The sequence below is a fragment of the Tardiphaga sp. GW822-FHT04G09 genome, assembly GCF_058800725.1.
On the sequence record NZ_JBXAMO010000017.1, the window covers coordinates 1 to 114,216 of the forward strand.

Genomic DNA, 114,216 nt, shown 5'->3' on the forward strand with positions numbered 1-114,216 from the left:
GCCTCCGCCGATTCGAGATGATAAAGTGAATCATCAAGCCCCCTCCGTGGCGAGGGGGTTCTTCAGCAGACTGCTAGAGCAGCTTATTGGTCAGTTGAAGCGCCGGGAGGAGGACTGGTTCTCGCATCTAGAAGTGGGATTAGGCGCGCTGAACTCAGCCACGCAAGACCTTCGGCATTTGGTGCAAGAGGACATGCGGGAAATCGACTTGCTGTCTTATGCAGTCGATCGATTAAAGGGGCTGAGACCTAAGAAGTCTCAACCTTAACGTCAAATTTCACAGCCTCAATCATCTTCACCCGCTCGCTCAAAATGCCTTCGGGTAACTTGCCGTAACGGCCCGTCGTCGTTGCCTTGGTGTGGCCAAGTAGCACGTTGAATTGTTCGTCCATGTAGCCTGCCGCGCGGAATGCGTCTGCAATGCCGTGGCGGAAGCTGTGGAAATTAACCTTGCTATCAATCTTCACGCCAATATCTCTAAAGTAGTCATTAAAGAAACTGGATCCCTCACCGAAATAGCCCCGCGTATCGCGCGCCATTTCCGGGAACAGTCGTTCCTCTCCGGCATCCTTCATGCGGGAATGATAGTCGAGGAAACCCAACGAGACGAGGGCGCTATGAATGGGGATCACGCGCATCGATCCGCCTGTCTTGGTCGATTTGGTTTCGTCGCGTTCCTCGGCGACATGGATCACCCACGTTCCATGTTGCTCATAGACGTCAGACGTTAAGAGCTGGGCAATTTCCCCCAGCCGTGCGCCGCTGTATAGTGCCACCCATGGAAGCCAATAGCGCCAGTCACGGATGGCGACCTTGCCGGGCAGGTGCTCTTGTTCGTCACCCATGCACGTCTCGAATAGAGGGGATGAAAATATCGACTTGAGCTGTTCTTGAGAGAACGGGAAACGCGTTTTGGCGCGCTTATCGAGCGACAGATACATGCCGCGCATGACTTCCGCATCGATATACTCATTCTGCAAAAGCCACTCCGCGAATGATCCCAACGCCGCGAGATATTTATTCTTAGTCTTGTCGCTGATGATAGGGAGCTTCTTCGAAGCGTTTGCTTCAATGATCTTGCGGAATGACATGCCTTTGAAGGCTTTCATGTCTCCAGCTTTGAGCGGCCACTCCGAAAGCTTGTGCTTCCAGTCGCGGACAGCTTTCTTGTTCAACGATGAGATATGCGAACCTTCGCCAACGAACTCGGCGAATAGCTGCACAATCTTGCGATTGCCGTTCCACGTGTCGGCGGTAGCCGATCCGCTTTTCTCGACAGCAAACCTGTCATACAACTCCATGATTGTCTCGCCAGCGACCGCGCGCTTCTTACCCAAGGTCGGGTCATGAGGTGCAACAATCGGATCGGTCGGGACACCTGACCAGTCGCCCTTGTCTCGCTCGGCAGCCCGCTCCAGATATTGCAGCTCGGCTCGCTGCAGCCGCTGGCACAAATCACGGTAGGGGACGCTTCCTTTCTCGATTAGCAATTGCTCACGCCGGATCAAGTCGTCTGCAGCCCACTGGATCAAGGCGGTCTCGCCGGTGGCGAGGTGGCTTCGTAGAACTTTGATGCGATGCGCTCGGCTGTCTTTCAGAAAGTCAGCAGCCCCGGCCATACCTCTCAATTCAAGTGTCGCGTTGAGCTGCACCATCGGGTCATCGGACCACTCGACAACGCCAGCGGCCATATCGGCCTGGAGCTTTGCGCCCGCAGCGGTGCGGTCGCTCTCGGTCGGCAACACTGAACGCTCAAGCCGGTCGCGTTCAAGTTGGGCCTCATAGTGCGCCCAAACCCCAGCCTGTAGGTCGTCAGGTGTCAGATGTCGACGCCTGCGCATTTCATCGAATTCGGCATGCCATGCGGTCAGCACGGGGAGGGCGCGCAAGCGGGCCTCTCGCAGGTCATGGGTGCGCAGCGACTTCCAAAGCTGTGCTCGCTTGAGCTGGGGCTGAATGTCTACCGGGACCTCGATACGGGCATACCAGACGGCGCTTCCGGCTCGCTGCACCACATTTTTTGCGCCCGACATTAGAGCCTCTCATGTATCAATCCGTAACATTTACACGTAACAGTTTGTCAATGCAAAACATTGAAATGATTGACATTATTTACTTAATTAAAGAATTCGCTGGGGAGATAAATATCCTGGTTCCCCAGCCGCATTCAAATTTCCCTTCGCAGATCAAAGGCTTCTAACCCGCAGCCTTTTCGAAAAAAAAAACGGTGATCCGCGACAGCGGCCCACGAGGCTCGAATGGCGTCCGGTCGGCGCCTGCGGCGGCGTGGTCATACTGGCTTTTCTTTTCCGATAGCCTGAGGCGCTTGCCGCTTGCCTAGTCTCTGGCCCAGAGAATCAATGTTCATCGGCCCCCGGCAGCAAGTCGTCGATCCGTCCCGTGGCTCGATAGGCAATCAGTCCAAACCATTCGCGCACCGCAATGTCGGTCCGAGACAGCCCATCAAGGGCGAGGGTGGTGAAGGAAAGTGTGTCGCGGCGACCGCCGACCCACCAGTCGACCGGATAAGCTTCGACCGGAAATCCGGCTTTGCGAAACAAACCAATCGATCGCGGCATATGGAACGCTGATGTCACCAGAACCCAGCGCTCGCCCGGCTTCGGCACCACGAGCGCTTTGGTGAATTCGGCGTTCTCATGCGTGTTGCGCGATTGCCGCTCCATGATCAATCGCGATCTGTCGACCCCAAGGCTTTCGAAGATCGCCGCGGCATAATCCGCCTCCCTGGCATCCGACACCAGCCTCGGACTGCCGCCGGTGAACACCACGCGTGCATTCGGATATTGTCGCGCCAGCGCTGCGGCCGCGATCATGCGGTCGGGCGAGCGACGGACGACCGGTGTGTCGCGCGCAAGTGAAACACCGGCTTCGATCGAGCCGCCGAGCACGATGATGCCGTCAGGCGCACGCTGTCCGGGATCCCAGGGCGGGAAGCGCGATTCAAGCGGATAGATCAGCAATCTTCCAGCCGGCGAAAACGCGGCCACCACAAGCAGCACGGCGGCTGTGATCATAAGCCCGCGGCCAAGCGAAAAAAAACGTGTTGCCGAAAGGATTGCGCCGAGCACACCGAGGCCGATCAGGAAATTGACCGGCGCGAGCGCGTTGCCAAGAGTCTTGGACAATACAAAAAACAACGTAAGGCCTCGGCCTCGTTGATACCAAGAGCGCCATAGCAGCAAACGGCCAATGAAGCCACTGCTACGAATCGTTAGCTCGCCGGATAGGGTGTCGGATCGCCGCGGCCCCATTTATAAGAACTCGAAAGCGGAACAGGTAAATACCACTCAGCCTCGAAGTGGCGGAAGTAAGTGCGAGGTCCGCATCGTCGGATGACGATGCAGCCGGTGGGCTGCCGCATCGGCAAATGCGTATGGATCGCTGCCGAAAACAACTGTATTGCCGCTGCCGGCCCATCTACCTCGTTGTGACTACCGCCATTGCCACATCGACAGGGCATGATTCTGTCCGGCGCAGGATCACGCCGTATGCAACAGTTGTCGCGCAACGTCCGGGCAGGGTGACCGCAATGAGCGAAGCGATCAACGTGGCCAAAGCTTACGATAAGGGACGCACTCTATTCATGGGAATAGAGCTGCTGGTCGCACCCGGTGCGCTCATCCCCCGGCCTGAAACCGAATTGCTTTGCGCCAGCGCGGTCGATGCCCTGCGTCGGCTAAACGTGCCGGAGCCGCGGGTGATCGACATGTGCTGCGGCGCAGGCAATCTGGCATGCGCCATCGCTCTCAAGATCCCCGACGCGCGCGTCTGGGCGAGCGATCTAACCGATGGATGTGTCACCGTCGCACGTCGCAATGTCGCCTATCACGGACTCACGCAACGCATGTCGGTGCTTCAGGGAGACCTGTTCGACGCTTTTTCTGGTCTGCCGCTGGATGGGACCATCGACCTGATCGTCTGCAACCCACCCTATATTTCGGAAACGCGGCTCAGAGGCGACCGTGCCTCCTTGCTCGAACTCGAACCACGTGAGGCATTCGCAGCGGGTCCTTACGGACTTAGCATCCATATGCGGGTGACGAAACACGCGGTCCGATACCTGCGGCCGGGCGGCATCCTCCTGTTCGAGGTCGGCATCGGTCAGGCGCGGCAGGTGACAACCCTTCTTGAGCGCAACAAGAGCTACGAGAGCATCAGCGTGGTAACGAACGAAGCGGGCGAAGGCCGCGTCGTTATGGGACACCTTAAAGGCGCAACAACCTGAACCGCTACGGTGGCGTTCGTGACGCGGTCTGGACGCTGCAGACAAGCATCAGCTCTTCTTGCTCATGACGAAGCGTGAAATTCCCTCGATGGAGTCGAGGTTCTCAGGCAAGAGCTCGCTGTCTTCGACCGTGATTCCGAAGGTTTCCTCGATGAATCCGATGACCTCGAGCACTCCCGTCGAGTCGATGATGCCCTGGTCGAGCAGCGATGTGCCGACCTCAAGCGAGTTCGCTTCAGCAACGTAGAAGTTCGACAGCAAGAAATCGCGAACTTGCCTTCGATAGGTCTCGAGTGGTTCTCCGACTAGCAACATGTTTCAGCTCCAATGCGTAAAGAAAATTCACGATCAGATCATTCGGAAATCGAATCCTGCAGTGCTCTCTTGTTGAGTTTTGCTGTATTCGTTCGCGGCAGGCTGGGCACGATCACAATACACTTCGGCACCATGAAGCTCTCGAGGCGTCGCTGGCACTCTTTCTGAAGCTGCTTCTCGCTCAGTGTTATTCCCTGCTCGATAACGACAAACGCTTTGACTGCCTCACCGAGGAGCTCGTCGGGAACGCCAATGACCGCGGCTTCCCTCACGCCCGGAATATCCATCAGCACGTTCTCCACTTCCTTGGGGGCGATCTTCTCTCCTCGCGACTTTATGATCTCGTCGCTGCGGCCAACGAAGTAGAGGTAGCCTTCCGCGTCCATCCGGCAGTGGTCACCGGTGTACAGAACCTGCTCGCCTGGCAGCGGGCCGGGCTTGAGTTTCCTGGCGGTGGCCTCCGGCTTGCCCCAATAGCCCCGCATCACCGTCGCGCCGCGAATGACAAGCTGGCCGACCACGTCGGGGCCCACGCGTCTGTCGCGCTCGTCGACAATCCACATCTCGGTATTCGGGATGGCGATCCCTACGCTCAAAGGCTTTCGATCGATATCCTCCGGGGGGAGAAAGGTGCAGCGCTTGCATTCGGTGAGGCCGTACATGGAATAAATGCGCGCTTCCGGGAATAGATCCTGCAGCAGACGAATATGCTTCATCGGCAGCGCAGCTCCGGTGTTCGTGACATAGCGGATACTCGAGAGGTCGTGCTCCTTGATCGACTTGAGCCCCGACAGCGTCGAGAAGATCGTCGGCACGCCGGGCAGGCCGGTCACCCGCTCGTCGGCGATAAGGCCGAGAATCTGTGCCGGAAAAGCGAACGACCGTTCGAGGACCAGCCGCGCCCCCGTGCGAAACGCCATGATCATTTGATACAGGCCATAATCGAAGGCGAGCGGCAGGACGTTCAAAATGACTTCGTCTTCGCAGAGCGCAAGATATGAGGCGATCGACGTGCACGCGGTCAGCATGTTCCGGTGCGTCAGCATCACGCCTTTGGGATCGCCCGACGATCCGGAGGTGTACACGATGGCCGCAAGATCGATATCGATGGAGCTGCGCGCGGGAGCCATGTCGTGGCCGGCGGCGCCTGCCTCGCTCCAGCGTACCGCATGGGGCAGCTCCGTCAGTTCGACATCTTCGACGGGCCCGGAAACGATCACCCGGCGCAACGACGTGTATGCCTGCGCGGGCTCCTTGAATATCGGCAAGAGATGTTTGTCGGTGATAAGCGCCGTCGGCTGGCAATCATTGAGCAGGTAGCCAAGCTTGTCGCGCTTGGTGAGCGGATTGACGATGCACACCACGGCATTCGCCTTCAGCACGGCCCAGAAACTGACGACGGTCTCGACAGTGTTGTCGGCGAAGATAATCACCCGATCGCCACGTCCGACTCCGCTTGCGACCAGATAATTCGCGATTGCGTTGGAGCGTGCCTCGATCTCACCATAGCTGACGCGATGCTTGCCGCACACCAGCGCCACCTTTCCACCGAGATAACGGGCGGAGTGGATGAGGTAATCGTGCAGGAGCGGTACAGGACCATGCATCAGGATAGGGCCCCCTCAACCCGGTGCTCGCGATCGATATCGACGGTCAGCTCCAGAGCGTGGCGCCCACCAGGACGGCTCGCGATGAATTGTTGGTGCAGGAGCTGGGTCGATAGCACGCCGACCATCGCCATGTTGTCGGAGTTCGAGAGATCGCCGTTGCCGGTTGTGGCCTGTGTCCGGCACTTATTCCGCAGGCGCGCGACCGCGTCGGGATCGAAGACGTTTGCTTCGCGAATAGCCGCCTCCGAAAGCGCGTCGTCGATATAGGCGGGCGTATCGCGGCCAACGAAACATAGAGCGTCGGGCGCGCGGAATGGCTGCTTCTTGCGGGCGATGATGTCCGACGGCACGATCGGCTCTGCGACGCGCTTCAGAACGTGCTTCTCGTCAAGGACGCGAAGCTTGTAGGCGGGCGGCAGCGAATTCGCCAGCGCGACCACATCCTCGTCAAGGAAAGGAAAGCGTCCTTCAACCGAATGAGCCATGAGCATTCGGTCGCCCTGAGAGGACAGGAGATATCCCGACAGCAGTGTCTGGATTTCGAGATATTCATCCTGCGCAAGGGAGCTCCATTGCGTGAATTCCGGAGGTAGACTGGCGATCAAATTGGAGACCGCATCGTGCTTTGCCGACTCCGCGCACATGTCGCTGGAGAACAGTCGTTTGATGCCGCTGGTCGTTCGCCAGCGGGTGTCATGCGCGAAGCCCGGCGCGGCGTGCTCCGACAGATTGCGCCCAAAAAACTGCCGGGCCATCGCCTGCTGCCGTACCGGTGAGCGTGTGAGATAAGGGTAGAGACGCTCAAGCAGCCGCGCGCGGCGTGTCGACGTGGGTTGCCGGCCCCAGAAACGGCGGACCTTGCCTTCGCGAAAGAGATCGTAGCCGGCAAACATTTCGTCGGCGCCTTCGCCCGACAGCACAACCTTGACGCCGCAGGCGCGCACCAGGCGTGACAGCAGGAACAACGGCGCCGGCGCCGTTCTCAAGATCGGACGCTCGGTGTGGTAGATAACCTGCGGAAAAATCTCGGCGATGTCACTGCGCGAAACCACCACTTCATGGTGTTCACTACCGGTGACACGGGCGACCAATCGCTGGAACTCGGTCTCATCATATTCAGCGTCGGCGAAACGCAGTGAGAAAGTCTGGAAGCGTTCGCCGGCAAAGTGGCATCCCATTGCCGCAACAAGCGAACTGTCGAGCCCGCCGGACAAATAGCTGCCGACGCTTACGTCGGAGCGCACCATTCGAAGCGACGTCGCGGATTCCAACGCGCTGCGCACCTGCTCCACGGCATCGTCGAGTGAACCGGCAAACTGGCCGTCGGGCGAACTGGACAATTGGGGATATCGCGGCTTCCAGAACGCTTTCTCGCGAACGTCGCCGTTTTCATAAATGCGGAAATGTCCCGGGACCAGCTCCTTGATCCCTTCAAACACGCTCTGCGGCGGCACAACGGTCCAGAGAGTGAATGTCTGATCGATGCCGACTGGATCGAAGGTGCGGGGAATCGCTGCATCCGCCGCGAAGATGGCCTTCACTTCGCTGGCGAAATACAGTCGACCTTCGCGCTCGCAGAAATGCAAAGGGCAAATGCCGGTGCGATCGCGCGCCAACACCAGACGGCGGGCTACCGAGTCCCAGATCGCGAGCGCCCACTGTCCGGTCATCCGCTCAAAGGCATCCACGCCCCAGGCCCGATAGGCGTTGACGATGACCTCCGTGTCGCTGCGGGTCCGGAACCTGTAACCAAGCCCGATCAGCTTTTCACGCAACTCAACGTAGTTGAATATCTCGCCGTTGAATACGATCCACGTCGTGCCGCTGGCGTCCGCGAGAGGCTGCTGACCGCTCGAAATGTCGATGATGGACAAGCGGGCATGTGCCAGTCCCGCGCGCTCGTCCCGGTATAGGCCGCGCTCGTCCGGGCCGCGATGGGCGAGCGCGCCGAGCATGCGCATCAAGGCTTCGCGGGAGGGGGGCCCTGCGGCGGCGCTTAATGACACTATGCCCGCGACACCGCACATGCAGGTCAGTCCTCGAACACTTGAGTGACGAGTAGGGGGCGTGCGTGGAGGTAGCGCGTGACACGACGCTTGGCGTCAATATCCCTGAATACCAAATCGACCTGGGCTGCTGTCAGTCCGATAGCCTCTGCGACTTCGTCTGACGGAATCCCGTGATTCACCGCGTAAAGGCACAGATCCATCTGGTGATAAGGCAGCGCAAAATAGAACTCCTCCTGGCTCTGCGGCATCGAGAACGTATCCGTGGTCGGTGGCCTGCGCTGGATCTCCTCCTCGACCTCGAGATATTCCGCGAGCTGATAGACCTGTGTCTTGTAGAGATGAGCGATCGGCATCACGTCCGCAATTCCGTCGCCCTGCTTGACGAAAAAGCCCAGGTCGTGCTCGAGACGGTTCGGTGTGCCGGCGACCGCGTATCGGAGGCGGTCGGCGTGGTAGTACTCCGTCATCTTGCGGACACGCTGCTTGAAATTGGTCGCGGCGACGATCTGGAGATAGGCGTTTGACGAAAGACGAACGGTGCGGGTGCTGCCGTCGCGGCTCTGAACCGTGAGACGGGTGATATTCAATCCGTTGCTCGCGAAAACCGACGGTAGCACCAGCTTGCATTTCCAGCCGTCGTCATATTCGGGAACGACAGTCCGGATTGCCTCGATCTGCCGGCGATAGGCGCCGAGCCCCTCGAGGGCGGGCGATATGTCTTCCAACACAGTATCGATGCCAAGCTGCGCCGCCCAACTGCGGCCGAGCCTCAGCGAATCGTCCGAAGAATGGTGCTCGGGCATGAAGATGCCCAAGACCTTGTCGTTGCCGAATGCACGCACGCACAACGCCGCGACGACGGAGCTGTCGATGCCGCCGGAAAGACCAACGACAGCGCCGCGGCGCCCCAACACGCTCAAGACCTGTTGGCGTAGCGTCTGGACAATCCTCCCGACTTCGGCAGCGGGATCGAGCGCCAATACGTTATTGCCAAACTCCCGCGCAGTCGGAATGTGCGCAGCAAGGGTCATGACAGCGCTTTCCGCTTGCAAAATTCGGCCGGCGTGTAGGTTTGCACGACCGCACTCTCGACCAAGGGAAGGTTGGGGGCGAGGTAGGGCTCGACGACGAGCTCGATATGCGTGCCTGCGACGGGGATCACGTCCAGGCTTGCGAGTGAGCAATCCCAGCCGAGCGATTGCGGCGCTCCATCTCGGTTGCAGCGAAACAGTGTAGCTCCGATCGGCAAAGACGGCCTGGGCGACGCCAGCCATTGGTAGAAAGCTCGCGACCGCAATACCTCTTGCAGTTCAAGCCTAATTCGGAAGCTGGTGGCGTTGAACTTCCCTCGCGTATAGCGGTGAAGCATCCAGGCAAGGGATGCCTCGCCACCGATTGCAGCCGTAGCCTTTGCGAGTGCTCGGCAGGCTATCCGCGAAATATTCACACGATTGGCGCGGAGCCGCCGCAACGTTCGGGCGAGCGTCTCCCGGTAATCGCGGCCCTCGTTGATGATCGTTGTATCGAGAATCCCCAGGAACTTGATAGACCGCCGTGCTTCCAGCAGCCGCGCCGCAACTTCGAACGCCACCACACCACCAAGGGAATGACCGAGAAGGCGAACATGTCCGACAGGTTGGCTCCGGCGAATTTGCTCCATCGCGGCATCTGCCATGGAGGCGACCGTGTTGTTTCCGTTGAGGATGCTCGCCAGGTCGGGGTATTTGATCGGGACGACCCGGGCAATCTTGCCGAGCCCCGCTGCAAAAGCGGCCATGCTCGGGCCGTAACCGAGGGACCCCGGCAACAGGAACAGGACTGGACGCACATCGGCTTGCACGTCCACGGCTTTGGCGGTTGCCTTTCCGCACACAATCGCCTTGACCATATCGGCGGCTGTCATATCGCGCGCGAAGTCTCCGACTGACAGCTCAAGCCCGGTGGCGCTCTCGATTTCTTGAATGCACCGCAGCAGCCTCGATAGATCGTCCCCTTCCTCCCAGGCTCCAGGCATGTCGCGGCTGCCGAAACTCTTGGCCCAGGCATCCTGGACGATTTGATAGATCGTCGGCTCGCGCCCTTGCATCCTTGAGGGATGCAGCTTTTGGTTGACGAACGGATCGGCCGGTCGCTCCGCCATTTCCGGTTGGAGATAAGTCTGAGCCATGGATCACCTGCCGAGCCCAAGACTTGTTATCGCCAGCCATGGAAATTTCGACATCCTGCGTTTGAAGGAGGTTGCCGTCCGCTGGAAGGTCGGCGAACGCCATCGCGATCAGAAAACGGCGGCACTACCCGAGCTTTTCACACTTGGATTTCCACCATCGTCTTGGGTGGAGCTTGGCCAGGCAGCTTTAACGTGCGGCTGGGCATTATCTTACCGACTAGGCCCCGGCGCTTAGACAGGGTTAGGCAGCCATGGTGTGCCACTATGCCGCAGGCGATGGTTCCACAGTGAGAATCCACAGCGTGCCCTAGGCCAGCCGTGGCTGGACACGAAAGCACTGTAGGCCGTTGGTTCCTCGTCCGCGACGCGAGCCTGGCTGAACTCCTGGTTCCCCAGCCAGCACGTTAATTCGTGCTCGCACGCCGCTTGGTTCTCTCGTTGACGATGGATAAACTTCAGGTCGGCAATGCCGGCGACTGGGACCAAAGGTTGCATTCCCGATTCGCTGCTTTACTCAGAGGTGCGATGTCATCGTTGACCAAGCCGGGCACGCCTCCACAAGTAGTGAAGTATTAGTCGTCAACTTCAGATGATCGTTACTAACTTGCTGATATTGCAAGTCATCGAAAAAAGCGACGTTCGGTTCATTTTTAATCTGCCAGAATGTCGCACCTTTACCAATGGTTTACGTAATACCTACAAATTGAAACGCCGGGGCTCGATAACGAGAATGTCATCGAACCCGTATCCGCTGCTTTGCCAATTGCACTTCTGCGGACAGCTCCATTTTCACAACATCCCGCACATTGCGGACCAACGGTTGAAAACCGAGGGACCCTTCGTCATGCTCGCCAGCCTGTCCATTCGTGCCAAGATCACTATCGTCCTTTCATTTTTGCTGCTCGCGATGACGAGCATGGGCCTGGTTGCCGTCCAAAAAATGCGGGCGATCAATGCCAATGCAGTGGACATCCAGGCAAACTGGCTGCCAAGCGTTCGCGTGCTTGGCGAATTGCGTGCGGGCGTGATCACCTATCGTAACGTGATCCGCCAGCACATGCTGTCTGAAACGCTTGAAGAGAAGCTGGCGAACGAAAAGACCCTGGATACCGTGGTCACAAGCAACCTCGCCATTCGCGCGAAGTATGAAAAGCTGATCACATTGCCGGAAGAACGTGCTCTTTACGAGGAATGGGGCAAGGTGTGGGACGCGTATAAGAAAGGCACGCTTGAGGTGCTGGAGTTGTCCCGCAAGAGCGTCGGCAAAGTGCCGCAGGAAGCCATTACGCTGAACACCAAGACCGTGAACCCGATTGGCCTGAAGGCTGACGAGCTTCTCAACAAGGACATCGAACTCAACAACAAGGGCTCCGACGTCGCCGGTGCGGAGGCAAGCGCCAATTACGACGCCGCCTTCACGATGCTCGTGGCCATCCTGGCCGTCTCGGCCGTGCTCGGTATCGGCATCGGCCTCTATCTTGTGAAGGACGTCTCCAGCGGCATCGCATCGATCGTCAAGCCGATGCAGGCATTGGGCCAGGGCGATCTGACCGCCATTGTGCCGCATCAGGGCATGAAGACCGAGATCGGCACCATGGGTGATGCATTGCAGGTGTTCAAGCAGGCGCTTATCGACAAGCGTGCGGCGGACGGAGCAGCAGCAGCCGATGCGGACGCCAAGATCGAGCGTGGTCGCCGCGTCGATAGCATCACCCGCGAATTCGAAGCGATGATCGGCGAGATCGTCGAGACGGTGTCGTCGGCTTCGACCGAACTGGAGGCCTCCGCCGGCACGCTGACCGCGACCGCCGAACGTGCGCAGGATCTGACAACGACCGTGGCAGCCGCATCAGAAGAAGCCTCGACCAATGTGCAGTCGGTTGCTTCGGCGACGGAAGAGATGGCCTCGTCGGTGAACGAGATCAGCCGTCAGGTGCAGGAATCGGCCAGCATCGCCAACCAGGCTGTGGATCAGGCACGTCTCACCAACGATCGCGTCAGTGCCCTTGCCAGCGCGGCAGCACGCATCGGTGACGTCGTCGAGCTGATCAACAACATCGCCGGTCAGACCAATCTTCTGGCACTCAATGCAACGATTGAAGCAGCACGCGCCGGTGAAGCCGGTCGTGGTTTCGCGGTCGTCGCATCGGAAGTGAAGGCGTTGGCCGAGCAGACGGCGAAAGCCACTGGCGAGATCAGCACGCAGATCTCCGGCATCCAGGCGGCGACGCAGGAGTCAGTCGGCGCGATCAAGGAAATCGGCGATACCATCGGCCGCATGTCCGAGATCGCCTCGACCATCGCATCGGCGGTGGAAGAGCAGGGCGCTGCGACCCAGGAAATCTCCCGCAACGTGCAGCAGGCGGCACAGGGTACCATGCAGGTCTCGGCGAACATCACCGACGTGCAGCGCGGCGCGTCCGAGACCGGCTCGGCATCCTCGCAGGTGCTCTCTGCAGCGCAGTCGCTGTCATCCGATAGCACGCGTCTGAAGGTCGAAGTCAGCAAGTTCCTGAACGCTGTACGCGCAGCCTGATAGTACGAAATATCAAGACATCAAAGCCGGCGCGCAAGCGCCGGCTTTTTTGTTATCGATGGGGCGATTTCTGTTCCCGGAGCATCCGGGGCGCAGCACGCGATACCATGCAATTCTCTTCAAAGAGCACGCGCGGCAACGGCCGGTTCCGGCGGCATCGGCCACTTCCTGCGACATCTTGGCGATCTCTTAGTCATTTACTGCAATCGTGTGATTGCGCGCTCCCTTTTTGCGCGGAGCAATATACCGTCGTCGCTGCAAAGTTATTCTGACCGGCGTTGCGTCTTAGAAAGAGACCATGACCCCTATCGATTACGAATACTTGCAGAAGATCCTGAAAGATCGTTCGGGGCTCGTGCTATCGGCCGACAAGAAGTATCTGCTGCGAAAGCAGGTTGATGCCGCGATCGTGCCCGGCATGGGTGCCGGACTGAAAACGTCTCCCGCCAGTATGCGCGTGTAGGAGGGAACATGGCAGACGAGGTTGCTACCAACGGGCGCGTTATCTTCGGGCGCGGTTACAATGTCTGGATCATGGCCATTGACGGGACGTGGCGGCGCAGTTGCGTGCTGAAGGCCGTGTCGAGCTATGACGCCGAGTTGATCCTCGAGACCTCCATCGAGGGCCTCAACCTCAAGGAATTCTTCCTGCTGCTGTCATCGACCGGACTAGCCTATCGCCGTTGCGAACTGGTCAAGGTGAACGGCGCCCAGATCGACATTCGCTTCCTGAACGCCAAGGGCACCAAGAAGAAATCGCCGGCGAAAAACGATCAAGGGGACATGGCGGACGCTTGATCATCAGTCATCACGCGTGGCGCACGCTGATGAAACACGCGCACGGATTTGAAGCCGCGCATCCGCGGCATGACGATATCGACGATCATCGCATCGAAGCTGGCATCTTCCAGCGCCAATAGACCGGCCTTGTCACCATCGGCCGAAACGGTTTCGACTCCTTCGCGTTCCAGTGTCAGCCTGATGGACATGGGAACGAGCGGGTCGTCGTCGACGACCAGACTGCGCTGCATGGCGGCGCCCCCGGCGGGCTCGAGTGAACCTGCAGTCACTCTCCACGCAACACGCAACCATGACGCAACGAATCGTCGACGACCTCGAATTTCTATCCGTTCTGCTGGAGGTGTCTGTCCAGATTTGCACACTTGGGGCATTTCGTTGTTGCCGCATTGCACGCGTCATGTACATGGTCGGATATGAGCATGATGTTCGAAGAACTGGATTATCGCCCGACGCCGATGGGCGTCCTAACCCTGCGGCGCCGGCGGAAGCCGGGGACCGATACCGATATCTTTGAAATCAAGCTCGGCGACGAATTTCTGATGTCTAGCGCCTTCACGGCTGCCGAGATTGCGCTCGCGGATATCGGGTTGGCGTCGCTAACCGGCAGCGGGTTGGATGTTGTCGTTGGCGGCCTCGGTCTGGGCTACACCGCGCAGGCGGTTCTCGCGCATGAGAAGGTGGGGTCGCTCGTTGTCATTGACGCGTTGCCTGAAGTGATCGAGTGGCATCAGGCCGGCCTGATCCCGATCGGCCGCGAATTGTCGGCGGACGGGCGCTGCCGTCTCGTCCATGGTGATTTCTTCAAGATGGCGACGTCAGCGCAGGGCGATCTCGATCCCGATACGGCCGGCCGTCGCTTTGATGCGGTGCTGGTCGATATCGATCATGCGCCGGACAAGCTGCTGCATCCGAGCCATGCTGTGCTCTACACGCCTGCCGGGCTGCAGCGTCTGTCGGAGCATCTCAAACCCGGCGGCGTGTTTGCGCTGTGGTCGAACGATCCACCGGAGGCTGCTTTCACGGCGGTGATGGAGAGCGTGTTCGGCGCGGTGACCGCGCATGTTGTCGCATTCGACAACCTGAACGCCGACGAAGAAGTGTCTAACACGGTCTATGTCGGAACGAAGATCGAAGCGGTCGTATAGCGCGCCGGCCTGCTATTCGGCGGCCTGTTTCGCCAGCACCTGCTTATCGGGAGGGGCACCGTCGGCGTGCTTCGATCGCCCCCAGCCCGACATGATGTTCGAAAGCTTGTCGAGATAGATATAGACCACCGGCGTCGTGAACAGCGTCAGAGCCTGGCTGACGATCAGGCCGCCGACCATCGCGTAGCCGAGTGGCTGGCGGATTTCCGAGCCGGTGCCGGTGCCGAGCATCAAGGGCACGCCGCCGAGCAGCGCCGCCATGGTCGTCATCATGATCGGGCGAAAACGCAGGATAGCTGCCTTGCGGATCGCTTCTTCCGGCTCGAGATGTTCGTCGCGCTCGGCGGAGATCGCAAAGTCCACCAGCATGATGCCGTTCTTCTTCACGATGCCGATCAGCAGGATGATGCCGATCAGTGCGATCAGGCTGAAGTCGAAGCCGAACGCCATCAGAATCGCCAGCGCGCCGACGCCGGCCGAGGGCAGGGTGGAGAGGATCGTCAGCGGGTGGATGTAGCTCTCATAGAGAATGCCGAGGATCAGATAGACCACGACCAGCGCCGCGAGGATCAGCAGTGGCACCGTCGAGAGTGACTGCTGGAACGCCTGCGCCGTACCCTGGAAAGTGCCGCGCAAGGTCGAAGGTGCCCCCATCTCCTGCATGGCATTCTGCACGGCGTCGGTCGCCTGTCCGAGCGCCACGCCCTGTGCCAGGTTGAAACTGATGGTGATCGCCGGGAATTGCCCCTGATGGCTGATGGACAGCGGTCGCACCGGCACCGTGGTCCATTTCGCAAAGGCCGACAGCGGCACCATGTCGCCCGTCGTCGGCGACTTGATGTAGATCTTGTCGAGTGAATCCAGCTTGCCCTGCATCTCCGGCAGGATTTCGAGAATGACGTGGTAGCTGTTCAACTGGGTGAAATACTGGGCGACCTGACGCTGGCCGAATGCGTCATACAGCGTGTCGTCGATCAGTTGCGGTTGAATGCCGAAACGTGAGGCGTTGTCGCGGTCGATGGTCAGAGTCAGCGTCGTGCCTTTGGTTTGCTGGTCGGTGGCGACGTCGCGTAGCTGGGGGAGCGTCTGCATCTTGGCCAGAATCTTCGGCGCCCATTCGTTCAGTTCGGCCAGATTGGCGTCCTGCAGCGTATACTCGAACTGGGTGCGGGTGGCGCGGCCACCGAGCCGCACGTCCTGCGCGGCCTGCATGAACAAGCGTGCGCCCTGAACCTTCTCCAGTTGCGGCCGTAACCGTGCAATGATCTGCTGCGCGCTGGCGGTGCGTTCATCGCGCGGCTTCAGCGTGATGAACATGCGTCCTGTATTCAGCGCACCGCCACTGCCGCCGATCGCCATCGCGACGGTGGCGACATCAGGATCGGCCTGCACGATCTTGCCGAGTTCTTCCTGATGCACCTTCATGTCCGCAAAGGAAATGTCCTGTCCCGCTTCGGAGGCTGCGGTGATCAGGCCGGTGTCCTGCTGTGGGAAGAAACCCTTGGGGATGATGACGAACAGATAGACCGACAGACCGAGCGTCGCGAAGAACACCATGAGCGTCGTCAGTCGCCAGTGCAGCACCAGGTCGAGGCCGCGCTCATAGGCGCGCAGCATGGCGTCAAAGACATTTTCGCTGAGCTGATAGAGCCGGCCGTGTTTAGCGTGCTTCTGCTCGCGCAGGAAGCGCGACGCCATCATCGGGGTCAGGGTTAGCGACACCACCAGCGAGACGAAGATGGCCATGGCCAGCGTTACCGCGAATTCGCGGAACAGGCGGCCGATGATGCCGCCCATCAGCAGCAGCGGGATCAGCACCGCGACGAGCGAGACTGATATCGAGACGATGGTGAAACCGATTTCGCCGGCGCCTTTCAGCGCGGCGGCCATCGGTGCTTCGCCTTCCTCGATATAGCGCGTGATGTTTTCCAGCATCACGATGGCGTCGTCGACCACGAAGCCAACCGAGATGGTCAGCGCCATCAGCGACAGGTTGTCGAGCGTATAGCCGAACACCCACATCAGCGCACACGCGCCGAGCAGCGCCAGCGGTACGGTGACGCTGGGAATGATCGTCGCCCAGACGCTGCGCAGGAAGATGAAGATTACCATCACGACAAGGGCAATGGTCAGCAGTAACGTGAACTGTACGTCGGCTACTGCTGCGCGAATGGTTTGCGTGCGATCGCTCAGCAGCTCGATCTTCACGGTCGGCGGAATTGCCGCCACCAGTCGGGGGAGTTCGGCCTTGATCTTGTCCACGGTGTCGATGACATTGGCGCCGGGTTGCTTGAAGATCACCAGAAACACGCCGCGCTTGCCGTTGGCCCAGGCCGCCTGCTTGGCGTCTTCCGGGCCTGTCACCGCCGTGCCGATATCCTTGATCCGAAGTGGGCCGCCATTGCGATAGGCGATGATGACGTCGTTCCAGTCCTTCGATTCCGGCAACTGGTCGTTGGCGTAGATCGTGTAGCTGCGGGTCGCGCCGTCGATATTGCCTTTCGGGCTGTCGACAGTGGTGATCGCGATCTGGCTGCGGACATCTTCGAGCTGCAGCCCCTTGGCCACGAGTTTGGCGGGATCGATCTGGATCCGGATCGCCGGCTTTTGCTGGCCGCCGATGGAAACCTGGGCGACACCGGAGATCTGGCTGATCTGCTGTGCCAGTTGCGCATCGACACTGTCGCTGACTGTTGTAATGGGGAGTGTATCCGACGTCGCCGACAGCAGCATGATCGGCGAGTCTGCCGGGTTGACCTTGCGATAGGTGGGCGGGCTCGGAAGCGCTTTTGGCAGTTGTCCGCTGGCGGCATTGATCGCGGCTTGCACGTCATTGGCGGCGCCATCGATCGAGCGGTTGAGATCGAACTGGATCGTAACCGCTGACGTCCCGAGCGAACTCGTCGACGTCATCTGCGCGACGCCGGGGATCTGCGCGAGCTGTCGCTCCAGCGGCTGCGCCACCGACGACGCCATGGTCTCGGGACTGCCGCCGGGCAGGGTGGCGGACACCTGGATGGTCGGGAAGTCGACTTGCGGCAGCGGCGCGACCGGAAGCAGCGGATAGGAGACCACGCCGACGAACAGGATGCCGGCCATTAACAACGATGTTGCGATCGGATAGCGAATGAACGGCGCTGAGATTCCTCCGTTCATGGCTACTGGCCCTTCGTCGGAGTGGTCGCAGATGTTGCGACGGATGTCGCCACCAGCGCGCCCGGCTGAACCTTGTACTGCCCGGCGACGATCACACGCTCTCCCGCGTTCAGCCCATCCTCGACCACGGTGCGGCCATCGGTGGAATTGCCGACCTTGATCTTCTTCAGTTCGGCCTTGTTGTCGGGGCCGACCGCAAAGGCATAGAGCCCGTCGGTGCCATGCTGAACGGCGTCATCGGGAATGACGGTCGCGTCCTTCAGCGTGGTCACCAGTAGTCGGGTCGAGACCGAGAGGCCGGGCCAGAGTACATGGTCCTTGTTGTCGAATACCGCCTTCAGCCGGATCGTGCCGCTGGTGGTGTCGACCTGATTGTTGATCACCGACAGCGTGCCTTCCGACAGCACGCGCTTTCCGTCGGTGGTCAGCGCGATCACCTTGAGTGGATTCGCCGCGAGCGACCGGTTGATGTCGACGAGGTTCTGTTCAGGCGCGGTGAAGATCACCGCAATCGGTTCGATCTGCGCGATGGTGACGATGCCCGTCTGGGTCGCGGCATTGACGATGTTGCCCTTGTCGACCTGGCGAAAGCCGACGCGGCCGGAGATCGGCGCCTTGATCGTGGTGTAGTCGAGCTGGGTTTGGGCGTTCGAGATCGCCGCATCATCGGCGGCGATCTGCGCGCTCAACTGCTGCACGGTGGAGCGTTGTGTGTCTGTTTGTTGCCGCGTCGCGAATTCGCCTAGTTTGGTGTAGCGCTGCAGGTCGAGATTGGCGTTGGCGAGATTGGCTTCGTCCTGCGCCTTCTTGGCCTTGGCCTGATCGAGCGCTGCCTGGAATGGGCGGGGATCAATCTGTGCGAGCAGGTCACCTTCCCGAACGATCTGTCCTTCGGTGAAAGCGATAGTGTCGATCTGGCCATCGACGCGAGTCCGTACCACCACGGTGTTGAAGCCTTGCACAGTGCCCAAACCGCCGAGATAAACAGGGAAATCGGTTGTCTCGACGGATGCGATTTTTACCGGGATGGGGGCAGGGCCACGCGGTTTGTCTGCATTCGCCCGCTGCGCTCCGGTAGTCTCGTAGTGGCGCCAGGCGATGGTTCCACCGGCGGCCAGGAGCGCCAGAAGGATCAAGCCAGTCCATCGAAAACGGGTACGCGTTATCATGGTGATCCCATCAATCTCTTGGCTACCAGTGAAGCAGACATGCGCATCCAATGCGCGCCCGCTGGGTGGCCCCTGATCAGCTAGGTGGCCACTCAAATGCTGTAAACACACGACCGCTTGAACACGTGCTTCATTGCGAAATCTTCATGTTCGCTATGATTTACGCGTGGTTTCTCGCATCGTTCCAATAGGACACTGCGCCTCATTTTATGCGGCGTCTTGGACAATCCATCGACGCAGTGAGGCGCGCCTGGTGTTGTAACTGCGCGCTGTATCCGCCATAGGCTCGACCAAGCCGGCATTGCGGCTGCAAACATATCTCGGGAGTGCAATATGGACGAGTTGAACGGGCGGATGATCGCCTGTCAGATTTTGATCACCGGATTGATCGCGCGGGTCGCCAACGACTCGCCAGATCCGCTGCGCTTCCTGACCGACTATCGGGACGAGATCAAAGCCGTCGTGCGTGGCATCAACATCGCAGGAATGGAGAATACGGATCGGGTGAGGCAGTCGGCGCTTCAGACCGTCGATGAAATGTTCTCGCTGATGAAGCCGCCGAGCTCGGATTGAACGAGTTCACTACAGGCCGCTTTTCCCGCGGGTTTTATTGCGCCGGCTTCGTCGTGCTGGCCAAATATTAGAACGATTTCAACATCAGTTTAGAATCGTTTTTATCTGGATGTATTCAAGCGTGTGACTGTCTTGATTCCGCCCGAATGTGTTGACGCTCCCGCTAGTGCCAAGCTACCGCTGCCTCGAATTGGCGCAGAATGAGCTGCGCATGGGACGGCAGGGGCAGAGTTTATGGGGTTAGCGAAGATTCCGGTATCGTTGCGTTCGAGTGTCACGACGGCCACCAACGAACGATCCGATAGCAACCATTCCGCCCGCAAGACCTCTGCCGTTGCCGGGATGATCGCCGTCGCCTCGTTCGGCGGCGCGGAAGCCCAGCAATCGGTACTGCCGCCGGTAACGGTCGATGCACCGGTCGCGCGACCGCGTCCGGCGGTGCGACCGACACCCGATCAGATACGTGCGCGAACCGCACTACGACGCGCGGCGCGTCGGACCCAGCCAGTGCAAGTGGCGCCGGTGCCTTACCCGAATGCAGGTGGCCTCGCGGCAGACGCCAATCCTTATGCCGACGCCGCAGCGCCTTATAAAGGCGACCGGCTTGCGGGAACCAAATTCTCCGAAAAGCTGATCGACACGCCGCGGACGGTCACCGTGCTGACCAAAGAAATCCTCGAAGACAAGAATGCGACAAGCCTGAAGGAAGTGGCGCGCACGACCGCCGGTGTCACGCTCGGTACGGGCGAGGGCGGTAACGCTTTCGGTGATCGCTTTTTTATCCGCGGATTCGATGCACGAAACGACATCTTCATCGACGGTGTGCGCGATCCGGCCATCAGCATTCGCGAAAATTTTTTCACCGAGCAGGTCGAGATTCTGCGTGGTCCGGCGTCGTCCTTTGCCGGTCGCGGCACAGCAGGTGGCGCCATCAATATCGTGACCAAACAGGCCGGTGACCGCAATTTCCAGAAGGTCGAAACGACCTATGGCACCGACCAGACCAAGCGCATTACCTTCGACGTCAACCAGGTCGTCAATCCCACCCTCAGTTTGCGCACCGGCGGACTCTATCAGGATGCCGAAGTGGCTGGCCGGAACTACGTGACGGACGATCGCTGGGGAGCATTCGGTGCTTTGAAATGGACGCCGACGGACGCCTTCAAGGTTACCGCCAACTACGTCCACACCGATCTCAGCGGCCTGCCGGATTTTGGCGTACCCTATAACCGCACGGCGCGTGCGCCCGTTACCGACATCAACGTGCCGCGGGAAACCTATTACGGCTTCGTCAACCGCGACTTTCAGAAGGCCCGGCAGGATTTTGGTACAGTTATCGGTGAATTGAAGATCACGCCCGATATCACACTCACCAATAAGACCCGACTGGAGCGCTCGATCCTCGATTACGTTGGGACGCTGCCCAGCAATGCCACGGCAACCACCGCAACGCTCTCCGCGCAGAGCCGCTACCAGGTTACGGATGTGGTGGCCAACGTCACCGATGCGACGTTCAAGTTTGACGCCTACGGAATCAAGAACACGTTGGTGACCGGCGTGGAGATTTCGCAGGAAAGCGTGATGCGCGATAATTATACGGGTTTGACGTCCGAGCTGAACGGCATTTTGAGCGGTACGCAACTTATCGTGCCGATCGCCAATCCGCCCAACCTGTTCCCATTCAACAATGCGCCCCAGCGCGCGAACAACCCGACCAATATCAATGTGGATACCAAGGCGGCTTACGCCATTCATACGGCGAATTTTCAGGACGTCGTGATCCTGAATGGCGGAATTCGCTACGATGACTATGAGATCAACGGCTCTAACCTGACTTCAAGTACTGGCGTGAAGACCGGCATGGTTAACTACAACCTTGGCGCTGTTCTGAAGCCGGTGCCGTATGGCAGCCTCTATGGCGCATTCGCTACATCGTCCAACCCGGTCGGAGCTGAACTCGATGCGACTGGCACGGCGTATGGCGGACTTGTGGTCAACAATACGACCTTCCAGGCCTTGGCCCCCGAAGAGAACCGGTCGTCGGAATTGGGCACCAAGTGGGAGCTGTTCGATCGCCATCTGCTGGTCACGGCGGCGCTGTTCGAGACCGTCAAGAGCAATGCTCGCGAAACAAGCGGAAGTGACATCATCGCCGGTGCGCAATATCGCGTGCGCGGTGTCGATCTCGGTATGGGCGGTAAGATCACCCCGCGCTGGAGCATGTTTGCCGGTGCAGTGTTCATGGAATCCAAAGTTCTGAAGTCAATCGATCCGACGCAGGTCGGCGCGCAACTCGCCAACATCGCCCACGAATCCTTCAACTTGCTGACCAAGTACCAGATCACCGAGCCATGGGAGATTGGCGGACAAGCAACTTACGCTTCGCAGATCTACGGAGGTACGTTCGGTGCCGTTAACGGCAATGTGTTGCCGTCACACTGGCGGTTCGATGCTTTCACGGAGTACAGGTTCGACAAGCACCTGAAGGCGAAAGTATCGGTCAACAACATCTTTGATACGGTCTATTATGACGCGTTTTATCGCAGCAATACGCCATTCACGTTCATCGCGCCCGGACGGTCGGTCTGGTTTACTCTCATGGGGTCACTATGATCGCCGGTCGTCATGCTGATCTGCATCCCTGACGTTCTGAGCAAGAGTGATGTGGCGGAGTTCCGCCGCATCATGGATGCGGCCGGTTGGGAGGACGGTCGCTCCACTGCTGGTGCCCAATCCGCACTGGTCAAACGAAATGAGCAACTGCCGCCGGACAGCGAGGTTGCCCGCGCGCTCGGCAATCGCATCATCTCGGCACTGACGTCGAATCCGCGGTTTTTATCGGCGGCAATTCCGCTGCATATCTTTCCGCCGCTATTCAATCGTTACGTCTCGTCGGATGGACATCACTTCGGCGTGCATGTCGATAATGCGGTGCGCGGCGATCATCTCACCGGAATGCGTATCCGCACCGACCTGTCAGTCACATTGTTCCTCTCTGAACCCGAGGAATATGATGGCGGTGAGCTCGTCATCGAAGACAATTACGGCTCGCACGAGGTGAAGCTGCCGGCCGGTCATCTCGTACTTTATCCTGCTTCCAGTCTGCACCTTGTAACGCCTCTAAGGGCAGGTATGCGCGTAGCGTCTTTTTTCTGGCTTCAGAGCATGATACGAGATGCTCACGCGCGCAGCATGATCTTCGATCTCGACAGCGCGATTCAGAGCCTGGTTGAACGTCTCGGAAGGGACGACCCAGAAACGGTCAAATTGACGGGCATCTATCATAATCTCATTCGCTACTGGGCCGAGGTATAAGCTTGTTTAGAACCGTTCTTAAGTTGCTGGCTGTGCTGGCAGTGGTCGCGTTTGCTTCGCCAATCATTGCGCAGCAAGCTGCAAAGCCCGCGGCGCCGGTGGTTGTTCAGCCAGCTCCCGCTGCGACGCCGGCCCCGGTAGCTGCCCAGCCGAGCAACCCGGCGGCGAGCCCGGCTGCCTCGACTGCTCCTGCGAGCCCGATGGCCGAGGCCGCGGCGCGACCGATCGTGGCGACCGGCGAGCACGATTTGTCGCCCTGGAAAATGTTCATGGGCGCCGACATCATCGTCAAGGCGGTGATGGTGGGTCTGGCTTTCGCATCGATCGTGACCTGGACGGTCGGCATCTTCAAGATGATGGAACTGACCTGGGCCATGCGTCGCCTGAAGGCCGCGCTTCGCAAGATCGGTGAAGCACGCTCGCTGTCCGAAGCGCAGATGGCGCTCGGCGAGCGCGGTACGATCCTGTCGCGCCTGTTGGCGGCGGCGATGCGGGAAGGACGGATGTCCGTCGGCATTTCGAGCGATGAAGGCATCAAGGAGCGCGCCGCGTCGAGTTTCGGCGAAATCGTCCGCGCTGAAGGCCGCAAGGTGCGCACCGGCATGGGCGTGCTCGCCACCATCGGTGCAACGTCGCCGTTCGTCGGACTGTTCGGCACCGTGTGGGGCATCATGAACAGCTTCATCGGCATCTCGAAGTCGCAGACCACAAATCTTGCAGTGGTGGCGCCCGGTATCGCCGAAGCACTGCTGGCCACCGCCATTGGCCTCGTCGCGGCGATCCCGGCTGTCATCATCTACAATCACTTCGCGCGCGTGACGAAAGCCTACATGGAAATCGTCGGCCGTGCGCAGGGCGCCGCCGGTCGTCTACTGTCGCGCGACCTCGACCGCACGCATTCGAGTTCACACGCGCGCGCGGCGGCTGAATAACCATGGGCATGTCGCTTTCCGAAGGCTCCGACGACGATGATGATTTCGCTGAAAATCACGAAATCAATGTCACCCCCTTCATCGACGTCATTCTGGTTCTGTTGATCATCTTCATGGTGGCCGCGCCGCTGTCGACGGTGGACCTGCCGATCAATCTGCCATCCTCCACGGCGACGCCGCAGAAGAAGCCGGACAAGCCGACTTATGTGAGCATCAAGCCGGATCTCGCTGTGGCGATCGGCGAAAACATGGTCAAGCGCGTCGACCTCGTGCGCCAGCTCGATGCGATGGGCGACGGCAACAAGGATCGTCCGATCTTCCTGCGCGTCGATCGCGGTGTGCCCTATGGCGAATTCTTCGATGTGATGGAACGGCTGCGTGCCGGTGGCTATCAGAAGACCAAGCTCGTTGCGCTGGAAGGTGTTCCGGATGCCGCGGCGGCATCGCCGGCATCGATCTCTGTGCCTGACGCGCCGAAGCCCTGACGTTACGGAAGCGCTATGTCCGAGCTCGATAGAAAGTCGTCCTGGCGACTGTGGCTGATTGCGGCGCTTGTCGCGGTGCTGCTGCATGTCGGCGGCATCGCTGCGGCCGTGTTCGAGATGCAGCAGGAAGACGACGACGACGGCCTTGGCGCCAATGCCATCGAAGTCGGAATGGAAATGGTGTCGCCCGACGTCGAGCCGACCGATCTTCCGCAGGGCCCGGATTCGGAGGCCTCGACCGCGTCTCCTGCCGTTCAGGAGCAGAAGGCTGTCGAGAAGCAGAGCGATCTCCCCAAGGAGACGTCGCATGAGAGTGAGGAACCCGATCAGGTCGTGACCGAGAGCAAGGCGACCAAGCCGGAAGAAGAGACACCCGAAAAGGCGCAAAAACAGCAGCAGGCGTCGCAGGAATCCGTCGCGTCGGAAGCCGCCGCACAGCAGAAACTCGATGATTCCAAGACTGGCGAGAAAGCGCAGGCGCAGCAGGCCGGTATCGGCGTCGACAAGAAGCGCTTGTCAGCAAAATGGGAGCGGCAACTCAGCGCCTATCTGGAGAGAAACAAACGCTATCCTGATGTCAAGAAGTTCAAGAACTTGACGGTGAAAATCGGCTTCAGACTAGATCGGATGGGCAAGGTGATGTCCGCCAATGTGGTCGAAGGATCTGGCGATTCAGCCTACGATGAGGCCGCAGTTTCAATCCTGCATCGCGCTAAGAACATGCCGCCACCTCCGCCGGAGCTGGCCGATGAAACATTGAGTTACGTTGTTGACATCCGTTTCACGGAAAAGAAGACCTAATTCATCTACCGGCCGCCCGCCGGCATTTGCTCCAAAACACTTGCCGGCGCTGCCCAAAATCTCTCGGTTAATACGTCGCCCGTCCGCCCGAAATGTCGAACACCGCGCCGGTCGAGAAGGCGCAGTCTTCCGAGGCCAGCCAGGCGGCCATCGCGGCCAGTTCCTGCACCAGCACGAAACGTCCTTTCGGAATCTTCGACAGCATGAAGTTGATGTGCTGCTCCGTCATCTGGTCGAAGATCGCGGTCTTCGCGGCAGCAGGCGTGATGGCGTTGACGTTGATCTCGTGGCCGGCCAGCTCCTTGCCGAGCGATTTGGTCAGCGCGATCAGACCGGCCTTCGATGCCGAATAGTGCGAGGCGTTCGGATTGCCTTCCTTGCCGGCGATGGAGGCGATGTTGACGATGCGGCCGTAATTCTGCTTCAGCATCACCGGGACGACGGCCTTGCAGCACAGGAACGGGCCGTCGAGATTGATGCGCATCACCTTGCGCCAGTCGTCGTAATCGATCTCCCACACCGGCTTGTTGAATCCGGTGATGCCGGCATTGTTGACCAGGATATCGATCTTGCCGAACTCCTGAAGCGACGCATCGCACGCTTCATCAATTGAAGTCACGTCGGTGACGTCGACTTTGAGGGCAATCACTTCGTCGCCGATCTCGCTCGCCGTTTTTACGGCCAGGTCAATGTCCTGATCCCAGATCGCCACCTTGGCACCGGAAGCCACGAAGCGTTCGGTGATCGCGCGGCCAAAGCCCTGGGCGCCGCCGGTGACCACGGCACAGCGGCCGTTCAGATCGATCTTGTTCATGATGCGGTGTCCTTCGTTATATAAATGACTAGGCGCTGTCGGTGCACTCCCTCGCCCCGCGCTTGCGGGGAGAGGGTGGGGTAAGGGGCTCTTCGATCCGCGCGCTCCGCATGTGCATTGAGTTGCATGCATTGCCCCTCATCCACCGCGAAGACGCGGCGACCTCTCCCCGCAAAAGGGCGGGGAGAGGTTAAGAGCTAAAGCGTCCAGCCGCCGTCGATGATGTGCGCCACGCCGGTGGTGAAGGCGCTTTCGTCGCTGGCGAGATAGACGGCGAGGGAGGCGATTTCCTCGGCGGTGCCGAGACGGCCCATCGGTTGCCGGCTCACGAATAGCTCGCGGCCATTCGGGCCTGCGGCCGCGGCGCGGTCGAGCATCGATGGTGTCTCGATCGTGCCGGGGCAGATGGCGTTGCAGCGAATGCCCTTGGTGATGAAGTCGGCCGCGACCGCGCGGGTGAGGGCGGCAACGGCTGCTTTCGTGGCGCCATAGACATAGCGGTTGGGGGCGGCCTTGAAGACGCCTGCAGCGGAGGAGATGTTGACGATCGCGCCATGACCATTCTCGAGCATGCCCGGCAGAAATGCCTTGATGGTCCGGTGCATGGATTTGACGTTGAGGTCGAACGAGAAGTCCCAGTCGCTGTCGGAACATTCCAGCACGGTGCCGTGATGCACGAAGCCGGCGGCATTGAGCAGGATGTCGACAGTGCCGACCTTCTTCGCCATCGCTTCGACGGCGGCGGTGTCGCGCACGTCGAGCCGCGCGGTTTCCGCCACGCCATCCTTGGTGAGCAGGGCGACGCTCTTGTCGTCGATATCGGTGGCGAACACCGTCGCACCTTCGCGTGCAAAGGCCAGCGCGCAGGCGCGGCCGATGCCGACGGCACCGGCGGTGACGAAGGCGCGTTTGCCTTTCAGGCGATCAGTCATGAGAGTTCTCCCTGAGACTTCTTTGTTTTGGGTATTGTCGAGATCGTCATTCCGGGATGCAGACCCGGAATCCCGATCTATTCAGTCAGGCCAGCTCGGGATTCCCCGCCACTTCGATTGGAGTGGCTGAGATTCGCGCGCGGCGCTCGCCGCACGCGCCCCGGAATGACAACCTCTAGTGATTATGGCGCGCCGTTCCGACCTTGCCGGCGATATCGTGATAGCGCGTGGCAAGTTCGAGGCAGGCGCCGGTGGCCTGTTGGCCGACGGTGTTGCGGTAAAGCTCCTGCCATGGCGTCTGGTTGGCCGGATATTTGAAACCGCCATTGGCCGTCAGTTCGGCGCGACGTCGCTTCAGTTCCTCATCGGAGATCAGGATGTCCGCCGAGCCCTTGTTGAGGTCGATGCGGACCTTGTCGCCCGTTTTCAGGATTGCCAGGCCGCCATTGGCTGCCGCTTCAGGCGTCGCGTTGAGGATCGACGGCGAGCCTGACGTGCCGGATTGCCGGCCATCGCCGATGCAAGGAAGTGAGTGGATGCCGCGCTTGATGAGTGCCGCCGGTGGCTGCATGTTCACCACTTCCGCGCCGCCGGGATAGCCGATCGGACCGGTGCCGCGCACGAACAGGATGCAGTGTTCGTCGATATCGAGCGACGCGTCGTCGATGCGATGGTGATAGTCCTCCGGCCCCTCAAACACGATGGCACGGCCTTCGAACGCATTTGGATCCTTCGGATTGATCAGATAGCGATCGCGGAATTCCTTGGAGATCACCGAGGTCTTCATGATCGCTGAGTCAAACAGGTTGCCGCGGAGCACCAGGAAGCCGGCATCCTTCATCAGCGGCTTGTCGTAGGACCAGATCACATCATTATCCGGCACTGGCGACCTGGCGCAGTTCTCGCCCATGGTCTTGCCGTTCACGGTGATTACATCCTCGTGGATGCGCTTGTGCTTCATCAGCTCGCGCACCACCGACGGTACGCCGCCGGCGCGGTGATATTCCTCGCCGAGATAGAAGCCGGCCGGCTGCATGTTCACCAGCAGCGGGACGTCGTGGCCGAATTTCTGCCAGTCGTCGATGTCGAGCTCGACGCCGATGTGGCGCGCCAGCGCGTTAATATGAATCGGCGCGTTGGTCGAGCCGCCAATGGCGGAATTGACCACGATGCAGTTCTCGAAGGCCTTGCGTGTCAGGATGTCCGACGGCTTGAGGTCCTCCCACACCATGTCGACGATGCGGCTGCCTGTCTCATAGGCAATCTGGCCGCGCTCGCGATAGGGCGCCGGAATCGCCGCGCAGCCGGGCAGGGACATGCCCAATGCTTCGGCCAGCGAATTCATCGTCGACGCGGTGCCCATGGTGTTGCAATGCCCGACCGATGGAGCGGATGACGCGACCAGCGTCATGAATTCTTCGTAGTCGATCTCGCCGGCGGCCAGCCGCTCGCGTGATTTCCAGACCACGGTGCCGGAGCCCGTGCGCTGGCCTTCGTGCCAGCCGTTCAGCATCGGTCCGCCGGACAACACGATCGCGGGGAGATTGACTGTCGCCGCCGCCATCAAACACGCCGGCGTGGTTTTGTCACAGCCGGTTGTCAGCACGACCCCGTCGAGCGGATAGCCGAACAGGATTTCCACAAGGCCGAGATAAGCGAGGTTGCGATCAAGCGCCGCAGTCGGCCGCTTGCCGGTCTCCTGTATTGGATGGACCGGAAACTCCATCACCAGACCGCCCGCGGCGGTAATGCCTTCGCGCACGCGTTTGGCGAGTTCGAGATGATGGCGATTGCAGGGCGACAGGTCGTTGCCGGTCTGCGCAATGCCGATGATCGGCTTGCCGGACTGCAATTCGTGACGCGTCAGGCCGTAGTTCAGATAGCGCTCAAGATAGAGTGCGGTCATTCCGGGATTGTGGGGATCGTTGAACCATTCGCTCGAACGAAGTTTGCGCTTGGTGGTCCCCGAATTCGGCTTGGTCATCATTTCTCCCGCAGCGCACACTTTTTGAATGGTGCGTCGTCTCTTTTGATTGGTCACGAATGTTTGCACGCCGCCGGATGCTTCGCAACGTTTGCATCGGCAACATTTTTCTACGACTATGATCCAACGACAAGCCGCCAGAAAATCTGGTAGGATGTCAGACAAGTAAGAACATGCGGCCCCGGCAATCGGAGGACGCAGTCTCTAAAGATGAGACATTTGGGAGGGAAATGTATGGCGTCCGTGCAGATTCACGACGTTCGTAAGTCTTTTGGCGGTTTTGAGGTTCTTCACGGCGTATCTGTCCCCATCGAGGATGGGCAATTCGTCGTGCTGGTGGGGCCATCCGGCTGCGGAAAGTCCACATTGCTGAGAATGCTTGCGGGACTGGAGAAAATCACCTCCGGCACGATCTCGATCGGCGACCGCGTGGTCAATGATGTCCAGCCGAAAGAGCGCGACATCGCCATGGTGTTCCAGAACTATGCGCTTTATCCGCATATGACGGTTGCCCAGAATATGGGCTTTTCGCTCAAGCTGCGCGGTGCCGACAAAAGCGAGATCGATCAGAAGGTCAATCGCGCCGCCGATATTCTTGATTTGAGGCGCTTGCTCGATCGCTTTCCCCGGCAGTTGTCGGGTGGTCAGCGCCAGCGCGTCGCCATGGGCCGCGCCATCGTGCGCGATCCGCAGGTCTTCCTGTTCGATGAGCCGCTGTCGAATCTCGATGCCAAGCTGCGCGTCGCCATGCGGGCCGAGATCAAGGAACTGCATCAGCGCCTGAAGACGACGACGGTCTATGTGACGCATGACCAGATCGAGGCCATGACCATGGCAGACAAGATCGTGGTGATGCAGGATGGCATCGTCGAGCAGATGGGCGCGCCATTGGAACTCTACGATCACCCCGAAAACAAGTTCGTTGCAGGCTTCATCGGATCGCCCGCGATGAATTTTCTCGAAGGCACGCTGAAGGTGAACGGTGGCCAGCCATGGGTCGAGACCGCCAACGGCGCGAAGCTGCCGATCACGGCGGCGCCCGCAACGGCGAACGACAAGTCGGTGACCTACGGTATTCGGCCCGAACATCTCGAATTTGCTGATGACGGCATCGAGGCCGAGGTCGTGGTGGTCGAGCCGATGGGGTCGGAGACTCAGGTCGTCGCACGCATCGGCACCCAGGATATCATCGCGATCTTCCGTGATCGTCGTCCGGTGGCGCCGGGTGACAGGATTCATCTCAGGCCGCGCGCGAATTCGGCGCATCTGTTCGACAAGGAGACCGGCAAGCGCGTCAACTGACGCGCCTTGCACCCATCAATTTCAAAACATTGGTCGATCAACGAACCAATATCACAGGGAGAAGACGAAAGATGACTGGATTTACACCGGATCGCCGATCTCTGCTCAAGGGCGGGGCGATCACGCTGGCTGCCGCGGCGACCATGTCCGCGGATCAGTTGCTGGGCTACGCCAAAGCCTGGGCGCAGACCTCACAGTGGAAGCCGGAAGCTGGCGCCAAGATCAATCTGCTGCGCTGGAAACGCTTCGTCGAAGCCGAAGACGTGGCCTTCATGAAGATCGTCGACGCCTTCCAGAAGGCGACCGGCGTCACCATCACCGTCTCCAACGAATCCTATGACGACATTCAGCCCAAGGCTTCGGTTGCCGCGAATACCGGGCAGGGCCTCGACATGGTCTGGGGTCTGTACTCGCTGCCGTTCCTGTTCCCGACGAAGTGCATGGACGTCACCGACGTTGCCGACTATCTCGGCAAGAAGAATGGCGGCTGGGCCGAGTCCGGCAAGCAATACGGCATGTATAATGGCAAGTGGATCGGCGTTCCGGTTGCTGCCACCGGTGGCCTCGTGAACTACCGCGTCGCCGCGGCCGAAAAAGCCGGGCACAAGACGTTCCCGAACGATCTCGCCGGCTTCTCCGATCTCGTGAAGGGCATGAACAAGAACGGCACGCCGGCCGGTATGGCGCTCGGCCACGCTTCGGGCGATGCCAATGGCTGGGTGCATTGGGCGCTCTGGGCCCATGGTGGCAAGCTGATCGACAAGAGCAACAAGGTCACGATCAATTCTCCGGAGACCGCGAAGTCGCTGGAATATGTGAAGGGCCTCTATGACAACTTCATTCCCGGCACAGCGTCGTGGAATGACTCGTCGAACAACAAGGCGTTCCTCGCCGGCCAGCTGCATCTGACCACCAACGGTATCTCGGTCTATGTGACCGCGAAGAAGGAAGCCCCGGCGATTGCCGAAGACATGAACCATGCGCATTTGCCCGTCGGTCTGGACGGCAAGCGGCGCGAGCTTCATCTGGGCTTCCCGATCCTGATCTTCTCCTTCACCAAGTTCCCGCAGGCCTGTAAGGCGTTCACCGCCTTCATGATGGAGCCGGAGCAGTTCAATCCATGGGTCGAGTCGGCCCAGGGTTACCTGTCGCCGTTCCAGCTCGCTTTCGAGAAGAACCCGATCTGGACTGCCGATCCGAAGAACACGCCATATCGCGACGTGGCTTCGACGGCATCGACACCGGCCGGCGAAGCGCAGATGAGCGAGAATGCCGCGGCGGCGATCGCCGACTTTGTGGTCGTCGACATGTACGCCAATTACTGCACGGGCCGCGAGGACGTGAAGACCGCGATGTCGTCAGCCGAGCGCGCGGCGAAGCGCATCTTCCGCGCCTGATGACGACCTGCCGGCGCGGAGCGACCCGCGCCGGCATCTCTCCGGAGCAGCCGTGACTTTCGAGTCGCAAAAGGCTGCCTGAACAATGGGAATGGGAATGCCAGAGACCGACTACAAGACAATTCTCCCGGAAGGCTGGACGCGGCCGCGCGGTTTCGCGCATGCGGTGGTGGCCGGCGGTACGCGGAGCATCCGCATCTCCGGTCAGCTCGGCAAGCAGAACGGGCAGGGCGAGGTCGCCGAGGGATCCGACTTCGGGACGCAGTGGCGCTACGCAATGGAGAATCTCGTCACCGTGCTGAAGGCGGCGGGCGGCGAACCCCAGCAGATCGTGATGCTGCGCGCCTATGTCACCGACATCAACGCTTTCAAGGCATCCGGCGCCGCCGTCGGCGAGGCCTGGGGCGCCACGCTCGGCAAGCATTTTCCAGCGATGACGCTGGTTCAGGTCTCCGCCCTGATCGATCCGCACGCATGTGTCGAGATCGAGGGCGAAGCGATCCTGCCGTAACCGGATAGTGACGCATGACTGACTGCACGACATCAGACCGAAGCCGACATCCGACTGGAGCTATCTTGCAATGACCACGATCCAGACATCGATGCCGGGGGCAGGGAAAGTGATCCCCAGATCCTCGGCCTGGGACCGACTACGGGTCAACCGCAACTGGCTCGCAATGTGGTTCATGTTGCCGGCAGCGGCGTTCCTGATCCTGTTTCTCGCCTATCCGTTGTTTCTCGGCGTCTGGATGAGCTTCACAGACGACCGCATCGGTCGCGGGGGCGTCTTCGTCGGTCTCGAGAACTATGAGTGGTTGCGCGACGATTCCATCTTCTGGCTCTCGGTATTCAATACGCTGCTCTATACGATCGTCGCCTCGGCCATCAAATTCGCCGTCGGCCTCTATCTGGCGCTGTTGCTGAACCGGCATATGCCGTTCAAGGCGCTGATCCGCGCCGCCGTGCTCATCCCGTTCATCGTGCCCACGGTACTGTCGGCCATCGCTTTCTGGTGGATCTACGACTCGCAGTTCTCGATCATTTCATGGTCGTTGATCAAAATGGGGTTGATCGACCACAACATTAATTTCCTGGGTGACAGCAACTGGGCACGCGCCAGTGTGATCTTCGCCAATATCTGGCGCGGCGTGCCATTCGTGGCGATCACGCTGCTGGCCGGCCTGCAGACCGTGTCACCATCGCTCTATGAGGCGGCGACGCTGGACGGCGCCACGTCGTGGCAGCGCTTCCGTTTCATTACCTATCCGCTGCTGACGCCGATTATCGCGGTCGTCATGACCTTCTCGGTGCTGTTCACCTTTACCGACTTCCAGCTGATCTGGGCGCTGACCCGCGGCGGTCCCGTCAATGCAACGCATCTGATGGCGACGCTGAGCTATCAGCGCGGCATTCTGTCGGGTCGGCTCGGCGAGGGCGCCGCCATCGCGACCGCCATGATCCCGTTCCTCCTGGCAGCCATCGCCATTTCCTGGTTCGGCATGCAACGCCGCAAGTGGCAGCAAGGCACTGACAATGACTGACCACGCTGTAGATCACCGTACTGCCGTCGCCCCGACCGTCGAGAAGGACGATCACAGCGAGGGTATGGCCTATCTGGAGTCGCTGCCGAGGCGCGTCGTCACGCTCTATATTCCGCTGTTCATCATCGTGGTGATCCTGCTGTTTCCGTTCTACTGGATGGCGCTCACCTCGATAAAACCTGATGAACAGCTGATCGACATGGAGCGGTTCAATCCGTTCTGGGTGATCAAGCCGACCTTCAAGCACATCTACAAGCTGCTGTTCGAAACCAACTATCCGCAGTGGCTCTGGAACACGATGTATGTGGCGGCGGCATCGACGCTGCTGTCGATCATCGCCAGCGTGCTCGCTGCCTATGCCATCGTGCGGCTGCGGTTTCGCGGGGCGCAGACGGTCGGCGCGCTGATCTTCATGGCCTATCTCGTGCCGCCGTCGATCCTGTTCATTCCGCTGGCGACCGTCATCCAGGCTTACGGCCTGTTCGACTCCCCGCTGTCGCTGATCCTGGTCTATCCAACGCTGCTGATCCCGTTCTCGACCTGGCTGTTGATGGGCTATTTCAAGACCATTCCGTTCGAACTCGAGGAATGCGCCCTGATCGACGGCGCCTCGCGCTGGCAGATCCTGGTCAAGATCATCATTCCGCTGGCGGTGCCCGGCCTGATCTCGGCCTTCATCTTCTCGTTCACGCTGTGCTGGAACGAGTTCATCTACGCGCTCACCTTCCTGCAATCGACCCAGAACAAGACCGTGCCGGTGGCCATCGTCAACGAATTCGTTGACGGCGACATCTACAAATGGGGCTCGCTGATGGCCGGCGCGCTGGTCGGCTCGCTGCCGCTGGTGATCCTGTATGCGTTCTTCGTCGAGCACTATGTGTCGGCGATGACGGGAGCGGTGAAGGAGTGACCTCTTGGTCATTCCGGGGCGAACGCGGCGCCAGCCGCGGGCGAACCCGGAATCCCGACATGTTCATCACCACTCCGGGATTCCGGGTTCGCGCATCGCAAGTGCGACGCACGCCCCGGAATGACGAGTGAAAACTAATCAAGAAAAGGAACGTCCCTTGCACATTCTCATCCTCGGCGCTGCGGGCATGGTCGGCCGCAAGCTCACAGAGAAACTTGTTCGCGACGGCCGTCTCGGCAATCGCGACATCACCCGCATGACCCTGCAGGATGTGGTGGCGCCGGCAAAGCCCGCGGGCGCGTCGATCCCGATCGAACTGGTGACGTCGGATTTCGCCGACCCAAAGACGGCTGCGCCACTGGTCGCCCACAAGCCGGAGGTGATCTTCCACCTCGCCGCCATCGTGTCAGGGGAGGCGGAGGCCGATTTCGACAAGGGCTATCGCATCAATCTCGATGGCACCCGCTACCTGATCGACGCGATCCGTGCTATCGGCGGCGGCTACAAACCGCGGCTGGTCTTCACCTCGTCCATCGCGGTGTTCGGCGCACCATTCCCCGACAAGATCGGCGACGAATTCATTCACACGCCGCTGACCTCCTATGGCACCCAGAAGTCGATCTGCGAAATGCTGATCGCCGACTACACCCGCAAGGGTTTGCTGGACGGCATTGGTATCCGCCTGCCGACCATCTGCGTCCGGCCGGGTGCACCGAACAAGGCCGCTTCCGGTTTCTTCTCCAACATCATCCGCGAGCCGCTGGCCGGCAAGGAAGCCATCCTGCCGGTGTCCGAGGATGTCCGGCACTGGCACGCATCGCCGCGCTCGGCGGTCGGCTTCCTCATCCATGCTGGCACGATGGATCTTCAGGCGATGGGCCCGCGGCGCAACCTCAGCATGCCCGGCATGTCGGTCACCGTCGGTGAGCAGATCGCGGCGCTCGAGCGCGTCGCGGGCAAGGGCGTCGTCGCCCGCATCAAGCGCGAGACCGACCCTGTGATCACCGGCATCGTGTCCGGCTGGCCGCGCGATTTCGACACCGCGCGCGCGCTGAAGCTCGGCTTCACCACCGCCGAGAAGACCTTCGACGACATCATCCGCATCCATATCGAGGATGAACTCGGCGGCAAGTTCGTCGCCTGAGGCGCATGATGCGGATCGCCAGCATCGGCGAATGCATGATCGAGCTGCGTCAGATGCCGGATGGGCACCTGACGCGGTCCTTTGGCGGTGACACGCTGAACACTGCGGTCTATCTGGCACGGCTCGGTGCCAGCGTCGACTACGTTACCGCGCTGGGCGACGATCCGCTTAGCGACGAGATGATCGCCGGCTGGCAGTCCGAAGGCGTTGGTACAAAGCAGGTGGTTCGGCTCAAGGGCAAGTTGCCCGGCCTCTACATGATCGAGACCAATAGGGCAGGCGAGCGCCGCTTCTATCACTGGCGCGATGCCTCGGCGGTGCGTGGCCTGATGAGCCTGCCGGAAACCGACGCGCTGCTGGTATCGCTTGCGGATTATGATTTGATCTATCTCTCGGCCATCACGCTGTCGCTGTTCGACATCGCCGGCCGCGACCGCCTGATTGCGGCACTTCAACATGCGCGCGGTGCAGGCGTCCGTATCGCCTTCGATACCAATTTCCGCGCCCGTGGCTGGCCCGATCTCGATCTGGCGCGTAACGCGTTCCAGAAGGCCTTTGCGGCGTCAGACATCGTGCTGGCCTCGGTCGAGGACTTGTTGCCGCTCTATCCTGGCGAGGCCGAGGACGAACTGCTGTCGCGTATTGAAGCGGAGGAAGTGGTGCTCAAGCGCGATAGCCCCGCGAGCATCATACGGCATAACGGCCAGCCGCAGCGCGTCGAGGCAGAGCCGGTCAGTGGCGCGGTGGTCGATACCACGGCGGCCGGCGACAGTTTTGCCGCTGCTTATCTCTACGCACGTCTGACCGGCGCTCAGCCTGTCGCTGCCGCAAGGGCTGGTCACTATCTCGCCGGGACGGTCGTTTGCCATCCCGGCGCGATCATCCCGCGCGACGCCATGCCCGATATGATCGTGTTGGATACACCCTCATGAGAGGACCATTCGCATGAACAAGCCTCTTGATATCGGTCAGCGTCAGGATCTCCTGCGAAAGCTGCTGAAGGCAGCGTTCGTCGTTCCCGTGCTCACGATCGAACGTGTCTCCGACGCCGTACCGCTGGCGCGGGCGTTAGTCGCCGGCGGTATCCGCACGCTGGAGATCACCTTGCGCACCGAGGCCGCAGTGGAGGCGGCGAAGGCCGTCATCGCCGAAGTGCCTGAGGCCATTGTCGGGATCGGCACGGTGTTATCACCGGGGGATTTCCAGACGGCCTATGCCATTGGCGCGCGCTTCACGGTCAGTCCCGGCGCGACGCGTGAATTGCTGGATGTCGCAGCGTCAAGCGATCTGCCGTTACTGCCGGGCGTCGCCACCGCGTCGGAACTGATGCAGGCGCGCGAACGTGGCCTCGACACGCTCAAGTTCTTTCCGGCGGAACAGGCCGGCGGCATGGCGATGTTGCGTGCCTGGGCAGGGCCGTTTCCCGACGTGAAATTCTGCCCCACGGGTGGGATCGGCGAGGCCAATGCGGCGAGTTGGCTCAGCGAGCCGATGGTTCTGGCGGTCGGCGGATCCTGGATCTGTCCGTCGTCAATGATACGTTCCGGCGACTGGGCGGGCATAACGGCCATGTGCGCGCGCACCATGAAAACCCTGCAAGCGCGCTGAAGCCGGGCTATAACGGGCGCAATATTTGAAATCGATCAGGGAGACGACCATGACTGCCAGCATCGTTGGATGGGCTCACATGCCCTTCGGAAAATTCGACGCCGAGACCGTCGAGAGCATGGTGGTCCGGGTCGCGACCGAGGCCATGGCGGATGCCGGCATTTCCGCCAGTGATGTCGATGAAATCGTGCTCGGCCATTTCAACGCGGGCTTCTCGCCGCAGGACTTCACGGCCTCGCTGGTGCTGCAGGCCGATCCGGCTTTGCGCTTCAAGCCAGCCACCCGCGTCGAGAATGCCTGCGCCACCGGTTCTGCCGCCGTGCATCAGGGCATCAAGTCGATTGCCGCTGGCGCCGCCAAGATCGTGCTCGTGGTGGGCGTCGAGCAGATGACCCGCACGCCGGGGCCGGAGATCGGCAAGAACCTGCTGCGTGCGTCTTACTTGCCGGAAGACGGCGAGACGCCCGCAGGCTTCGCCGGCGTGTTCGGCGGCATCGCGCAAAAATACTTCCAGAAATACGGCGACCAGTCCGATGCGCTGGCCATGATTGCTGCCAAGAACCACGCCAATGGCGTCCACAATCCCTATGCGCAGATGCGCAAGGATGTCGGCTTCGAATTCTGTCGCTCCGAAAGCGACAAGAACCCGTTCGTCGCCGGCCCCTTGAAGCGCACTGACTGCTCGCTGGTGTCGGACGGCGCTGCGGCGCTGGTGCTGACGGATTCCGAGACCGCCAAGACCATGGGCAAGGCGGTCAACATCAAGGCTACCGGCCATGCGCAGGATTTCCTGCCGATGTCGAAGCGCGACATCCTTCAATTCGAGGGCTGCACCGTGGCGTGGCAAAAGGCGCTGAAGACTGCGGGCGTCGAGATCGGCGACCTTTCTTTCGTCGAAACCCATGACTGCTTCACCGTCGCCGAACTGATCGAATACGAAGCCATGGGCCTGACACCACGCGGGCAGGGCGCACGGGCCATCAAGGAAGGCTGGACCCAGAAGGACGGCAAGCTGCCGGTCAATCCGTCCGGCGGCCTCAAGGCGAAGGGCCATCCGATCGGCGCCACCGGCGTCTCCATGCATGTGCTGAGCGCGATGCAATTGCTGGATCAGGCGCCCGAGGGCATGCAGATCAAAAATGCAAAACTCGCCGGTATCTTCAACATGGGCGGCGCCGCGGTGGCGAATTACGTCTCGATCCTCGAGCCGGCGAAGTAACGCGCGGGCGGACGCCATGAATGTCGCACAATGGCTGGCATCGTCGGCGCGTCTGCATCCGCAGGCGCCGGCGCTGCTGACGGGTACCACGGTCCAGGCCGACTACGCCACATTCGCGCGCCGTGCCGCGGCTATCGGCGCGGGCCTCGTGCGGGACTACGGCATTCAGCCCGGCGACCGCGTCGCGCTGTTCGCGTCGAACTGCACGCAATATCTCGAATGCCTCTATGCGGTGTGGTGGATCGGCGCCGTCGTGATCCCCATCAATGCCAAGCTGCATGGCCGCGAAGCGGCATGGATCTGCGACAATGCCGGCGCGAGGCTGGCCTTTGTCGACGACGACAGCCGTGGTGCGCTTGTTCAGGTCGAGGAAGACCTGCCGACCGGCATGCAGATGCTGTCGATCGACAGCGAGACGTTTCACGAATTGCAGCATGGCGAACCGACGTCACAGGTGCCGCTGTCGCGCGAAGACAACGATCTCGCCTGGCTGTTCTATACATCCGGCACCACCGGGCGGCCAAAGGGCGTGATGCTCAGCCATGGCAATCTGGTCGCCATGTCGATGTGCTATCTCGCCGATGTCGATCAGGTGCATCAACGCGATGCCGTCCTCTATGCCGCGCCGATCTCGCACGGCGCCGGCCTCTACAATTTCATCCATATCCGCATGGCCGCGCGCCATGTGGTGCCGGAGAGCCAGAGCTTTGAGCCGGACGAAGTGCTCGATCTCGGCAAGCAGCTCGGCGATGTCGCCATGTTCGCCGCACCGACCATGGTGCGCCGTCTGGTCGATGCGGCGAAAAAGCGCGGCGAGACCGGCGAGGGGCTGCGCACCATCGTCTATGGCGGCGGGCCGATGTATCTGGCCGATATCCGCGACGCCATCGCCACCATGGGCCAGCGCTTCGTGCAGATCTATGGCCAGGGTGAATCGCCCATGACGATCACCTCACTGCCGCGCGGGTTTCACGCGGATGTGGATCATCCCCGCTACCTGGATCGGCTGGCCTCGGTCGGATCGGCACAGAGCGTGATGGAAGTGCGCATCACGGATGCCGACGGCAAGCCGTTGCCGACGGGCGAGACCGGGGAGGTCGAGGCCAAGGGGCCGGCTGTGATGCTTGGCTACTGGAACAACGACAAGGCCAACAGCGAGACGCTGAAGGACGGCTGGCTGCGGACCGGTGACGTCGGGCGGCTCGACGAAGACGGCTTCCTCACTTTGTCTGACCGTTCCAAGGACGTCATCATTTCCGGCGGTACCAATATCTATCCGCGCGAAGTCGAGGAGGCGCTGCTGACACATCCCGCCGTGCGGGAAGTCTCAGCCATCGGCGTGCCCGATCCGGACTGGGGCGAGGTGGTGGTGGCCTGTGTGGTGCTGGAGCCCGGCGCGTCCGCAGATGATGCTGCGCTGGACGCCCATTGCCTCGCCAATATCGCCCGCTTCAAGCGCCCGAAGCGCTACGTCTATCTCGATGCGCTGCCGAAGAACAATTACGGCAAGGTGCTGAAGACCGAGTTGCGGGAGATGATGAAGCACCGGTCGTAGGACGGGTAGAGCGCGGGCGCACCGCGCCGCAGCGAAACCCATCAATCCGCGGCATGGAGGCGATGGGTTTCGCGAAGACGCTCTACCTATCCTACCGGCCGCACACGCTGCCACTTTGACGCGTGCCGGCTTCCCGCGCATACGGCCCCGCGTCTGGCGCCCTTGCGTCCGCAAAGCCGCTCCCGCTAAGACGAAGCCAACAGGGGCGCTACTGGCACCTGATCACACGCTTTTGGGAGCAAACGATTTTGGCGGGACCGCTGCACGGGATCAGGATCATCGATATGACCTCGGTGATGATGGGGCCATACTGCACCCAGACGCTGGGTGACTACGGCGCCGATGTCATCAAGGTGGAGTCCCCCGATGGCGACGTAGTCCGCGCGATCGGGCCGATGCGCAATCCCGGCATGGGGCCGATTTTCCTCAACACCAACCGCAACAAGCGCTGCGTCTGCATCGACCTCAAGCAGGAAGAGGGCCGCGAGGCGCTGCTGAAGCTGGTCGCGAGTGCCGATGTGCTGGTCTACAATGTTCGCCCGGCCGCGATGGTCCGGCTCAATCTCGGCTACGACGTGGTGTCGAAGATCAATCCGCGCCTGATCTATGCCGGCGTGTTCGGCTTCAGCCAGGCCGGCCCCTATGCCGCCAAGCCCGCTTATGACGATCTGATCCAGGGCGCCACCGCGCTGGCGGCCTTGAATGCACGGATCAGCCCCGACGGCGTGCCGCGCTATGTGCCGAACGCGCTGGTCGATCGCATCGTCGGTCTCAATGCGCTCGGTGCGATCCTCGCCAGCGTCATCCATCGTGACAAGACCGGCGAGGGCCAGCGCGTCGATATCCCGATGTTCGAGACCATGGCGGGCTTCATGATGGGCGATCACATGGGCGGCCTCACTTTCGATCCGCCGCTCGACAAGGGCGGCTATGGACGGCATCTGTCGCCGGACCGCCGGCCGTATCAGACCTCCGACGGCTATATCTGCGCCATGGTCTATAACGACAAGCAGTGGAAGAGCTTTCTCAAGCATGTCGGCCGCGAGGAACTGTTCGACGATCCGCGCTTCGCGACGTTCCCGCAGCGCATTCAGCATATCGACACGGTGAATGCCGAGCTCTCGCGCATCTTCCTTACGCGCACGACCGCGGAATGGGCCAAACTACTCGACGAGGCCGACGTGCCGTCGGCGCCGATGCACACGCTGGACAGCATGATGGAGGACCCGCACATGGTGGCGACGGACTTCTTCCAGCAGGTTGAGCATCCGACCGAAGGCGCGGTTCGCAACATGAAGGTCGCCGCGACCTGGTCGAAGACGCCGGTGGATCTCTCGCGTCTCGCCTCGCATCTCGGCGAACAGAATGCCGAGGTGCTGGCCGAGGTCGGCTATACGGCCGAGCAGATCGAGAAAATGCACAAGGACGGCGTGCTCCGACAGGCCGCTATCCCAGATACGTCGGAGCTATAACGCATGGATTTCGCCCTCGACGCCAACCAGGAATCCATCCGCGACGCCATCGAGAAAATCTGCGCGCGTTTCGACGATGCCTACTGGCTGAAGAAGGACAAGGAGGGCGGCTTCCCCATCGACTTCCACAAGGCGATGGCCGATGCCGGCTGGCTCGGCATCTGCATCCCCGAGGAATATGGTGGCTCGGGATTGGGGATCACCGAGGCGGCGATCATGATGCGGGCGATTTCGGAATCCGGCGCCGGCATGTCGGGCGCTTCCGCCGTCCATATGAATGTGTTCGGCCTCAATCCGGTGGTGGTGTTCGGCACACCCGAACAGTGCGCGCGCATGCTGCCGCCCATCGTCAACGGCACGGAGAAATCCTGCTTCGCAGTGACCGAACCCAATACCGGCCTGAACACCACGCAGCTCAAGACCCGCGCCGTGCGTAAGGGCGATCGTTATGTGGTCAACGGCCAGAAGGTCTGGATCTCCACCGCGCAGGTCGCCGAAAAGATCCTGCTGCTGGCGCGCACCACGCCGCTGGAAGACGTCAAGAGCCCGACACATGGGCTCAGCCTGTTCTATACGGACTTCGATCGCTCCAAGATCGCCGTGCACGAGATCGAGAAGCTCGGCCGCAAGGCGGTGGACTCCAACGAGCTGTTCATTGCCGATTTCGAGATCCCGGTCGAAGATCGCATCGGCGAGGAGGGGCGTGGCTTCGAATATATCCTGCACGGCATGAATCCCGAGCGCATCCTGATCGCCGCCGAAGCGGTCGGTCTCGGCAAGGCGGCGCTGAGGAAGGCGGCTGACTACGCCAAGGTCCGCAACGTGTTCAATCGCCCGATCGGCCAGAACCAGGCGATCCAGCATCCCCTCGCGAAGAACTGGATGGAACTGGAGGCCGCCTGGCTGATGGTGCTGTCCGCCGGCTGGCAATATGATCAGGGATTGCCGTGCGGTCCCGCGGCGAACTCCGCAAAATATCTTGCGGGCGAGGCCGGTTATCACGCCTGTGAGCAGGCGGTGATGACCCATGGCGGCTTCGGCTATGCCAAGGAATATCATGTGGAGCGCTATCTGCGGGAGTCCCTGATCCCGCGCATTGCGCCGATCAGCCGCGAACTGATCCTGAGCTTCATCGCCGAGAAGGCGCTTGGTCTGCCAAAGTCGTATTAGAGCAAAGAGAAACCGACATGAGCTTCATCACCGGCGTCGGTCTTCTCCCTTACGGCAAACACGAGGGCTCATCGACCATCGATCTGATGAGCCGCGCAGCCGAGCTCGCGCTGGCCGATGCGGGGCTCAAGCGCGGCGACATCGACGGTTTTCTGTGCGGCTATTCCACCACCATGCCGCATATCATGCTGGCCACCGTGTTCGCGGAGCATTTCGGCATCACGCCGTCTTACGCCCATGCGATCCAGGTCGGCGGCGCCACTGGCATGGCGATGGCCATGCTGGCGCATCAGCTGGTCGAGGGCGGTGTCGCCAAGCACGTGCTCGTGGTCGGCGGCGAGAACCGTCTCACCGGCCAGAGCCGTGATGCCTCGATCCAGGCGCTGGCCCAGGTTGGTCATCCCACTTATGAAGTGCCGATCGGCCCGACCATTCCCGCGTATTATGGTCTGGTCGCCAATCGCTACATGCACGAATACGGCGTCACCCAGGAAGACCTCGCCGAATTCGCCGTGCTGATGCGCAAGCATGCGCTGACCCATCCCGGTGCGCAGTTTCACGAGCCGATCACCGTCGCCGACGTGATGGCCTCGAAGACCATCGCGACACCGCTGAAGTTGCTCGATTGCTGTCCGGTCTCCGATGGCGGCGCGGCCTTCGTGATCAGCTATGAGCCGACCAGCGAGGCGAAGATCAAAGTGCGCGGTGCCGCGCAGGCGCATACGCATCAGCACATCACCGCGGCGCCGGCATTGTCCGAACTCGGTGCCGAGATTGCCATTGCGCGCGCGAAGAAGGCGACGGGCATCGAGATCTCCGACGTCCGTTACGCCGCCGTCTATGACAGCTTCACCATCACTCTGGCGATGCTGCTGGAAGATCTCGGTCTTGCCGGCCGCGGCGAGGCGGCGGCGCAAGTGCGTGCCGGCCATTTCGGCCAGCACGGCACGATGCCGCTCAACACCCATGGCGGTCTGCTGAGCTACGGCCATTGCGGCGTCGGCGGCGCCATGGCGCATCTCGTCGAAACACATCTGCAGATGACGGGCAGGGCGGATAACCGCCAGGTCAAGGATGCCTCCGTCGCGCTGCTTCATGGCGATGGCGGCGTGCTGTCGTCCCATGTCAGCATGTTTCTGGAGCGCGTGTCATGAGCGAGCTGAAGCCTGCCGCCGACTGGACTACCGGGACTGAAGCGATCGGCTATCAGTCGTGCCGTGCCTGCAAATCAATCCAGTATTTCCGCCGCAGTTTTTGCGCGGCCTGCGGGTCGCCCGATCTCGACGACAGGTGCGCGAGCGGCGATGGCACCGTCTATGCGACCTCCCTCGTGCTGCGCGCCGGAACGCCCGAAGCGCGCGAGCATGTGCCTTATAATATTCTGCTCATCGACACCGCCGAAGGTTTTCGGATGATGGCCCACGGCGCCAATGATCTCGTCATCGGCGACAAGGTAAAAGCCGGCTACCGGCAATTCACCGGCCGCCTCGTTCCGTTCTTCGAACGGTTCACGTCATGAGCCGGGAGTAGGAGCGTCCTACCCCCGAATTGTCGTCGCCCGGCTTGACCGGGCGACCCAGCACACGACGTAGGCGTGGGACCCGCGAGCCGCGGTGCCTACGGGATCGCCCGCTTTCGCGGGCGATGAAAGTGAGAGCGAATGGCGCTCAGAACGTCACCACCCCGCGGATACTCTCTCCGCGCTTCATCAGATCGAACCCCTTGTTGATGTCGCTCAGCGGCATTACGTGGGTGATCATCGGGTCGATCTGGATCTTGCCCTGCATGTACCAGTCGACGATCTTCGGCACATCGGTGCGGCCGCGGGCGCCGCCGAAGGCCGAGCCCTTCCAGACACGACCCGTCACCAGCTGGAACGGACGCGTGGAGATTTCCGCGCCGGCCGGCGCCACGCCGATCACGATCGACTGGCCCCAGCCGCGATGGCAGGCTTCGAGCGCCTGGCGCATCACGGTGACATTGCCGGTGCAGTCGAAGGTGTAGTCGGCGCCGCCGATCTGGTCCGCGCCCTGCTTGGTCATGTCGACGAGGTGCGGCACCAGATCCTTGCCGAGCTCCTTCGGATTGACGAAGTGGGTCATGCCGAAGCGTTCGCCCCAGGCCTTGCGGTCATTGTTGATGTCGACGCCGATGATCATGTCGGCGCCCGCAAGCCGCAGGCCCTGCAGCACGTTGAGGCCGATGCCTCCTAAGCCGAACACGATGGCCTTGGCGCCTTGCTCCACCTTGGCCGTGTTGAACACCGCGCCGATGCCGGTGGTGACGCCGCAGCCGATGTAACAGACCTTGTCGAACGGCGCGTCCTCGCGGATCTTCGCCACCGCGATCTCAGGCAGCACGGTGTAATTGGCGAAGGTCGAGGTGCCCATATAGTGGTGGATCGGCTTGCCCTCGAGCGAGAAGCGCGATGTGCCGTCGGGCATCAGGCCCTGGCCCTGGGTGGCGCGAATGGACGTGCAGAGATTGGTCTTGCGCGACAGGCACGACGGGCACTGGCGACATTCCGGTGTGTAGAGCGGGATGACATGGTCGCCCTTCTTCACCGAGGTGACGCCGCGGCCGACATCGACGACAACGCCGGCGCCTTCATGGCCGAGGATCGCCGGAAACAGACCTTCGGGATCGGCGCCGGACAGTGTGAACTCGTCGGTGTGGCAGATGCCGGTGGCCTTGATCTCGATCAGCACTTCGCCGTCGCGCGGGCCTTCGAGCTGAACGGTGGTGATCTCCAGCGGCTTTCCGGCACTGATGGCAACGGCGGCGCGAACGTCCATGGCAAATTCCTTCGATAATGGTCTCGGTGTTGTGATGTCAGGCGGGCAGGTCCGCGCAAACAGCCATTGCCGCTTAGCACATGATGGGGCACTGAGCAGCCCATGAAACAGGCTCAGAAAAGCGATCTTGAAACCCTGATCGGGCGCGCCGCACCCATCGTCTTCGTGCTGCTGTGGAGCACCGGCTTCATCGGCACGAAATATGTGCTGAACGGCGCCGAGCCGCTGACCTATCTCACCGTGCGCATGATGCTGGCCGTCGCGATCATGGCGGTGGTCGTCGCATGGGTGCGACCGGCATGGCCGGATCGCGCCGGCATCGGCCACAGCATCGTTGCCGGTCTGCTGGTGCAGGGTCTCTATCTCGCCGGCACCGTGTTCGCGGTGGCGCACAAGGTTCCGGTCGGTCTGTCGGCGCTGATCCCCGGCCTGCAGCCGATCCTCACCTCTATTCTGGCGAGCCGTTTCCTCGGGGAGCGGGTCACGCCGCTGCAATGGGGCGGGCTGGCGCTCGGTCTCGCTGGCGTATTGCTGATCCTGCATGGCCGGCCGATGACGGGCGAGGCGGGCTGGGGCTGGTTCGCGTCTGGTATTTCGCTGATCACGATCACTGTCGGCACGCTCTATCAGAAGCGCTATTGCGGCGGCATCGACTGGCGCGCCGGCAGCTTCATTCAGCAACTCGCAGCAATGGTCATGCTCGGCATCGGCGCGCTGGCCTTTGAGACCAATGTGATCCATTGGACCACCGAGTTCGTGCTGTCGGTGGTGTGGCTCGCGGTGGTGCTGTCGATCGGCACCGTCGGGCTGCTCTACTGGCTGCTGCGGCGCCAGGCCTCGAGCCAGGTGGCGAGCCTGTTCTATCTGGTGCCGGCCGTGACCGCGCTGATGGCCTTCATCCTGTTCGGCGAGAAGCTGGATGCTGTTGCGATCGTCGGCATGATCGCCTGCGGCGCTGCAGTGTTGCTGGTCAACCGCGCCAAGGCCTGATGCAAGGCTTGATGCATCCCGCGTCAATCCAGACCCCAGACATGAAAAAGCCTCCGGGCTTGGACCCGGAGGCTTTCACATCTGCGAAGAAGGTTACTTCTTCTTGGCAGCCTTCTTGGCCTTCTTGGCCTTCTTCGGAGCGGCCTTCTTGGCGGCCTTCTTCACGGTCTTCTTGGCGGCTGCCTTCTTCACGGTCTTCTTGGCAGCTTTCTTGACGGTCTTCTTCGTTGCTTTCTTAGCCATTGGTCTCGCTTTCTGGGTTTTCTTCTTTGAAGATTTCTTCGCAGAAGATTTCTTGGTGGACTTCTTCGTCTTCTTAGCCGGGGTCACTTTCTTTGCGACTTTCTTTGCGGCCTTCTTGACCTTCTTCACCACCGAGGTGGCGACTTCCTTAGTCGCGTCGGCTGCGCTGCTAAGCGCGTCCGTCACTTGCTCCAGGACTGGAGTGTCGTCGTTCATAGCATCCCCCAACATTGTCGACTTTTTCACGTTAGTCCGATTCGGGCGCGTGTTGAAGAGTGTGTCATGGACAGTCAACTATTTCGTATCGTTGTGTACGCCTTTAATGCGCGCTCGCGACCGACTTTGTGATCGACGATCGGCGACGGATAGTCTTTGCCTAAAGTGATTCCCGCACTTTTCAGTTCGAGCGGTGAAGCGGTCCAAGGCTGGTGAATCTGTTTTGTGGATAGTTCTGCCAGTTCGGGCACCCAGCGCCTGACATAGACACCATCGGGATCGAACTTCTCACCCTGTAGGATCGGATTGAAGACGCGGAAGTAGGGTGCAGCATCCGCGCCGGAGCCCGCGACCCACTGCCAGTTGGCGGGATTGCTGCCCGCATCCGCATCGACAAGCGTATCCCAGAACCACCTCTCGCCCTCGCGCCAGTCGATGAGCAGATGTTTGACGAGGAAGGATGCGACCACCATGCGTACGCGATTGTGCATCACACCGGTGTGCCAGAGCTCGCGCATACCCGCATCGACGATCGGATAGCCGGTCAATCCGCGTTGCCACGCGCGGAGCGCCTTGCGATCGGTCTTCCATGGGAACTGATCGAAGGATGATTGCAGATTGCGCGTGGCCAAATCGGGAACATCGAACAGTAGATGGCGACAGAACTCGCGCCAGCCGACTTCACTCATGAACTTTGCGATGTCGCTGCCGAGCTTCGGATGTTCTGCAGCTGCGAAATGCGCGGCGGTCCAGATCTGCCGCGGACTGATCTCGCCGAAGCGAAGATGCGGCGACAGGTGCGATGTGATCTCGCGGTCAGGTCGGTCACGATCGCTGCTATAGCCCGCGATGTCCTTGAGGAAGCGCTTCAGATGTTTCTGCGCGCCTGCTTCGCCGGGCGTCCATGTCTCGCGCAGACCGCCGGCCCAGTCAGGCTTCGACGGCTCGAGCTTCCAGTCGGCGAGCTTGTCGCTCCTCACCTTCGGTGCGGGAAGCAGTTTCTTCGGCGCCGGTGCCGGCTTGGTCGGTCCGCCCGCCGCCTGAACGCGTCGCCAGAACGGCGTGAAGACGCGCAAGCCGCGGCTCTCCCTGGCGGCGGTCTCCTTGGCGCGAATTGCGGCGGGATGCGCCAGCAGGTCGCCCGGAAAGCTCTGCGTGCCGACATCGAGATCGGCGAGCGCTTCGGTGACGCCATCGGCGACGGCGAGGTGCGGCGCCTGTGCGAGCTCGTTCCAGAACACGTGGCTGGCATCGATCTCGCGCGCGATGTCCACAATGACGTCGGCCGCGGCGCCCTTGCGCAGCACCAGTGTTCCGCCGATGGCATTGAGGTTTGCCTCAAGCGCGCGCAGCGACTGCGCCAGCCACCATCGCGTCGCGCTGCCCATCGGCCGCGCCTGCGGTGGCTTCAGTGCGTTGCTCTGTTCGTCGAGGATGTAGAGACAGATCACCGGCGCATTGCGCTTGGCTGCGGCATGTAGCGCGGGGTGATCGGACAGACGAAGGTCGTCGCGAAACCAGACGATCGTCGGTGTTTGGGATTGATCGGTCATCACTTCATCTAACACGGATGTCGAGTGATTGATCCGGCTTCGAATATTGCGCAAGCGTGCAACCTTGCGTGTGCTGGCGCGTAGTATCAGGATATTTCTTACCGAATTAGTACCGAGGCCGTTTTTGAAGCGATACGCGATCCTCCATGTGACGACGTTCGTCGTCATGCTGCCGGTGGATCTGCTCTTCCTCGGCTGCTTCGCGAAAGGCATCTTCATCAGGCCGGCGACATGCTCGGCGAGGCGCGTGTCGCGCCGGCGATCCTGTTCTACTGTCGGTACATCGCGGGCATGCTGATCTTCTTCAGCGGCTCACCCGATGCGTCCTGGCGCTCGACCTTGCTCTATGGCGTGGTGTTCGGCTTCCTCTGCTACGCGACCTTCGAGCTGACCTCGCTGTCGCTGCTCACACACTAGACTTGGCCGGTGGTGGTCGTCGATGTCGCCTGGGGCACGTTCGTCACGGCGACGGCGACGACATTGGGCTTGCTGATTGCCAACTGGCCGGCGCCGCACGGCTGGCGCTGAGTGCAGGATGGGTAGAGCGGAGGTGCACCGCGCCGGAGCGAAACCCATCCTACGCGTCAGCGTATCGGCACGACGCGCAAAAAAAAGCGCCGCGATCTCTCGCAGCGCCTCTCTCATTCTTGCAAATCAGTCGCAGTGTTACTTCGGCTGCGGCACGATGCGGATATAGGGCTTCGGTTCTTTCCAGCCGTTCGGATAGATCGTCTTGGCTTCGTCGTTGGTGACGGAGCCGGCGATGATGACGTCCTCGCCCTGTTGCCAGTCGGCCGGCGTTGCAACGCGATGCTTCGCGGTCATCTGCACTGAATCGATCACGCGCAGGATTTCCTGGAAGTTGCGGCCGGTGGTCATCGGATAGACCAGCACCAGTTTGATCCTCTTGTCCGGTCCGATGATGAAGACGTTGCGCACGGTAGCGTTCTCCGCCGCGGTGCGGCTGTCGGCATCGCCCGCCACGTCGGCCGGCAGCATGTTGTAGAGCTTGGAGACCTTGAGGTCGGTGTCGCCGATCATCGGGAAGGTCGGGCGGGCGCCCTGGGTTTCGTTAATGTCGTCGACCCAGAGCGCGTGCTTGTGCACGGGATCGACGCTGAGGCCGATCAGCTTGACGCCGCGCTTGTCGAATTCCGGCTGCAGCTTGGCGAGCGCGCCGAGCTCGGTGGTGCAGACCGGGGTGAAGTCCTTCGGATGCGAGAATAAAAGAGCCCAGCTATCCCCGATCCAGTCGTGGAACTTGATGCGGCCGGCCGTGGTTTCGGCCTCGAAATCGGGGGCGACGGCGTTGATCTGGAGCGTCATGATGGACCTCATGTCATTCTGATTACAGATGAATTTTGCGAGCGGACTATAGAGGCGCACACTGGTAAATGGAACTGTCCGGCGAAAAGGACAAGAACTTTCTTCAAATTCGCCGCGCGCTGGCATCCAGTTTCACGCAAGGAGGCTGCGGCAAAACAGCCACGCAACATGATGTTATCGGATGCCGCGATGTTGCCGCCCGTCCGGCGCAATCCCGCCTGACCGGATCGTCACATCAGATCGAACCCAGCAGCGCCCCGGCGCGACTGAACTGCAACGGTTAGGGATAAGAAAACCCCGGATCGAGTTCTTAACCGAGCGTTAAGTCGACCATGGAATTGCTGGGTCATGTTGAGAAATATGCTGAAAACAGAAGAGTTTGAAATGTCATCCGCTGCCGCTGCCGACCTGTTCGGCGCCATCGAAACCTCCACCATCGACAACCATCGCGCTGCGGCCCAGGCCCTCGCCATCGTGCGCGACGGCGTCATTACCGGCGAAGGCCCGACCACCCGTGGCCGTATCCATTTCTCCCGTGCACTCGATGCCGATGACGCCGCCTGGTGCGAGCGCATCCTGAATGCGTCGGCACTGGCCAGCCAGCCGGTCAGCCGCGACGAGGCCGAGGCGCTGTTCGCGATCAACGAAGCTGCCGCCGAGCGCAGCGATGACGGTCGCTTCGACGATCTATTCGCCAAGGCTGTGGTACACCACGCTGCGTCTGCATCGGGACTGCCGGTGCCGTCGCGCGCGGTGGCGCTGTCGCCCGATGTTGCCATCGAGACCTGGGCACCGACCAAGGCCGTCGGCGTGAATATCGAAGTGCTCGAATGGATCGCCTCGCAAATGCGCGCCAAGCGCGTCAGCAACGCCACCATCATGACCCTGGTCACGACCGTGGTCGGCGCCGCGACCCTGCAGCTGCCGAACGTGTTCGACATCGGCATGTAAGCGGGTCGCAGGTCATCAGAATACGGAAACGGCGGAGCGTGGCTCCGCCGTTTTTGTTTGCGCTGTCGCTTACTTCGCGTCGAGTCCGACCGTCCGGCCGGGGAAACCGGCGACATCGAAATACTTGTGTTCGCTGACCTTCTGCAGTTGCAGCACAGTGACCAGGCCCTGATCGTCGGGCGCCGAACGCATCACGTCGGTCATTGCCGTCGGCGTCTCGCCAGTTACCGTCGCTTCGCTCATCACGCGGCCGATCAGGCCGCCCTTGGCGTCGCGCTTCAGGCCAAGCAGATGCGCAGCGGTGATGCCGGTATCGGCATTGCTGACCGGCAGGGGATCGACGAAGCCGGCTTTGAAGTCCGGTCCGATCGCCGCCATGAAGTTATGGGTATCGCCGCGCCCGAACGAGCCATGCATGCCCTGGCCCTGACGCAGCACGGTATCGGCGACCTCGATCTGGCACGCCGCCGGCTCTTCGCAGCCTTCCGAATAGGAGCGGAACGAGACGACGATCGCGGGATGCGGCGTCACGGCCTTGCCGGACAGGTTGATCGACGACAGCGGCAATGCGCCGGGGAACGAGCCGAGCGCATCGTCGGCGAAGATGCCGCTGATGTAATCCTGCTTCAGCAGCGCCTTCACCGTGCGGCCGGCGAGGTCCTTGTCGCCGGTCGGCAGATAGATCAGATCGGAGCCGCCATTGGTGGCGATGATCAGCTCGGGCTTGTCCTTATCTGTGCCGATGAAGGCATTGCCGGCCTTCGGATAGGCGTTGTCGGCGACGGTCTTGAACCCGTCGTTGGGATCGAACAGCGGCAGGTCGAGCGACTTGGCGAGATCGATGGCCAAGAATCCCAGCGGCAGGAAACCTTCCGGCGTGTCGGTATAGGTGCCCTTGATGGTCGCGGAGGTCTTGCTCTCCTTGGAGATGGTCGAGAAGCCATGATCCGCCGAAATCATGATGTTGGTATTGGCGGTGAGGCCGAGATCGTCGAGCGCCTTGCGCAGCTGAGCGAGATTGTCGTCGGCATTCTTGATGGAGGCCAGCGAGGAGGGGCCGTTGATCCCCGGCGTCACCTTGTTGAGGCTGTCGCCCTGATTGTGCTGGGTGCCGTCGGGATCGCGCGACCAGAAGATCAGCACAAAGGGCTTGTTGCGCGCCTTGAACATCGGCAGCACCACTTTGCTCGCGACATCGGCCATATAGGCCTGCTGCTTGATGTTGGCTTCCGTGGTGCCCGGCGTCTTGGCGTCGCCCGCCTTGCCGTTCTCGCCGCGGCCGGGTGTTTCGACCGCGAGGCCAGCCTTCGCGAGAGCGTCCTTCATTTCATCCGACAGAGGGATGCCGAGCAGCTTGCCTGATTTGTCGACGCCGCCGGTCTGGTCGTCGATGGTGATCGTCTCCTTGCCGGTGCGTTCGGTGTGGTCGAACATCAGCGTCGGGCCGACCTTGCCGATGGCGGCGGTGGAATAGCCGGCCTTGCGCGCAGCTTTCAGCAGCGTCTCTTCATTGAGGTAGTCGCCGTTGAATTGCTCGTCGAGGTCGCCCAGCACCTGGTCGTGTTCGATGAAGGGGATTGGGCTGTTGTTCTGCACCGGGGTGGGGCGGCCGGTATAGATCGAGTTCGAGAACACGCCGGTGTCGCCGAGATAATGGCCCGAGGCCATGCCCGACGCATTGGCCATGGTGAAGGTCGGAAACAGCGAATGCGAGTTGCGGAAATTGACGCCTTTATCCCGCACTGCGGACATCGCAGGTGCCGTTTCCGGCGTCACTTTCAGCGCCCGGAGCCCGTCAGGTACGAACAAAATGAGGTTGCGGGGAGGGCTGTTTTGGGCGAAAGCCGTTGTAGCGGATATAAAAGTAAGACTGAGGGAGAGGATGGTGGCGCAGCGCATGAAAAACCTCGCTTCGAACGAACTCGGCCGATCCGGTCCAGGCGTCTTCTCTAGTTTTTGTCCGCGACAGAATTGTTACGACTGCGGCGCCATGCCACATTGTACCGTCGCCTCCATCTTCCCGATCCCGCCTCAAGGTTGCAAGTAAGACAGCTCATGTTCAAAAAAATTCTGATCGCCAACCGCGGCGAGATCGCATGCCGGGTCATCAAGTCCGCCCGCAAGATGGGTATCAAGACCGTCGCCGTCTATTCCGAAGCCGATCGTGATGCGCTGCATGTCGAGATGGCCGATGAGGCCGTGTTGATCGGGCCACCGGCCGCGGCCGAGAGTTATCTCTTGATCGAGAAGATCGTCGAGGCCTGCAAACAGACCGGCGCCGAGGCGGTGCATCCCGGCTACGGTTTCCTGTCCGAGCGCGAGGCGTTTCCGCGCGCGCTGGAAGCCGCCGGTATCGTCTTCATCGGACCCAACCCCGGCGCCATCGCCGCCATGGGCGACAAGATCGAATCCAAGAAGGCCGCAGCCAAGGCCAATGTCTCCACGGTGCCGGGTTATCTCGGTGTCATCACCGACGACAAACACGCGGTGAAGATCGCCGACGAGATCGGTTATCCCGTGATGATCAAGGCCTCTGCCGGCGGCGGCGGCAAGGGCATGCGCATCGCGCATTCGACCTCGGAAGTGGCTGAAGGCTTCAACCTCGCCAAGGCCGAGGCGAAGTCGTCCTTTGGTGACGACCGCGTCTTCATCGAGAAGTTCATCGTCGATCCCCGCCATATCGAAATCCAGGTGCTGGGCGACAAGCACGGCAACGTGATTTATCTCGGCGAGCGCGAATGTTCGATCCAGCGCCGCAACCAGAAGGTCATCGAGGAGGCGCCGTCACCGCTGCTCGACGAGACCACCCGCCGCAAGATGGGCGAGCAGGCCGTGGCCCTCGCCCAGGCGGTGAATTACGACTCTGCCGGCACGGTGGAATTCGTCGCCGGCCAGGACAAGAGCTTCTACTTCCTTGAAATGAACACCCGTCTGCAGGTCGAACACCCCGTGACTGAACTGGTCACCGGTGTCGATCTCGTCGAGCAGATGATCCGCGTCGCCGCCGGCGAGAAGCTGCAGCTTGCGCAGAAGGACGTCACGCTGACTGGCTGGGCCGTCGAGTCCCGCGTCTATGCGGAAGATCCGTTCCGCAACTTCCTGCCGTCGATCGGCCGTCTCGTGAAGTATCGCCCGCCGGCGGAAAGCAAGGCCGACAACATCACCGTGCGCAACGACACCGGCGTGGAGGAGGGCGGCGAGATCTCGATCTATTACGATCCGATGATCGCCAAGCTTGTCACCCACGCCCCGTCGCGCGCCGCCGCCATCGAGGCGCAGTCCCATGCGCTGGACGCGTTCTATATCGACGGTATCCGCCACAACATTCCGTTCCTGTCGGCTCTGATGAGCCATCCGCGCTGGCGCGAGGGCAACCTCTCTACCGGCTTCATCGCCGAGGAATTCCCGAAGGGCTTCACCGCCAGGGCGCCGGAGGGCGAGGTCGCCCGCCGTATCGCCGCGGTGGCCGCTGCCGTCGACGCCGTCTATGGCGAACGCAAGCGGCAGATTTCCGGCCAGCTGATCGGCCGTCCGGTGACCCGTGCGGGTCGCCGCGCGGTGTGGCTGGAGCGCGAGGAGATCGCGCTCGACGTGGCCCGTGACGGCGATGTCGTGACGGTGGCCTTCGTCGGTGCCGACGGCAAGGCTGGTACGCCGCATAAGCTCTCGTCGTCCTGGAAGCCCGGCGTGCCCGTCTGGGAAGGCACCATCGATGGCCACAGCGTCGCTATGCAGGTGCGTCCGATGGCGTCGGGAATCCGCATCGCGCATCAGGGTTATGAAGTCGCGGTCAATGTCTTTACCGAAACCGAGGCTGCGGCCGCGCGCCTGATGCCGGTGGGCGTCAAGGCCGATACCGGCAAGAAGCTGCTGTGCCCGATGCCGGGTCTCGTTGTGTCGATTGCCGTGGCCGAAGGTCAGGACGTCAAGGCCGGCGAAACCCTCGCCGTTGTGGAGGCGATGAAGATGCAGAACGTGCTGCGTGCCGAACGCGACGGCACCGTCAAGAAGATCCATGCCGCTGCCGGCGCAACGCTGGCGGTGGATGCGCTCATTCTTGAATTCGCGTGACCACGTTCCGGCAACGCCGTTACGGGCTCCGGGCGATCCTGACCGGCGACCGCTGCATGCGTCCGGGATCGGTCTATGACGCGATCTCGGTGCGTATCGCCGAAGACCTAGGTTTCGAGATCGGCATGTTCGGCGGTTCGGCCGCATCGCTTGCCATCCTCGGCGATCCCGACGTCGCGCTGATCACGCTCACCGAGCTGGCCGAACAGATGCGACGGATGTCGCGCGCCGGCTCGCTGCCGGTGCTGGTCGATGCCGATCACGGCTATGGCAATGCGCTCAATGTCCGCCGCACGGTGGAAGAGCTGGAAGCCGCCGGTGCTGCCGGCCTGACCATCGAGGACACGCTGTTGCCCGCCGCGTTCGGCGAAGCCAGGGCGCAGTTGATCTCTGCGGAAGAGGGGCTTGGCAAGATCAAGGCGGCGCTCAGCGCGCGCCAGGATCCGGCGCTGGTCATCGTGGGGCGTACGGCCGCCGCATCCATCACATCCGTGGATGATGCGATTGCGCGTGCGAAATCCTATGAAGCCGCCGGCGTCGATGCCCTGATGATCACCGGTCTCAAGAACCGCGCCGAACTGCAGGCGGCGGCTGCGGCGACCACGCTGCCGATCGTGCTCGGCAACCCCACCGACGACATGGACTGGGATTTCCTCAGCGCCCAGCGCGTCCGCATCGCCATTCAGGGCCATGCGCCGATCTCCGCGGCGACCGCCGCCGTTCATGCGACTCTTAAAGCAGTACGCGAAGGTGCGGGGCCGAAGGAGCTGAAAAACCTTGCGTCAGCCGAGTTGATGGAAAGCGTCACCCGCGGCGCCGTGGTGAAGCAGCGCGGCGTCGATTTTCTTGGCTTGAAAGATTCGGGGCTCAAGAAATAGATGGCCGGCGTGATCCGTCACGTAATGATCCTCGGCCGCGTACAGGGCGTCGGCTATCGCTACTGGACCGGCCAACAAGCCTCGTTGCTCGGCCTCGAAGGCTGGGTGCGCAACTGCCGGGATGGCAGCGTGGAAGCTGTGTTTGCAGGACCCGCCGATATTGTCACTGACATGATCGAGGCGTGCCGCCGTGGTCCAACCGCCGCGCGCGTCGATAGCGTCGTAACAAGCGATGCCACGCCAGACATGCTTGCCCTGCGCGTCAACGGTGAGGTTTTCTCGCAATTGCCGACGCTTTAATTCGGTTTGCGTCGCTCAGACCGCCGTTTCCGCCGCGAGCTGCTCGCTCTCGCCAAACACCTCCCCGAACGCCTGCCGCAGCGCCACGTCCACGTCGGTCATGCTGACGGGCAGGCCGAGATCGACCAGGCTGGTGACGCCGTAGCGCGGATCGACCACGCCGCAGGGCACGATGGCATCGAAATGCGCGAGATCCGGTTCCACGTTGATGGCGATGCCATGGAACGAGACCCAGCGCCGCAGCCGAACGCCGATGGCGGCGATCTTGTCCTCGAATCCTGCGCCCTTGTCGGGGCGGGCGACCCAGACGCCGACCCGGTCCTCGCGCCGCTCGCCCTTCACGTTGAAGGCGTCCAGAGTCCGGATGATCAGGTCTTCCAGCGCGGCCACATAGGCCCGCACATCCGGCCGGCGCGCCTTGAGGTCGAGCAGCACATAGGCCACCCGCTGACCGGGGCCGTGATAGGTCACCTGGCCGCCGCGGCCGGTTTCGAACACCGGGTACCGGGCATCGAGCAGATCGTCGGACTTGCCTGACGTGCCGGACGTATAGAGCGGGGGGTGTTCCAGCAGCCAGACCAGTTCCGCCGCCGTTCCATCGGCAATGGCCGCCGCCCGCGCTTCCATCTCGACCACGGCCTCGGGATAGGGAATCGGGGTGTCCGACACCCGCCATTCCACCGCCCGGCCGGCCAAGCCCCGGGAAAACGGTGTCAAATCGAGGGTTTGGCGGTCATTAACCATTGGCTAACCATAACATGTTGATCTCGCAGGCACTGCAATCCTGCATCTGTGCGATCCTGCATCTGGGAATTTGGGGCCGACGTGCCAACCCTCGATAACATTTCCGTCGATATCATGGTGGTTCTTGGCACCACCTCGATGCCCGTTCACCAGGTGATGCGGCTCAGCCGCGGCGCCATCATCGAACTGGATGCCACAGAGCAGGACGAGGTCAAAATCCTCGCCAATAACCTGCCTGTCGCGTCGGGCGTGGTGATAGTCGATCGCAACCGGATTGCGGTCGAGGTCAAGCAGATGCTGCCGCGGTCCCCCGACCACAGATAGGTGGCCCGGAGAGGCCAAGAGGCCTTGTCTCCCCATCATTGGTTTGTTACATCGGCGCCGGTTGATCCGGCCGGGCGATTTGCCCTCGCCGGATTTCTTTAGCGCTCGTGGCGGAATTGGTAGACGCGCTGCCTTGAGGTGGCAGTCCGTAACAGGGTGGGGGTTCGAGTCCCTCCGAGCGCACCAATGACATAAGTCATTGATGAAAAGATGTTTTCGCAATCGTTTTACTCCCGCGTTGTTACTCCGCGGGTCGATCGCGGGAGAATGGCTGCGTGCCGTCAACTGGTAAGACCCGCCTTCCGTAAGCCGTCGAGAAAGTGTTCGCGGTCAGCGGGATTGCGGTACCTTTCGGCGCGGGCCCGGGCGAGGTCGAGGGTGCTCGCAGGCGCGATCTGGCCATTCGCGGCCAGTTCACGATACCTCTCGCTGACGAATGCCTCCGCCTCGAATCGCGCCTCGCCAAGCTGCCCCATCTGCGCATGGCAGGCCGCAAGGAGTCCGTGCGACCACCTATCGAGGGCTCGCGCTTCCATCAGCGCCTTGACTGCCTGCTGGTACTCACGCCCCGAATAGAGGGCGAGCGCATGATACCAGTGGTACAGGTTGGGCGGAAAGGGATTGAGCCGTTTGGCTGTCCCGATCCATATGAGCGCCTCGCGCCACCGTCCCCAGTAGACGAGGATGTTGGCGAAAACGGCGGCGACATCGGCATCGTTTGGATTGAGGTTGAGCGCGCGGCTGAAATGGATTTCGGCCTTGACGTCTTCATTCAGCAGGAACAGCAGCTGTGCAAAGACGCCATGAGACCAGGCGTCGCCGTCGTCGATATCGAGCGCGGTCTCGATCTCGCGCAGCGCCTCGTCCAGGGTCGCGGTGGCGGGCGATTCGAGAAACACGTCGCAGACGATGGTCCAGGCGATATTGACGTGAGCCCGGGCATATTGCGGGTCGAGTACGACAGCGCTCCGGAAATACTCCCTGGCCTCTGCCATCCCCTTTACGGTCAGCTGGCGCCACCGCTCGTTCCCCAGCAGCACCAGATCATAGGCGGTAATGCTCGAAGTCGGCTTGCGTCGGGCGATCTCGCGGCCGGCGTCCTCCAGCCGGCCCGGAAGGGCTGCGACGATCGCCCGGACGATCTCGTCCTGCAGGGTGAAGATGTCTTCGAGTTCACGGTCGTAGCGCTCGGTCCAGAGACTGTAACCGCTCGCGGCATCGAGAAGCTGGACGGTTACCCGCACCCGGCTGCCGATCTTGCGCACGCTCCCCTCGGCCACATATCTGACGCCGAGTTCGCGGCCGACCCGTTTGATCTCGGGCGTCTTGTCCTTGTAGGCGAAGCTGGAGTGACGGGCGACGACGAACAGCGACCTGAACCGCGACAGTTCGGCGATGATGTCTCCCGTGATCCCGTCGGAAAAATAATCCTGCCCGGGATCGCCGCTCAGATTCGAAAATGGAAGCACCGCGAGCGACGGCCTATTGGACACTGCATGTGCCGGTGACCTGGGCAGGCCGGCTCCGGATTCGGTGGCGACCAGCGGCCCGACATAACGGTAGCCGCGGCGCGGCAGCGTCTCGATCCAGGTCGCGCCTCCGTCGATATCGGCAAATATCCGCCGCAGGGCGGCGATCTGCACCGTCAGATTGCTCTCCTCGATCGCAAGTCCCGGCCACGCCGCCTGCATCAGCGCGTCCTTGGAAACCGGTGTTCCGGCGCGCTCGATAAGCAGCCGAAGCAGCATCACCGCGCGCCGTCCGAGTGCGACCGGTTCGGATTCTCGAAACAGCATCTCGGCCTCCGCGTCGAGGCGGTAGGGACCGAATTCGTGGATCGTCGCCATGGCCTAGAGACTACATGTTCGGCGGAATTTGCAACTTTTTCGGAACAGATTCAGGACAGCCGGGGAACGGGCGATCATGCTGCGACCGTACTGAAAGACTTCGAGAGCTGCTCGATGCGCGATTTCTGCAGTGCGGTGGAGGCCGACGGTCATGGCGCAGTCTGATCTGATGGTTCGTGCCGTCCCGGCCATGATTGCCGATGTGCCCGACCGGGGTTGCCAGATGCTGGAGGCCGTCCGGGCGCTGGCCCCGCTGATCGCCGCGCAGCGCGACGAGTTCGACAGCGGCCGCCGATTGCCGGAGGCGGTTTTCGCGGCGTTCGCCGACGCAGGCCTATTCCGCCTGTGGCTGCCCGAAGCACTCGGTGGCCCCGAACTATCTCCCCTCGAGTTCATGAGAATAGTCGAGGCCGCCTCGGCGTTCGATGGCTCGGTCGGCTGGCTCGTCGGCAACGGCGGCGGCATGAGCCGGATCGGCGGCTATCTCGGTGACGCCGTCGCACGCGACTGGTTCGCCGACCGGCATGCCTTCGTCGCCAGTTCAACCGGTGCGGTCGGCACTGCGACTCCCGTCGATGGCGGCTATTGCATCAACGGGCGATGGCCATTTGGCAGCGGCGCGCATCACGCGACGCGGTTCATGGTGCTGGCCAGCGTCAGGCCCGAGGATCCCAATTCGCCGCTTCTCTGCTGCTATCTCAGCCGGGCAGACGTGATCATCCTCGACAACTGGCATGTGTCCGGACTGCGCGGCACTGGAAGTTGCGATTTCGAGGCGCGGGATGTTTTCGTGCCGGCCGCTCACGCCCATCTGTTTCTCGGGCTGCAGCCGACCCAGCCCGGGCTGCTCTATCGCATGCCGCCATCATCGGTGTTCGCGTGGAGCATCTGCGGGGTGCCGCTCGGCATCGCGTCCGGCGCCATTGCTTCGTTCGCGGAGCTTGCCTGCCGGAAAGGTCGCCTCGGCACCCGAGCCATGCTTCGCGATCACGAGACCGTTCAGGCGACGGTCGGGCGGACGAGAGCGATGCTTCACGCCGCCCGTGCCTTCCTGATCGATGCCATGGCGGAATTGATGGCGGCCACCGATACGGGCGGCCAACGGCTGGTGGAAGCACGCGCGGACATTCGGATCGCTAACGCGCATGCGGCTGAGACTGCGATGTGCGTCACCGACATGCTGGCCGCCAGCGCGGGCGCCGCCGCTATCTTCGAGACCTGCGCCCTGGAGCGTGCGGTCCGCGATGTGCGCGCCGCGGCGAAGCATATTGCGATGAGTCCGAACAACTACATCATCGCCGGCCGGCTGGCCCTCGGGCTCGATCCCGGAGCGGCGAGGTTTTGAAGTAACGCGACCAACCAGCGGAGTTACCCGATGTCTGTGGTCTGCCGGCCAGCGCGTGCGCTGGATCTGGAACTTGCGGATAGACTTGTCGTCTCCAGCATCAATGATCTCACGGAGCGGCATGGTTTCGGGCCCATGGCCGTCTGCTCGCCTCCCAAATTTCAGTTGTTTTCCTTGAAGGACGATGCCGACGGTCTCTGGGTGGCGGAGGAGGGCGAGCGGATTCTCGGCTTCGCCTGGAGTTGGGTCTGCGGCGACATGTGGTTTCTGGCGCAGCTGTTCGTGTCACCCGAGTACCAGGGGCGGAGCGTTGGCAACGAGCTGATCAGGCGGACTCTCGAGCACGCCGACAAATCGGGCGCTTCCAACAAGGTGCTCATCACCTTCAGCTTCAACACAGTCTCGCAAGGACTCTATATCCGCCACGGACTGCTGCCGCGATTTCCCATCTACAGTGTCAGTGCATCGCAAGAGCAATTGATCGGTAAATTGCACGGCTCGCGATACGACGTCACGCCGCTCAAGGAAGAAGCTTCGACCCTGCGTCGGCTCGCGCAAGCGGACGAGCGGGTTCTTGGCGTCTCGCGCGAGAAGCATCACCGCTATCTGATCAATGATGGCGGGGCGAGAGGGTTCAATCTCCACGACGGAAACGATTGGGCCGGCTACGCCTATGTGGACGCCGGCGGACATATCGGACCACTCGCAGTCATGGAGCCCCACGCTGTCGCTCCCGCCTTGAGAACAGCGTTGCATCTAGCGGCCGAGAGCGGCTCGTCGCAGGTATCGGCGTTCCTGCCTGGCACAGGCGAGGCGGCTCTCAACGTCGCGATGGAGCACGGAATGCGGATCAAATTTCCCATGTTGCTGATGTCGTCGCGAGAATTCGGCAACTGGGCCCAGTATCTGCCGCGCAACCCCGGCTTCATGTGATCGCAAACGGATGAGTCTGCGACCAGCTTGAGCAGTCGCCCGATCGGATCGCTTTTGCCCTGGAGCCTTTGGAAATCAGTTCGCACAGGAGTGCAGCGGCCGGCCGCTAGGTCATTCTCGCTTCAATCGCCTGGCGACGCAGACACAAGAAGCAAGGCAGGGGGGGCGGCCTGGTCTCAGCCGCTCGACGCCAGCACCAGCGCGCAGATCGCCGCGACAGCGCCGATCACGAATGTCGCGCCATAGCCAAACAGCCCGGCGGCATAGCCGACCGCGGGCGCCGTCAGGCCGATGGCCAGATCGAAGAAGGCGATGAAATTCGCCACCGCGCGGCCGCGCTGTTCGATGGGCACGCGGCGCGTGGCCTCGACGCCCATCGAGGGGAAGATCAGCGAGAAGCCGATGCCGGTGACCAGCGAGCCGAGCAGTGCGAGCATGGGGCTCGTCGAGAGCCAGATCAGCGCCTGACCGAGCGCTTCGATCGCCAGCGACACCACGGCGACGCGAGCGCCGCCGAACTGGTCGGGCAGGTGGCTCCCGACCAGGCGCACGACGATGAAGCCCGTCGAGAACGCCGCCAGCGCGATGCCGGCGCCGGACCAGCCACGCTCCACATAGGTCAATGCCAGAAAGCCGGTGATGCCCGCGAAGGGAATGGTGGCCAGGAACAGCACCGTGCCGGAGCGCCAGATCAGGCCGATCACCTTGTAGAACGGCGTGCGTTCGGTGCTGCCCGACACCGGAACGTCGGGGATCGTATAGGCGATGGCCAGTGCAACCAAAGGCGATAGCGCTGCAAGCGCGCCGATGCCGGCAAAGCCGATCGATGCGTAGACCGCGAGGCCGATCGGCGCACCCAATCCAATCGCCGAATACATGGCGATGCCCTGCCACGACATCACCAGGCCGGTGCGCTGCGGGCCGAGCCGTCCGATGCACCAGCTCATGGTGCCGGTGATGAACAGGCTTTCGCCGAAGCCGAGTGCGACGCGCCCGGTCAGCAGCAGCGCGAGTTTGCCTTCGGCCGGCAGCGGCAGGGTGGCGGCGAGCAGATAGAACAGGCCGGCCAGCGCCGACAGCGGCAGGCCGAGCCGGATCGCGTGACGCGCACCGTGGCGATCGCTGAGCGTACCGGCGCGATGGCGGGTGAGCACCGTCACCACCGACTGGATGCCGATGGCGAAGCCGATCACGCCGGCGCTGAAGCCGAGCTGGTCATGGACGTAGAGCGAGATCGGCGGCAGCGGCAGGCCGACCGAGAGGAAGCCGAAAAACACGATCGCGACCTGCTTGATCAGGCTCTTGCGGTCGTCGTGGCTGAGCGGTGCGGGTCTGGATCGAAGGGGAGCGTTCTGGTTCATGTCGACGTGCTTTCGAGGCGGCCAGCCACGTTGGGGCTGTCCGGAGCTGAGCACGTTGAGTGACGTTAACGCTTACGGCGGGGGCACACCCTGCAATGACGGCTGGTTACGTCGAACCCCGTTCTGCTGTCAAGGTTGTACAATGCGGGAAGCGCTGCTGCACGATCGGCCTATGTTGCGATGTCCGAGCACGACGCCGTGACATTGGTGCCGAAGCCGCCGCAGAGGTCGCCGTGCTGGCCGGACGATGCCAGCCGGTCGTCGGTCGTCGGTCGTCTGGCCGGCTCCGCGCTGACAGGTCCGCACCTTCACTTGATGAAGTCGATGAGTGGCTCGCGATGAAACGCGCAGATGCATTGCAGTTGTCATCATCCTTTAGCGCTCAGGTAACGACTTGCCGGTAGCAACGCCGCCATCCGGCAGCTAAGCAAGGGCCGGGAGCGTCGATCTGCCGGGGTGGTCATGAAATATCTGAGCTATGCCTATCGTTTCCTCTCCAACTTTGCATTTCTGGCGCTGGTCTATTTCAGCCTGAATTTCGTCGGCACCTATCAGCAGCGCGCCATCGTGGCGGCTCTGGTGCTGGTCTATGCTGCCATGCGCGCGATCTCGGCGCTGCGCACATTCGTCTTCTTCAAGGCGATCGAGAAGCTCGAGCTTGAAGCACGCCGGCTTGGTGGATTGGCCGGTGAAGGCCCCGCCGCCGTGTCGTCGCGCAAGGCTGTCGTGAAGGACGTCGTCGACCTGCGTCAGGCCGGCGAGATGAAGTCCTATATCGACCTGCTGTTCCTCGGCATCATCGTGGTGCTGTGCATCGCCAAGATCGTCACCGAATAATCGCGCTCAGCGCGGGGCGGCAGTCGCGGTCGGATGCAGGCCCGGCGGAATGGCGCCGGGAATGGTGCGCCTGGCGGCGCTGGCATCAATCGAGATCAGTTTTCCGATGGCATCTGACTGAGCGGCGCGGACCGGAACGGTCTGCTGCGCGTGATGCGGCAGCCGGATCAGCGCATTGATCGGCTGGTTGCGGTGCTCGGAAATCTCGAACAGGTCTGAGGCCGGCACCGGCAGCGAGGCGCTGCTGGTCATCGCATGCAGCGTCGCGTTGCGCGGCCATGGCGCCTGTTCGGGCAGCGACACGGCACTGCGCGGCCGACGCACGCGATCGAAATTCTCGGTCAGCGACAGCATCTGGTCGGAGGCCGAGATCGCGGGCACGGGCAGCATGTCGTCATGGGCGAAGGCGAAGGTCGGCACCTTGTGCCAGCGCGTGACGGCCACGGTCTCCGACACCGGGTGCAGCTGCCACTGCTGCGGCTCCGTGGGCGTCTTGGGCTTGTTCGGCGTCGCCGCCTCGACATGGACGATGTGATAGCCGCCGGCCTTGAGGTCGCGCAGGATGCCGGGCAGGGCGGCCACGGTGCGCGGCTGGATATCATGCAGCAAGAGGATGCCCTTGCCCTTGGCGGCAATGCGCGAGATCGCGAGATCATGGACCTTCTGCGGTGACACATGGCGCCAGTCGTCGGCCGGAAAATCGGCGCTCCAGGTCTGGATCCCGCGTGACGCCAGATAGTCCTCGACCGCACTCGCGCGCAGCAGGCCGGGAATGCGGAAGAACGGCGACAGCAGCGCGGGGTCACCGAGCGCCGCCGTGGTGTTGGCGATGCCGTCCTCGATTTCCTGCTGCGCCTTCTCTATCGGCATGCGGTTCATGCTGAGCGGGTGGTTCTGGCTATGGGTGCCGACGGTATGGCCGAGCGCGATAAGCTTGCGCACGCCTTCGGGATGCTCCTTCGCCATCCGGCCGATGATGAAGAAGGTCGCCTTCACGCATTCGGAGGCGAGAATATCCAGGATCGCGTTCGAGTGCTTCGGGATCGGGCCGTCGTCGAAGGTCAGCACGACCTCCTTGTCCCGGAGCGGCAGCGTCTCGGCATATTGCATGGTGCCGATCTTGGTGTGCTCTCGAGGGTCGACGACGATGGTGCGCGAGGTGCCGAGCGCGTCGGGATTGCCCGGGCACGCCTCGGCCGACAAGGCACGGGTGGTGGAGGCTGCGGCGGCGGTGAACAGGGTCAGGCCGGTGAGCAGGCTCAGGCACAGGAGGCGTCGCGCCCGGTCAGTCGTCGCCTTGTCCATTCGTCGATCCGTCACTCGCTTCGATGCCAGCCGCAAAGTTACCGGGGCGGCTGTGAACGCAATGTTAATCATATCGGCCCGCCGACGGTATTTTTCGCATGCCGTCTATTGGGATTTGCTCTGTTGGGAGCCGGGGCGGGCCGGGGTGCCTGCGGCAGGTGGCACGATATGGACCACCCGGTAGCGGTTCTCCCGGAGATAGCGCAGGAAATCGGGCAGCATCGCGGCAGTCTGCGCCTTGGTGTCGTGAAACAGGATGATTCCCCGCCCGGCGGCCTTCAGGCGACCGGTAATCAGCTCCAGTTGCTGCTGCGGAGTCATGGGGTTCCAGTCGCTGGCCCAGAAATCCGCGCCGAACACCGCGATCTGGCGGGACTGCAGCAGGTCCAGCAGGGCCGGGGTCGACTCGAAATAGGGGAACCGGAAGAACGGCGTGGTCGGCACGGTGGTGGCCTTGCCGTTCAGGGCCATTTCGTCGGCGCTGATGCCCCGGTCGATCTGTTCGACGGCGGCTGAATTGCTGATCTTCTTGAGGTCGGCATGGGCAAGGGTGTGATGGCCGATGGTGTGTCCTTCGGCGGCCATGCGTTTCACCAGCGAGGCATTGGCCGTGGCGCTCTGGCCGATCAGGAAGAAGGTCGCACGAACACATTCGCGGGACAGCGCCGTGAGAATCTTCGTCGTGGTCGGCGCATGCGGGCCATCGTCGAAGGTCAGCACGACCTCGTGGTCTTGCAGCGGCAGCGTATCCGGAAAACTCTGAGTTCCGACGCGCGGAAAGGTCCTGGGATCCACCGTGAGAATGCGCGCGGTGCCGAGCGTATCCTTGCGCGGGCAGTCCTCGGCATGGGCGGCGATGGTGGAAGCAATCAAGGCAAGGATGGCGGCCTTCAACACGATCACGACACTTTCCCGGCCGCTGATTTCGCGCACCGCGTTTTTCCGATTGCATCAGGCATTGCGCATTGGGTAATGCCTGATGCGAGCTTCTGTTCACAGATGGATTAGCGCATTTCCCAGGGGATAGCGCTAGCTCTGTCACCCCCCAAACAAGCAGGCGAGGTGCGGCATGGCCGATGATGTCGATCTCGCTCAACCGGTCGCTCCCGAGGGATTGTCGGCGCTCGACAGGATGCCGATGCGCAACGATGACGGCGACATTCGCCCCGAATTTGTCGAGGCGATTTCGCACGCGGTTCAGGTTGCCGATACCGCATTTCTCAAGGAGATCGTCGGCGAGCTGCATGAGGCCGATCTCGGCGACCTGATCGAAGCCCTCGACGCCGATGAACGCATCAGCCTGATCGAGCTGACCGGCGCCGATTTCGACTTTTCGGCGCTGAACGAGGTCGACGACACCGTTCGTGAGGAACTGCTCGAGGATCTGCCGCCGGAAACCGTGGCCGAGGGCGTTCGCGAACTCGATTCCGACGATGCCGTCGAACTGCTTCAAGGCGTCGACGAGGAGGTCCAGGACGAGATTCTCGAGAAGCTGCCGCTGTCCGAGCGCGTGGCGCTCGAGCGCAGCCTCACTTACCCCGAAAACTCCGCCGGTCGGCGTATGCAGACCGAGTTCATCGCGATGCCGCCGGACTGGAATGTCGGTCAGGCCATCGACTACATGCGCGAGACCCCGGACCTGCCGGACCGGTTCTACGAGATCTATTCCGTCGATGCCGACCAGCGCTGGCAGGGCGCAGTATCGCTGGACGCGCTGTTGCGCGCGCGCCGTCCGGTGCCGCTGGCCGACCTGATCGACGAGGACCGCCGCCGCGTCTCGGTACTGGACGATCAGGAGGAAGTGGCGCGGATGTTCGGCAAGTACAATCTTGTCGCGGCGCCCGTCGTCGATACCGACGATCGCCTCGTCGGCGTCATCACCATCGACGATGTCGTCGACGTCATCGAGGAGGAGGCCGACGAGGACCTCAAGGCGCTCGGCGGCGTCACGTCGGACGAAGAACTGTCGGACAATTTCTGGACCATCGCCAAGGGCCGCTTTACCTGGCTGCTCATCAACCTCGCCACCGCTTTCATCGCGTCCTCGGTGCTGGGCCTGTTCGAGGATCAGTTGCAGCAGATGGTGGCGCTGGCGGTGCTGGCACCCATTGTCGCCAGCCAGGGCGGCAATGCCGCGACCCAGACCATGACGGTCGCGGTGCGCGCATTGGCGACGCGGCAGCTCAATCCCAATAACGCGATGCGCATCGTGATCCGCGAAGGCCTTGTCGGCCTGATCAACGGATTGGCCTTTGCCTTGATCACCGGCATCGCCGCCTTTGCCTGGTTCAAGACGCCCGGCCTCGGCATTGTCATCGGCCTCGCAATGATCTGCAATCTGATCGCCGGCGCACTCGGCGGCATTCTGATTCCGATGGTGCTGGAACGCGTCAAGGCCGATCCGGCCGTGGCCTCCGGGACATTCGTGACCACGGTGACCGATGTGGTGGGCTTCTTCGCTTTCCTGGGGATCGCGACGCTGTGGTTCGGGCTGAAGTGAGGCAGAGCACTATGATAGTTAGGAAAGGGGGCGTTGCTGCTGCAATAGCGATAGTGCTTTGTATGCCGTCGATGTCTCTCGCAGACAGCAGGAATGGGGAGCGGATTTTTTTTAACCGTTGCGCCATGTGCCACGGAAACGACGTCAAGGGCACGGGGCCTTTGGCTGATAAAAGCAATCCGCCTGCACCCAATCTCACGACACCCGAGTTCAAGAAGCGCTTACATGATTATCCCGGCGTCATTGTATCATCCGTGATACTCCGTCCCAACGGCGATCTTATTCCAAGGACCTTGCGGGAAAACGGCGTCAAGTTGCCTCCGTTCGCATGGACGGTTAAGGACTTCCGCGATCCGAATGAGTATCTGACTGACAAGATCGCTAAGACCAAATGATCAAGGCGTCGCGTGACGCATCGATATAACAGGAGGAATGCATGCCGGCTCTGCCGCTCTCGGGTATCAAGGTTATCGATATGACTCGGGTGCTCGCCGGCCCGATCGCAGGGCAGATGCTCGGTGATTTCGGCGCCGAAGTCATCAAGATCGAACGCCCTGGATCTGGCGACGATTCCCGCGCATTCGGCCCTCCTTATCTGAACGATCCGGACGGCAGCAGGCGCGACAATGGGTTCTATCTCTGCGCCAACCGCAACAAGAAGTCGGTCACGGTCAATGTGGCCAAGCCTGAAGGCCAGGAGATCATTCGCGAACTCGCCAAGACGGCCGACGTCTTGTTGGAAAACTACAAGGTCGGCGACCTCAAGCGTTATGGCCTCGACTATGACGCGATCAAAGCCATCAACCCGCGCATCGTCTACTGCTCCGTCACAGGCTTCGGACAAACAGGTCCCTACGCCACACGCGCCGGTTACGACGCGATCCTGCAGGCGATGGGCGGTCTTATGAGCGTCACCGGCCATCTCGACGGCGAGCCTGGCGAAGGCCCCATGAAGGTCGGTCCTTCGATCGTGGACTATATGACTGGCCTGAACGCCACCATCGGCGTGATGTCCGCGCTCTATCACCGCGACGCTGGCGGCGGCGAGGGACAGCAGATCGATGCTTGTCTGTTCGATACCGTGATCGCCTCGCTGTCGCACTGGCTCCAACCCTATCTCATCCACGGCAAAGTCCCGCCGCGCCGCGGAACATGGGGCAATGGCGGCATGCCCGCCGGCGTCTTCCGTTGCACCGACGGCGAGGTGATGATCGTGAACGGCAATGACGGCCAGTTTCAGCGGACATGCGAAGTGCTCGGCGAGCCGGATCTGGCCAAGGATCCGCGTTTCCTGAAGAACAACGATCGTGTCCAGCACGGCAAGGAGATCATGGCCATCTTCGCCGGTCTTTTCCTGAAGCAGCCGGTCGCCTACTGGCTGGAGCGTCTGGAGGCGGTCGGCGTACCGTCCGGTCCGATCAACGACTTCGATCAGGTTTTCGCGGACCCTCATGTGAAGTCCCGCGGTATGCGCGTGAGCTCAAACCATCCCTTCGAGCCGGCGCTTTCGCTCGTACGAAATCCGCTGATGTTTTCGGGCACGCCGATCACCGAATATCGCGCGCCGCCACTTCTCGGCTCCGACACGGACGAAATCCTGTCCACCATCGGCTACGACGGCGAACGGATTGCTGCGCTCAGGAAGATGGGCGTTGTCTAGACCGCTGTCGAGCTGCACCGTGCCGCATTGCCAGGATCGCCCCAGCCGGTCGCGCAGTGTGATTTCCAGCTTCGGGCTACTTGGACGTCAACGCGGGTGGAGAGGGGGCAGCGGTGTAGTTCGCGTCTTCACCGCTCCTTAACGGTAATCACCGACCATCACGCGCAATGAGGTCGAACATGCGCTTGCGGTTGAAGGCTGACGGTCGGATTGTCGAATTGCGGGACGGGCACGAGGTACCGCTGGTTCCCGATATGCCTGTTTCGCCGGAGCCGGTCGCGGTGCGGCCCGGCGAAGCAGAAGTTCGCGATCTGCGCCGCCGTGCGCAGCTGACCCAGATGGAATTTGCCGCGCGTCTCGGCGTTCCCGTCGAGACGATCCGCAACTGGGAGCAGGGCAAGCGCATGCCGCGCGGTCCGGCCCGTGCCTTGCTGGCGGTGATCGCTCACGCGCCCGAGACGGTATTTGCGGCGCTCGCGCCGGTTGCTGCGGACGCCTGAACAATCGTTGTGGATAATCGTTGGCGCTGACGCGCCGGCCATGTCCAGGAAAAGCTTGCGGCGCTCGTATCGTTCCTCTGTGAGAGGAGAAGATGATGCAGTTCGTGGAGGCAAACGGCGCCCGCATCCCGGCCATTGGCCTCGGGACATGGGAATTGCGCGGCCGCGTTTGTGCCCGCGTCGTCGAGCAGGCGATCCGGCTCGGCTATCGCCACATTGACACCGCACAGGTCTATGAAAACGAGCGCGATGTCGGCGAAGGCATCCGTGCGTCGCGCATTCGCCGCGACGAGATGTTCGTCACGACCAAGGTCTGGACCACGCATTTCGCGCCTCACAATCTCGAACGTTCCGTGAAGGAGAGCCTGACGCGGCTGCGGATGACCGAGGTCGATCTGTTGTTGCTGCACTGGCCGAATCCGCAGGTGCCGCTGGAGGAAACGCTCGGCGCGCTGGCCCATGCGAAGCAGATGGGCCTGACCCGGCATATCGGCCTGTCGAATTTCACCGTGGCGCTGATCGAACAGGCGGTGGCCGCATGTCCCGCGCCGCTGGTCTGCGATCAGGTCGAATATCATCCCTATCTCGACCAGGCGAAGGTGCAGGGTGCCTGCCGGCAGAATGGTCTGGCCATGGTCGCCTACAGCCCGATCGCCCAGGGCAATGTCCGCGGCGATGAAACGCTTGCTGACATCGGCAAGGCACATGGCAAGAGCGCGGCGCAGGTCTGCCTGCGCTGGCTGGTACAGCAGGGTGCGGTGGCGATCCCGCGCACCTCCAAGGTCGAGCGCCTGTCGGAGAATATCGACGTGTTCGATTTCATGCTGTCCGAAACCGAGATGTCGCGGATTTCGCAGCTGGCGCATCCGAAGGGGCGGCTGACCGACTACGGCTTCGCGCCGAAATGGGATTGATCCATCAGGCCAGCCTGCATTTGCCGCATTGATCTTACAGACGGGATGGCTCATCCAGTAACACCGTCCGGCAAGCCAGGGGCCTCATGTTCTTCACTTTCTCCAAGATACTCGGCTTCTTCACGGAGCCGTCCAATGCGATCGTCGTGATCTGCGTGATCGGCATTGTGCTGGTGTTTTTGCAGCGCCAGCGTGTCGGGACATTGCTGGTGACCTTTGGCATCCTGTTGCTGCTGCTGTTCGGCTATTCGCCTGCTGGCAATGTGCTGATGCTGTCGCTGACCGAGCGTTTTCCGAAATGGCAGGACGATGGCCGTGCACCCGACGGCATCATCGTGCTCGGCGGCGCCATCGATTCAGATTCGTCCGCGGCGCGCGGCTCTCTGGAGATCAATTCGGCCGGCGAGCGCGTGACGGCGATACTGGATCTGGCGCGCCGTTATCCGCAGGCGCGTATCGTCTTCACCGGCGGCGCCAGCAGCCTGATCGAAAAGTCTCTCTCCGAAGCGCCCGTCGCCGGCGAATGGCTGGAGCGTCTTGGCGTCGCGCGCGGCCGCATCACGCTTGAAACCGACTCCCGCACCACGGACGAAAATGCCGCCTTCACCGCACGCCTGGTGACGCCGAAGCCCGGCGAACGCTGGCTGCTGATGACGTCCGCCTGGCATATGCCGCGCGCGATCGGCGCGTTCCGCAGGGGAGGATTCGATGTCGAAGCCTATCCGGTGGACTGGCGCACGCGCGGCTGGATCGATGCCACCGAGACCTTCGATACCGCCAGCGCCGGCCTCGGCCGGAGCGACATCGCGGTTCACGAATGGGTGGGGCTGATCACCTATTGGCTCGCTGGCCGCAGCAGCGAATTGCTGCCGGGGCCGAAGAAGCCGTGATCCGTCACTCCGCCTTCGGCAGCCCCAGCCGGTACACGCCGCGGAAGTCGTTGGGATCCTCGACCGGCTTGCCCTTGCGATAGATCACGAGCCGTTCGGCCAGTGCCAGGGTGACCGCGGCGCGGCGGATCGGCATCAGCAGCGCATGCCAGTCGCCTTCGGGCTCGATCACATGGGCGATCTCCGGCGGGCTCAGCGTGCCCGCGCCGTTGCGGGTGAGCGCGTCGAGGATCGCCTCGTCGAGCGGCAAGGGCTTGGGTTTCGGGGCCAGCTTGGGGGCTGCGGATTTCGGAGGCTTCGGACTGGATTTGGACATGCACTGCCATGACCGATCGGACGGCATGACGCAAGCTGTGGCATGGCGGACATGGCGCGGGCAGGGGGGCAGCGCTATGATTGCACCGGTCGGCGTATAGAAGTCTCGTTAGGCGTATGGAACCAAAGCACCTCATCCGGGCAGCGATTGTCGTCTCGGTGGTCGGCCACCTCGGGCTGGCCGCTGGCGTCTATTTCGCCGATGCGCGCCCGATGGAGCAGCACGAGGAGAGCGTTGCCGTCGATCTGGTGACGCCGCAGCAGCTCGCCGAGGCCGAGAAGAAGGCCGAGGAGATACCGCCGGAGCCCGAGAAAAAACCGGAGAAGAAGCCGGAGCCGGAATTCCGGCTGCCTGACCTGACCAACAAGCCGACGCTGGAAGAGCAGAAGACGCAGGCCATGGCTGCCAAACCGCAGTCCTCGGCGCAGAACACCCCGCCGCAGCCGCAAAAGACATCGCCGCAGCAACCCGCGCCGTCACCGCAGCAACCGGCTGCCCAGCAACCGCCGCCGTCTCAGCAGCAAGCCCAGCAACAGCAGCAGGCGGCTCCCGCAACGCCGCCGCCGCCTTCATCTCCGCCCGCTGCGCAGCCGCCCTTGCAGCAGCAGGCTGCCCTGCAAGCGCAACCACCTGCGCCGCAGCCCGGCCCTCAGCAGGTGCCGCCGCAGCCCGAGGCCGATATCACCGTGAAATACGGCGTCATGCTGGGATTGCCGGAAGGTTTCGGCGGTGGAGCCGCGTCAGAGCAGGCCGATCTGTCGAAGCTGGATATCGCTGCCTTCCGGCGGCATCTGCGGAGCTGTTCGAAACTGCCCGCCACCGTCGCGCGCGGCGATGACGCCAAGGTCAAGCTGCGCGCGGTGTTCTCGCCGGATGGCCGGCTGGTCGCCGAGCCCTCGGTGATCGAGGTGCGGCGTCCGGCCAAGGCGGCGCTGCTGATGCAGGCGGCCAAGCAGGCGCTGGAAGCCTGCCAGCCTTATGCGATGCTGCCGGCCGACAAATACGATGAGTGGAAAGTGCTCGATCTCGATTTCACGCCGCAGGATTTCGCGGGGTAACCCTTATTTCGGCGTCGGGCGCCATGGCCTTCCAGGCATTGGACGCGAACTGCCGGCGCCACGTCACCACAACGACGGCAGCTGTCGAGACCAGAAACACCCAGGGGCTGACGAACCAGCCGAGATAGCCGAGCGCAAAGAAGAAGGCGCGCTGCCCGCGGTTGAAATGCCGGGCCGCTGCGCCGAACATCCGCGTCGTGCGCACCACATGCGCTTCGGCTTCCGGCGTGTCGCGCTTCGAGGCCAGCGGCATGGCGCCGATCAGGATCGCGACGTAGTTGAACAGCCGGTACGACCAGGCAAATTTGAAGAACGCATAGACGAAGATCAAGATCAGCCCGAAGCACTTGATCTCCCACATGCCGGGCGTCGTGTTGAAGCCGAGCGGCAGGTTCTGCATCATCGGCATCACTTCGTTGGTGGCGCGCAGCAGCGCCAGCGAACCGCCGATGGCGATCAGCGTGGTCGAGGCGAACCACGCCGTGCCGTTCTGCAGCGATGTCATGATGTGGGTATCGACGATACGCGCGTCGCGCTCCAGCAGGCGGCGCATCCAGACCTCACGATAGGCATGCATGCGTGCCGACAGGCTGTCGCGGCCGTATTTGGTGTGCTCTAGCGTGATCGCATAGGTCGTCCACTCCAGGATGAAGAAGCCCAGCGCGAAGACGTCGACCCAGGAATAGTTGATCATGAAGCACCTGTTGTATCAGTTGGCACTTCTGCCACGCATGCCGTGATGCAGCAACAAGCCTGTGCGCGCCGCTTGCTTGCAGCGGCGCAAGCGTGGCAATTTACCGGTCTTCCAAGGAGTGGTTGATGTCGCTGACGCTGGTGATCGGAAACAAGAACTATTCGTCGTGGTCGATGCGGCCATGGGTTGCGCTGAAGGCTGCCGGCATCCTGTTCGAGGAAGTCTTCATCCCGCTTTATACCGACGTTGCCGACAAGCAGCGCATCCTCGATGTCAGCCCGTCCGGCAAGGTGCCGGCGCTGGTGGATGGCGAGATCACCGTGTGGGATTCGCTGGCGATCATCGAATATGCCGCCGAGCGCTTTCCGGACGCAAGACTCTGGCCGGAGGGCCGGGCCGCGCGCGCCCATGCCCGTTCGGTGTCCGCCGAGATGCATTCCGGCTTCATGCCGCTGCGCAACGAATGCGGTATGAACCTGCATCGGCCGGTGCGGGCCAAGGCGCTGTCCGACGATGCCAAGGCCAATATCAGGCGCATTCAGCAGATCTGGGCGGATTGCCGCGCGCGTTACGGCGCATATGGACCGTATCTGTTCGGCGCCTTCAGCGGCGCGGACGCCATGTATGCTCCCGTCGTCCATCGGTTCCTGACCTACGACATCGACGTCACGCCGGAAGCCCGTGCGTATATGGATACGATGCAGGCGCTGCCGGCGTTCCGGCAATGGACCGACGAGGGCCTCGCCGAAACCATCGTCATCCCGCGCTTCGAGGACGACTGACGCGTTTTCGAGCGAAGTTGGTACCTGTTCGCGTCAGGAAAACGCGTCAAAATGAGAAGATAGGGCCGCCACGATTTCGTCATGGACTTGGGCCTTGCCATAACAACCGCATATTGCGGGTTCATGGCAGCCGGACTTTATTCGGAAGCAAGACCTTCTTCGGAAACATGACTTTCTTCGGAAAAGTGGCTTCCAGACGCGTGGGGACGACAAGATGAACGGGATATGGGCAAATTCGCTCGATCAAATCTGGCGCGCGCCGACGCTTCCCATGTGGCTCGCGCTGGCTGCCTCCGTCTTCTTCGCCCTGATCGTGCTGGCGACGCTGCTGCGCGCCGAGAAGTCTGTCGCCAATGGCGCGCTGACCGTGATCACGCTGCTGGCCATCGGCGTTGCTGCTGCAGCGACGCTGCGCAAGTCCGAAACCGTAGGGCAGGAGGCATCGGCCGCCGTCGTTGCGGTGCCCCAGGTGAATGCGTCATTGCCGGCGTTGTCGTGCCTTGACGAGCTCGCCGGCGATATGGTGCTCGCGGGCTGCGAGAAGGTGCTGTTCGGTTCTGCGGATTCGGTGGCGGCTGCCGTGTCGGCATCGGCGGTGCAGATCAACCGCCTGATCGCCCATGGCGATGTCGCCACGGCCAACAAATCCATGACGCCTGAACTGGCGGGGCTGCGCCGCGCGGTCGAGCGCGATCGCTACGGCCTGATCGCCTATGTATTGCAGTCGCGTGATCGCTGCATGCCGGAGAGCTGCGCTGCCTATGCCGCGCTGACCGATCACAAGCAGATTGCCTCGAATATGGAAGAGCGGACCTATGAGGGTCTCGTGACGCGCTATGCACCGAGCTGGAATGCGCCGCCTGCGGCTGCAGCCGCTGCGACAGGCGCATTGGCCGGATTGCCGGCATCGGTTCCGACCGGCAAGCCGACCACGGCTGATTTCCCGTCATCAGCCTCGATCCCGCCGATCTCGATCATGACGGATACACCTGTGCCCGCGCCGAAGACACCGCCGGCCGCCGCCAATGCGCAGGCGCCGCGTGCCGCGACGTCAGCTCCGCCACCTGCTGCCGCGAAGAAGCAACCCGCACCGAAGGCCGCCGCTCGTCCACAGGCGCCTGCCGCCGCAGCCCCCGTGCAGCTTGCGCCGGAGGCCCCGCCGGCCGATAAGAGCGGTGGATAACGCCTTGTAAAACTGCGTTGCGGTGCCGATTTCTGACCCATGCCCCTGCATCTCATCAAGCTCGCCGTCGGCTGCGAATCCATTGCCGATTTCAAGAGCTATCTCGCTGAACGGATGCGCGCAGCCAAAGCGCGCGGCGCACCCCAGCACCACATCCACATCACGCGCATGGTGCCGAAGCGCGATGCCGAACTGCTCGACGGCGGCTCGCTCTACTGGGTGATCAAGGGCGAGATCGCGCTACGCGAGAAGATATTGGCGATCGAACCGTTCCGGGACAGCGACGGCATCAACCGCTGTCGGCTGGTGATGCAGCCGAAACCCGTCACCGTCGCGCCGCGTCCGCTGCGGCCGTTCCAGGGCTGGCGCTATCTCACCGACAAGGACGCCCCGCCGGATCTCGGCAAGGCCGCGGCATCCATCGAGGCGATGCCCGAGCCGATGCGGCGGGAATTGCGGGAATTGGGGCTGCTGTAGGGCAGGGCTCGCTCGTCATCATTGCTCCAGCCGGGTTCGTCTGCGCGAAGGCGCGCAGTCGCCCTCCGGCAAACCAGTTGGTTTGCCGGAGAATGACAGTGTGGGGCGGCAAGACAGCACTCAAACATTTTTTCCTATATCTATTGACAACATCCCCATCAGGTTTATTTTCCCCTTTGTCCTGCCCCACCGAGAGGGGCGATCGCGATCGTCACGATTGCGGGGCGGGATGCGGTGGACGCCGGAGATGCGGCGTCACGGGATATGTGGGGTACGGCTGTCTGCGGGCAGGCCGCATCGCCTGTGGTCAGGATACCACTGGGACAGGCGGCATGGCTTGCTGGCGGATGGAACGAGCCCGCAGATCAAGTGACGGACGACCAGATTCGAAACGCGTCCGGCCCAGTAGCTTGTGCTCCCCCGGCCCTGTCGCGCAGGGCCAAACAAGGGTGACCTTGATCGGTCGCTTGGGCAAGCATTCAGCAAGTCGACAAAACACCGCAGGCGGAACGTCGGGCAATCGCCCGTGCTTTCCGAAAGTCCTGATGCGCCAACTTGCGGAAGACCGCATCGGCATCAGGCCCAGGGGTGCATCGGGCACCCGGCGTTCCGCACGCCCTCTCGCAAGAGGGCGGGAATGCAGCAGACGACGGCGCCCCCGCGCCGCCAACAACAGGGGCGATCACGCATGTCTGAAGGGTAGTGGCTGTTTGAAATTCGAATCTGTAATGACGCCGAAGCGTCAGGTCGTAGGATGGGTAGAGCGCAGGCGCGAAGCGCTGAAGCGAAACCCATCGTTCTATCTTACGGCAGGCTCGTCCGACGGGTTTCGCGAAGATGCTCACCCCATCCTGCGAGCGCGACTGTGTGACAGTTGAATCCATGTCGGATGTCGCGGCCTGCGCGTAGCGCAAGCCATTGTCGTAGCTCCGTCCAGCCCACCACTTCCGGAAATCCTGACCTCCGCTTTTGTGAGAGCTCGCTGACCAGATTGGTAAACGGCTAAATCACTGGCGAAAAAGCTCCCGGCCGTGTTGCATCCATTCCGCTCTGTGAAATTCACGTCCGCAGCGTGAAATGTTGTCGCTTGCCAAGGCTGCCGTGAAAGGTCACAAAAAACTGAACTGGGACGAAACACCAAGCGGAGAGACGTTTGAGCATCAAGGGCAAGGCATATATCGCCGGCATCTACGAACATCCGACCCGGCACGCGCCGGATAAATCCATTGCGCAGTTGCATGCCGAAGTCGCCAAGGGCGCGCTCGAGGATGCAGGCCTCACGCATAAGGACGTTGACGGCTATTTCTGCGCCGGCGATGCGCAGGGAGGCCTGTGGCCGATGGTCGATTATCTCGGCCTCAAGCCGCGGCACGTCGATTCAACCGAGACCGGCGGCTGCTCCTATATCATTCATCTCGGCCATGCCGCGCAGGCGATCGCCGCCGGCAAATGCTCGATCGCACTCGTCACATTGGCCGGCAAGCCGCGCACCGGCGTGATGCCGCCGCGCCTGCAGGGCGCCGAAGCCGATTTCGAGACTGCCTATGGCGCCACCACGCACAATGCCTATGGCATGTGTGCCATGCGTCATATGCACGACTACGGTACGACCAGCGAACAGCTCGCCTGGATCAAGGTCGCAGCCTCGCATCACGCGCAATACAACCCGCATGCGATGCTCAAGGATGTGGTCACCGTCGAGGACGTGCTGAACTCGCCGATGATCTCCGATCCCTTGCATCGCATGGATTGCTGCGTCGTCTCGGACGGCGGCGGCGCGATGATCGTGACCACGCCCGAGATTGCGAAGAGCCTGAAGAAACCTCTGGTCCGCCTGATCGGCCACGGCGAAGCGATGAAGGGTCCGCGCGGCGGCAAGGATCTCGATCTCACTTACTCGGCCGGCGTGTGGTCCGGTCCGCGCGCTTTCGAGGAAGCGGGCGTGACGCCGCAGGACATGAAGTATGCGTCGATCTATGACAGCTTCACCATTACCGTGCTGATGCAGCTCGAAGACCTCGGCTTCTGCAAGAAGGGCGACGGCGGCAAGTTCGTGTCCGACGGCAACCTGATCTCGGGCGTCGGCAAGCTGCCGTTCAACACCGATGGCGGCGGCCTCTGCAGCAACCATCCCGTCAATCGCGGCGGCATGACCAAGATCCTCGAAGCCGTGCGCCAGCTGCGCGGCGAAGCCCATCCCAAGGTGCAGGTGCCGAATTGCGATCTGGCGATCGCGCACGGCACCGGAGGCCTGCTCGGCGTGCGCCACGCCGCATCGACCGCCATTCTGGAGCGCGTGTAATGACTGAAGCCAAGAAGTATCCGACCCCGGTTGGCAATCCTGAATCGCAGCCCTTCTGGGATGCGGCCAAGGACGGCAAGTTCATGATCAAGCGCTGCACGACCTGCGGCGAGGCGCATTTCTTCCCGCGCGCGATCTGCCCGTTCTGCTTTTCCGACAAGACCGAATGGGAGCAGTCGTCGGGCGAGGGCGAGATCTACACCTACAGCCATATGCGCAAATCGGCGACCGGTCCCTATGTGATCGCCTATGTTACGCTGAAGGAAGGCCCCTCGGTGCAGACCAACATCGTCGATTGCGAGCCGGACAGTCTGAAGATCGGCCAGAAGGTGAAGGTGGTATGGAAGCAAACCGACGGCGCGCCGCTGCCGTTCTTCACGCCGGCGTAACGGCTCTACTTCCCTCTCCCCCAACGCGAAGCGAAGCTGCGCGAGGCGGGGGAGAGGGCGCAACCACAAGCGCCGCAAAAAAAAGGAGAGGGAACTCACATGCCCATCAACTACGAAGCGATGATGGCGATGAAGAACATCGGCCAGAAATATGCCTGGACCGATCGCGAAGTGATGCTCTACGCCTATGGTATCGGCATGGGCGCCGATCCGATGGACGAGAAGGAACTGGCCTTCGTCAACGAGGGCACCTATACGCCGCGTCCGCTGAAGGTCGTGCCGACCTATGCATCGGTTGCCGCCTGGGGTTCGAGCCCCGGCGAGATGAATCTCAACAAGCTGCTGGTGGTCGACGGCGAGCGCGACATCACCTTCCACAAGCCGATGCCGGTGGCCGCGAAGATCACCGCGGATAGCAGCGTGCTCGGCGTGTTCGACAAGGGCGCCGACAAGGGCGCGGTGATCCTGCATCAGACGATCCTGCGCGATGAAGCCGGCGAGCCGCTGGCGACTTTGGTGGCGTCGCGTTTCGCCCGCGGCGATGGCGGCTTCGGCGGCAAGTCCGAAGGCCAGCCCGAACCGCATGCGATGCCGAAGCGCGCACCGGACCGGACCGTCGATATCACCACGCGGCCCGATCAGGCGCTGATCTATCGCCTGTGCGGCGATCGCAACCCACTGCATTCGGATCCCGAATTCGCCAAGCGCGCCGGCTTTCCGCGTCCGATCCTGCACGGCATGTGCACCTATGGCATCACCTGCCGCGGCGTGCTGCAGACCTATGCCGACTACGATCCCTCCGCGTTCAAGCAGCATGCGGTGCGCTTCTCGTCGCCGGTCTATCCCGGCGAGACCGTGAGCATGGATCTGTGGAAGGACGGCAACGTCGTGTCGTTCGAGGCCAAGGTGAAGGAACGCGGCGTCACCGTGATCAAGAGCGGCAAGACGGTGCTGGCGTAACCACACACTGTCATTCCGGGGCGCGGGCGGCGACAGCCGAACGCGCCCCCGGAATCTCGGAGTGTTTGGCTCACCGGAGACTCTCATGTTGAGATTCCGGGTTCGGTCTCGCCACCTGCGGTGTCGATCCCGCCCCGGAATGACGGAAGAAACCAAAAAAGAGAATAATCAAAAACCACACAGGGAGCGTGTCATGGGTCTTCTCGACGGCAAGGTAGCCATCATCACAGGCGCCGGTGGCGGCCTCGGTGAAGCCTACGCCAAACTGTTTGCGCGCGAAGGCGCATCCGTCGTGGTCAACGATCTCGGCGGCCCGCGCGATGGCTCCGGCTCTGATCTGTCGATGGCGCAGCAGGTCGTCGATGCCATCACCAAAGCCGGTGGCAAGGCGGTCGCCAATGGCTCCGACATTTCGACCATGGCCGGTGGCCAGTCCGTGTTCGACGATGCCATCAAGGCCTTCGGCAAGGTCGATATCCTCGTCAACAATGCCGGCATCCTGCTCGACCAGACCTTCGCCAAGGCCACGGAAGCCGCGTGGGACAAGGTCATGAAGGTGCATCTCAAAGGCACCTTCTGCGTCACCCAGCCGGCCTTCAAATGGATGAAGGAGAATGGCGGCGGCGTCATCGTCAATACGTCGTCGACCTCCGGCCTGATCGGCAATTTCGGCCAGAGCAATTACGGCGCGGCGAAAGGCGGCATCTGGGGCCTGTCCAATGTGCTGGCCATCGAGGGCCGCAAATACAACATTCGCGTGTGGACGCTGTCGCCGGGCGCGCTGACGCGGATGACCGCGGATCTGCCGCGCTATATCGAAAATCCCGGCGCAGCGCTGGGCCCGGACGGCATCGCGCCAGCGGTGCTCTACATGGTCAGCGACCTCTCCGGCAACCAGACGGGCAAGGTGCTTGGCGTCTCCGGCCCGCGCGGCGTCCGCGAGATGAAGATGATGGAAATGGAAGGCTGGAAGCCGCCCCATGACGGCTGGAAGGCTGAGGATATCGTGAGCCATGCCGGCGAGATCTTCTTCTCGGAGGAGGCGGGCCAGCACGGGGCGCGGCGTTTTTGAGGTGCACTTACCTCCTGTTCGGGCGGACAGACGGGATATTTCCCGGTAGACTGCCGGCATCCATTCACAGAGGCCCATGATGAAACTGACGTCCAAAGCCACCGGCACCTTCGCCATCGCACCGACCCCGTTCCTTGAGGACGGCCGCATCGACGACAAATCGATCGATGGCCTGACGGACTTCTATGCCCAGGTCGGCTGCAACGGTGTGACCGTGCTCGGCATCATGGGCGAGGCGCCGAAGCTGGAGGGGGCCGAGTCCGAGGCCGTGGCCACCCGCTTCATCAAGCGCGCCGGCGACAAGATGCAGATCATCGTCGGCGTTTCCGCGCCCGGTTTCGCCGCCATGCGTTCGCTGGCGCTGAAGTCGATGGATGCCGGCGCTGCCGGCGTCATGATCGCCCCGCCGCCGCATCTGCGCACCGACGACCAGATCACCAACTATTTCAAGCAGGCGGTGGATGCCATTGGCGATGACGTGCCGTGGGTACTGCAGGATTATCCGCTGACCCTCACCGTGGTGATGACACCTGCGGTGATCCGCAAGATCATCATGGACTCCAAGTCCTGCGTGATGCTCAAGCACGAGGACTGGCCTGGTCTGGAGAAGATCACCGCGCTGCGCAACTTCCAGAAGGACGGCAGCTTGCGCGAAACCTCGATCCTCACCGGCAATGGCGGCGTGTTCCTGGATTTCGAAATGGAGCGCGGCGCCGATGGCGCGATGACGGGTTATGCCTTCCCTGAGCTGCTGATCGACGTCGTCAATCTTTCCAAGAAGGGCGAGCGCGACAAGGCGCATGACCTGTTCGACGCGCATCTGCCGCTGATCCGCTACGAGCAGCAGCTCGGCATCGGTCTCGCGGTTCGCAAATATGTGCTGCAGAAGCGTGGTATCATCGCGTCCGCAGCCCAGCGCAAGCCGGGTCTGGCGATATCAGCGCAGGCGAAGGCGGAGGTCGATTATCTCCTCTCGCGCGTGGCCCGTTACGACAAGCGCGCCAACATCGCCCCGCAGTCGAGCGCTGCGGGTTAGTCTCGTAGGATGGGTAGAGAGAACGAGCGCATCTGCGCTTGTTCTCGAAACCCATCGCCTTCGCCGTTAACGTGATGGGTTTCGCAAGTGCTCTACCCATCCTGCAGATCGAGCATCATCAAGAATGCCGATCAGGGAGAAACTGAATGCCAAGCGAGCCCGGCGTTGTGCGTCCTGCCTCCACGATTCTTTTGCTGCGCAAGGGTGCAACCGACGCCATCGACGTCTTCATGATGGTGCGGCACTATCAGATCGAATTCGCATCGGGCGCGCTGGTGTTTCCAGGCGGCAGCGTCGATGCCGGAGATCACGACATTGGCACACGGCCGAAACTCTTCAGCGGCGGCCAAGGCCTCGATCCGGATATGCTCGCATTTCGGATTGCCGCAATCCGCGAGACCTTCGAAGAAAGCCGCATTCTGCTCGCGCGGCCGCGTGGATCGAAGGACCTGATCGCCGCGACGAAGGCCAGCGCCATTGCCGATCAGCATCGCGATGCTTTGAACGAGGGCAAGGTCAAATTCGCCGATATCATCGCCGAGAATGATCTGGAGCTGGCGCTCGATCTGCTGGTGCCCTACGCGCACTGGATCACGCCGGAAGGCATGAAGAAGCGCTTCGACACCTGGTTCTTCCTCGCCGAGGCGCCGCCTGAACAGGTCGGCATGCATGACGGCAAGGAGTCCACGGACTCGATCTGGCTGTCGCCCCGCGAAGCGCTGGAAGGCGGCGCATCCGGTCGCTTCACGCTGCCATTTCCGACCACGCGCAATCTGATCAAGCTCGGCAAACAGGAAAGCGTCGCCGCCGCGTTGGACGATGCCAGGCGCAGCACCATCGTCAGCGTGACGCCGACCGTCACCAGGGATGGCGACAAGCGTCAGTTGCGGATCCCGCTCGAGGCCGGTTACGACGGTGAGGTGTTCGAACTGACCGGCGCGCCGTAGCGCGTTGAACTATCCAGCCCTGGCCTGCGGCGCGGCTGCGCCATTCTCCCAGAACGGCCGTCGCAACTCGCGCTTCAGCACCTTGCCGGCACCCGACAGCGGGAACGGTTCGTTGCGCACATCCACGCTGCGCGGGCATTTGTAGCCGGCGATCTTCTCCTTGCAAAAGGCGATGATCTCGGTGGCACTGACGCTCGCATCGGGCTTCGGGATAACGAAGGCATGCACGGTCTCGCCCCATTGCGGATCGGGAATGCCGATCACGGCGCATTGCGCGACGGCGGGATGCTGCGCGATGACGTTCTCGACTTCGGTGGAATAGACGTTCTCGCCGCCGGAAATGATCATGTCCTTCATCCGATCGACCAGATAGATATAGCCGTCGTCGTCCATGTAGCCGCCGTCGCCTGTATGCATCCAGCCGTCGATCACGGCCTTGGCGGTTTCCTCCGGCCGTTCCCAATATCCCATCATCACGTTCTGACCGCGCACCGCGACTTCGCCGACCTCGCCATGCGGCACAGGCTTGCGGTTGGCATCGACGATGCGCGCCTCGCAGCCGATTGCCGCGCGGCCGCAGGCGCGTTGGCGGTTCTTGGCGGTCGCTTCCTCGCCAATATGCTGATCCCACGGCAGATGCGTCGCCAGCGGTGACAGTTCGGTCATGCCATAGAGCTGATGGAATTCAGTGCCCGGCATGCCGGCGATTGCGCGCTTCAGCAGCGCTTCGTTGATCGGCGAGGCGCCGTACATCATGATCTTCATGGATGACAGGTCGGCGGTCGCAAACGTGGGGTGATCGACCAGCATCTGGATCATGGTCGGGACGATCAACGTGGCCGATACTTTCTCGCGGGCGATGGTCTGCATCACTAATTCCGGATTGAAGACCCGCACGATGACATTGGTGCCACCCGACGCCAGCGAGGTGAACATTGCACCGCCGTTGGCGACATGAAACATCGGCGCGGCATTCATATAGATCGAGCCATAGGGCAGGAGCCCTTCGCTCATCATGTGCAGCGAGTTGCTCATGATATTGCCGTGGCTCAGCATCACCCCCTTCGAACGGCCTGTCGTGCCGCCCGTGTAGAAAATGCCGGCAAGATCCTCGCGTGCTCGCATCGCGTCGGGAACAGGCTGGCTGGTCTCGACCATTTCCTCATAGTCGTGTGCTTCCGCCGGGCCCTTGTCGTCGTCTGCATAGATCAATGTTAGCGGCATGGCCCTGGCGAGTTCGCCGCCCATGGCGGCGAAGGCGCTGTCGACGACAAGCGCCGAGGCGCGGCAGTCGAGCAGGGAGTCGAGAATTTCCGCCTGGCTCCAACGCGTATTTGTCGGCACGATCACAGCGCCGGCCCAGGCAATGCCCAGATAGAGTTCGAGATAGCGATCCGAATTCAGCATCAGAACGGCAACGCGGTCGCCATGCTTGACATCAAACTTTTGCAGCGCAGCCGCGAGCCGTGCGACACGATCGCCAACCTCGCGCCATGTACGGCGGCGATCGCCGTCGATGGTGGCAATTGTTTGCGAGCCGGTCTGCAGCGCACGGCGCAAGCCTTGCGTGATGTTCATGGCGTTCTCCCTCTCGGCATCGTGGATGCTGCACGCATCTCTGTCGGTGGCGATCATAGCGACGGGTGAGGGACGGGCAAGCGTGGTCAATCGCTTGTATCTCACCGGATGGTTCAAAGAATCTCTGCGAGCTTTGCGATGCAAAAGGCGACAGAGACAAATCTGGAACTGTTCTCATCTGTTGACGATTCAACTCCCGCGGGTAACATCGCAACAGGCCCGCCAGAGGCCATTGGGAGTGAAATGCATGAGACAGCTTGCTCGTCGGGGCGCGTCCTCGCGTCCATTTTTCAACGGGACACTCAACTCACACACAATACTGCACCGTTGGCTCCGAACATCCATCGCGGCGACGCTCGGCGTGACATTGCTGGGCGGCGCCGCCCATGCGCAGACCAAAGGCTCTCCCGATCATATCAAGGCCGTCACCTCGGCGATCGACGGCACTGCGATTACGGCCAATACGGTGACGTCCAAGGACTGGCCGACTTATGGCCTCGATTATGCAGAGACGCGCTTCAGCAAGCTCAATCAGATTACAGCCGAGAATGTCAAAGATATCGGCCTGATGTGGACCTACAATCTGGAATCCATCCGTGGCGTTGAGGCGACGCCGCTGGTCGTTGACGGCATCATGTATGTATCTGCGCCCTGGAGCGTCGTGCATGCGGTCGATACCCGCACCGGCAAGCGCATCTGGAGCTACGATCCCGGGGTGGATCGCGAAAAGGGCTATCGTGGTTGCTGTGACGTGGTGAACCGCGGCGTCGCGCTCTACAAGGGCAAGGTGTTCGTCGGTGCCTATGACGGCCGGCTGGTCGCGCTGGATGCAGCAACGGGCACGAAGGTCTGGGAGAAGGACACGGTCATCGACCGCAAGATGTCCTATACGATCACCGGCGCGCCGCGCGTGTTCAACGGCAAGGTGGTGATCGGTAATGGTGGCGCCGAATATGGCGTGCGCGGTTACGTTACGGCCTATGACGCTGAGACCGGCAATCAGGCATGGCGCTGGTTCACGGTGCCCGGCGATCCGGCCAAGCCATTCGAGGACGAGTCGATGGCTGTCGCTGCGAAGACGTGGGATCCGGCCGGCAAATACTGGGTCAATGGCGGCGGCGGCTCGGCCTGGGATACGATCACCTTCGATCCCGAGCTGAACATGGTCTATATCGGCACTGGCAACGGCTCGCCGTGGAATCGCAATCTGCGCAGTCCGGGAGGCGGCGATAATCTCTATCTCGGCTCGATCGTCGCGCTGAATGCCGATACCGGGAAATATCTCTGGCACTATCAGGAAACGCCCGGCGACAACTGGGACTACACCTCGACGCAGCCGATGATCCTGGCCGATCTCACCATCGATGGCGCACCGCGCAAGGTGGTGCTGCACGCGCCGAAGAACGGCTTCTTCTTCGTCATCGATCGCACCAACGGCAAATTCATCTCGGCGAAGAACTTCGTCGATGTGAACTGGGCCACAGGCTATGACGCCAGTGGTCGTCCGATCGAGGTGCCGGAAGCCCGCTCGCCGGACAAATCCTTCGACAGCATTCCCGGACCGTTCGGAGCCCATAATTGGCATCCGATGTCGTTCAATCCGCAAACCGGGCTGGTCTATTTGCCGGCGCAGGGCGTGCCTTTGAACCTCACGGGTGAGAAGACACTGGTGCAGAACGCGCAGGCGTCGAACAAGTTCGGCGGAACCACCGGCTGGAATGTCGGCTTCTCGCTCAATGCGACGCCGCCGAAGAATCTGCCGTTCGGTCGCCTGATCGCCTGGGATCCGGTCAAGCAGAAGGAAGCCTGGCGCGCTGAATACATCGCCCCCTGGAATGGCGGCACGCTCACGACGGCCGGCAATCTCGTGTTCCAGGGCTCTGCCGATGGCCGATTCATCGCCTATAATGCCAAGACCGGCGAGAAGCTCTGGGAGACGCCGGTCGGCACCGGTGTCGTTGCAGCACCGGCGACCTATACAGTCGATGGCGTGCAATATGTCTCGGTGGCGGTCGGATGGGGCGGAGTGTTCGGCATCACGCAGCGCGCTACGGATCGTGATGCGCCCGGCACGGTCTATACTTTTGCCATCGGCGGCAAGGCGCCGTTGCCGGCCTTCACCAAATATCAGATCGGCAATCTGCTGACTGGCGTGAAGTACGATCCCGCTCACGTGCCGGAGGGCACCTCAATCTATGTCAACGCTTGTGCGACCTGTCACGGCGTGCCCGGCGTGGACAAGGGCGGCAATGTTCCCAATCTCGGTTACGTGTCCACCGAGACCATCACCAACCTGAAGGACATCGTCTTCAACGGGCCGTTCAAGGACAAGGGCATGCCGGATTTTACCGGCAAGCTAACCGAGGCGGATGTGGTCAAGATCCAGGCCTTCATCCAGGGGACGGCCGACGCGATCAGGCCGAAATAAACACCATGCTGGACGGTTCGGCCCGACCGGGCCGTCCAGCATGTTCCCCCCGCGGCTGAAGTCAGCATATATTGGGACGCTCTGAAGCCCGGTCCCACAACCATGTCCTCTGCCATCGCGGCATTCTTTCAGCGGGTCCGATCGTCCTCGCTCTCGATTGGCCAGCTGACCTTCAGCGGGTTCCTGCTGGTGCTGACCGTGATCCTGATCACCAGCATCGCCAGCGTGGTCGCGATCCGTCATATCGACAATACCTTCGCCGAGCTTGAGCGGCTGCAGACCGTCGGCGATCTGGCCGAAAACATCGACCGCCGCCTCATCAGCCTGCGGTTGGCTGCACGCGATTTCGTCACCGATCCCGACGCACAGCCGGAAAAGGTCTCGCAGGCTGCCACGGCGCTCGGCGATCTCCTGAAGAAGACCCGCATCGAGCTTGCGCCCGAGCAGCGCGATATGATCGACGGTGTCGATGCGCGGCTGACCAAGTATCGCGAAGGGATCGAACGCATCTCGTCGCTCATTGCACATCGCTCCGCTATGCTGGCTACGCTCCCGCCGCTCCGCGAGCAGTTCGAGAGCGCAATTCCGGATGTGACGAATTCGAACGCTGCCAAGGCCATGTTCCGCGCGCAGAACGAGATTGCCGCGGCTTTGCTCGCGCGCGATCCGGTCGGGGCCGAACAGGCCGCGCAGCGCATGCGCGCGCTGCCGATCAGCACGCCTGCGCTTCGTGTTGCTGCCAATGCGTATACCGATGCAATCATTTCGATCTCGGAGACCGAAAGCCAGATCGCTGATCTCGACAGGGACGTGCTTGGAGCGGAAGGACGCTTGATCGGGCGGGTGACCGAATTGTTGCGCGAACTCAGCGCCCGTCGTGGCCGGGTGCTGTCGCGTGAGTTCGCGCGCACACTGACCGAGGCAAGGTGGCAAAGCATCATCCTTGGCACGGCCGGCGTTCTGGTTGGGCTACTGGCGGCGCTATTCGTCGTTCGGCGCATCGTGAAGCCGCTGAAGGCGATTGCCCGCTCCATCCGCTCGCTGGCCGGCGGTGCCAAGTATACGCCGATCCCGGCCATGGACCTGGAAAATGAAATTGGCGATATCGCCCGTGCTGCGGAAGTGTTTCGCAAGACGCTGGTCGATGCGGATGCCGCACGCGAGGCTGCAGTGCATGCGCTGGCGGAACAACGGCTCGCAGAAGAAAGCTATCGCAAGCTGTTCGAGGGCTCCATCGACGGCATCTATGTGACGACGCCGGCGGGCGCACTGCTCAATGCCAATCCGGCACTGGCGCGGATGATGGGGTATGACTCACCGGAAGACCTGATCCGCGCCACGCTGGATATCTCGCGCAACATCTATGTCGATCCCGTCGCGCGCGCCGAGTATCAACAGCGCATGGAAAGCGACGGCATGGTGCGCGAATTCGAGTATCAGGTCCGCCAACGGCACGACACGATCCTCTGGCTGTCCGACAGCGCCACGGCGGTCCGCGACGAGAATGGCGTCGTCGTGCGCTATGAGGGAACAGTCCGCGACATCACCAACCAGAAACATGCCGAAGCAGCGATCAAGGAAGGTCGCCGCCTGCTGCAACAGGTCATCGACACCGTCCCGGCCGTGATCAATGTGAAGGACACCGATCTGCGCTATGTCCTGATGAATCGTTACATGGCGGGGATTTTCGGCATCGAGCCCGGCGAGGCACTCGGGAAGACCACCGGCGAATTGATGAAGCGCTTTGGCGCATCAAAGACGGATTCGCCCGACAAGAAGGTACTCGAGACGCGGAAGGGCATCGGCTTCTATGAGGAAGAATACCAGGACGCCGCCGGCGTCATGCGGCAGTGGCTGGTCAACAAGCTGCCTCTGCTGACGGCGGATGGTGATATCCAGAATATCGTGACCGTGGCGCTCGATATCGGCCAGCGCAAGCGCAGTGAGCAGGAGATGCTCAAGGCCAAGGACGCTGCCGAAACGGCACTGCGCAATCTGCGTGAGACGCAGAATTCGCTGATCGAAGCCGAGAAGCTCGCCGCGCTTGGGCGGCTGGTTGCCGGCGTGGCCCATGAGGTCAACAATCCCGTCGGCATCAGCCTGACGGTGGCTTCGTCGCTGGAACGCAAGATTGCGCTGTTCGGCGAGGAGGTCGCGCGCGGTGAGCTGCGTCGCTCCACTCTGATGGAGTTCATCGATTCCAACCGCGACGCGGCGGCGCAATTGGTCGCCAATCTCAATCGCGCCGCTGAACTGATCCAGTCGTTCAAGCAGGTTTCCGCTGACCGTAATTATTCAGACCAGCGCGTTTTTGATCTCGCCGATCTCACCGAACAGGTGGTGATGAGTTTGAAGCCGGGATTACGAAAACAGAAGCTGGCGCTCTCGGTCGATTGCAAGCCGGGACTAACGATGAACAGCTATCCGGGCCCGTATGGCCAGGTACTGACCAATCTGTTCCTGAATTCCGTCGCTCATGCATTTCCCGATGGCAATGGTGGCTCGGTCGAGATCAAGGTGCAGGAAGCCGGCAACGATCACGTGGAAATTCTATTCGCGGATAACGGCGTCGGCATGAGCCCGGAGGTCCGGCGGCGCGCTTTCGACCCGTTCTTCACGACGCGCCGGGACCAGGGCGGCACGGGGCTCGGCCTGCACATCGTCTACAGCATCGTTACCAGCCGCCTCGGTGGTCGTCTGCATCTGCAGTCCGCCCCCGGGCAGGGAACGCGTATCCAGATCATCTTGCCGCGCGTTGCGCCGCTGGAGTTGGCCGCTGAGTAGGCCTATTCGGCGTCGGCAAGCTTGCGCAATGTGGCGCGAAAAATCAGGCTGTTCTTGCCGACCAGGGCTGTGCCGTTCATCGTCGCCGCGGTGTCGGTGAATGTACCGGATACGCCAATGCCCACAGGTTGGGACTGGCCGCCAAACAGCGGGCTCATATTCGGGCTCGGTGTGTGCTGCATGACCGAGACTTCGCCCTTGAAGGTGTCGGTTCCGGGATTCACGACATAACTTCCGACATAGAAAAGGTAGGCGTCGCCGCCGAGAATTTCGCCATTGCGAAACACGACAACGCCACTGCCTTTGCCCGAGCGACCATCCTGCAGGTCGACATGGATCGAATAAAGTGCGTTTTTCATACTGTCCCGGTGACACAACCCGTCCCTTGGTTGCGCACGTGCAAGTATGGCAAACACCACCTGCCAGCGTCAACGCAGCAAACGTGCGTCATTGCGCTCTGTTCGAGTGCGGTGGTAACCTTCTTTATGATGGTATTTTGATCTCGTGGTATCGCAGAGTTATCACCACAAATTCGCTGCAGTGCGACGAGAATTTACGGAGCAGAACGAGAATCGATTATCGTTCTGCCGAGCTTCTGCCGCAATGATAGGCCGCAGTTGCTTTTCGTAAGTCGTGTACTCGCTTGGCGTGAACGATACGGAAGAGGCGGGCTCTTTGCCCGCGACATAGCTGAACATCATTGTGCCGGCCGGGGGCTGGAGCAAGCAAATGAGCGACTGGATGTCTTCCGGCGCTGGTGCGCCGTGTTCGCAAGGTAATAACTCTCACCATCGACGCCGCAAGCGTCGCGCCGGCTGGTTGAAGCTGGGAGCGCCAACCGTATGCCTTGCATTGCTGCTATCGATACCGTTGCTGCAATCGGTTGCTGCGCGCGATCGCGGGCAATTCGCGAACAGCAGCCCCGATCTGAAGGCCTGGTTTGATAGTCTGCGCAGCGGCAAGGGGCCGTGTTGCTCCGACGCAGACGGTAGCGCCGTCAGCGATGTCGATTGGGAATCCAACAGCGGGCACTACAAGGTAAGGATCGACGGGGCATGGCTCGATGTGCCCGATGAGGCTGTTATCACGGTGCCGAACCGCGTGGGTCGCACCATGGTGTGGCCGATACAAGGGGCGTCCGGCACACTGATCCGTTGCTTCATGCCGGGCAGCATGACCTGACTCAGGGCGCTTGGCGGATCGATGCGAGCGTGGCGATCAACGAGATCGCCGCGAGGATGATTACCATCGCGCCATATATGTCGAGCGTCGGCGACGGGCCGAGCGTCGGAATCGCCAAGCCTGTGATGATGGTGGCAGGTTGAAGACGAGTTCGCAGGCGATGAAGATCACGAAGAGTAATCCGGCACGCTCGTGTGCAGGCACGAGGCACCAGGGTCCGGTGGCTCGTGCACCCTGTGCGAGATTGCATGGCTCGTTTCGATCGCGCCTCTTAACACGGTGCGAATCTTTCCTATACTCAAGGTGTCACAAACAATGAAAGGAGGTGGTCCAGTGTCTAATTCCAAGCGCTGTCACCTCGCTGAGGCCGCCCGCTAGGCTCATTCTTTGAGCTTCGCAAGGGCGTCTCGGCGCCTGGTTCAGCGAGAACAGGGAAAGGGCGTGCCGAGCAATCGGGGCGCCCTTTCTTCTGAGCGCTCGCCTGTCGCGTCATGAAACATGGCGCTTGATCCATGATCGATCCGTGCCAATCTGTCTGGCGTTGCTTGTGTCCGGAGTAGCAGTAATGCCGGGAACGCCGCGTGATCTGGCTGACAGAATGGCCGCGCGCCAGAAGCGCGCAATCGATGACGGCTATGTGCGAGAAACCTTCACACAGTCACGCGAGAACGCCCGCAAGACGGCGCGGGCGTTTTTGAAGCGATTTCCGAAGCAAGCTTACATGAGTGAAGTCGAACGCTGGCGCGAGCTACCAGACGGCGAGATCGAATTTACGATGCGGCGGCTGCGGAGCGCTGATTGAGCTGACAGGCGGTAATCATCTGCCACATGTCGTTCTCGCTCAAGCCCGTGGCGTCTGATTTCTCAATCGGGTCGGCGGCGCATGCGTGGATCGCATAGCCCATATCGAGAAGACGACGAGGGGGATCTTCCTCGCCAAGACCGACCTCCATCACCAGACCACTCTCGGCGGCATGCTGCCAAACATCCGATTTGCTGGGAAAGGCCTTGCTGACTTTGATCGAATTGGAAAACAGCGCGTAGGGCATGCGGCAATCTCCGTCTTGAGGCGATAAAACGGAATATGGCATCTGGTTGCAATGCAGCAAGCCCAACTTTCGTTGTCCACGAGGTCGTGATGATTGGTGACCGTCAGTCTCGATGGGAAATCTGCAATTCCAGCAGCGCCATGGTCTGGAGCATTGTCGGATCGCGTTCACCCTCGCGTGTGGTGCGCAGGATGCTTTCGGCGATGGATTGCACGTGAGCGGAGTTGACGGGATGCGGCAGCGTTGACACGGCTCCGTCAAGGGCCTGTTTCATCACCGAAATCGTATCAGGCGGAAACGCGGCATGGGAAAAGTTCTTCACGGTGGCCTCCCGGGCAGAAACGGACAAACGCACCCAACTGTTGACGGGAGGACAAGGTCTGGCGCGGGAGATTGTTCCTGCCGCAAAGGTGGGCAGGTCAGCGCAACAAGGCGGCGGTCGGTTCCAGAGATCGCCGCAGGAGCTCAGGATTCAGCGTCAGCCGGCCGGGTGGCTTTCTTCTTGGCGCCCTGGCGCAGAAATGTCGCGCCGATCTCCTCGCCGTTGACCCAGGCCAGCTCGCAGCGCCGAAACGCCAGCCCGGTGGACGATAGCAACAGGAAGAACTCCTTGAGATTGATACCCTCGATCGAACTCTCGACGATAAGGCGCGCGCCCGTCTCAGACACGTCCATGATGCGGCAGCTGCGGCGCCATGTGCCGTCAATGGCCATTAGCCAGACGGGGAAACCGCGCTCGAACGCGACGCGGCCAGTATTTCGGTTTTCAGGGATCATCGACGCTTCCTTGGCGCCGGTGATTTTAAATCGGATGGTGGTAACGGCTGGTAAATACCGTTGACGGCGGGCTCTTTGCTGTTCGGCAGGCATGCGATGCTATTTTGAAAGGCCCGCGGTGCACAGCCTCATTTGGCTCAGTGGCGCAACAGCACGGCGGGTTCCGGACGCGGGTTGTTGGGATGCGCGTTAACGGAATGGTCACAAGTTACTTCAATTTAAAATTGTATCCTTTGGCTGTTGAAGGACTTGTGCGGAGCACCGTAGTCATGAACGCGCCAGCTGACGACCAATCATTCGAAGGCTCGTGCTGCGGTTACGCGACTCCTCCTCAATCCGTCATCTGCGCAATTCGATGTCTTGCGGTCGGTCCAGGTCGATGCCAGGAAATATGTTTGCGGCAGTGTGAACGCCAAGGACAGATCGGGAAGTTACAGGCGTTTAATGACGCCCGTGATGGTGCACTCGGAGCGATTCGAACGCCCGACCCTCGGAATCGAAATCCGATGCTCTATCCAGCTGAGCTACGAGTGCGACGGCGGCACCATAGCGGCGAAAGTCGCAAAAGCTAGCCCCGCCCGACGGAGGGGCGCGATTTTGCTCGACGTCCCGGCACTGCGCAGAACGGGCGGCCAGATATGCGCCAATCGATCGGTCCACATTGCCGCGTGCAGATCGGTGCCGGAACCGGACAGGTGGCAGCGGTCTGACCTCTGACCTGGCCGATACGGGCCTGGTGGTGGAGGATAAGCAATTGCCGTCGCGCGACTTCGCCGATGTTGTGACTGGCACGCTCGGGCTCCGGCGGCTTCTTTGCGACCGGAGAACGCTATAGTCTGCTTTTATGAATCAAGGCCGACTCACATCCGGTCCGGCGGATTTCGTCCTGTCCGGGTGGCTGCCGATTGCGCTGCTTCTGATCGTTACGGCAGCGGTTGGCCCTGCGCTGGGCGGTTTGTCGCGGCCGCTCTTCGTGGTCGGCTGCGCCGCTGCCGGATGGCTGGCCTGGCGACGCAGCACTGCGGGCCATATCCAGTCGGCCATCCTGCTGTTTGCCTTCGCGCCATTCGTGCGGCGCGTGGTCGATGTGTCGGTGGGCTACGATGCGTCCAGCATCATGCTGATCGGGCCGCTGCTGTTTATCCTGATGCCGTTACCGAGCCTGTGGACGTTGCTGTCGTCCCGCGAGCAGTTGCGCGATCCCTGGCTGATCGCGCCGGCGATCGTGCTGGCCTGCATCGCTTACGGTGCCATGCTGTCGATTTTTCAGAATGACTGGATGAGCGCGGCGACGGGTGCGTTGAAGTGGACCGCACCTGTGCTTTACGGCATCGCTTTGCAGCAGCGCGCACGGTCCGATGGCGAACTCGTCAATGCCATGGCGCGTATCTTTCTGGTGGTGCTGCCGCTGACAGGTCTCTACGGCATCTGGCAATATGTCGATCCGCCGAGTTGGGATCGGTTCTGGATGAACTACGCCTCGATCCTCTCGGCAGGGTATCCGCTGCCCTATATGGTGCGCGTCTTCAGCACGATGAACGGGCCCGCCACTTACGCGACCTTCACCGCAACGGGACTGCTCTTGCTGGGCTTTCTGAGACCGGGCTGGCAGTCCTTGATTGCTCTGGCGCCAGCGGCCCTGGGCCTGTTGCTGTCGCTGTATCGGACCGGCTGGATCGCGCTCGCGGTGGCCGTGGTGTTCTGCATGGCGTTTCAATCCACGCGGCGGCGGGCGCTTGCGACCGGACTTGGCATCGTCGGCGCAGCCATGGCCGCAGTCCTGTTCACACCCTTTGGAGAGGTAATCACCGATCGTCTGCAATCGCTGGGCAGCGGCTCCGAAGACGGCAGCGGCAACGAACGTCTCGAGGAGTTCGTAACGTTGTGGAATACGCCCGATAGCATGGTGGTGGGATCCGGCTTCAGCTTCACCGATATCGGTGTCGCGGGCACCATGCCGGTCGATGGTCAGATCATCGCGAGCTGGCTCACGCTCGGCATTCCCGTCGGATTACTTTGTTTGGCGGCCTATATCTGGGTCGGGGTCTGGAGCACTTCTGCGGCATGGCGGATGCCGACCAAAGAAGGCGTGGTGCTCGGCGCTCTCTCGCTCGGCGGTATCCTGATTCACTTGCCCCTGACCAGTATCTCGTCAGGTGAGATATCCGCGCTGTTCTGGATGATCTTCGCGATGGCCTGTCCGCGCGACCAGACGGTCAGATCTGCCGAGGATGCCGCGATGCCCCTGGAGCAGGCGCGGACCGGAATCCGGACAGGCAGAGTTTAGTCCGATCGGGCCGCCTGGCTGACAAGCGGAGCGGCTGCGGGTTTGCGCCCCGGTGGTGGCGCCAGCCCGAGTGGCGCCAGCAGGTTCAGCCGCTGCAACACGACATGGGCGAACATGGGCAAGATCACGCCGGCGGCGGTATCTGCGAGGAGATAGACCCACGGCATGGGCGGCACGTGCAGAATCTGCATGATGATCCGCGTTCCGGATCCCGCCATGATGTGCAGCACATAGATCGTCATGGACAGGACGCCGACGAGTGCCAGCCAGCGATGCCGTGTTTCGTTGAGCAACTTGCAAAGTAGCACCACGCTGGCGATACCGAGAATACATGCCGGAAGCGATGCTATGCCATTTGCATCGAAGCCGGAGAGCTGTCCTCCAATGGCAACGGCCGCAGCGAAAGCGGCGGCCATCACGGTCAACATGGTCCAGCCCGTTCGCCCGTGAGGCTGCCACGTCATCACGATGTGTGTTGCGTAGAGACCTGCGACATAGAACGGCAGGTGATGCATGGTGAGCGCAAGATCCGGCCGGATCGGCAACAGCATGAATATGATCAGGCCAGCGAGCGCGACGACAATCATGATGGTGCGATTGGGAATGAGCACTGCCAGTACGTGGCAAATCATCAGGGCATATAGAAACCAGAATTGTGCTATCGGCCGATACCAGATTGCCGCGAGGTCGCTGGTGGTGATTGGAATATTCGCGTTGCGCGATATCAGCATAATCACGCTTCCCTGGATCAGCGACCAAAGCACATAGGGATAGGCGATCGTCCATGCCTTGCTGGCGAGGAACGGCCGAACGCCGCGTGCGAGGCTGTGCTGTACGTTCAGGCCCGCGAGAAAGAAGAACAGCGGCATGTGGAAGGTATAGAGCGTATAGCTCATCCATTGCGCGAGCGGCCCGTCAGGAAACAAATGCGGCGGTATCAAGCCGCCGAGCACGTGGCCATAGACCACGAGAATGACGCCTATGCCGCGCGCAAAATCAATCCAGACCTGGCGCGTGCGATCGCTTTGGGGGCGTGATGGTGCTGCTTGTTCCGTTGGCGATATTTGCATGGGGTGGGCGCCGCTGATTTTAATGGTCCGGATCCACAAGCCAACATACGCGGAGACCGGTACGCCATCGTTAACGCCGATATGGGAAATCGTGCCCATCCGCACAGGTGTCTAGCCGCAAACGGGGCTTGATTTCTCGGTCATTTCGGTGCCCATCTGCCCCGACAAGCCGCCGGCAAGCAGCTCTGTGCTCTGTCGGTGCGCCTACACGCTCAAGGACCTCTCGTGACTGACTATGTTCGCAAAATCCTGGACAGCCGCGTCTATGACGTCGCGATCCAGACGCCGCTGGACCCGATGGTTCGGCTGACCGCGCGTATGGGTAGCCCCGTGCTGCTCAAGCGCGAGGATTTGCAGCCAGTGTTCTCGTTCAAGATTCGGGGGGCCTACAACCGCATTGCGGGGCTGTCCGCGGAGCAGCGCGCGGCCGGCGTGATTTGCGCGTCGGCTGGCAATCATGCGCAGGGCGTGGCGCTGTCGGCACAGCGGCTCGGGATCAAGGCAACCATCGTGATGCCGGTGACCACGCCGCCGATCAAGATCGATGCAGTCAGATATTGGGGCGGCAATGCCGTGCTGTTCGGCGACACGTTCGATGAGGCCGCGGCGCATGCGCGCAAGCTCGAGGCCGAGCAGAAGCTGACCTTCGTGCATCCCTATGACGATCCCGACGTGATCGCGGGGCAGGGCACCATCGGCATGGAAATCCTGCAGCAACATCCCGATCCGATCGAGGCGGTGTTCGTGCCGATCGGCGGCGGCGGGCTTGCGGCTGGCGTTGCGTCCTTCATCAAGTTCCTGCGCCCGGAGACCAAGGTCATCGGTGTCGAGCCAGTCGATGCCGCGTCGATGAAAGCCGCGATAGATGCAGGCGAGCGGGTCGTCCTCAATCGCGTTGGTTTGTTCGCCGACGGTGTCGCTGTGCGCCAGGCCGGCGTCGAAACATTCCGTCTCTGCCGCGAATTGCTCGACGACGTGATCACGGCCGACACCGACGAGATGTGCGCTGCCATCAAGGATATTTTCGAGGATATGCGCGTGATCGCGGAGCCGGCCGGCGCCTTGGCGCTGGCGGGACTGAAGAGCTATGCCGCGAACAATCCCACGCGCACCGGTGCGCTGGTTGCCATCAACAGCGGCGCCAACATGAATTTCGATCGCCTGCGGCACGTCGCAGAGCGTGCCGAGGTCGGTGAGGCTCGCGAGATCCTGTTGGGCGTCACTATTCCAGAGGAGCCCGGCAGCTATCGCCGCTTCATCCAGACCATCGGCAATCACAACATTACCGAGTTCAACTATCGCTACGCCGATGCGAAGGAAGCCAATGTCTTCGTTGGCCTGAAGCTGAGCGACGCCAAGAACGACAAGGGCGAGCTGATCGGGCAATTGCGGGCGCTTGGTTACAAGGTGCTGGACATCAGCGCGGACGAGACCGCCAAGCTGCACATCCGCTATATGGTTGGCGGGCGAGCACCGCCGGCTTTGCGGGACGAGGTTATCCTGCGCTTCGAGTTCCCGGAGCGTCCGGGCGCCTTGCTGAAATTCCTCGACCAGATGGGCGCGGACTGGAACATCACGCTGTTCCACTACCGTAACCACGGCGCGGACTACGGCCGGGTGCTGGTTGGGATTGAAGTCCCCCAGGCTGATCGGCCGACCCTGACGCAGCGGCTGACGTCCCTCGGCTATCCCTATGAGGACGAAACGCAAAATCCGGTCTACCGGATGTTCCTGAACGGCTAGGCCGGTGGGGCAGAGAGTGAGGCAGGGCCGGTCCCTGCCTTTTTTTCGCTCAAAGCCGATGCTTAACGGAATACTAGCACTGTCCGGCGAGAGTCGGGCGGTGTGCTGATGCCGGAACGGGCGTTGGCTTGGGGTCCCTTACCGGTTTCATCACGCGATGCGTCTTTCGCTGCTGCCTGTCCTGACGTCCCTGCTGGTGCTATCTGTGGCCCCGGCCAAGGCTGATTTGCGCATCACCCGGGACCACGGCGGCTATGTCGAGGAATACAAGGCCAAGTATGAGCGCATCCGCGACCGCAAGGAGCGGGTTATCATCGACGGCATCTGCAATTCGGCCTGCACCTTGGTGTTCGGCATCGTGCCGATGAACAAGGTCTGCGTGACGCCGCGCGCCAGCTTGGGCTTCCATCAGGCCTATTACGACAAGGCCTTCACCTTCGGCATGAAGGTGATCAGCTACGAGGGCACCTCGGACCTGATGGCCTATTATCCGCCGCCGGTGAAAGCCTGGCTCGCGCGCAACGGCGGTCTCACCCCCGAGATGAAGAAGATCAAGAACGGCACGGATCTCTGGAAGATCGTCGATCCCTGCCCGGAAGAGTTCTTCTAGCTGCCATCGCTACGCTGCTAACGCCACCATCTCATGACACCGCCAGCCGCGTCGGGCTACGCTTGATCAGCGCCAGCGCCGCCAGGATCGTTGGTGCCAGTACGCAGAGCGCTAGCCCCGTGATCTGCCACTGTGACAGCGGATTGATGCCGCCGCCTGGCGTGGCCAGCATGAAGCCGCCAATGACCAGCAATATGCGTAGCGGCCACTCCATGGTGCCGGCCCGGCTGAGATCGCCGACGAAAGCCTGATAGCCCTGAATGCCGCCGCAGATGAACAGCGTCCCAATGCCGGCCAGCGTCATCAGACCGAGGCCCGTGAGATAGGGGGCGTCGCCCTGCAGCACGAGAGCCGGGTTCATGACAAAGAAGAACGGGATGAAGTAGATGATGCTGCCAACCCACATGCTCTCCCAGCCGGTCTTCATCGCCGGTGAGCCTGCGATACCCGCCGCTGCAAATGATGCGATGGCCACTGGTGGCGTGATCGACGACAGCATTCCCCAATAGAAGATGAACATATGCACGGCCATGCGATTGAGGCCGAGTTTCTCCAGCGCGGGGGCGACCAGGATCGCAAGGAAGATGTAGCAGGCCGTGGTGGTAAGTCCGAGCCCGAGGATCAAGCTGGTGAGGGCGCACATCAGCAGCAGCAGGAAGGCATCGCCGCCGGCGATGCGCAGCAGGTCATTGGCGAGGCTGGAGACGACGCCGGTCATGGAGAAGGCGCCGATCAACAGTCCACAGCCGGCAAGGATACCGATCAGTTCGACGAAGGTGCGACCATTGACCTCGAGGAACTTCGAGATCGTGCCCATGGTCCAACGGGTGTCCTTGGAGAACAGCTGGTTCAGCACCAGCAGGAGCGCGGTGGCGTAGAACGGCGCATGGCTTTCGCGTTTGAAATACAGCAGCATCACGATCAGCAGGGCGATAACAAAGATATAATACCAGCCGTCCTTGATCGTATCCTTGATCTTCGGCAGCTCCGAGCGCGGGATGCCTTCGAGCTTGTGACGTGCAGCGTAGGCGTCCACCTGCATGAACAGGCCGACATAGAACAGCACAGCCGGAATAATGGCAGCCAGCGCTACGTCGGCGTAGCTGACATTCAGGAACTGGGCGATGACGAAGGCGGTTGCGCCCATCACGGGCGGTGCCAGCACCGCGCCCGTGGAAGCGCAGGCCTCGATGGCAGCAGCATAGGACGCGCGAAATCCGCTCTTCTTCATGACGGGGATCGTCATGGTGCCGGCGGTCAGCACGTTGGAGATAATCGAGCCGGACATCATGCCGAGCAGACCGGATGCAAAGATGCAGACTTTGGCGGCGCCACCGCGGAAGGTCCCGCAGAGCGCGAAAGCAATGTTGATGAAGAACTTGCCTGCGCCAGTCATCATCAGCGCGGTGCCAAAGACGAGGAAGCCGATGACCGTATCGGCAAAGGCCTGGATCGGGATGCCGAGCAGGCTCTCGCCTGACAGCACGTGATAGGCGGTAGTCTGGTCGAGCGTCAGTTGCGATCCACGAAATGGTCCGAGCCAACTGGATTCGGCAAACAGCGGATACACCGTAAAGGGGAAGACACTCAGCAGGAGGCTCCAGCCGCCGGTGCGGCGCAGCGCTTCCATCAACACGGCCCACATTACGAGGCCGGCGGCAATCACATTGGTCGGCGCGCCGTCGGATTCCCAGCCCGCCATCGCGGCCTTGCGGATGTTCAGCATCAGCCAGATCGCCGCACAGAATGTCGCGACAAACAGGACGAGGTCATACCAGGGGATGCGATTGAGCGGCGATTTTTCCGAGTTCGGAAAAATCAGGAATGTGAACGGCAACATCAGTGCGATGAGCAGATAGAAATATTCGGTGTTGAGCTGCGTGTAATCGACGAAGAAGCGCAGCGTGAATTGCTGGTTGATACACAGCAGGATCGTCGCGGCCGTGGCTGCGATCAGGGCCCAGCGCCAACCTCCGCGCAGCACGCGGACGCGGGTGACCTCCGCCTCCTGCATGTTGCCGATGCCAGCATGCGGATCTTCGAATTCGATCCGTTTTGGGACGGAGGGCGACGCGGACGTCAAGTCCGGGGAGGAGATGTTAGACATGAAAAATCCCGGAATATCTTGAGAGGTCCGCGCGCCCGTCAGCGCAGGCTTATTCGAAGCCGTTCGGCATGTTGGCCTTGGCGAGAGCTGCGGCACGCGCCGTCATCCACCCTTCGAGAAAGTCCTTCTCGCCCAGTGAGGGATTGGCCTTGGCGTAATCCGCCCATGCGGCCTTCAGCACGTCCTGTCGCTTGAACAGGCCGTCATTGTGCTTCTGGTCTTCATCGGTCCAGTTACCGGCCTCCTTCATCGCCTTCACGGCGCCGGGATGGAACGGTACGACCCATTTCATCGTCTGGCGATTGGCAGCGAGACCGCCTGCACCCGGTGCGCCATCCTTGTACGCGTCGTAATTCACGATCATCGCCTTGACGATCGGATAGATCGCGTCCGGCGATTGCGAGCCATAGGTCACGAAGATCGGATAAGGGTAGGTGCCCATCTCGATCGGCTTGTCCGCCGAAATGCCTGCGCCGCAGGTCGCCATCATTGGCGTGAAGAATGCGCCAACCTTTTGAACGCGCGCCCAACCTTCCTTGTCTGCATGCGGCAGCGGCGGCCAGATGATGCCGCGCGGCGAGTTTTCCAGTTCGCGGGCAGGGCCTGTAATCGTCGTTGCGAAGCCGGCATCTGCATCATTGTTGATGATGCCCTTCCACATGGCGCCGTAGCTGGCGAATTCGACGACCTTGACGTCCTTCTGGGTGAGACCGGCGAAGGCGATGATGGCGAGCGCATTCTGATTGAGTGCAGGGGATCCGACCACAAAGCCGAGACGCTTCCCGCGCAGTTCCTTGATCTGGGTGATGCCGGTGTCCTTGGCGACGCCGACCGAACCGCCATTGCAGTCTGTGGTGCCAAGCAAAACCTGCAGCGGCTGCGGGCCCCATTCCTTGGCGCCGAATTCGAACACGCCTTCTTGCGCGAAATACGATCCTGAACCCATGGCCGAAGCCACCGCGCGACCAGCGCGCAATGGTGCGAGACGTGCGACGTCATTGCCGGCCGGAAGCACACGGACATCGGTCGAATATTTGTCCTTCATCATCTTGCCGACCGCGACGGCGATGTTGAAGCCGGCGGTGCCGGTGTCGTAGGCGGTGACCGCCATGGTTGGTGGAAGTTTGACGTCTTGTGCGCAGACAGCGCTGCTGCTGCCGAGCACAGCAACCGACGCCAGCGCGATGAGCCGGTGAAGCATGTTTCCCTCCCAATGCATTCGCTTTGCGAATTGCTTTTTATTGTTCGGCGATCATGTCATCGCCGTCAGGCGGTGGCAATGTCTTGAGCCGTTCGCCAGGCGATTGGATTGGAAGCCCTCTCAGACAGAATGTCGCAGCACATCTGCGAGGCCGTCCGAGTCATCACGGCATTTCTGCTCATGTCTCGACGGTACCGAGCAGCTGTCCTTCCGCCACCACGTCATCGATCGCGACAAGAATCGATTTGATCTTGCCGGCTGTGGGAGAGGCGACGGGAATTTCCATCTTCATGGCTTCGACGAATGCCACTTCGTCGCCTTCGTTCACGGAATCGCCGGTTGCGAGCGGTAGCGAGCAGATGCGGCCGGCGACTTCGCTGAGGATCTTGATCTCTGGCATGATGTTCTCCGCGATCACCCGGGCGGCTGCTCGCTATAGGTGTAGCGCCGACCCGACCGGACAATCCGTAAGGATGAAAAGAAACGAGCAGCTTGGTGTTGTCGCCGCAGATTGCCTGAGGTAGCGTAGCCCGCAAGTGGAATATAATTCCGCAGAGTGGAACGGGACGGCGGCGCACATCGGGGCAATCCAACGGATTGGCTCCCCGTGAGATGCGTCGTCTTAAGGGAAACGCATTATGGGACGACGTTCGGAACGGCTCAGCAAGCAGGGCATGCTCGCCAGCGATCTGGCTGGCGACGGCGATGTGATCCAGGTGGTCTCGCGCGCCTTTGATATTCTTCGCTGCTTCGAGGGCCACGATGCCCGGCTCGGCAATCTCGAAATCTCCAATCGCTGCGGTCTGCCGCGCTCCACCGTATCGCGCCTGACTCATACACTGACGCGCATGGGCCAGCTCGCTTATCTGCCCGGCGATCAGAAGTATCGCATTGGATCGAGTGCAGTGGCGATGAGTGCTTCGATGATGCGCGGGCTTCAGGTGCGCAACCTGATCCGCTTGCGTCTGCAGGAAGTGGCGGAGCAGGTACCTGGCACGATCGGCTTCACGATTCCCGATCGTTTCCACATGGTTTATCTCGAATACGCCCGCGCCGATCACGCGCTTGGACTACATTCAACTACCGGCAGCCGAATTGCCATGGGCCGAACTGCAGCCGGCCACGCCTACACTGCAGCGCTTGATGAAGATGTCGGTAATGCGTTGATCAACGATATCGCGCGCGAAATGCCCGAGGACGCCAACATCCTGCGCGGCAAGATCGCGAGCAATCGCGAATGTCTGCGTGACAACGGCTACGTTCTCGCAGGCGGACTTTGGACCCCGCATATCACCGGCATTGCGACGCCGATCTGGTCGCCGCAGTACCAGACCTATGTGGTTGTTACCATCGGGCTGCTTGCCGCGATGTATGACGAGCAGCGTCTGCAGAACGAGATCGCTCCAATCCTGCGTCAGCTCAGCAGCACGATCGGCATGATGGTTCAGAATGCAGATAGCGGCCTGACCAGCGCGCCTGTTCCAGATGCGCCTCCCGCGCCAACAACTCAGAAGAAAATGCTCCCGGAGGGAATGAATGAACTGGAAGCCGGAACTCGACGACCTCGCCCGGCGCGAAGCCTTCGCGCGGGAGATGGGGGGCGCTGACAAGGTCAAGCGACAGCATGACCAGGGCCGGCTCACGGTTCGTGAGCGTATCGACAGACTGATCGACGCGAAGAGTTTTCACGAGGTCGGCGCGGTCTCCGGCATCGGAGAATACGATGCGTCCGGCGAGTTGAAACATCTTACGCCGGCGAATTGTGTATTCGGCCGCGGCAAGATCGACGGCCGGCCTGTTGTCGTGGTCGGTGACGATTTCACCGTGCGTGGCGGCTCTGCCGATGCGTCCATTTCTGCCAAGCCGCTGATGGCCGAGGAGATGGCTCACGAATTGCGGCTGCCGATCATTCGCGTGATCGAAGGCTCGGGCGGTGGCGGCTCGGTGAAAACAATCGAGACGCGCGGTGCAGCCAACCTGCCGGGCGGCATCGGCGGCACGCGTTCATACTGGTATACGCTCGCCAATATGGCGCAGGTGCCGGTGGTCGGATTGGGCCTCGGTTCGGTGGCTGGCCTTGGCGCCGCGCGCCTTGCCGCGAGCCACTATTCGGTGATGACCAAGAATTCGGCGATGTTCGTTGCCGGGCCGCCGGTGGTGGCGCGCCTGGGGCAGTCGCTGGACAAGAAAGAGCTCGGCGGCTCGGACATCCAGACACGTGCCGGCGGTGTCGATCATGCGGTCGAGACCGAGGAAGAGGCGTTCGCCTGCGCGCGCCGCTTTCTGTCATATCTGCCGTCCTCGGTTTACGGGCTGCCCCCGACGGTCGATTGTCATGACGATCCCGAACGAGCGGAAGAGTCACTTTTGAAGGCGGTGCCGCGCAATCGCCGGCAGGTCTACAAGATGCGGCCGATCATTGACGCTGTGTTTGACAAGGGCTCGTTCTTCGAGATGTCGGCCAATTTCGGCCGGCCGATCATCACGGGCTTTGCCCGCCTGGAAGGTCGCGCGGTGCTCGTGCTTGCGAGCGATCCGTTTCACTATGGCGGATCATGGACCGCGGAAGCGTGCCAGAAGGTGATCCGCTTCGTCGATCTTGCCGAGACGTTCCATCTGCCCGTTGTTTATCTCATGGATTGCCCGGGCTTCATGATCGGGCTCGACGCGGAGAAGGCTGCGACCATCCGTCACGGTGTGCGTGCTATGGCCGCTGTCAATCAGACGACGGTGCCGTGGTGCACGATCATCATCCGCAACGCGTTCGGCGTCGCCGGCGTGGTGCATCAGCCGGCCAACCGGTTCTCGATGCGTTACGCATGGCCCTCGGCCTATTGGGGTTCGTTGCCGCTGGAAGGCGGCATCGAGGCTGCGTATCGGGCGGAGATCGAGGCGGCGGAGGATCCCAAGGCCAAGCAGCAGGAAATCGAGGACCGCCTCAACAAGCTGCGTTCGCCGTTCCGTTCGGCTGAGAAGTTCTGGGTCGAGGAGGTCATCAATCCGATGAAGACGCGTTCGCTGCTGTGTGAGTTTGCGCGTCTTGCTGAACCGCTCCGAACGGCTGGTCCGTCGCGGCTGGCGATGCGGCCGTAAGCTGCGGCCTACATTCGCCGCAGCACGATCGTGGCGTTCACGCCGCCAAAGCCGAAGCCGTTCGACATCGCGTGCTCGATGACCATCGGCCGTGCCTTGCCGCGGATCAGGTCGATACCCTCGGCAGACGGATCGGGATTTTCGAGATTGAGCGTGGCCGGAGCGATCTGGTCACGCAGCGCGAGGATCGCGTAGACCGCCTCAAGCCCCCCGGCTGCACCGAGCAGGTGGCCCGTGGCGGATTTGGTCGAACTGACAGCGACCCCGCCAGTCGTGCCGAAGATGGTTTTGATGGCTTCGAGTTCGCCATGATCGCCGACCGGCGTTGATGTTGCGTGAGCGTTGAGATGCTGGACGTCACTCCGCGCGATATTGGCCTGCGCCAGTGCGATCTCCATGGCGCGCTTGGCGCCGTCGCCGTCCTCGCGACCGGCAGTCATGTGGAACGCATCGGACGTGGTGCCATAGCCGATCAGTTCGGCGATCGGCTTGGCGCCGCGTGCCAGAGCATGGTCGAGCTCTTCGAGCACCACGACTCCGGCGCCTTCGCCCATGACAAAGCCGTCGCGGTCGCGATCGAACGGACGCGAGGCGCGTTCCGGATTGGCAACGAAGTCTGTGGAGAGCGCGCGAGCGGCGGCGAATCCGCCGAGGCTGACGCGGTCGATGCACGCTTCAGCCCCGCCGGCGATGGCGACATCCGCTTCGCCGGAGCGAATGAGACGGGCCGCGTCGCCGATGGCCTGGACGCCCGCCGCACAAGCTGTGACCGGCGCGCCGAGCGCGCCCTCGAAGCCGTAACGGATCGAGATGTGGCCGGCGGCGAGATTGACCAGGAATGAGGGCACGGTGAACGGCGACAGCCGACGAATGCCTTTTGTATCGGTAGTACGGACTGCATCGGCAATCGCCGGAAAGCCGCCGATACCGGAGGCGATGATCGTGGCCGTGCGCTGGCGTTCTCGCGCATCCTTGGGCTGCCAGCCTGCCTGCGCGATGGCCTCATCGGCGGCCATCAGCGCAAACAGGATGAAGCGATCCATCTTCTTCTGATCCTTGCGCGGTGTCGCCTTGTCAGGATCGAAACCGCCTTCCGGATCGTCCGCAATGTCGGGCACCTGGCCGCCGACCTTGGCGGCGAGATCAGTGGTCATGGCTTCCGGTAACAGGCGGATACCGGATTGACCGGCGAGCAGCCGCGACCAGTTGATCTCGACGCCGCAACCGAGCGGCGATACCGCTCCCATCCCCGTAATTACAACGCGGCGCATAATGCATTCCCGTTCTGATATGAGTGCCGAGCAGCCTGAATCCTGCGGGGATCAGGCGGCCGCGACCTTCTTGTCCCTTGAAATCGCCAGCACGATCAAGGCTGCAATAATACATAGCGCACCTGCCGCGAAAAAGGCAGGCAGATAGCTGAGCAGGACCGTGCGCGACAGGCCAGCGCCGAATGCCGCCGTTGCTGCGCCCAGTTGATGGCCGGCGAAGATCCAGCCGAATACCAGACCCGCGCGTTCAGGTCCAAACTTCGACGCCGTAAGCCGCACGGTCGGCGGCACCGTGGCAATCCAGTCCAGGCCATAGAACAGCGCAAACAGCGACAAGCCATAGAACGAGAAGTCGGTAAATGGCAGCGCCACCAGCGAGAGGCCGCGCAGGCCATAATACCAGAACAGCAGGTAACGGTTGTCGTAGCGATCGGAAAGCCAGCCCGACGCGATGGTGCCGACGAAATCAAACACCCCCATCGCTGCAAGCAGCCCGGCCGCCTGAATCTGCGGGATGCCGAAGTCGAGGCACATCGGGATCAGGTGAACCTGAACGAGCCCGTTTGTGCTGGCACCGCAGATGAAGAAAGTCGCGAACAGGATCCAGAACACCTTGGTCTTGGCGGCATCGCGCAACGCGCCAAGGGCGGCGGCCATGATCGGCGAGTTGTTCGGTGCCGGAGCGACCGGCGGTTCGGTGCTGGTGTCGCCATAGGGGCGAATACCAATGTCGCTTGGACGATCGCGCATCACCAGCAGCACGCCGAGAGCGGCTACGGCCAGCATCACGCACATGAGGGCCAGTGCCCAGCGCCAGTTGCTGTGCTCGGTGATGCTGGCGAGGATCGGCAGGAAGATCAGCTGGCCGGTCGCAGCGCTCGCTGTGAGGATGCCAACGACGAGACCACGGCGTGCGTTGAACCAGCGCGCAGCGACCGTGGCGCCGAGGACCAGCGCGGTCATGCCAGTGCCGATTCCGACTGCAACGCCCCAAAGCGCCATCAGTTGCCAGACTTGCGTCATCCCGAGGGACAGTATGAGGCTGGCAGCGACGACGAGCAGGGCCATGAGTGTGACGTTGCGCAGACCGTAGCGGTTCATCAGCGCTGCAGCGAAGGGCGCCATCAAGCCGAACAATACAAAGCGGATCGACATGGCCGAGGAAATCTCGGCGGTGCTCCAGCCGAATTCTTTCTGCAGTGGCACGATGAACACGCCGGGCGCACCCACCGCGGCGGCGCTGACCAGCGCTGTTACGAAAGTTACGGCGATCATCGCCCATCCATAATGGATATTGCGGCGAGCAAGGGCAGCGGAGAGCCATCCGGAAATCATCGGGTTTCCTGCAATCAATGAGAATAGGCGTCGCGGCGACCATCGCCGCGACGATCATATCTGGGAAATGCGGCTCAGCGAACGATGCGTTCGACGGCGATGGCGGTCGCTTCACCGCCGCCGATGCACAGCGCCGCGACGCCGCGTTGCAGGCCTCTGGCTTCCAGCGCGTGCAGCAGCGTCACAATGAGACGCGCACCGGTCGCGCCGATGGGATGGCCCAGCGCGCAGGCGCCGCCATTGACGTTGAGCTTCTCACGAGGGATGCCAAGGTCGCGCTGGGCTGCCATCGGCACTACGGCAAACGCCTCATTGATCTCGAACAGATCGACATCGCCGACGCTCCAGCCGACCTTGTCGAGCAGCTTGCGGATCGCCGGGATTGGCGCGGTGGTGAACCATTGCGGCTCCTGGCTGTGCGTCGCATGACCATGGATCACGGCCAGTGCGGGCAGGCCCTCGCGATCCACGAGGGAGCGTTTGGCCAGCACGAGGGCAGCAGCGCCATCGGCATTGGCGGACGAAGCAGCGGGCGTGATGGTGCCGTTGCTGCGGAAGGCCGGTTTGAGGTTCGGGATCTTGGCGGGATCAACCTTCAGCGGATGTTCGTCATTGGCGATCTCGCGTGCCCCGGTCTTCTCGACAATGCTCAGTGGTGTGATCTCGGCCCTGAATGCGCCGCTCTCCACCGCATTACGCGCACGCGTCAGCGTTTCGATCGCATAGGCGTCCTGATCCCCACGCGTGAACTGATAGGCCTCCGCAGTGGCCTCGCCAAAATCACCCATGGAACGACCGACTTCATAGGCATCCTCTAGACCGTCCATCAGCATGTGATCGATGATGCGATCATGGCCGACGCGGTAACCGCCACGCGCCTTCTGCAGCAGATAGGGCGCGTTGGTCATGCTCTCCATGCCGCCGGAGACGACGATTTCCGCAGAACCGGCACGGATGATGTCGTGGGCGAGCATGGTCGCCTTCATACCGGAGCCGCAGACCTTGTTGATCGTCGTGGCGCCGGTGGCATCCGGCAGCTTGGCACCGCGGGCGGCCTGGCGGGCCGGGGCCTGGCCTTGGCCCGCGGGAAGCACGCAGCCCATGAAGACTTCGTCGATGCGCTCGGGCGGCAGTTTTGCGCGTGCCACAGCGGCACCGATAACGTGGCTGCCGAGCTTGTGGCCGGAGAAGGACGATAGCTCGCCCTGGAAGCGGCCGAGCGGGGTGCGGGTGGCCGAGACGATGACGACCGGGTCTGAAGCTGCGGACATGATGGAGGCTCCTTCGCGCAAGCGCGGATCATTTGAATGACACTCATCATATGATGCGCTGCAAGATACGCAATGCCGGCTCCTGCAAAATTCTCGTGAGGTAAAGCTGCTAGCGTTTGCGGTTGATGAAACCCTGCATCAGTCGCTGTGGCTCGCCGGTCAGATAGGCCTCGCCGAACACGCCGACACTGAGATTGACGGATTCTTTCAGCGGCAGTTCTTCCCACTGTTTCAGCAGGGCTTTTTGCGACCGCATGGCCTCGGGACCACACTCCAGTATGGCCTCGATGGTCTTCTCAACTTCCGCATCGAGTGCGCCTTCGGCGGCGACGACATCCACCAGACCCCAGTTCAGGGCTGTCGGTGCATCGATGGTGGCGGCGGTCATGATCAGCCAGCGCGCGCGCCCCCAACCGATCAGGCGCGGCAGCAGGGCGGCGTGGATGACCGAAGGGATTCCGACCCGAACTTCGGGCATGGCATATTTCGAGTCGTGCGCCGCGATGCGGAAATCGCAGGCGGCAGCGAACTCCAGGCCGCCGCCCAGGCACCAGCCGGGGATGCGGGCGATCACAGGTGCGGGAAAAGCGCGGGCGGCTTCGCAGAGATCGCGCAAGCCGGAAATGAACTTTTCCGCGGAGGCCTGATCCAGCGTTGCCATTTCCTTGATATCGGCGCCACCGATCATGCTTTTCTCGCTCTGGCCGGCGATGACAAGCGCGCGAATGGCGCGTTCCGTGGCCAATACCTCGATGCCCTCGCGAACGCCCTTGATTGCGGCTGAATTGAGAATATTGAGTGGGCCGGCATTGCAGATCGTCAGCCGAACTATACCTCGCGGGTCACGTTCGACGCCGCAGTGGGGATTGAGCATATGCATGAAATCGTCTCGTCCCTTGGCATTCCTTGGGCCGGCGCGGATCACCGGTCTTGTCGTACCAGTTCCGCGGCAAACTGCGTTGTTGTCAAGGCCTGCGGACAAGCGCGTTGCGTGCATGCAGCGGTGTGGGTAATATGATCGACATCATCTATTTGTCTTGAATGGACCGCCGATGCGCTATTCCAAGGAACACAAGCTCGAGACGCATGCGCGGATCGTGAAGAAGGCTTCGGTGCGTCTGCGCGAAAAGGGCGCGCATGGCATCGGCGTCGCCGACCTTATGAAGGACGCGGGTCTCACCCATGGCGGCTTCTACGCGCATTTCGATTCGCGCGAGGCGCTGGTGATCGAAGCCTTTGGCTATGCGATGGACCGCTCGACCGATCGCTGGCGTCAATTGGCCGGGCAGGCGCCGCCGGATCAGCGGCTGGCAACGATCGTTGATGCCTATCTGTCGCCGCAGCATCGCGACAATCCAGGCCACGGTTGCGCCGTCCCGGCGCTCGGCGCGGAGATCGCTCGCGAAAGCCCGAAGACCCGCAAGGCCTTTGCCGCCAAGCTCGATCAGATGATCGAGATGATGTCCGAGCAATTTCACGGCGGACCGAGCAAATCGGCGCGCAAACAGGCGATGGCGGCGCTCGCGACCATGATGGGCACCATCGTGCTGGCCCGCGTCGCCGGCAACGGTGAGTTGTCCGAAGAACTCCTGAGCGCAGGCCGCGAGGCCGTTCTGGAACGTGCTGCATCGCGGAAGCCTGTGGCGTCCAAAGCCTCGGCGCCAAAGGCGGCAGCGAGAAAGCCGGCCGCGAAAAAGGCTGCGACCAAAGTTGCCTCTTCCGCCAAGAGCTGACGGCTGAGGCGCCGCCTGCGACATTGTCGCTCCGGTGACATTTCGACGGGCGGCGGCCTGCAATTTCGCAAATCGGCCGCGCGCGCAAGGCCTTTCCAAACGCTGAAAAGCCTGATCAACATCGGGCCAAATTTAGCTCCCGGGAGGAACGCATGCGCACGATTGGACATTTTATCGGCGGCCGTGAGGTCGAGGGCAAATCCGGACGTTTTGCGGATGTCTTCGAGCCGATGACCGGCGACGTTCAGGCCAAGGTTGCGCTGGCCAGCAAGGCCGAGATGCGTGCCGCGGTTCTCAATGCTGCCGAGGCGCAAGTCGCATGGGGCAACACCAACCCGCAGCGTCGCGCCCGCGTGTTGATGAAGTTCCTTGAACTTGCCAATCGCGATTACGACAAGCTGGCCGATTGCCTGGCGCGCGAGCATGGCAAGACCGTGCCGGACGCCAAGGGCGACATTCAGCGCGGCCTCGAAGTGATCGAATTCGCCTGCGGCATTCCGCATCTGATGAAGGGCGAATATACCGAAGGTGCAGGCCCCGGCATCGATATCTACTCAATGCGCCAGGCGCTCGGCGTCGTCGCGGGCATTACGCCGTTCAACTTCCCGGCGATGATCCCGATGTGGAAGTTCGGCCCGGCGATCGCCTGCGGCAACGCCTTCATCCTCAAGCCGTCCGAGCGCGACCCCGGCGTTCCGATGATGCTCGCTGCACTGATGATCGAGGCCGGCCTGCCGCCGGGTATCCTGAACGTCGTCAATGGCGACAAGGAAGCCGTCGATGCGATCCTCGACGACGAAGACATCAAGGCCGTTGGTTTCGTCGGCTCGTCACCGATTGCCCAGTACATCTATGAACGCGCAGCCGCGACCGGCAAGCGTGCGCAGTGCTTCGGCGGCGCCAAGAACCACGCCATCATCATGCCCGATGCGGATATGGACCAGACCGTCGATGCGCTGATCGGCGCCGGCTACGGCTCCGCTGGCGAGCGCTGCATGGCGATCTCGGTGGCTGTGCCTGTCGGCAAGACCACGGCCGACCGTCTGATGGAAAAGCTGATCCCGCGCGTCGAGAGCCTGAAGATCGGCACTTCCGTCGATCCGTCGGCCGACTTCGGTCCGCTCGTGACCAAGGAAGCCGTCGACCGCGTCAAGAACTATGTCGATATCGGCATCAAGGAAGGCGCAACGCTGGCCGTCGATGGCCGTGGCTTCAAGATGCAGGGCTACGAGAAGGGCTTCTACATGGGTGGCTGTCTGTTCGACAACGTCACCAAGGACATGCGCATCTATAAGGAAGAGATCTTCGGGCCTGTGCTCTCGGTGGTGCGTGCCCACGATTACGAGGAAGCCCTCGCGCTGCCGTCAGATCATGATTATGGCAACGGTGTTGCGATCTTCACCCGCGATGGCGATGCAGCCCGCGACTTCGCTGCCAAGGTCAATGTCGGCATGGTTGGCATCAACGTGCCCATCCCGGTGCCGATCGCCTATTACACCTTCGGTGGCTGGAAGAAGTCCGGCTTCGGCGATCTCAACCAGCATGGCCCGGATTCGATCCGCTTCTACACCAAGACCAAGACGGTGACCGCGCGCTGGCCATCGGGTGTCAAGGAAGGCGCAGAGTTCTCGATCCCGTTGATGAAGTAAGAACACGCAAGCGGCCCGGCGCTCCCCAAGGTGGGGTACCGGGCCGTTTTATTCCCGGCTGATCAACAACAAGAAGGGCGTGATGCAATTCGCTCTCCATGAGGAACAGACCGCTATTCGCGACATGGCGCGCGAATTCGCTGCGGAAAAGATCGCTCCCTTTGCGCTCAAATGGGACGAGGAGAAGTATTTCCCGAAAGAGGTGATGCGCGAGGCCGCGCTGCTCGGCATGGGCGGCATCTACATCCGTGACGATGTAGGCGGCTCCGCACTGACGCGTTTCGACGCTGCGTTGATTTTCGAGGCGCTGGCGACGGGCTGCCCGACCACCTCGGCCTTTATATCGATCCACAACATGGCGTCGTGGATGATTGATTCATATGGCAGCGAAGCGCAGCGCCGGAAGTGGCTGCCGCGGCTTTGCACCATGGAGCTGCTGGCGAGCTATTGCCTGACTGAACCCGGCTCTGGATCCGACGCGGCGGCGCTGCGCACCCGCGCGGTCGTCGATGGCGATCATTACGTCCTCAATGGCCAGAAACAGTTTATCTCCGGCGCCGGCGATACCGACATTTATGTCGTGATGGTGCGTACCGGCGGCGAGGGCGCCGGCGGCGTCTCCACCATCGTGGTGGAAGCCGGCACGCCCGGTCTGTCGTTCGGCAACAACGAACGCAAGATGGGCTGGAACGCGCAGTCGACCCGCGCGGTGATCTTCGAAAATTGTCGCGTGCCGATCGCCAACCGGCTCGGTGACGAAGGGATCGGCTTCAAGATCGCCATGGCTGGCCTCGACGGTGGTCGTCTCAACATCGCCGCGTGCTCGCTTGGCGGGGCGCAATCCGCCCTGGACAAGTCACTGAGCTACATGAAGGAGCGCAGGGCGTTCGGTAAGCGGCTCGACGAGTTTCAGGCGCTGCAGTTCCGTATCGCGGACATGGCGACCGAACTGGAAGCGGCGCGCACTTTCTTGTGGCGCGCCGCCGCAGCGCTCGATCGCAAGGATGCGGATGCAAGCATGCTCTGTGCGATGGCCAAGCGGTTCGGCACCGATGTTGGTTTCGAGGTCGCCAACGAGGCGCTGCAGCTGCATGGCGGCTATGGTTATCTCGCCGAATACGGCGTCGAGAAGATCGTGCGTGATTTGCGGGTGCACCAGATCCTCGAAGGCACCAATGAAATCATGCGGCTGATCGTGTCGCGCAAATTGATCGAGGGCGCGCGATGAGTTCGGACCTGGCGACCGAGGCCGGCGACCTGATTGTCGCGCGAGAAGGGGCGGCCGGTGTGATCCGCCTGAACCGGCCGAAGGCGCTGAATGCGCTGACGCTGGAGATGACCCGCGAAATCGCTACGGCGCTCGATGGCTTCGAAGCCGATCCAAAAGTTGCTCTCATCATTCTCGAAGGCGCAGGCGAGCGCGGGCTGTGCGCCGGCGGCGATATTCGCGGTCTTTATGAGAGCGCCAAGGCTAAGGGCGATCTCGGCAAGATCTTCTGGCGCGAGGAATATATCGTCAACGCACGCATCGCGAAGTTTCCGAAGCCCTATGTGGCCTATATGGATGGCTTCGTGATGGGCGGCGGCGTCGGTCTGGCGGGGCATGCCAGCCACCGCATCGTCACCGAGAAGACCAAGGTTGCGATGCCTGAGGTGGGCCTCGGCTTCTTCCCGGATGTCGGCGGCACCTGGCTGCTGTCGCGCGCGCCCGGTGAACTCGGCACCTATTTTGGGTTGACCGGGCTGACCATGAATGGGCCCGATGCAGTGGCATCGCAACTCGCGGATGTCGCGATCGCGACCGCCGACTGGCCGGAGTTGCGCAAGGCATTGACGGCAGTTTCGGCGGGGACAAAGGCATCGTCGGTGATGGCAACAATCGAGCGCTTCGCTGCGGCCGACGACATCGGTCCGGTGACCCGGCAGCGCGATCTGATCGATCGGGCGTTCGCGCATGACAACGTGGAGGAGATCGTAGCTGCGCTTGAGCAGGATGGCTCGAAGTTTGCGCTGGCGACGCTCAAGGCCATGTCCGACAAATCACCGCGGGGGCTCAAGGTTACCCTGAAGCTGCTGCGGCTCGCGCGCTCGTCGAAGTCGCTCGAGGAATGTCTGTCGCGCGAATATCTCGCGGCGCTCGAAGTGTTCGATAGCGCGGATTTCGTCGAGGGCGTGCGTGCGGCGATCATCGACAAGGACCGTAATCCGACGTGGCAGCCACCGGATCTCAGGGGTGTGACGCCGGAGATCGTCGCGCGTTATCTGGCGCCGCGGGACGTCGCACTCACATTCTGAACGAAAGTCGGATTTTATCGTTTTCATCAGGCTTTAAGAACAACAAAACCATCACGAGGGCAGGACATGACCAGCATTGCATTCATCGGTCTCGGCAATATGGGTGGCCCGATGGCCGCCAATCTGGTCAAGGCAGGCCACAAGGTGACCGGCTTCGATCTCGTCCAGGCGTCGCGCGATCAGGCGAAGGCCGATGGCGTGACCATCGCTGACAAGGCAGTCGATGCCGTGAAGGGTGCCGAGGTCATCATCACCATGTTGCCGGCCGGCAAACACGTGGTGTCGGTCTGGAGCGAGGTCATTCCCGTGGCTGCCAAGGGCGCGCTGATGATCGATTGCTCGACCATCGATGTGGAGAGCGCACGCAAGGCGCATGAACTGGCGGCTGCGCAGAAGCTGCCATCGGTCGATGCGCCGGTCTCGGGCGGCACCGGTGGCGCCAAGGGCGCGACGCTGACCTTCATGGCCGGCGGCGACGCCAAGGCCTTTGCATCGGCCAAGCCGGTCCTCGAAGCCATGGGCAAGAAGATCGTCCATTGCGGCGATGCCGGCGCGGGGCAGGCGGCGAAGATCTGCAACAACATGATCCTCGGCATTTCCATGATCGGCGTCAGCGAAGCCTTCGTGCTCGCCGAGAAGCTGGGTCTGTCGCATCAGGCGCTTTTCGATGTGGCATCGACCTCGTCGGGCCAATGCTGGTCGCTGACGACCTATTGCCCGGTGCCCGGACCTGTGCCGACGTCGCC

The 114,216-nt window shown here is 61.7% G+C and carries 104 protein-coding genes, 2 tRNA genes and 1 pseudogene (1 of these 107 only partly in view); 68 read left to right on the top strand and 39 right to left on the bottom strand.

Features of this window, described 5'->3' with window-relative positions; all coding sequences use genetic code 11:
• Positions 1–268 (top strand): hypothetical protein (locus AC1RLZ_RS23215; RefSeq protein ID WP_493190518.1); only part of this gene is annotated, 268 nt, incomplete at its 5' end.
• Here the strand turns inward: AC1RLZ_RS23215 and AC1RLZ_RS23220 are convergent.
• Together AC1RLZ_RS23220 and AC1RLZ_RS23225 are read right to left on the bottom strand one after the other, a co-directional pair.
• Complete coding sequence (locus AC1RLZ_RS23220) at positions 249–2,033, bottom strand: DUF6538 domain-containing protein (protein ID WP_493190519.1); 1,785 nt, start codon at positions 2,031–2,033, stop codon at positions 249–251. The two genes, AC1RLZ_RS23215 and AC1RLZ_RS23220, sit on opposite strands and share 20 nt — an antisense overlap.
• A gap of 324 nt (positions 2,034–2,357) precedes the next feature.
• Positions 2,358–3,158 (bottom strand): YdcF family protein, encoded by an 801-nt coding sequence (locus AC1RLZ_RS23225; protein ID WP_493190520.1) that lies wholly within the window; start codon positions 3,156–3,158, stop codon positions 2,358–2,360.
• A 392-nt stretch (positions 3,159–3,550) separates the two neighbouring features.
• Here AC1RLZ_RS23225 and AC1RLZ_RS23230 point away from each other — a divergent pair, with 392 nt between their 5' ends.
• On the top strand, positions 3,551–4,246 hold the full coding sequence (locus tag AC1RLZ_RS23230; protein ID WP_493190521.1) for a N5-glutamine methyltransferase family protein: 696 nt from the start codon (positions 3,551–3,553) through the stop codon (positions 4,244–4,246).
• A gap of 48 nt (positions 4,247–4,294) precedes the next feature.
• On the opposite strand, the gene AC1RLZ_RS23235 is transcribed toward AC1RLZ_RS23230, so the two are convergent.
• The 5 genes from AC1RLZ_RS23235 to AC1RLZ_RS23255 are packed head-to-tail and all read right to left on the bottom strand — an operon-like array spanning position 4,295 to position 10,347.
• Positions 4,295–4,561 (bottom strand): acyl carrier protein, encoded by a 267-nt coding sequence (locus AC1RLZ_RS23235; protein ID WP_493190522.1) that lies wholly within the window; start codon positions 4,559–4,561, stop codon positions 4,295–4,297.
• Positions 4,562–4,599: 38 nt separating this feature from the next.
• On the bottom strand, positions 4,600–6,168 hold the full coding sequence (locus AC1RLZ_RS23240) for a class I adenylate-forming enzyme family protein (RefSeq protein ID WP_493190523.1): 1,569 nt from the start codon (positions 6,166–6,168) through the stop codon (positions 4,600–4,602).
• Entirely contained in the window at positions 6,168–8,198 is a 2,031-nt protein-coding gene (gene asnB / locus AC1RLZ_RS23245) for an asparagine synthase (glutamine-hydrolyzing) (RefSeq protein ID WP_493190524.1), read from the bottom strand. The genes AC1RLZ_RS23240 and asnB overlap by 1 nt, the downstream gene beginning before the upstream one ends.
• Positions 8,199–8,203: 5 nt before the next feature.
• Positions 8,204–9,211 carry an NAD(+) synthase gene (nadE, locus tag AC1RLZ_RS23250; RefSeq protein WP_493190525.1) on the bottom strand — a complete coding sequence of 336 codons (1,008 nt, stop codon included), beginning with the start codon at positions 9,209–9,211 and terminating at the stop codon, positions 8,204–8,206.
• Entirely contained in the window at positions 9,208–10,347 is a 1,140-nt protein-coding gene (locus AC1RLZ_RS23255) for a thioesterase domain-containing protein (protein ID WP_493190526.1), read from the bottom strand. The genes nadE and AC1RLZ_RS23255 overlap by 4 nt, the downstream gene beginning before the upstream one ends.
• An 844-nt stretch (positions 10,348–11,191) precedes the next feature.
• On the opposite strand from AC1RLZ_RS23255, the gene AC1RLZ_RS23260 reads away from it, so the two are divergent.
• From AC1RLZ_RS23260 to AC1RLZ_RS23270, 3 genes and pseudogenes are all read left to right on the top strand, one after another.
• Positions 11,192–12,883 carry a methyl-accepting chemotaxis protein gene (locus AC1RLZ_RS23260; RefSeq protein WP_493190527.1) on the top strand — a complete coding sequence of 564 codons (1,692 nt, stop codon included), beginning with the start codon at positions 11,192–11,194 and terminating at the stop codon, positions 12,881–12,883.
• 298 nt (positions 12,884–13,181) lie between these two features.
• Positions 13,182–13,311 (top strand): annotated as a pseudogene (locus tag AC1RLZ_RS23265) (chemotaxis protein CheR); the annotation flags it as partial.
• 43 nt (positions 13,312–13,354) lie between these two features.
• Positions 13,355–13,681, top strand: coding sequence for a PilZ domain-containing protein (locus AC1RLZ_RS23270; protein ID WP_493190528.1), 327 nt, complete (start codon positions 13,355–13,357; stop codon positions 13,679–13,681).
• On the opposite strand, the gene AC1RLZ_RS23275 is transcribed toward AC1RLZ_RS23270, so the two are convergent.
• A complete protein-coding gene (locus tag AC1RLZ_RS23275; protein WP_493190529.1) occupies positions 13,657–13,914 on the bottom strand; it encodes a response regulator in 258 nt (85 codons plus the stop codon). The two genes, AC1RLZ_RS23270 and AC1RLZ_RS23275, sit on opposite strands and share 25 nt — an antisense overlap.
• A 189-nt stretch (positions 13,915–14,103) precedes the next feature.
• Between AC1RLZ_RS23275 and AC1RLZ_RS23280 the strand changes: the two genes are divergently transcribed.
• Positions 14,104–14,829 carry a spermine/spermidine synthase domain-containing protein gene (locus AC1RLZ_RS23280; protein ID WP_493190530.1) on the top strand — a complete coding sequence of 242 codons (726 nt, stop codon included), beginning with the start codon at positions 14,104–14,106 and terminating at the stop codon, positions 14,827–14,829.
• Positions 14,830–14,841: 12 nt separating this feature from the next.
• On the opposite strand, the gene AC1RLZ_RS23285 is transcribed toward AC1RLZ_RS23280, so the two are convergent.
• Both AC1RLZ_RS23285 and AC1RLZ_RS23290 read right to left on the bottom strand, forming a co-directional pair.
• On the bottom strand, positions 14,842–17,985 hold the full coding sequence (locus AC1RLZ_RS23285) for a multidrug efflux RND transporter permease subunit (RefSeq protein ID WP_493190531.1): 3,144 nt from the start codon (positions 17,983–17,985) through the stop codon (positions 14,842–14,844).
• 2 nt (positions 17,986–17,987) lie between these two features.
• Positions 17,988–19,154: an efflux RND transporter periplasmic adaptor subunit gene (locus tag AC1RLZ_RS23290; RefSeq protein WP_493190532.1), complete on the bottom strand. Its 1,167-nt coding sequence runs from the start codon at positions 19,152–19,154 to the stop codon at positions 17,988–17,990.
• Between the two features lie 333 nt (positions 19,155–19,487).
• Here AC1RLZ_RS23290 and AC1RLZ_RS23295 point away from each other — a divergent pair, with 333 nt between their 5' ends.
• The 6 genes from AC1RLZ_RS23295 (at position 19,488) to AC1RLZ_RS23320 (ending at position 25,260) form a co-directional block, all read left to right on the top strand.
• Positions 19,488–19,727 carry a hypothetical protein gene (locus AC1RLZ_RS23295; RefSeq protein ID WP_092151341.1) on the top strand — a complete coding sequence of 80 codons (240 nt, stop codon included), beginning with the start codon at positions 19,488–19,490 and terminating at the stop codon, positions 19,725–19,727.
• Positions 19,728–19,961: 234 nt separating this feature from the next.
• Positions 19,962–22,340, top strand: a complete 2,379-nt coding sequence (locus tag AC1RLZ_RS23300; RefSeq protein WP_493190533.1) for a TonB-dependent receptor — start codon at positions 19,962–19,964, stop codon at positions 22,338–22,340.
• A gap of 12 nt (positions 22,341–22,352) precedes the next feature.
• Entirely contained in the window at positions 22,353–23,042 is a 690-nt protein-coding gene (locus tag AC1RLZ_RS23305; RefSeq protein ID WP_493190534.1) for a Fe2+-dependent dioxygenase, read from the top strand.
• Positions 23,043–23,044: 2 nt separating this feature from the next.
• Positions 23,045–23,974, top strand: a complete 930-nt coding sequence (exbB, locus tag AC1RLZ_RS23310) for a tonB-system energizer ExbB (protein WP_493190535.1) — start codon at positions 23,045–23,047, stop codon at positions 23,972–23,974.
• Between the two features lie 2 nt (positions 23,975–23,976).
• A complete protein-coding gene (exbD, locus tag AC1RLZ_RS23315; RefSeq protein ID WP_493190536.1) occupies positions 23,977–24,459 on the top strand; it encodes a TonB system transport protein ExbD in 483 nt (160 codons plus the stop codon).
• 15 nt (positions 24,460–24,474) lie between these two features.
• On the top strand, positions 24,475–25,260 hold the full coding sequence (locus AC1RLZ_RS23320) for a TonB family protein (protein ID WP_493190537.1): 786 nt from the start codon (positions 24,475–24,477) through the stop codon (positions 25,258–25,260).
• A gap of 67 nt (positions 25,261–25,327) precedes the next feature.
• Here AC1RLZ_RS23320 and AC1RLZ_RS23325 read toward each other — a convergent pair whose 3' ends face one another.
• From AC1RLZ_RS23325 to AC1RLZ_RS23335, 3 genes are all read right to left on the bottom strand, one after another.
• Positions 25,328–26,074: an SDR family NAD(P)-dependent oxidoreductase gene (locus AC1RLZ_RS23325; RefSeq protein WP_493190538.1), complete on the bottom strand. Its 747-nt coding sequence runs from the start codon at positions 26,072–26,074 to the stop codon at positions 25,328–25,330.
• A gap of 197 nt (positions 26,075–26,271) precedes the next feature.
• A complete protein-coding gene (locus AC1RLZ_RS23330) occupies positions 26,272–27,006 on the bottom strand; it encodes an SDR family oxidoreductase (RefSeq protein ID WP_493190539.1) in 735 nt (244 codons plus the stop codon).
• Between the two features lie 175 nt (positions 27,007–27,181).
• Positions 27,182–28,990 (bottom strand): IlvD/Edd family dehydratase, encoded by a 1,809-nt coding sequence (locus tag AC1RLZ_RS23335; RefSeq protein ID WP_493190540.1) that lies wholly within the window; start codon positions 28,988–28,990, stop codon positions 27,182–27,184.
• 234 nt (positions 28,991–29,224) lie between these two features.
• Between AC1RLZ_RS23335 and AC1RLZ_RS23340 the strand changes: the two genes are divergently transcribed.
• The 14 genes from AC1RLZ_RS23340 (at position 29,225) to AC1RLZ_RS23405 (ending at position 43,827) form a co-directional block, all read left to right on the top strand.
• Complete coding sequence (locus AC1RLZ_RS23340; protein ID WP_371425320.1) at positions 29,225–30,292, top strand: ABC transporter ATP-binding protein; 1,068 nt, start codon at positions 29,225–29,227, stop codon at positions 30,290–30,292.
• A gap of 71 nt (positions 30,293–30,363) precedes the next feature.
• Positions 30,364–31,689 (top strand): ABC transporter substrate-binding protein, encoded by a 1,326-nt coding sequence (locus tag AC1RLZ_RS23345; RefSeq protein WP_493190541.1) that lies wholly within the window; start codon positions 30,364–30,366, stop codon positions 31,687–31,689.
• Between the two features lie 97 nt (positions 31,690–31,786).
• Positions 31,787–32,200, top strand: a complete 414-nt coding sequence (locus AC1RLZ_RS23350; protein WP_493190542.1) for a RidA family protein — start codon at positions 31,787–31,789, stop codon at positions 32,198–32,200.
• 70 nt (positions 32,201–32,270) lie between these two features.
• Positions 32,271–33,230, top strand: coding sequence for a carbohydrate ABC transporter permease (locus AC1RLZ_RS23355; RefSeq protein WP_371425314.1), 960 nt, complete (start codon positions 32,271–32,273; stop codon positions 33,228–33,230).
• Positions 33,223–34,140, top strand: a complete 918-nt coding sequence (locus tag AC1RLZ_RS23360) for a carbohydrate ABC transporter permease (protein WP_371425312.1) — start codon at positions 33,223–33,225, stop codon at positions 34,138–34,140. Before AC1RLZ_RS23355 ends, AC1RLZ_RS23360 begins: the two co-directional genes overlap by 8 nt.
• Positions 34,141–34,297: 157 nt before the next feature.
• A complete protein-coding gene (denD, locus tag AC1RLZ_RS23365; RefSeq protein WP_493190543.1) occupies positions 34,298–35,284 on the top strand; it encodes a D-erythronate dehydrogenase in 987 nt (328 codons plus the stop codon).
• 5 nt (positions 35,285–35,289) lie between these two features.
• Positions 35,290–36,216: a sugar kinase gene (locus AC1RLZ_RS23370; protein ID WP_493190544.1), complete on the top strand. Its 927-nt coding sequence runs from the start codon at positions 35,290–35,292 to the stop codon at positions 36,214–36,216.
• 13 nt (positions 36,217–36,229) lie between these two features.
• A complete protein-coding gene (gene eda / locus AC1RLZ_RS23375; protein WP_493190545.1) occupies positions 36,230–36,892 on the top strand; it encodes a bifunctional 4-hydroxy-2-oxoglutarate aldolase/2-dehydro-3-deoxy-phosphogluconate aldolase in 663 nt (220 codons plus the stop codon).
• Positions 36,893–36,941: 49 nt separating this feature from the next.
• Positions 36,942–38,111 carry an acetyl-CoA acetyltransferase gene (locus tag AC1RLZ_RS23380; protein WP_493190546.1) on the top strand — a complete coding sequence of 390 codons (1,170 nt, stop codon included), beginning with the start codon at positions 36,942–36,944 and terminating at the stop codon, positions 38,109–38,111.
• Positions 38,112–38,127: 16 nt separating this feature from the next.
• Positions 38,128–39,666 (top strand): class I adenylate-forming enzyme family protein, encoded by a 1,539-nt coding sequence (locus AC1RLZ_RS23385; protein WP_493190547.1) that lies wholly within the window; start codon positions 38,128–38,130, stop codon positions 39,664–39,666.
• A 248-nt stretch (positions 39,667–39,914) separates the two neighbouring features.
• Positions 39,915–41,138 (top strand): CaiB/BaiF CoA transferase family protein, encoded by a 1,224-nt coding sequence (locus AC1RLZ_RS23390; RefSeq protein WP_493190548.1) that lies wholly within the window; start codon positions 39,915–39,917, stop codon positions 41,136–41,138.
• Between the two features lie 3 nt (positions 41,139–41,141).
• Positions 41,142–42,308 carry an acyl-CoA dehydrogenase family protein gene (locus AC1RLZ_RS23395; RefSeq protein WP_493190549.1) on the top strand — a complete coding sequence of 389 codons (1,167 nt, stop codon included), beginning with the start codon at positions 41,142–41,144 and terminating at the stop codon, positions 42,306–42,308.
• A gap of 17 nt (positions 42,309–42,325) precedes the next feature.
• Positions 42,326–43,462 carry a thiolase family protein gene (locus AC1RLZ_RS23400; RefSeq protein WP_493190550.1) on the top strand — a complete coding sequence of 379 codons (1,137 nt, stop codon included), beginning with the start codon at positions 42,326–42,328 and terminating at the stop codon, positions 43,460–43,462.
• Positions 43,459–43,827, top strand: coding sequence for a Zn-ribbon domain-containing OB-fold protein (locus AC1RLZ_RS23405; RefSeq protein WP_493190551.1), 369 nt, complete (start codon positions 43,459–43,461; stop codon positions 43,825–43,827). The genes AC1RLZ_RS23400 and AC1RLZ_RS23405 overlap by 4 nt, the downstream gene beginning before the upstream one ends.
• A 148-nt stretch (positions 43,828–43,975) precedes the next feature.
• On the opposite strand, the gene AC1RLZ_RS23410 is transcribed toward AC1RLZ_RS23405, so the two are convergent.
• Positions 43,976–45,103 (bottom strand): S-(hydroxymethyl)glutathione dehydrogenase/class III alcohol dehydrogenase, encoded by a 1,128-nt coding sequence (locus AC1RLZ_RS23410; protein WP_371425292.1) that lies wholly within the window; start codon positions 45,101–45,103, stop codon positions 43,976–43,978.
• 102 nt (positions 45,104–45,205) lie between these two features.
• Between AC1RLZ_RS23410 and AC1RLZ_RS23415 the strand changes: the two genes are divergently transcribed.
• The gene (locus AC1RLZ_RS23415) at positions 45,206–46,093 is read left to right on the top strand and encodes a DMT family transporter (RefSeq protein ID WP_493190552.1); all 888 of its coding nucleotides are present in this window, start codon (positions 45,206–45,208) and stop codon (positions 46,091–46,093) included.
• A 93-nt stretch (positions 46,094–46,186) separates the two neighbouring features.
• Here AC1RLZ_RS23415 and AC1RLZ_RS23420 read toward each other — a convergent pair whose 3' ends face one another.
• Together AC1RLZ_RS23420 and AC1RLZ_RS23425 are read right to left on the bottom strand one after the other, a co-directional pair.
• Positions 46,187–46,552, bottom strand: coding sequence for a hypothetical protein (locus AC1RLZ_RS23420; RefSeq protein ID WP_493190553.1), 366 nt, complete (start codon positions 46,550–46,552; stop codon positions 46,187–46,189).
• Positions 46,553–46,626: 74 nt separating this feature from the next.
• Entirely contained in the window at positions 46,627–48,105 is a 1,479-nt protein-coding gene (locus AC1RLZ_RS23425) for a cryptochrome/photolyase family protein (RefSeq protein WP_493190554.1), read from the bottom strand.
• Positions 48,106–48,336: 231 nt separating this feature from the next.
• On the opposite strand from AC1RLZ_RS23425, the gene AC1RLZ_RS23430 reads away from it, so the two are divergent.
• Positions 48,337–48,522: a DUF2177 family protein gene (locus AC1RLZ_RS23430; protein ID WP_493190555.1), complete on the top strand. Its 186-nt coding sequence runs from the start codon at positions 48,337–48,339 to the stop codon at positions 48,520–48,522.
• 249 nt (positions 48,523–48,771) lie between these two features.
• Here the strand turns inward: AC1RLZ_RS23430 and AC1RLZ_RS23435 are convergent, their stop codons facing one another.
• Entirely contained in the window at positions 48,772–49,431 is a 660-nt protein-coding gene (locus AC1RLZ_RS23435) for a peroxiredoxin (RefSeq protein ID WP_493190556.1), read from the bottom strand.
• 68 nt (positions 49,432–49,499) lie between these two features.
• On the opposite strand from AC1RLZ_RS23435, the gene AC1RLZ_RS23440 reads away from it, so the two are divergent.
• Together AC1RLZ_RS23440 and AC1RLZ_RS23445 are read left to right on the top strand one after the other, a co-directional pair.
• A complete protein-coding gene (locus AC1RLZ_RS23440) occupies positions 49,500–49,715 on the top strand; it encodes a hypothetical protein (protein WP_493190557.1) in 216 nt (71 codons plus the stop codon).
• Between the two features lie 100 nt (positions 49,716–49,815).
• Entirely contained in the window at positions 49,816–50,382 is a 567-nt protein-coding gene (locus AC1RLZ_RS23445; protein WP_371425279.1) for a hypothetical protein, read from the top strand.
• Between the two features lie 69 nt (positions 50,383–50,451).
• Here the strand turns inward: AC1RLZ_RS23445 and AC1RLZ_RS23450 are convergent, their stop codons facing one another.
• Positions 50,452–52,281 (bottom strand): alkaline phosphatase family protein, encoded by a 1,830-nt coding sequence (locus AC1RLZ_RS23450; protein WP_493190558.1) that lies wholly within the window; start codon positions 52,279–52,281, stop codon positions 50,452–50,454.
• A gap of 156 nt (positions 52,282–52,437) precedes the next feature.
• On the opposite strand from AC1RLZ_RS23450, the gene AC1RLZ_RS23455 reads away from it, so the two are divergent.
• The 3 genes from AC1RLZ_RS23455 to AC1RLZ_RS23465 are packed head-to-tail and all read left to right on the top strand — an operon-like array spanning position 52,438 to position 55,631.
• Positions 52,438–54,453: an acetyl-CoA carboxylase biotin carboxylase subunit gene (locus tag AC1RLZ_RS23455; protein ID WP_493190559.1), complete on the top strand. Its 2,016-nt coding sequence runs from the start codon at positions 52,438–52,440 to the stop codon at positions 54,451–54,453.
• A 56-nt stretch (positions 54,454–54,509) separates the two neighbouring features.
• Complete coding sequence (locus tag AC1RLZ_RS23460; RefSeq protein ID WP_493190611.1) at positions 54,510–55,331, top strand: isocitrate lyase/PEP mutase family protein; 822 nt, start codon at positions 54,510–54,512, stop codon at positions 55,329–55,331.
• Entirely contained in the window at positions 55,332–55,631 is a 300-nt protein-coding gene (locus AC1RLZ_RS23465; RefSeq protein WP_493190560.1) for an acylphosphatase, read from the top strand.
• A 15-nt stretch (positions 55,632–55,646) separates the two neighbouring features.
• Here the strand turns inward: AC1RLZ_RS23465 and lipB are convergent, their stop codons facing one another.
• A complete protein-coding gene (lipB, locus tag AC1RLZ_RS23470; protein WP_493190561.1) occupies positions 55,647–56,375 on the bottom strand; it encodes a lipoyl(octanoyl) transferase LipB in 729 nt (242 codons plus the stop codon).
• Positions 56,376–56,456: 81 nt separating this feature from the next.
• On the opposite strand from lipB, the gene AC1RLZ_RS23475 reads away from it, so the two are divergent.
• Positions 56,457–56,699, top strand: a complete 243-nt coding sequence (locus AC1RLZ_RS23475; protein WP_371425265.1) for a FliM/FliN family flagellar motor switch protein — start codon at positions 56,457–56,459, stop codon at positions 56,697–56,699.
• A gap of 101 nt (positions 56,700–56,800) precedes the next feature.
• A tRNA-Leu gene (locus AC1RLZ_RS23480) sits at positions 56,801–56,885 on the top strand.
• A 95-nt stretch (positions 56,886–56,980) separates the two neighbouring features.
• On the opposite strand, the gene AC1RLZ_RS23485 is transcribed toward AC1RLZ_RS23480, so the two are convergent.
• Entirely contained in the window at positions 56,981–58,546 is a 1,566-nt protein-coding gene (locus AC1RLZ_RS23485; protein WP_493190562.1) for a winged helix-turn-helix domain-containing tetratricopeptide repeat protein, read from the bottom strand.
• 151 nt (positions 58,547–58,697) lie between these two features.
• Between AC1RLZ_RS23485 and AC1RLZ_RS23490 the strand changes: the two genes are divergently transcribed.
• Positions 58,698–59,891, top strand: a complete 1,194-nt coding sequence (locus AC1RLZ_RS23490) for an acyl-CoA dehydrogenase family protein (RefSeq protein WP_493190563.1) — start codon at positions 58,698–58,700, stop codon at positions 59,889–59,891.
• Positions 59,892–59,921: 30 nt separating this feature from the next.
• Positions 59,922–60,824 carry a GNAT family N-acetyltransferase gene (locus tag AC1RLZ_RS23495; protein WP_493190564.1) on the top strand — a complete coding sequence of 301 codons (903 nt, stop codon included), beginning with the start codon at positions 59,922–59,924 and terminating at the stop codon, positions 60,822–60,824.
• A gap of 176 nt (positions 60,825–61,000) precedes the next feature.
• Here AC1RLZ_RS23495 and AC1RLZ_RS23500 read toward each other — a convergent pair whose 3' ends face one another.
• Complete coding sequence (locus tag AC1RLZ_RS23500) at positions 61,001–62,185, bottom strand: MFS transporter (RefSeq protein ID WP_493190565.1); 1,185 nt, start codon at positions 62,183–62,185, stop codon at positions 61,001–61,003.
• Between the two features lie 462 nt (positions 62,186–62,647).
• Here AC1RLZ_RS23500 and AC1RLZ_RS23505 point away from each other — a divergent pair, with 462 nt between their 5' ends.
• Positions 62,648–63,022, top strand: coding sequence for a hypothetical protein (locus AC1RLZ_RS23505; RefSeq protein ID WP_493190566.1), 375 nt, complete (start codon positions 62,648–62,650; stop codon positions 63,020–63,022).
• A gap of 6 nt (positions 63,023–63,028) precedes the next feature.
• Here the strand turns inward: AC1RLZ_RS23505 and AC1RLZ_RS23510 are convergent, their stop codons facing one another.
• The gene (locus tag AC1RLZ_RS23510; protein WP_493190567.1) at positions 63,029–64,327 is read right to left on the bottom strand and encodes a polysaccharide deacetylase family protein; all 1,299 of its coding nucleotides are present in this window, start codon (positions 64,325–64,327) and stop codon (positions 63,029–63,031) included.
• A 105-nt stretch (positions 64,328–64,432) separates the two neighbouring features.
• Positions 64,433–65,260, bottom strand: coding sequence for a polysaccharide deacetylase family protein (locus AC1RLZ_RS23515; protein WP_493190568.1), 828 nt, complete (start codon positions 65,258–65,260; stop codon positions 64,433–64,435).
• Positions 65,261–65,396: 136 nt separating this feature from the next.
• On the opposite strand from AC1RLZ_RS23515, the gene mgtE reads away from it, so the two are divergent.
• The 6 genes from mgtE to AC1RLZ_RS23545 all read left to right on the top strand — a co-directional run bounded on the left by mgtE (position 65,397) and on the right by AC1RLZ_RS23545 (position 70,791).
• Complete coding sequence (gene mgtE / locus AC1RLZ_RS23520; protein ID WP_493190569.1) at positions 65,397–66,827, top strand: magnesium transporter; 1,431 nt, start codon at positions 65,397–65,399, stop codon at positions 66,825–66,827.
• Positions 66,828–66,898: 71 nt separating this feature from the next.
• Positions 66,899–67,222 (top strand): c-type cytochrome, encoded by a 324-nt coding sequence (locus tag AC1RLZ_RS23525; protein WP_493190570.1) that lies wholly within the window; start codon positions 66,899–66,901, stop codon positions 67,220–67,222.
• A 41-nt stretch (positions 67,223–67,263) separates the two neighbouring features.
• Positions 67,264–68,487 carry a CaiB/BaiF CoA transferase family protein gene (locus tag AC1RLZ_RS23530; RefSeq protein WP_493190571.1) on the top strand — a complete coding sequence of 408 codons (1,224 nt, stop codon included), beginning with the start codon at positions 67,264–67,266 and terminating at the stop codon, positions 68,485–68,487.
• Between the two features lie 179 nt (positions 68,488–68,666).
• On the top strand, positions 68,667–68,987 hold the full coding sequence (locus tag AC1RLZ_RS23535; protein WP_493190572.1) for a helix-turn-helix domain-containing protein: 321 nt from the start codon (positions 68,667–68,669) through the stop codon (positions 68,985–68,987).
• Between the two features lie 95 nt (positions 68,988–69,082).
• Complete coding sequence (locus AC1RLZ_RS23540; protein WP_493190573.1) at positions 69,083–69,901, top strand: aldo/keto reductase; 819 nt, start codon at positions 69,083–69,085, stop codon at positions 69,899–69,901.
• An 86-nt stretch (positions 69,902–69,987) separates the two neighbouring features.
• On the top strand, positions 69,988–70,791 hold the full coding sequence (locus AC1RLZ_RS23545; RefSeq protein ID WP_493190574.1) for a YdcF family protein: 804 nt from the start codon (positions 69,988–69,990) through the stop codon (positions 70,789–70,791).
• 4 nt (positions 70,792–70,795) lie between these two features.
• On the opposite strand, the gene AC1RLZ_RS23550 is transcribed toward AC1RLZ_RS23545, so the two are convergent.
• Entirely contained in the window at positions 70,796–71,107 is a 312-nt protein-coding gene (locus tag AC1RLZ_RS23550) for a DUF3253 domain-containing protein (protein WP_371425194.1), read from the bottom strand.
• 116 nt (positions 71,108–71,223) lie between these two features.
• Here AC1RLZ_RS23550 and AC1RLZ_RS23555 point away from each other — a divergent pair, with 116 nt between their 5' ends.
• Complete coding sequence (locus tag AC1RLZ_RS23555; RefSeq protein WP_493190575.1) at positions 71,224–72,165, top strand: hypothetical protein; 942 nt, start codon at positions 71,224–71,226, stop codon at positions 72,163–72,165.
• Here the strand turns inward: AC1RLZ_RS23555 and AC1RLZ_RS23560 are convergent.
• Positions 72,140–72,856, bottom strand: a complete 717-nt coding sequence (locus tag AC1RLZ_RS23560) for a DUF599 domain-containing protein (protein WP_371425478.1) — start codon at positions 72,854–72,856, stop codon at positions 72,140–72,142. The two genes, AC1RLZ_RS23555 and AC1RLZ_RS23560, sit on opposite strands and share 26 nt — an antisense overlap.
• Before the next feature lie 128 nt (positions 72,857–72,984).
• On the opposite strand from AC1RLZ_RS23560, the gene AC1RLZ_RS23565 reads away from it, so the two are divergent.
• The 9 genes from AC1RLZ_RS23565 (at position 72,985) to AC1RLZ_RS23605 (ending at position 82,007) form a co-directional block, all read left to right on the top strand.
• Positions 72,985–73,641 carry a glutathione S-transferase family protein gene (locus tag AC1RLZ_RS23565; RefSeq protein WP_493190576.1) on the top strand — a complete coding sequence of 219 codons (657 nt, stop codon included), beginning with the start codon at positions 72,985–72,987 and terminating at the stop codon, positions 73,639–73,641.
• A gap of 214 nt (positions 73,642–73,855) precedes the next feature.
• Positions 73,856–74,824, top strand: coding sequence for a hypothetical protein (locus AC1RLZ_RS23570; RefSeq protein WP_493190577.1), 969 nt, complete (start codon positions 73,856–73,858; stop codon positions 74,822–74,824).
• A 39-nt stretch (positions 74,825–74,863) separates the two neighbouring features.
• Positions 74,864–75,301, top strand: coding sequence for a DUF1489 family protein (locus AC1RLZ_RS23575; protein ID WP_184515943.1), 438 nt, complete (start codon positions 74,864–74,866; stop codon positions 75,299–75,301).
• A 1,153-nt stretch (positions 75,302–76,454) separates the two neighbouring features.
• A complete protein-coding gene (locus AC1RLZ_RS23580) occupies positions 76,455–77,603 on the top strand; it encodes a thiolase family protein (protein ID WP_068730675.1) in 1,149 nt (382 codons plus the stop codon).
• Positions 77,603–77,992, top strand: a complete 390-nt coding sequence (locus AC1RLZ_RS23585) for a Zn-ribbon domain-containing OB-fold protein (RefSeq protein WP_371420595.1) — start codon at positions 77,603–77,605, stop codon at positions 77,990–77,992. The genes AC1RLZ_RS23580 and AC1RLZ_RS23585 overlap by 1 nt, the downstream gene beginning before the upstream one ends.
• A 99-nt stretch (positions 77,993–78,091) precedes the next feature.
• Positions 78,092–78,952: a MaoC/PaaZ C-terminal domain-containing protein gene (locus tag AC1RLZ_RS23590; protein WP_493190578.1), complete on the top strand. Its 861-nt coding sequence runs from the start codon at positions 78,092–78,094 to the stop codon at positions 78,950–78,952.
• A 193-nt stretch (positions 78,953–79,145) separates the two neighbouring features.
• Entirely contained in the window at positions 79,146–80,024 is an 879-nt protein-coding gene (locus tag AC1RLZ_RS23595) for an SDR family oxidoreductase (RefSeq protein WP_493190579.1), read from the top strand.
• A gap of 79 nt (positions 80,025–80,103) precedes the next feature.
• Positions 80,104–81,060: a dihydrodipicolinate synthase family protein gene (locus AC1RLZ_RS23600; RefSeq protein WP_493190580.1), complete on the top strand. Its 957-nt coding sequence runs from the start codon at positions 80,104–80,106 to the stop codon at positions 81,058–81,060.
• Between the two features lie 146 nt (positions 81,061–81,206).
• Positions 81,207–82,007 carry an NUDIX hydrolase gene (locus tag AC1RLZ_RS23605; protein WP_493190581.1) on the top strand — a complete coding sequence of 267 codons (801 nt, stop codon included), beginning with the start codon at positions 81,207–81,209 and terminating at the stop codon, positions 82,005–82,007.
• Between the two features lie 9 nt (positions 82,008–82,016).
• Here AC1RLZ_RS23605 and AC1RLZ_RS23610 read toward each other — a convergent pair whose 3' ends face one another.
• Entirely contained in the window at positions 82,017–83,585 is a 1,569-nt protein-coding gene (locus AC1RLZ_RS23610) for a long-chain-fatty-acid--CoA ligase (RefSeq protein WP_493190582.1), read from the bottom strand.
• 247 nt (positions 83,586–83,832) lie between these two features.
• Here AC1RLZ_RS23610 and AC1RLZ_RS23615 point away from each other — a divergent pair, with 247 nt between their 5' ends.
• Together AC1RLZ_RS23615 and AC1RLZ_RS23620 are read left to right on the top strand one after the other, a co-directional pair.
• The gene (locus AC1RLZ_RS23615) at positions 83,833–86,013 is read left to right on the top strand and encodes a PQQ-dependent dehydrogenase, methanol/ethanol family (RefSeq protein WP_493190583.1); all 2,181 of its coding nucleotides are present in this window, start codon (positions 83,833–83,835) and stop codon (positions 86,011–86,013) included.
• Between the two features lie 102 nt (positions 86,014–86,115).
• Positions 86,116–88,797, top strand: coding sequence for a PAS domain S-box protein (locus AC1RLZ_RS23620; RefSeq protein ID WP_493190584.1), 2,682 nt, complete (start codon positions 86,116–86,118; stop codon positions 88,795–88,797).
• 2 nt (positions 88,798–88,799) lie between these two features.
• Here AC1RLZ_RS23620 and AC1RLZ_RS23625 read toward each other — a convergent pair whose 3' ends face one another.
• Positions 88,800–89,156, bottom strand: coding sequence for a GrlR family regulatory protein (locus tag AC1RLZ_RS23625; protein WP_371420587.1), 357 nt, complete (start codon positions 89,154–89,156; stop codon positions 88,800–88,802).
• 370 nt (positions 89,157–89,526) lie between these two features.
• Between AC1RLZ_RS23625 and AC1RLZ_RS23630 the strand changes: the two genes are divergently transcribed.
• Together AC1RLZ_RS23630 and AC1RLZ_RS23635 are read left to right on the top strand one after the other, a co-directional pair.
• Complete coding sequence (locus AC1RLZ_RS23630; protein WP_493190585.1) at positions 89,527–89,979, top strand: hypothetical protein; 453 nt, start codon at positions 89,527–89,529, stop codon at positions 89,977–89,979.
• Positions 89,980–90,544: 565 nt separating this feature from the next.
• Entirely contained in the window at positions 90,545–90,781 is a 237-nt protein-coding gene (locus tag AC1RLZ_RS23635) for a hypothetical protein (protein WP_493190586.1), read from the top strand.
• Here AC1RLZ_RS23635 and AC1RLZ_RS23640 read toward each other — a convergent pair.
• The 4 genes from AC1RLZ_RS23640 to AC1RLZ_RS23655 form a co-directional block, all read right to left on the bottom strand.
• Positions 90,750–91,028 (bottom strand): hypothetical protein, encoded by a 279-nt coding sequence (locus tag AC1RLZ_RS23640; protein WP_493190587.1) that lies wholly within the window; start codon positions 91,026–91,028, stop codon positions 90,750–90,752. The two genes, AC1RLZ_RS23635 and AC1RLZ_RS23640, sit on opposite strands and share 32 nt — an antisense overlap.
• Positions 91,029–91,131: 103 nt before the next feature.
• Positions 91,132–91,350, bottom strand: a complete 219-nt coding sequence (locus AC1RLZ_RS23645; protein WP_493190588.1) for a hypothetical protein — start codon at positions 91,348–91,350, stop codon at positions 91,132–91,134.
• A 143-nt stretch (positions 91,351–91,493) separates the two neighbouring features.
• Positions 91,494–91,805 (bottom strand): PilZ domain-containing protein, encoded by a 312-nt coding sequence (locus AC1RLZ_RS23650; protein WP_371420596.1) that lies wholly within the window; start codon positions 91,803–91,805, stop codon positions 91,494–91,496.
• Positions 91,806–92,262: 457 nt separating this feature from the next.
• Positions 92,263–92,339: transfer RNA gene (locus AC1RLZ_RS23655), tRNA-Arg, on the bottom strand.
• Between the two features lie 310 nt (positions 92,340–92,649).
• On the opposite strand from AC1RLZ_RS23655, the gene AC1RLZ_RS23660 reads away from it, so the two are divergent.
• The gene (locus tag AC1RLZ_RS23660) at positions 92,650–94,092 is read left to right on the top strand and encodes an O-antigen ligase family protein (RefSeq protein ID WP_493190589.1); all 1,443 of its coding nucleotides are present in this window, start codon (positions 92,650–92,652) and stop codon (positions 94,090–94,092) included.
• Here the strand turns inward: AC1RLZ_RS23660 and AC1RLZ_RS23665 are convergent.
• Positions 94,089–95,261 carry an acyltransferase family protein gene (locus AC1RLZ_RS23665; protein WP_493190590.1) on the bottom strand — a complete coding sequence of 391 codons (1,173 nt, stop codon included), beginning with the start codon at positions 95,259–95,261 and terminating at the stop codon, positions 94,089–94,091. The two genes, AC1RLZ_RS23660 and AC1RLZ_RS23665, sit on opposite strands and share 4 nt — an antisense overlap.
• Before the next feature lie 99 nt (positions 95,262–95,360).
• On the opposite strand from AC1RLZ_RS23665, the gene ilvA reads away from it, so the two are divergent.
• Both ilvA and AC1RLZ_RS23675 read left to right on the top strand, forming a co-directional pair.
• Positions 95,361–96,905, top strand: a complete 1,545-nt coding sequence (gene ilvA, locus AC1RLZ_RS23670; RefSeq protein WP_493190591.1) for a threonine ammonia-lyase, biosynthetic — start codon at positions 95,361–95,363, stop codon at positions 96,903–96,905.
• 157 nt (positions 96,906–97,062) lie between these two features.
• The gene (locus AC1RLZ_RS23675; RefSeq protein WP_493190592.1) at positions 97,063–97,515 is read left to right on the top strand and encodes a hypothetical protein; all 453 of its coding nucleotides are present in this window, start codon (positions 97,063–97,065) and stop codon (positions 97,513–97,515) included.
• A gap of 31 nt (positions 97,516–97,546) precedes the next feature.
• Here the strand turns inward: AC1RLZ_RS23675 and AC1RLZ_RS23680 are convergent, their stop codons facing one another.
• From AC1RLZ_RS23680 to AC1RLZ_RS23690, 3 genes are all read right to left on the bottom strand, one after another.
• Positions 97,547–99,622, bottom strand: a complete 2,076-nt coding sequence (locus AC1RLZ_RS23680) for a TRAP transporter permease (RefSeq protein ID WP_493190593.1) — start codon at positions 99,620–99,622, stop codon at positions 97,547–97,549.
• A gap of 49 nt (positions 99,623–99,671) precedes the next feature.
• Positions 99,672–100,823: a TAXI family TRAP transporter solute-binding subunit gene (locus tag AC1RLZ_RS23685; RefSeq protein ID WP_493190594.1), complete on the bottom strand. Its 1,152-nt coding sequence runs from the start codon at positions 100,821–100,823 to the stop codon at positions 99,672–99,674.
• A 178-nt stretch (positions 100,824–101,001) separates the two neighbouring features.
• Complete coding sequence (locus AC1RLZ_RS23690) at positions 101,002–101,223, bottom strand: acyl-CoA carboxylase biotin carboxyl carrier protein subunit (protein WP_371425001.1); 222 nt, start codon at positions 101,221–101,223, stop codon at positions 101,002–101,004.
• 238 nt (positions 101,224–101,461) lie between these two features.
• Here AC1RLZ_RS23690 and AC1RLZ_RS23695 point away from each other — a divergent pair, with 238 nt between their 5' ends.
• Both AC1RLZ_RS23695 and AC1RLZ_RS23700 read left to right on the top strand, forming a co-directional pair.
• Positions 101,462–102,430, top strand: a complete 969-nt coding sequence (locus tag AC1RLZ_RS23695) for an IclR family transcriptional regulator (RefSeq protein WP_493190595.1) — start codon at positions 101,462–101,464, stop codon at positions 102,428–102,430.
• Complete coding sequence (locus AC1RLZ_RS23700) at positions 102,360–103,916, top strand: acyl-CoA carboxylase subunit beta (RefSeq protein ID WP_493190596.1); 1,557 nt, start codon at positions 102,360–102,362, stop codon at positions 103,914–103,916. The genes AC1RLZ_RS23695 and AC1RLZ_RS23700 overlap by 71 nt, the downstream gene beginning before the upstream one ends.
• A gap of 8 nt (positions 103,917–103,924) precedes the next feature.
• Here AC1RLZ_RS23700 and fabF read toward each other — a convergent pair whose 3' ends face one another.
• The 4 genes from fabF to AC1RLZ_RS23720 all read right to left on the bottom strand — a co-directional run bounded on the left by fabF (position 103,925) and on the right by AC1RLZ_RS23720 (position 108,673).
• Positions 103,925–105,187 carry a beta-ketoacyl-ACP synthase II gene (gene fabF / locus AC1RLZ_RS23705; protein ID WP_493190597.1) on the bottom strand — a complete coding sequence of 421 codons (1,263 nt, stop codon included), beginning with the start codon at positions 105,185–105,187 and terminating at the stop codon, positions 103,925–103,927.
• Positions 105,188–105,238: 51 nt separating this feature from the next.
• Positions 105,239–106,522 carry an MFS transporter gene (locus AC1RLZ_RS23710; RefSeq protein ID WP_493190598.1) on the bottom strand — a complete coding sequence of 428 codons (1,284 nt, stop codon included), beginning with the start codon at positions 106,520–106,522 and terminating at the stop codon, positions 105,239–105,241.
• A 74-nt stretch (positions 106,523–106,596) separates the two neighbouring features.
• A complete protein-coding gene (locus tag AC1RLZ_RS23715; RefSeq protein WP_493190599.1) occupies positions 106,597–107,793 on the bottom strand; it encodes an acetyl-CoA C-acyltransferase in 1,197 nt (398 codons plus the stop codon).
• Between the two features lie 109 nt (positions 107,794–107,902).
• Positions 107,903–108,673 carry an enoyl-CoA hydratase gene (locus AC1RLZ_RS23720; protein ID WP_493190600.1) on the bottom strand — a complete coding sequence of 257 codons (771 nt, stop codon included), beginning with the start codon at positions 108,671–108,673 and terminating at the stop codon, positions 107,903–107,905.
• 172 nt (positions 108,674–108,845) lie between these two features.
• Here AC1RLZ_RS23720 and AC1RLZ_RS23725 point away from each other — a divergent pair, with 172 nt between their 5' ends.
• The 5 genes from AC1RLZ_RS23725 to mmsB form a co-directional block, all read left to right on the top strand.
• The gene (locus AC1RLZ_RS23725; RefSeq protein ID WP_493190601.1) at positions 108,846–109,526 is read left to right on the top strand and encodes a TetR/AcrR family transcriptional regulator; all 681 of its coding nucleotides are present in this window, start codon (positions 108,846–108,848) and stop codon (positions 109,524–109,526) included.
• Between the two features lie 152 nt (positions 109,527–109,678).
• Positions 109,679–111,175 (top strand): CoA-acylating methylmalonate-semialdehyde dehydrogenase, encoded by a 1,497-nt coding sequence (locus tag AC1RLZ_RS23730; protein WP_493190602.1) that lies wholly within the window; start codon positions 109,679–109,681, stop codon positions 111,173–111,175.
• Positions 111,176–111,257: 82 nt separating this feature from the next.
• Positions 111,258–112,403 carry an isobutyryl-CoA dehydrogenase gene (locus tag AC1RLZ_RS23735; RefSeq protein ID WP_493190603.1) on the top strand — a complete coding sequence of 382 codons (1,146 nt, stop codon included), beginning with the start codon at positions 111,258–111,260 and terminating at the stop codon, positions 112,401–112,403.
• Entirely contained in the window at positions 112,400–113,470 is a 1,071-nt protein-coding gene (locus tag AC1RLZ_RS23740) for an enoyl-CoA hydratase/isomerase family protein (protein WP_493190604.1), read from the top strand. The genes AC1RLZ_RS23735 and AC1RLZ_RS23740 overlap by 4 nt, the downstream gene beginning before the upstream one ends.
• Positions 113,471–113,536: 66 nt before the next feature.
• On the top strand, positions 113,537–114,216 hold the 5' portion of the coding sequence (mmsB, locus tag AC1RLZ_RS23745) for a 3-hydroxyisobutyrate dehydrogenase (protein WP_493190605.1). 208 nt of this gene lie beyond the right edge of the window; only the first 680 of its 888 coding nucleotides appear in the window; the start codon lies at positions 113,537–113,539; its stop codon lies off the right edge, out of view.

Coding starts and splice junctions, on each gene's coding strand:
- AC1RLZ_RS23220 (WP_493190519.1), bottom strand. CDS start 2,033: ATGTCGGGCGCAAAAAATGTGGTGCAGCGAGCCGGAAGCGCCGTCTGG.
- AC1RLZ_RS23230 (WP_493190521.1), top strand. CDS start 3,551: ATGAGCGAAGCGATCAACGTGGCCAAAGCTTACGATAAGGGACGCACT.
- AC1RLZ_RS23235 (WP_493190522.1), bottom strand. CDS start 4,561: ATGTTGCTAGTCGGAGAACCACTCGAGACCTATCGAAGGCAAGTTCGC.
- AC1RLZ_RS23240 (WP_493190523.1), bottom strand. CDS start 6,168: ATGCATGGTCCTGTACCGCTCCTGCACGATTACCTCATCCACTCCGCC.
- asnB (WP_493190524.1), bottom strand. CDS start 8,198: ATGTGCGGTGTCGCGGGCATAGTGTCATTAAGCGCCGCCGCAGGGCCC.
- nadE (WP_493190525.1), bottom strand. CDS start 9,211: ATGACCCTTGCTGCGCACATTCCGACTGCGCGGGAGTTTGGCAATAAC.
- AC1RLZ_RS23255 (WP_493190526.1), bottom strand. CDS start 10,347: ATGGCTCAGACTTATCTCCAACCGGAAATGGCGGAGCGACCGGCCGAT.
- AC1RLZ_RS23260 (WP_493190527.1), top strand. CDS start 11,192: ATGCTCGCCAGCCTGTCCATTCGTGCCAAGATCACTATCGTCCTTTCA.
- AC1RLZ_RS23270 (WP_493190528.1), top strand. CDS start 13,355: ATGGCAGACGAGGTTGCTACCAACGGGCGCGTTATCTTCGGGCGCGGT.
- AC1RLZ_RS23275 (WP_493190529.1), bottom strand. CDS start 13,914: ATGCAGCGCAGTCTGGTCGTCGACGACGACCCGCTCGTTCCCATGTCC.
- AC1RLZ_RS23280 (WP_493190530.1), top strand. CDS start 14,104: ATGATGTTCGAAGAACTGGATTATCGCCCGACGCCGATGGGCGTCCTA.
- AC1RLZ_RS23285 (WP_493190531.1), bottom strand. CDS start 17,985: ATGAACGGAGGAATCTCAGCGCCGTTCATTCGCTATCCGATCGCAACA.
- AC1RLZ_RS23290 (WP_493190532.1), bottom strand. CDS start 19,154: ATGATAACGCGTACCCGTTTTCGATGGACTGGCTTGATCCTTCTGGCG.
- AC1RLZ_RS23295 (WP_092151341.1), top strand. CDS start 19,488: ATGGACGAGTTGAACGGGCGGATGATCGCCTGTCAGATTTTGATCACC.
- AC1RLZ_RS23300 (WP_493190533.1), top strand. CDS start 19,962: ATGGGGTTAGCGAAGATTCCGGTATCGTTGCGTTCGAGTGTCACGACG.
- AC1RLZ_RS23305 (WP_493190534.1), top strand. CDS start 22,353: ATGCTGATCTGCATCCCTGACGTTCTGAGCAAGAGTGATGTGGCGGAG.
- exbD (WP_493190536.1), top strand. CDS start 23,977: ATGGGCATGTCGCTTTCCGAAGGCTCCGACGACGATGATGATTTCGCT.
- AC1RLZ_RS23320 (WP_493190537.1), top strand. CDS start 24,475: ATGTCCGAGCTCGATAGAAAGTCGTCCTGGCGACTGTGGCTGATTGCG.
- AC1RLZ_RS23325 (WP_493190538.1), bottom strand. CDS start 26,074: ATGAACAAGATCGATCTGAACGGCCGCTGTGCCGTGGTCACCGGCGGC.
- AC1RLZ_RS23330 (WP_493190539.1), bottom strand. CDS start 27,006: ATGACTGATCGCCTGAAAGGCAAACGCGCCTTCGTCACCGCCGGTGCC.
- AC1RLZ_RS23335 (WP_493190540.1), bottom strand. CDS start 28,990: ATGACCAAGCCGAATTCGGGGACCACCAAGCGCAAACTTCGTTCGAGC.
- AC1RLZ_RS23340 (WP_371425320.1), top strand. CDS start 29,225: ATGGCGTCCGTGCAGATTCACGACGTTCGTAAGTCTTTTGGCGGTTTT.
- AC1RLZ_RS23345 (WP_493190541.1), top strand. CDS start 30,364: ATGACTGGATTTACACCGGATCGCCGATCTCTGCTCAAGGGCGGGGCG.
- AC1RLZ_RS23350 (WP_493190542.1), top strand. CDS start 31,787: ATGCCAGAGACCGACTACAAGACAATTCTCCCGGAAGGCTGGACGCGG.
- AC1RLZ_RS23355 (WP_371425314.1), top strand. CDS start 32,271: ATGACCACGATCCAGACATCGATGCCGGGGGCAGGGAAAGTGATCCCC.
- AC1RLZ_RS23360 (WP_371425312.1), top strand. CDS start 33,223: ATGACTGACCACGCTGTAGATCACCGTACTGCCGTCGCCCCGACCGTC.
- AC1RLZ_RS23370 (WP_493190544.1), top strand. CDS start 35,290: ATGATGCGGATCGCCAGCATCGGCGAATGCATGATCGAGCTGCGTCAG.
- eda (WP_493190545.1), top strand. CDS start 36,230: ATGAACAAGCCTCTTGATATCGGTCAGCGTCAGGATCTCCTGCGAAAG.
- AC1RLZ_RS23380 (WP_493190546.1), top strand. CDS start 36,942: ATGACTGCCAGCATCGTTGGATGGGCTCACATGCCCTTCGGAAAATTC.
- AC1RLZ_RS23385 (WP_493190547.1), top strand. CDS start 38,128: ATGAATGTCGCACAATGGCTGGCATCGTCGGCGCGTCTGCATCCGCAG.
- AC1RLZ_RS23395 (WP_493190549.1), top strand. CDS start 41,142: ATGGATTTCGCCCTCGACGCCAACCAGGAATCCATCCGCGACGCCATC.
- AC1RLZ_RS23400 (WP_493190550.1), top strand. CDS start 42,326: ATGAGCTTCATCACCGGCGTCGGTCTTCTCCCTTACGGCAAACACGAG.
- AC1RLZ_RS23405 (WP_493190551.1), top strand. CDS start 43,459: ATGAGCGAGCTGAAGCCTGCCGCCGACTGGACTACCGGGACTGAAGCG.
- AC1RLZ_RS23410 (WP_371425292.1), bottom strand. CDS start 45,103: ATGGACGTTCGCGCCGCCGTTGCCATCAGTGCCGGAAAGCCGCTGGAG.
- AC1RLZ_RS23415 (WP_493190552.1), top strand. CDS start 45,206: ATGAAACAGGCTCAGAAAAGCGATCTTGAAACCCTGATCGGGCGCGCC.
- AC1RLZ_RS23420 (WP_493190553.1), bottom strand. CDS start 46,552: ATGAACGACGACACTCCAGTCCTGGAGCAAGTGACGGACGCGCTTAGC.
- AC1RLZ_RS23425 (WP_493190554.1), bottom strand. CDS start 48,105: ATGACCGATCAATCCCAAACACCGACGATCGTCTGGTTTCGCGACGAC.
- AC1RLZ_RS23430 (WP_493190555.1), top strand. CDS start 48,337: ATGCTCGGCGAGGCGCGTGTCGCGCCGGCGATCCTGTTCTACTGTCGG.
- AC1RLZ_RS23435 (WP_493190556.1), bottom strand. CDS start 49,431: ATGACGCTCCAGATCAACGCCGTCGCCCCCGATTTCGAGGCCGAAACC.
- AC1RLZ_RS23440 (WP_493190557.1), top strand. CDS start 49,500: ATGGAACTGTCCGGCGAAAAGGACAAGAACTTTCTTCAAATTCGCCGC.
- AC1RLZ_RS23445 (WP_371425279.1), top strand. CDS start 49,816: ATGTCATCCGCTGCCGCTGCCGACCTGTTCGGCGCCATCGAAACCTCC.
- AC1RLZ_RS23450 (WP_493190558.1), bottom strand. CDS start 52,281: ATGCGCTGCGCCACCATCCTCTCCCTCAGTCTTACTTTTATATCCGCT.
- AC1RLZ_RS23455 (WP_493190559.1), top strand. CDS start 52,438: ATGTTCAAAAAAATTCTGATCGCCAACCGCGGCGAGATCGCATGCCGG.
- AC1RLZ_RS23460 (WP_493190611.1), top strand. CDS start 54,510: ATGCGTCCGGGATCGGTCTATGACGCGATCTCGGTGCGTATCGCCGAA.
- AC1RLZ_RS23465 (WP_493190560.1), top strand. CDS start 55,332: ATGGCCGGCGTGATCCGTCACGTAATGATCCTCGGCCGCGTACAGGGC.
- lipB (WP_493190561.1), bottom strand. CDS start 56,375: ATGGTTAATGACCGCCAAACCCTCGATTTGACACCGTTTTCCCGGGGC.
- AC1RLZ_RS23485 (WP_493190562.1), bottom strand. CDS start 58,546: ATGGCGACGATCCACGAATTCGGTCCCTACCGCCTCGACGCGGAGGCC.
- AC1RLZ_RS23490 (WP_493190563.1), top strand. CDS start 58,698: ATGGCGCAGTCTGATCTGATGGTTCGTGCCGTCCCGGCCATGATTGCC.
- AC1RLZ_RS23495 (WP_493190564.1), top strand. CDS start 59,922: ATGTCTGTGGTCTGCCGGCCAGCGCGTGCGCTGGATCTGGAACTTGCG.
- AC1RLZ_RS23500 (WP_493190565.1), bottom strand. CDS start 62,185: ATGAACCAGAACGCTCCCCTTCGATCCAGACCCGCACCGCTCAGCCAC.
- AC1RLZ_RS23505 (WP_493190566.1), top strand. CDS start 62,648: ATGAAATATCTGAGCTATGCCTATCGTTTCCTCTCCAACTTTGCATTT.
- AC1RLZ_RS23510 (WP_493190567.1), bottom strand. CDS start 64,327: ATGGACAAGGCGACGACTGACCGGGCGCGACGCCTCCTGTGCCTGAGC.
- mgtE (WP_493190569.1), top strand. CDS start 65,397: ATGGCCGATGATGTCGATCTCGCTCAACCGGTCGCTCCCGAGGGATTG.
- AC1RLZ_RS23525 (WP_493190570.1), top strand. CDS start 66,899: ATGTCTCTCGCAGACAGCAGGAATGGGGAGCGGATTTTTTTTAACCGT.
- AC1RLZ_RS23530 (WP_493190571.1), top strand. CDS start 67,264: ATGCCGGCTCTGCCGCTCTCGGGTATCAAGGTTATCGATATGACTCGG.
- AC1RLZ_RS23535 (WP_493190572.1), top strand. CDS start 68,667: ATGCGCTTGCGGTTGAAGGCTGACGGTCGGATTGTCGAATTGCGGGAC.
- AC1RLZ_RS23540 (WP_493190573.1), top strand. CDS start 69,083: ATGCAGTTCGTGGAGGCAAACGGCGCCCGCATCCCGGCCATTGGCCTC.
- AC1RLZ_RS23545 (WP_493190574.1), top strand. CDS start 69,988: ATGTTCTTCACTTTCTCCAAGATACTCGGCTTCTTCACGGAGCCGTCC.
- AC1RLZ_RS23550 (WP_371425194.1), bottom strand. CDS start 71,107: ATGTCCAAATCCAGTCCGAAGCCTCCGAAATCCGCAGCCCCCAAGCTG.
- AC1RLZ_RS23555 (WP_493190575.1), top strand. CDS start 71,224: ATGGAACCAAAGCACCTCATCCGGGCAGCGATTGTCGTCTCGGTGGTC.
- AC1RLZ_RS23565 (WP_493190576.1), top strand. CDS start 72,985: ATGTCGCTGACGCTGGTGATCGGAAACAAGAACTATTCGTCGTGGTCG.
- AC1RLZ_RS23570 (WP_493190577.1), top strand. CDS start 73,856: ATGAACGGGATATGGGCAAATTCGCTCGATCAAATCTGGCGCGCGCCG.
- AC1RLZ_RS23575 (WP_184515943.1), top strand. CDS start 74,864: ATGCCCCTGCATCTCATCAAGCTCGCCGTCGGCTGCGAATCCATTGCC.
- AC1RLZ_RS23585 (WP_371420595.1), top strand. CDS start 77,603: ATGACTGAAGCCAAGAAGTATCCGACCCCGGTTGGCAATCCTGAATCG.
- AC1RLZ_RS23590 (WP_493190578.1), top strand. CDS start 78,092: ATGCCCATCAACTACGAAGCGATGATGGCGATGAAGAACATCGGCCAG.
- AC1RLZ_RS23595 (WP_493190579.1), top strand. CDS start 79,146: ATGGGTCTTCTCGACGGCAAGGTAGCCATCATCACAGGCGCCGGTGGC.
- AC1RLZ_RS23600 (WP_493190580.1), top strand. CDS start 80,104: ATGAAACTGACGTCCAAAGCCACCGGCACCTTCGCCATCGCACCGACC.
- AC1RLZ_RS23605 (WP_493190581.1), top strand. CDS start 81,207: ATGCCAAGCGAGCCCGGCGTTGTGCGTCCTGCCTCCACGATTCTTTTG.
- AC1RLZ_RS23610 (WP_493190582.1), bottom strand. CDS start 83,585: ATGAACATCACGCAAGGCTTGCGCCGTGCGCTGCAGACCGGCTCGCAA.
- AC1RLZ_RS23615 (WP_493190583.1), top strand. CDS start 83,833: ATGAGACAGCTTGCTCGTCGGGGCGCGTCCTCGCGTCCATTTTTCAAC.
- AC1RLZ_RS23620 (WP_493190584.1), top strand. CDS start 86,116: ATGTCCTCTGCCATCGCGGCATTCTTTCAGCGGGTCCGATCGTCCTCG.
- AC1RLZ_RS23625 (WP_371420587.1), bottom strand. CDS start 89,156: ATGAAAAACGCACTTTATTCGATCCATGTCGACCTGCAGGATGGTCGC.
- AC1RLZ_RS23630 (WP_493190585.1), top strand. CDS start 89,527: ATGAGCGACTGGATGTCTTCCGGCGCTGGTGCGCCGTGTTCGCAAGGT.
- AC1RLZ_RS23635 (WP_493190586.1), top strand. CDS start 90,545: ATGCCGGGAACGCCGCGTGATCTGGCTGACAGAATGGCCGCGCGCCAG.
- AC1RLZ_RS23640 (WP_493190587.1), bottom strand. CDS start 91,028: ATGCCCTACGCGCTGTTTTCCAATTCGATCAAAGTCAGCAAGGCCTTT.
- AC1RLZ_RS23650 (WP_371420596.1), bottom strand. CDS start 91,805: ATGATCCCTGAAAACCGAAATACTGGCCGCGTCGCGTTCGAGCGCGGT.
- AC1RLZ_RS23660 (WP_493190589.1), top strand. CDS start 92,650: ATGAATCAAGGCCGACTCACATCCGGTCCGGCGGATTTCGTCCTGTCC.
- AC1RLZ_RS23665 (WP_493190590.1), bottom strand. CDS start 95,261: ATGGGCACGATTTCCCATATCGGCGTTAACGATGGCGTACCGGTCTCC.
- AC1RLZ_RS23675 (WP_493190592.1), top strand. CDS start 97,063: ATGCGTCTTTCGCTGCTGCCTGTCCTGACGTCCCTGCTGGTGCTATCT.
- AC1RLZ_RS23680 (WP_493190593.1), bottom strand. CDS start 99,622: ATGTCTAACATCTCCTCCCCGGACTTGACGTCCGCGTCGCCCTCCGTC.
- AC1RLZ_RS23685 (WP_493190594.1), bottom strand. CDS start 100,823: ATGCTTCACCGGCTCATCGCGCTGGCGTCGGTTGCTGTGCTCGGCAGC.
- AC1RLZ_RS23690 (WP_371425001.1), bottom strand. CDS start 101,223: ATGCCAGAGATCAAGATCCTCAGCGAAGTCGCCGGCCGCATCTGCTCG.
- AC1RLZ_RS23695 (WP_493190595.1), top strand. CDS start 101,462: ATGGGACGACGTTCGGAACGGCTCAGCAAGCAGGGCATGCTCGCCAGC.
- AC1RLZ_RS23700 (WP_493190596.1), top strand. CDS start 102,360: ATGAACTGGAAGCCGGAACTCGACGACCTCGCCCGGCGCGAAGCCTTC.
- fabF (WP_493190597.1), bottom strand. CDS start 105,187: ATGCGCCGCGTTGTAATTACGGGGATGGGAGCGGTATCGCCGCTCGGT.
- AC1RLZ_RS23710 (WP_493190598.1), bottom strand. CDS start 106,522: ATGATTTCCGGATGGCTCTCCGCTGCCCTTGCTCGCCGCAATATCCAT.
- AC1RLZ_RS23715 (WP_493190599.1), bottom strand. CDS start 107,793: ATGTCCGCAGCTTCAGACCCGGTCGTCATCGTCTCGGCCACCCGCACC.
- AC1RLZ_RS23720 (WP_493190600.1), bottom strand. CDS start 108,673: ATGCATATGCTCAATCCCCACTGCGGCGTCGAACGTGACCCGCGAGGT.
- AC1RLZ_RS23725 (WP_493190601.1), top strand. CDS start 108,846: ATGCGCTATTCCAAGGAACACAAGCTCGAGACGCATGCGCGGATCGTG.
- AC1RLZ_RS23730 (WP_493190602.1), top strand. CDS start 109,679: ATGCGCACGATTGGACATTTTATCGGCGGCCGTGAGGTCGAGGGCAAA.
- AC1RLZ_RS23735 (WP_493190603.1), top strand. CDS start 111,258: ATGCAATTCGCTCTCCATGAGGAACAGACCGCTATTCGCGACATGGCG.
- AC1RLZ_RS23740 (WP_493190604.1), top strand. CDS start 112,400: ATGAGTTCGGACCTGGCGACCGAGGCCGGCGACCTGATTGTCGCGCGA.